This window comes from Bradyrhizobium sp. LjRoot220 (assembly GCF_964252915.1).
In the GTDB taxonomy this organism is placed as follows: Bacteria; Pseudomonadota; Alphaproteobacteria; order Rhizobiales; family Xanthobacteraceae; genus Bradyrhizobium.
Map to the genome: position 1 here is coordinate 1 of NZ_CAXUPS020000004.1, position 110,781 is coordinate 110,781.

113 protein-coding genes and 1 tRNA gene (1 of these 114 only partly in view) are annotated in these 110,781 nt (G+C 63.1%); 39 read left to right on the plus strand and 75 right to left on the minus strand.

Going from position 1 to position 110,781, the window contains the following annotated elements; all coding sequences use genetic code 11:
* From ACSQ84_RS18340 to glmU, 4 genes are all read right to left on the minus strand, one after another.
* Window positions 1–2,442 (minus strand): beta strand repeat-containing protein (locus ACSQ84_RS18340; protein WP_436213119.1); only part of this gene is annotated, 2,442 nt, incomplete at its 3' end.
* 118 nt (window positions 2,443–2,560) lie between these two features.
* The gene (locus ACSQ84_RS18345) at window positions 2,561–6,034 is read right to left on the minus strand and encodes an autotransporter outer membrane beta-barrel domain-containing protein (RefSeq protein ID WP_436213120.1); all 3,474 of its coding nucleotides are present in this window, start codon (window positions 6,032–6,034) and stop codon (window positions 2,561–2,563) included.
* 262 nt (window positions 6,035–6,296) lie between these two features.
* Window positions 6,297–9,722: an autotransporter outer membrane beta-barrel domain-containing protein gene (locus ACSQ84_RS18350; RefSeq protein ID WP_436213121.1), complete on the minus strand. Its 3,426-nt coding sequence runs from the start codon at window positions 9,720–9,722 to the stop codon at window positions 6,297–6,299.
* Between the two features lie 599 nt (window positions 9,723–10,321).
* Window positions 10,322–11,680, minus strand: coding sequence for a bifunctional UDP-N-acetylglucosamine diphosphorylase/glucosamine-1-phosphate N-acetyltransferase GlmU (glmU, locus tag ACSQ84_RS18355; RefSeq protein ID WP_436213122.1), 1,359 nt, complete (start codon window positions 11,678–11,680; stop codon window positions 10,322–10,324).
* A 236-nt stretch (window positions 11,681–11,916) separates the two neighbouring features.
* Between glmU and ACSQ84_RS18360 the strand changes: the two genes are divergently transcribed.
* Complete coding sequence (locus ACSQ84_RS18360; RefSeq protein WP_436213123.1) at window positions 11,917–13,302, plus strand: hypothetical protein; 1,386 nt, start codon at window positions 11,917–11,919, stop codon at window positions 13,300–13,302.
* Window positions 13,303–13,439: 137 nt separating this feature from the next.
* Window positions 13,440–13,820, plus strand: coding sequence for a hypothetical protein (locus tag ACSQ84_RS18365; RefSeq protein ID WP_436213124.1), 381 nt, complete (start codon window positions 13,440–13,442; stop codon window positions 13,818–13,820).
* On the opposite strand, the gene ACSQ84_RS18370 is transcribed toward ACSQ84_RS18365, so the two are convergent.
* Window positions 13,780–15,405: a beta-(1-6) glucans synthase gene (locus tag ACSQ84_RS18370; RefSeq protein WP_436213125.1), complete on the minus strand. Its 1,626-nt coding sequence runs from the start codon at window positions 15,403–15,405 to the stop codon at window positions 13,780–13,782. The genes ACSQ84_RS18365 and ACSQ84_RS18370 overlap by 41 nt on opposite strands.
* A 294-nt stretch (window positions 15,406–15,699) precedes the next feature.
* On the opposite strand from ACSQ84_RS18370, the gene ACSQ84_RS18375 reads away from it, so the two are divergent.
* The 3 genes from ACSQ84_RS18375 (at window position 15,700) to ACSQ84_RS18385 (ending at window position 19,487) form a co-directional block, all read left to right on the plus strand.
* Entirely contained in the window at window positions 15,700–16,257 is a 558-nt protein-coding gene (locus ACSQ84_RS18375) for a beta-1-3, beta-1-6-glucan biosynthesis protein (RefSeq protein WP_436213126.1), read from the plus strand.
* Between the two features lie 189 nt (window positions 16,258–16,446).
* Window positions 16,447–19,263 (plus strand): glycosyltransferase, encoded by a 2,817-nt coding sequence (locus ACSQ84_RS18380; RefSeq protein ID WP_436213127.1) that lies wholly within the window; start codon window positions 16,447–16,449, stop codon window positions 19,261–19,263.
* A gap of 148 nt (window positions 19,264–19,411) precedes the next feature.
* A tRNA-Lys gene (locus tag ACSQ84_RS18385) sits at window positions 19,412–19,487 on the plus strand.
* Between the two features lie 113 nt (window positions 19,488–19,600).
* Here ACSQ84_RS18385 and ACSQ84_RS18390 read toward each other — a convergent pair.
* Complete coding sequence (locus ACSQ84_RS18390) at window positions 19,601–19,795, minus strand: hypothetical protein (RefSeq protein WP_436213128.1); 195 nt, start codon at window positions 19,793–19,795, stop codon at window positions 19,601–19,603.
* 957 nt (window positions 19,796–20,752) lie between these two features.
* On the opposite strand from ACSQ84_RS18390, the gene ACSQ84_RS18395 reads away from it, so the two are divergent.
* On the plus strand, window positions 20,753–21,070 hold the full coding sequence (locus tag ACSQ84_RS18395; RefSeq protein ID WP_436213129.1) for an antibiotic biosynthesis monooxygenase family protein: 318 nt from the start codon (window positions 20,753–20,755) through the stop codon (window positions 21,068–21,070).
* Between the two features lie 167 nt (window positions 21,071–21,237).
* On the opposite strand, the gene ACSQ84_RS18400 is transcribed toward ACSQ84_RS18395, so the two are convergent.
* The 10 genes from ACSQ84_RS18400 to phnG form a co-directional block, all read right to left on the minus strand.
* Window positions 21,238–21,408: a hypothetical protein gene (locus ACSQ84_RS18400; protein ID WP_436213130.1), complete on the minus strand. Its 171-nt coding sequence runs from the start codon at window positions 21,406–21,408 to the stop codon at window positions 21,238–21,240.
* Between the two features lie 528 nt (window positions 21,409–21,936).
* Complete coding sequence (locus tag ACSQ84_RS18405) at window positions 21,937–22,548, minus strand: pyridoxamine 5'-phosphate oxidase family protein (protein ID WP_436213131.1); 612 nt, start codon at window positions 22,546–22,548, stop codon at window positions 21,937–21,939.
* A 73-nt stretch (window positions 22,549–22,621) separates the two neighbouring features.
* Window positions 22,622–23,212, minus strand: a complete 591-nt coding sequence (gene phnN / locus ACSQ84_RS18410; RefSeq protein WP_436213132.1) for a phosphonate metabolism protein/1,5-bisphosphokinase (PRPP-forming) PhnN — start codon at window positions 23,210–23,212, stop codon at window positions 22,622–22,624.
* Window positions 23,209–24,366, minus strand: coding sequence for an alpha-D-ribose 1-methylphosphonate 5-triphosphate diphosphatase (locus ACSQ84_RS18415; RefSeq protein WP_436213133.1), 1,158 nt, complete (start codon window positions 24,364–24,366; stop codon window positions 23,209–23,211). The genes phnN and ACSQ84_RS18415 overlap by 4 nt, the downstream gene beginning before the upstream one ends.
* 14 nt (window positions 24,367–24,380) lie before the next feature.
* Entirely contained in the window at window positions 24,381–25,079 is a 699-nt protein-coding gene (gene phnL, locus ACSQ84_RS18420; RefSeq protein ID WP_436213134.1) for a phosphonate C-P lyase system protein PhnL, read from the minus strand.
* An 8-nt stretch (window positions 25,080–25,087) separates the two neighbouring features.
* The gene (gene phnK / locus ACSQ84_RS18425) at window positions 25,088–25,879 is read right to left on the minus strand and encodes a phosphonate C-P lyase system protein PhnK (protein ID WP_436213135.1); all 792 of its coding nucleotides are present in this window, start codon (window positions 25,877–25,879) and stop codon (window positions 25,088–25,090) included.
* Window positions 25,872–26,756, minus strand: a complete 885-nt coding sequence (locus ACSQ84_RS18430) for an alpha-D-ribose 1-methylphosphonate 5-phosphate C-P-lyase PhnJ (RefSeq protein WP_436213136.1) — start codon at window positions 26,754–26,756, stop codon at window positions 25,872–25,874. Before ACSQ84_RS18430 ends, phnK begins: the two co-directional genes overlap by 8 nt.
* Window positions 26,753–27,856, minus strand: a complete 1,104-nt coding sequence (locus ACSQ84_RS18435; protein ID WP_436213137.1) for a carbon-phosphorus lyase complex subunit PhnI — start codon at window positions 27,854–27,856, stop codon at window positions 26,753–26,755. The genes ACSQ84_RS18430 and ACSQ84_RS18435 overlap by 4 nt, the downstream gene beginning before the upstream one ends.
* 2 nt (window positions 27,857–27,858) lie before the next feature.
* Window positions 27,859–28,467, minus strand: a complete 609-nt coding sequence (gene phnH / locus ACSQ84_RS18440) for a phosphonate C-P lyase system protein PhnH (RefSeq protein ID WP_436213138.1) — start codon at window positions 28,465–28,467, stop codon at window positions 27,859–27,861.
* The gene (gene phnG, locus ACSQ84_RS18445; RefSeq protein ID WP_436213139.1) at window positions 28,467–28,925 is read right to left on the minus strand and encodes a phosphonate C-P lyase system protein PhnG; all 459 of its coding nucleotides are present in this window, start codon (window positions 28,923–28,925) and stop codon (window positions 28,467–28,469) included. Before phnG ends, phnH begins: the two co-directional genes overlap by 1 nt.
* A 119-nt stretch (window positions 28,926–29,044) precedes the next feature.
* On the opposite strand from phnG, the gene phnF reads away from it, so the two are divergent.
* Window positions 29,045–29,773 carry a phosphonate metabolism transcriptional regulator PhnF gene (gene phnF / locus ACSQ84_RS18450; protein ID WP_436213140.1) on the plus strand — a complete coding sequence of 243 codons (729 nt, stop codon included), beginning with the start codon at window positions 29,045–29,047 and terminating at the stop codon, window positions 29,771–29,773.
* Window positions 29,774–29,780: 7 nt separating this feature from the next.
* On the opposite strand, the gene phnE (ACSQ84_RS18455) is transcribed toward phnF, so the two are convergent.
* From phnE (ACSQ84_RS18455) to phnC, 5 genes are all read right to left on the minus strand, one after another.
* Window positions 29,781–30,644 (minus strand): phosphonate ABC transporter, permease protein PhnE, encoded by an 864-nt coding sequence (gene phnE / locus ACSQ84_RS18455; RefSeq protein ID WP_436213141.1) that lies wholly within the window; start codon window positions 30,642–30,644, stop codon window positions 29,781–29,783.
* On the minus strand, window positions 30,641–31,525 hold the full coding sequence (gene phnE, locus ACSQ84_RS18460; RefSeq protein WP_436213648.1) for a phosphonate ABC transporter, permease protein PhnE: 885 nt from the start codon (window positions 31,523–31,525) through the stop codon (window positions 30,641–30,643). Before phnE (ACSQ84_RS18460) ends, phnE (ACSQ84_RS18455) begins: the two co-directional genes overlap by 4 nt.
* 101 nt (window positions 31,526–31,626) lie before the next feature.
* Window positions 31,627–32,562, minus strand: coding sequence for a phosphonate ABC transporter substrate-binding protein (phnD, locus tag ACSQ84_RS18465; protein ID WP_436213142.1), 936 nt, complete (start codon window positions 32,560–32,562; stop codon window positions 31,627–31,629).
* 65 nt (window positions 32,563–32,627) lie between these two features.
* Window positions 32,628–33,566 (minus strand): phosphonate ABC transporter substrate-binding protein, encoded by a 939-nt coding sequence (phnD, locus tag ACSQ84_RS18470; RefSeq protein ID WP_436213143.1) that lies wholly within the window; start codon window positions 33,564–33,566, stop codon window positions 32,628–32,630.
* 60 nt (window positions 33,567–33,626) lie between these two features.
* Window positions 33,627–34,442 (minus strand): phosphonate ABC transporter ATP-binding protein, encoded by an 816-nt coding sequence (gene phnC / locus ACSQ84_RS18475; protein WP_436213144.1) that lies wholly within the window; start codon window positions 34,440–34,442, stop codon window positions 33,627–33,629.
* A 201-nt stretch (window positions 34,443–34,643) separates the two neighbouring features.
* Between phnC and ACSQ84_RS18480 the strand changes: the two genes are divergently transcribed.
* Genes ACSQ84_RS18480 through ACSQ84_RS18490 form a run of 3 tightly spaced genes read left to right on the plus strand, consistent with a single transcriptional unit; the run spans window position 34,644 to window position 37,230 of the window.
* Entirely contained in the window at window positions 34,644–35,312 is a 669-nt protein-coding gene (locus ACSQ84_RS18480; protein ID WP_436213145.1) for a chloramphenicol acetyltransferase, read from the plus strand.
* The gene (locus ACSQ84_RS18485; RefSeq protein ID WP_436213146.1) at window positions 35,309–36,502 is read left to right on the plus strand and encodes an alpha-D-ribose 1-methylphosphonate 5-triphosphate diphosphatase; all 1,194 of its coding nucleotides are present in this window, start codon (window positions 35,309–35,311) and stop codon (window positions 36,500–36,502) included. The genes ACSQ84_RS18480 and ACSQ84_RS18485 overlap by 4 nt, the downstream gene beginning before the upstream one ends.
* Window positions 36,503–36,522: 20 nt before the next feature.
* A complete protein-coding gene (locus ACSQ84_RS18490) occupies window positions 36,523–37,230 on the plus strand; it encodes a DUF1045 domain-containing protein (RefSeq protein ID WP_436213147.1) in 708 nt (235 codons plus the stop codon).
* A 32-nt stretch (window positions 37,231–37,262) separates the two neighbouring features.
* Here the strand turns inward: ACSQ84_RS18490 and ACSQ84_RS18495 are convergent, their stop codons facing one another.
* A complete protein-coding gene (locus ACSQ84_RS18495) occupies window positions 37,263–38,864 on the minus strand; it encodes an alkaline phosphatase D family protein (RefSeq protein ID WP_436213148.1) in 1,602 nt (533 codons plus the stop codon).
* A 549-nt stretch (window positions 38,865–39,413) separates the two neighbouring features.
* On the opposite strand from ACSQ84_RS18495, the gene ACSQ84_RS18500 reads away from it, so the two are divergent.
* Window positions 39,414–39,782: a hypothetical protein gene (locus ACSQ84_RS18500; protein ID WP_436213149.1), complete on the plus strand. Its 369-nt coding sequence runs from the start codon at window positions 39,414–39,416 to the stop codon at window positions 39,780–39,782.
* A gap of 558 nt (window positions 39,783–40,340) precedes the next feature.
* Here the strand turns inward: ACSQ84_RS18500 and ACSQ84_RS18505 are convergent.
* The gene (locus tag ACSQ84_RS18505) at window positions 40,341–40,745 is read right to left on the minus strand and encodes a hypothetical protein (RefSeq protein WP_436213150.1); all 405 of its coding nucleotides are present in this window, start codon (window positions 40,743–40,745) and stop codon (window positions 40,341–40,343) included.
* A gap of 148 nt (window positions 40,746–40,893) precedes the next feature.
* Between ACSQ84_RS18505 and ACSQ84_RS18510 the strand changes: the two genes are divergently transcribed.
* Complete coding sequence (locus ACSQ84_RS18510; protein ID WP_436213151.1) at window positions 40,894–41,136, plus strand: hypothetical protein; 243 nt, start codon at window positions 40,894–40,896, stop codon at window positions 41,134–41,136.
* Window positions 41,137–41,151: 15 nt separating this feature from the next.
* Here ACSQ84_RS18510 and ACSQ84_RS18515 read toward each other — a convergent pair whose 3' ends face one another.
* Window positions 41,152–41,547 carry a DUF5413 family protein gene (locus ACSQ84_RS18515; RefSeq protein ID WP_436213152.1) on the minus strand — a complete coding sequence of 132 codons (396 nt, stop codon included), beginning with the start codon at window positions 41,545–41,547 and terminating at the stop codon, window positions 41,152–41,154.
* 1 nt (window position 41,548) lies between these two features.
* On the opposite strand from ACSQ84_RS18515, the gene ACSQ84_RS18520 reads away from it, so the two are divergent.
* The 4 genes from ACSQ84_RS18520 to ACSQ84_RS18535 all read left to right on the plus strand — a co-directional run bounded on the left by ACSQ84_RS18520 (window position 41,549) and on the right by ACSQ84_RS18535 (window position 44,154).
* Window positions 41,549–42,340, plus strand: coding sequence for a hypothetical protein (locus ACSQ84_RS18520; RefSeq protein WP_436213153.1), 792 nt, complete (start codon window positions 41,549–41,551; stop codon window positions 42,338–42,340).
* A 162-nt stretch (window positions 42,341–42,502) separates the two neighbouring features.
* The gene (locus ACSQ84_RS18525) at window positions 42,503–43,099 is read left to right on the plus strand and encodes a formyltransferase family protein (RefSeq protein ID WP_436213154.1); all 597 of its coding nucleotides are present in this window, start codon (window positions 42,503–42,505) and stop codon (window positions 43,097–43,099) included.
* Window positions 43,100–43,304: 205 nt separating this feature from the next.
* Window positions 43,305–43,652 carry a hypothetical protein gene (locus ACSQ84_RS18530; protein ID WP_436213155.1) on the plus strand — a complete coding sequence of 116 codons (348 nt, stop codon included), beginning with the start codon at window positions 43,305–43,307 and terminating at the stop codon, window positions 43,650–43,652.
* Window positions 43,597–44,154 carry a hypothetical protein gene (locus ACSQ84_RS18535; RefSeq protein ID WP_436213156.1) on the plus strand — a complete coding sequence of 186 codons (558 nt, stop codon included), beginning with the start codon at window positions 43,597–43,599 and terminating at the stop codon, window positions 44,152–44,154. Before ACSQ84_RS18530 ends, ACSQ84_RS18535 begins: the two co-directional genes overlap by 56 nt.
* Window positions 44,155–44,338: 184 nt before the next feature.
* Here the strand turns inward: ACSQ84_RS18535 and ACSQ84_RS18540 are convergent, their stop codons facing one another.
* Together ACSQ84_RS18540 and ACSQ84_RS18545 are read right to left on the minus strand one after the other, a co-directional pair.
* Entirely contained in the window at window positions 44,339–44,542 is a 204-nt protein-coding gene (locus ACSQ84_RS18540; protein WP_436213157.1) for a hypothetical protein, read from the minus strand.
* Between the two features lie 49 nt (window positions 44,543–44,591).
* Window positions 44,592–44,990, minus strand: coding sequence for a RidA family protein (locus tag ACSQ84_RS18545; protein WP_436213158.1), 399 nt, complete (start codon window positions 44,988–44,990; stop codon window positions 44,592–44,594).
* A 263-nt stretch (window positions 44,991–45,253) separates the two neighbouring features.
* Between ACSQ84_RS18545 and ACSQ84_RS18550 the strand changes: the two genes are divergently transcribed.
* Entirely contained in the window at window positions 45,254–46,132 is an 879-nt protein-coding gene (locus ACSQ84_RS18550) for a DMT family transporter (protein WP_436213159.1), read from the plus strand.
* A 197-nt stretch (window positions 46,133–46,329) separates the two neighbouring features.
* On the plus strand, window positions 46,330–47,754 hold the full coding sequence (locus ACSQ84_RS18555) for a caspase family protein (protein ID WP_436213160.1): 1,425 nt from the start codon (window positions 46,330–46,332) through the stop codon (window positions 47,752–47,754).
* 131 nt (window positions 47,755–47,885) lie between these two features.
* Here the strand turns inward: ACSQ84_RS18555 and ACSQ84_RS18560 are convergent, their stop codons facing one another.
* The 3 genes from ACSQ84_RS18560 to cysK are packed head-to-tail and all read right to left on the minus strand — an operon-like array spanning window position 47,886 to window position 49,489.
* A complete protein-coding gene (locus tag ACSQ84_RS18560) occupies window positions 47,886–48,245 on the minus strand; it encodes a hypothetical protein (protein WP_436213161.1) in 360 nt (119 codons plus the stop codon).
* Between the two features lie 24 nt (window positions 48,246–48,269).
* Window positions 48,270–48,509, minus strand: coding sequence for a BrnA antitoxin family protein (locus ACSQ84_RS18565; RefSeq protein ID WP_436213162.1), 240 nt, complete (start codon window positions 48,507–48,509; stop codon window positions 48,270–48,272).
* Window positions 48,510–48,511: 2 nt separating this feature from the next.
* Window positions 48,512–49,489: a cysteine synthase A gene (gene cysK, locus ACSQ84_RS18570; RefSeq protein ID WP_436213163.1), complete on the minus strand. Its 978-nt coding sequence runs from the start codon at window positions 49,487–49,489 to the stop codon at window positions 48,512–48,514.
* Window positions 49,490–49,720: 231 nt separating this feature from the next.
* On the opposite strand from cysK, the gene ACSQ84_RS18575 reads away from it, so the two are divergent.
* The gene (locus ACSQ84_RS18575; RefSeq protein WP_436213164.1) at window positions 49,721–49,936 is read left to right on the plus strand and encodes a hypothetical protein; all 216 of its coding nucleotides are present in this window, start codon (window positions 49,721–49,723) and stop codon (window positions 49,934–49,936) included.
* A gap of 19 nt (window positions 49,937–49,955) precedes the next feature.
* On the opposite strand, the gene tgt is transcribed toward ACSQ84_RS18575, so the two are convergent.
* Complete coding sequence (gene tgt / locus ACSQ84_RS18580; RefSeq protein WP_436213165.1) at window positions 49,956–51,089, minus strand: tRNA guanosine(34) transglycosylase Tgt; 1,134 nt, start codon at window positions 51,087–51,089, stop codon at window positions 49,956–49,958.
* 286 nt (window positions 51,090–51,375) lie between these two features.
* Between tgt and ACSQ84_RS18585 the strand changes: the two genes are divergently transcribed.
* The 3 genes from ACSQ84_RS18585 (at window position 51,376) to ACSQ84_RS18595 (ending at window position 54,191) form a co-directional block, all read left to right on the plus strand.
* Window positions 51,376–52,401, plus strand: coding sequence for an aspartate-semialdehyde dehydrogenase (locus ACSQ84_RS18585; RefSeq protein WP_436213166.1), 1,026 nt, complete (start codon window positions 51,376–51,378; stop codon window positions 52,399–52,401).
* A 104-nt stretch (window positions 52,402–52,505) separates the two neighbouring features.
* Window positions 52,506–53,147 (plus strand): glutathione S-transferase family protein, encoded by a 642-nt coding sequence (locus tag ACSQ84_RS18590; protein ID WP_436213167.1) that lies wholly within the window; start codon window positions 52,506–52,508, stop codon window positions 53,145–53,147.
* A gap of 453 nt (window positions 53,148–53,600) precedes the next feature.
* A complete protein-coding gene (locus ACSQ84_RS18595; RefSeq protein WP_436213168.1) occupies window positions 53,601–54,191 on the plus strand; it encodes a DedA family protein in 591 nt (196 codons plus the stop codon).
* 16 nt (window positions 54,192–54,207) lie between these two features.
* On the opposite strand, the gene queA is transcribed toward ACSQ84_RS18595, so the two are convergent.
* From queA to coaD, 5 genes are all read right to left on the minus strand, one after another.
* Complete coding sequence (gene queA / locus ACSQ84_RS18600; RefSeq protein ID WP_436213169.1) at window positions 54,208–55,284, minus strand: tRNA preQ1(34) S-adenosylmethionine ribosyltransferase-isomerase QueA; 1,077 nt, start codon at window positions 55,282–55,284, stop codon at window positions 54,208–54,210.
* A gap of 144 nt (window positions 55,285–55,428) precedes the next feature.
* Window positions 55,429–55,893: a peptidylprolyl isomerase gene (locus ACSQ84_RS18605; RefSeq protein ID WP_436213170.1), complete on the minus strand. Its 465-nt coding sequence runs from the start codon at window positions 55,891–55,893 to the stop codon at window positions 55,429–55,431.
* A complete protein-coding gene (locus ACSQ84_RS18610; RefSeq protein ID WP_436213171.1) occupies window positions 55,869–56,309 on the minus strand; it encodes a hypothetical protein in 441 nt (146 codons plus the stop codon). The genes ACSQ84_RS18605 and ACSQ84_RS18610 overlap by 25 nt, the downstream gene beginning before the upstream one ends.
* A gap of 3 nt (window positions 56,310–56,312) precedes the next feature.
* Window positions 56,313–56,876 (minus strand): peptidylprolyl isomerase, encoded by a 564-nt coding sequence (locus ACSQ84_RS18615; protein WP_436213172.1) that lies wholly within the window; start codon window positions 56,874–56,876, stop codon window positions 56,313–56,315.
* A 62-nt stretch (window positions 56,877–56,938) separates the two neighbouring features.
* Entirely contained in the window at window positions 56,939–57,433 is a 495-nt protein-coding gene (coaD, locus tag ACSQ84_RS18620; protein ID WP_436213173.1) for a pantetheine-phosphate adenylyltransferase, read from the minus strand.
* A gap of 330 nt (window positions 57,434–57,763) precedes the next feature.
* Here coaD and ACSQ84_RS18625 point away from each other — a divergent pair, with 330 nt between their 5' ends.
* Window positions 57,764–58,021, plus strand: a complete 258-nt coding sequence (locus ACSQ84_RS18625; protein WP_436213174.1) for a hypothetical protein — start codon at window positions 57,764–57,766, stop codon at window positions 58,019–58,021.
* 101 nt (window positions 58,022–58,122) lie between these two features.
* Here the strand turns inward: ACSQ84_RS18625 and ACSQ84_RS18630 are convergent, their stop codons facing one another.
* From ACSQ84_RS18630 to ACSQ84_RS18640, 3 genes are all read right to left on the minus strand, one after another.
* A complete protein-coding gene (locus tag ACSQ84_RS18630; protein ID WP_436213175.1) occupies window positions 58,123–58,365 on the minus strand; it encodes a hypothetical protein in 243 nt (80 codons plus the stop codon).
* 57 nt (window positions 58,366–58,422) lie between these two features.
* On the minus strand, window positions 58,423–58,626 hold the full coding sequence (locus ACSQ84_RS18635) for a hypothetical protein (RefSeq protein WP_436213176.1): 204 nt from the start codon (window positions 58,624–58,626) through the stop codon (window positions 58,423–58,425).
* 209 nt (window positions 58,627–58,835) lie between these two features.
* Window positions 58,836–60,752, minus strand: coding sequence for an FAD-binding monooxygenase (locus ACSQ84_RS18640; protein WP_436213177.1), 1,917 nt, complete (start codon window positions 60,750–60,752; stop codon window positions 58,836–58,838).
* 126 nt (window positions 60,753–60,878) lie between these two features.
* Here ACSQ84_RS18640 and ACSQ84_RS18645 point away from each other — a divergent pair, with 126 nt between their 5' ends.
* Window positions 60,879–61,358: a MarR family winged helix-turn-helix transcriptional regulator gene (locus tag ACSQ84_RS18645; RefSeq protein ID WP_436213178.1), complete on the plus strand. Its 480-nt coding sequence runs from the start codon at window positions 60,879–60,881 to the stop codon at window positions 61,356–61,358.
* 164 nt (window positions 61,359–61,522) lie between these two features.
* Here ACSQ84_RS18645 and gyrA read toward each other — a convergent pair whose 3' ends face one another.
* From gyrA to ACSQ84_RS18660, 3 genes are all read right to left on the minus strand, one after another.
* The gene (gene gyrA, locus ACSQ84_RS18650) at window positions 61,523–64,252 is read right to left on the minus strand and encodes a DNA gyrase subunit A (RefSeq protein WP_436213179.1); all 2,730 of its coding nucleotides are present in this window, start codon (window positions 64,250–64,252) and stop codon (window positions 61,523–61,525) included.
* A 225-nt stretch (window positions 64,253–64,477) separates the two neighbouring features.
* On the minus strand, window positions 64,478–64,876 hold the full coding sequence (locus ACSQ84_RS18655; protein ID WP_436213180.1) for a DUF2306 domain-containing protein: 399 nt from the start codon (window positions 64,874–64,876) through the stop codon (window positions 64,478–64,480).
* A gap of 261 nt (window positions 64,877–65,137) precedes the next feature.
* On the minus strand, window positions 65,138–65,635 hold the full coding sequence (locus ACSQ84_RS18660) for a single-stranded DNA-binding protein (protein ID WP_436213181.1): 498 nt from the start codon (window positions 65,633–65,635) through the stop codon (window positions 65,138–65,140).
* Window positions 65,636–66,107: 472 nt separating this feature from the next.
* On the opposite strand from ACSQ84_RS18660, the gene ACSQ84_RS18665 reads away from it, so the two are divergent.
* The 3 genes from ACSQ84_RS18665 to ACSQ84_RS18675 all read left to right on the plus strand — a co-directional run bounded on the left by ACSQ84_RS18665 (window position 66,108) and on the right by ACSQ84_RS18675 (window position 70,963).
* Window positions 66,108–66,860: an outer membrane protein gene (locus ACSQ84_RS18665; protein WP_436213182.1), complete on the plus strand. Its 753-nt coding sequence runs from the start codon at window positions 66,108–66,110 to the stop codon at window positions 66,858–66,860.
* 299 nt (window positions 66,861–67,159) lie between these two features.
* Window positions 67,160–70,144: an excinuclease ABC subunit UvrA gene (gene uvrA / locus ACSQ84_RS18670; RefSeq protein ID WP_436213183.1), complete on the plus strand. Its 2,985-nt coding sequence runs from the start codon at window positions 67,160–67,162 to the stop codon at window positions 70,142–70,144.
* Window positions 70,145–70,156: 12 nt separating this feature from the next.
* Window positions 70,157–70,963 carry an HNH endonuclease gene (locus ACSQ84_RS18675; protein WP_436213184.1) on the plus strand — a complete coding sequence of 269 codons (807 nt, stop codon included), beginning with the start codon at window positions 70,157–70,159 and terminating at the stop codon, window positions 70,961–70,963.
* 82 nt (window positions 70,964–71,045) lie between these two features.
* Here ACSQ84_RS18675 and ACSQ84_RS18680 read toward each other — a convergent pair whose 3' ends face one another.
* From ACSQ84_RS18680 to ACSQ84_RS18700, 5 genes are all read right to left on the minus strand, one after another.
* Window positions 71,046–71,273: a HigA family addiction module antitoxin gene (locus tag ACSQ84_RS18680; protein WP_436213185.1), complete on the minus strand. Its 228-nt coding sequence runs from the start codon at window positions 71,271–71,273 to the stop codon at window positions 71,046–71,048.
* Between the two features lie 107 nt (window positions 71,274–71,380).
* A complete protein-coding gene (locus ACSQ84_RS18685; RefSeq protein ID WP_436213186.1) occupies window positions 71,381–71,713 on the minus strand; it encodes a PRC-barrel domain-containing protein in 333 nt (110 codons plus the stop codon).
* 105 nt (window positions 71,714–71,818) lie between these two features.
* Window positions 71,819–72,760 (minus strand): cytochrome D1 domain-containing protein, encoded by a 942-nt coding sequence (locus ACSQ84_RS18690; RefSeq protein ID WP_436213187.1) that lies wholly within the window; start codon window positions 72,758–72,760, stop codon window positions 71,819–71,821.
* 2 nt (window positions 72,761–72,762) lie between these two features.
* Window positions 72,763–73,305, minus strand: a complete 543-nt coding sequence (locus ACSQ84_RS18695; RefSeq protein ID WP_436213188.1) for an SRPBCC family protein — start codon at window positions 73,303–73,305, stop codon at window positions 72,763–72,765.
* Window positions 73,306–73,542: 237 nt separating this feature from the next.
* Window positions 73,543–74,301 carry an AAA family ATPase gene (locus tag ACSQ84_RS18700; RefSeq protein ID WP_436213189.1) on the minus strand — a complete coding sequence of 253 codons (759 nt, stop codon included), beginning with the start codon at window positions 74,299–74,301 and terminating at the stop codon, window positions 73,543–73,545.
* A gap of 186 nt (window positions 74,302–74,487) precedes the next feature.
* Here ACSQ84_RS18700 and ACSQ84_RS18705 point away from each other — a divergent pair, with 186 nt between their 5' ends.
* Complete coding sequence (locus ACSQ84_RS18705) at window positions 74,488–74,646, plus strand: bacteriocin (RefSeq protein WP_436213190.1); 159 nt, start codon at window positions 74,488–74,490, stop codon at window positions 74,644–74,646.
* 174 nt (window positions 74,647–74,820) lie between these two features.
* On the opposite strand, the gene ACSQ84_RS18710 is transcribed toward ACSQ84_RS18705, so the two are convergent.
* From ACSQ84_RS18710 to ACSQ84_RS18725, 4 genes are all read right to left on the minus strand, one after another.
* Entirely contained in the window at window positions 74,821–75,606 is a 786-nt protein-coding gene (locus ACSQ84_RS18710; RefSeq protein ID WP_436213191.1) for an AAA family ATPase, read from the minus strand.
* Between the two features lie 596 nt (window positions 75,607–76,202).
* Window positions 76,203–76,598: a hypothetical protein gene (locus tag ACSQ84_RS18715; protein WP_436213192.1), complete on the minus strand. Its 396-nt coding sequence runs from the start codon at window positions 76,596–76,598 to the stop codon at window positions 76,203–76,205.
* 773 nt (window positions 76,599–77,371) lie between these two features.
* On the minus strand, window positions 77,372–78,229 hold the full coding sequence (locus ACSQ84_RS18720) for a PCC domain-containing protein (RefSeq protein WP_436213193.1): 858 nt from the start codon (window positions 78,227–78,229) through the stop codon (window positions 77,372–77,374).
* 35 nt (window positions 78,230–78,264) lie between these two features.
* Window positions 78,265–79,905: an acyl-CoA synthetase gene (locus ACSQ84_RS18725; protein WP_436213194.1), complete on the minus strand. Its 1,641-nt coding sequence runs from the start codon at window positions 79,903–79,905 to the stop codon at window positions 78,265–78,267.
* Between the two features lie 186 nt (window positions 79,906–80,091).
* Between ACSQ84_RS18725 and ACSQ84_RS18730 the strand changes: the two genes are divergently transcribed.
* Window positions 80,092–80,220, plus strand: a complete 129-nt coding sequence (locus tag ACSQ84_RS18730; RefSeq protein ID WP_283813479.1) for a hypothetical protein — start codon at window positions 80,092–80,094, stop codon at window positions 80,218–80,220.
* Between the two features lie 111 nt (window positions 80,221–80,331).
* Here the strand turns inward: ACSQ84_RS18730 and ACSQ84_RS18735 are convergent, their stop codons facing one another.
* Together ACSQ84_RS18735 and ACSQ84_RS18740 are read right to left on the minus strand one after the other, a co-directional pair.
* Complete coding sequence (locus ACSQ84_RS18735) at window positions 80,332–80,736, minus strand: SPW repeat protein (RefSeq protein ID WP_436213195.1); 405 nt, start codon at window positions 80,734–80,736, stop codon at window positions 80,332–80,334.
* 144 nt (window positions 80,737–80,880) lie between these two features.
* The gene (locus ACSQ84_RS18740) at window positions 80,881–81,825 is read right to left on the minus strand and encodes a tetratricopeptide repeat protein (RefSeq protein WP_436213196.1); all 945 of its coding nucleotides are present in this window, start codon (window positions 81,823–81,825) and stop codon (window positions 80,881–80,883) included.
* 107 nt (window positions 81,826–81,932) lie between these two features.
* Here ACSQ84_RS18740 and ACSQ84_RS18745 point away from each other — a divergent pair, with 107 nt between their 5' ends.
* Window positions 81,933–82,202 carry a GNAT family N-acetyltransferase gene (locus tag ACSQ84_RS18745; RefSeq protein ID WP_436213197.1) on the plus strand — a complete coding sequence of 90 codons (270 nt, stop codon included), beginning with the start codon at window positions 81,933–81,935 and terminating at the stop codon, window positions 82,200–82,202.
* A gap of 16 nt (window positions 82,203–82,218) precedes the next feature.
* Here the strand turns inward: ACSQ84_RS18745 and ACSQ84_RS18750 are convergent, their stop codons facing one another.
* Window positions 82,219–83,007, minus strand: a complete 789-nt coding sequence (locus ACSQ84_RS18750) for a fumarylacetoacetate hydrolase family protein (protein ID WP_436213198.1) — start codon at window positions 83,005–83,007, stop codon at window positions 82,219–82,221.
* 168 nt (window positions 83,008–83,175) lie between these two features.
* Here ACSQ84_RS18750 and ACSQ84_RS18755 point away from each other — a divergent pair, with 168 nt between their 5' ends.
* On the plus strand, window positions 83,176–83,334 hold the full coding sequence (locus ACSQ84_RS18755) for a DUF1127 domain-containing protein (RefSeq protein WP_436213199.1): 159 nt from the start codon (window positions 83,176–83,178) through the stop codon (window positions 83,332–83,334).
* Window positions 83,335–83,416: 82 nt separating this feature from the next.
* Here ACSQ84_RS18755 and ACSQ84_RS18760 read toward each other — a convergent pair whose 3' ends face one another.
* Entirely contained in the window at window positions 83,417–83,794 is a 378-nt protein-coding gene (locus ACSQ84_RS18760) for a DUF3597 domain-containing protein (protein WP_436213200.1), read from the minus strand.
* A gap of 293 nt (window positions 83,795–84,087) precedes the next feature.
* On the opposite strand from ACSQ84_RS18760, the gene ACSQ84_RS18765 reads away from it, so the two are divergent.
* Entirely contained in the window at window positions 84,088–85,017 is a 930-nt protein-coding gene (locus ACSQ84_RS18765; protein WP_436213201.1) for a DUF2189 domain-containing protein, read from the plus strand.
* A gap of 270 nt (window positions 85,018–85,287) precedes the next feature.
* Window positions 85,288–86,103 (plus strand): lytic murein transglycosylase, encoded by an 816-nt coding sequence (locus ACSQ84_RS18770; RefSeq protein WP_436213202.1) that lies wholly within the window; start codon window positions 85,288–85,290, stop codon window positions 86,101–86,103.
* A gap of 18 nt (window positions 86,104–86,121) precedes the next feature.
* Here the strand turns inward: ACSQ84_RS18770 and ACSQ84_RS18775 are convergent, their stop codons facing one another.
* A complete protein-coding gene (locus tag ACSQ84_RS18775; protein ID WP_436213203.1) occupies window positions 86,122–86,373 on the minus strand; it encodes a hypothetical protein in 252 nt (83 codons plus the stop codon).
* Window positions 86,374–86,728: 355 nt separating this feature from the next.
* Between ACSQ84_RS18775 and ACSQ84_RS18780 the strand changes: the two genes are divergently transcribed.
* The 3 genes from ACSQ84_RS18780 (at window position 86,729) to ACSQ84_RS18790 (ending at window position 89,588) form a co-directional block, all read left to right on the plus strand.
* Window positions 86,729–86,881: a DUF1127 domain-containing protein gene (locus tag ACSQ84_RS18780; RefSeq protein WP_016846063.1), complete on the plus strand. Its 153-nt coding sequence runs from the start codon at window positions 86,729–86,731 to the stop codon at window positions 86,879–86,881.
* Window positions 86,882–87,013: 132 nt separating this feature from the next.
* Complete coding sequence (gene trmFO / locus ACSQ84_RS18785) at window positions 87,014–88,447, plus strand: methylenetetrahydrofolate--tRNA-(uracil(54)-C(5))-methyltransferase (FADH(2)-oxidizing) TrmFO (RefSeq protein ID WP_436213204.1); 1,434 nt, start codon at window positions 87,014–87,016, stop codon at window positions 88,445–88,447.
* 4 nt (window positions 88,448–88,451) lie between these two features.
* Window positions 88,452–89,588, plus strand: a complete 1,137-nt coding sequence (locus ACSQ84_RS18790) for a serine/threonine protein kinase (protein ID WP_436213205.1) — start codon at window positions 88,452–88,454, stop codon at window positions 89,586–89,588.
* Window positions 89,589–89,686: 98 nt separating this feature from the next.
* Here ACSQ84_RS18790 and ACSQ84_RS18795 read toward each other — a convergent pair whose 3' ends face one another.
* From ACSQ84_RS18795 to yajC, 5 genes are all read right to left on the minus strand, one after another.
* Window positions 89,687–90,550, minus strand: coding sequence for a phytoene/squalene synthase family protein (locus tag ACSQ84_RS18795; protein ID WP_436213206.1), 864 nt, complete (start codon window positions 90,548–90,550; stop codon window positions 89,687–89,689).
* A complete protein-coding gene (locus ACSQ84_RS18800) occupies window positions 90,547–90,942 on the minus strand; it encodes an Mth938-like domain-containing protein (protein WP_436213207.1) in 396 nt (131 codons plus the stop codon). The genes ACSQ84_RS18795 and ACSQ84_RS18800 overlap by 4 nt, the downstream gene beginning before the upstream one ends.
* 45 nt (window positions 90,943–90,987) lie before the next feature.
* The gene (secF, locus tag ACSQ84_RS18805; RefSeq protein WP_436213208.1) at window positions 90,988–91,989 is read right to left on the minus strand and encodes a protein translocase subunit SecF; all 1,002 of its coding nucleotides are present in this window, start codon (window positions 91,987–91,989) and stop codon (window positions 90,988–90,990) included.
* A gap of 122 nt (window positions 91,990–92,111) precedes the next feature.
* Window positions 92,112–93,713: a protein translocase subunit SecD gene (gene secD, locus ACSQ84_RS18810; RefSeq protein ID WP_436213209.1), complete on the minus strand. Its 1,602-nt coding sequence runs from the start codon at window positions 93,711–93,713 to the stop codon at window positions 92,112–92,114.
* Between the two features lie 39 nt (window positions 93,714–93,752).
* On the minus strand, window positions 93,753–94,115 hold the full coding sequence (gene yajC, locus ACSQ84_RS18815) for a preprotein translocase subunit YajC (RefSeq protein ID WP_436213210.1): 363 nt from the start codon (window positions 94,113–94,115) through the stop codon (window positions 93,753–93,755).
* A gap of 178 nt (window positions 94,116–94,293) precedes the next feature.
* Between yajC and ACSQ84_RS18820 the strand changes: the two genes are divergently transcribed.
* Complete coding sequence (locus tag ACSQ84_RS18820) at window positions 94,294–95,265, plus strand: ATP-binding protein (RefSeq protein WP_436213211.1); 972 nt, start codon at window positions 94,294–94,296, stop codon at window positions 95,263–95,265.
* Between the two features lie 158 nt (window positions 95,266–95,423).
* Here ACSQ84_RS18820 and ACSQ84_RS18825 read toward each other — a convergent pair whose 3' ends face one another.
* The gene (locus tag ACSQ84_RS18825; RefSeq protein WP_436213212.1) at window positions 95,424–96,797 is read right to left on the minus strand and encodes a peptidoglycan DD-metalloendopeptidase family protein; all 1,374 of its coding nucleotides are present in this window, start codon (window positions 96,795–96,797) and stop codon (window positions 95,424–95,426) included.
* Between the two features lie 109 nt (window positions 96,798–96,906).
* The gene (locus ACSQ84_RS18830; protein ID WP_436213213.1) at window positions 96,907–97,551 is read right to left on the minus strand and encodes a protein-L-isoaspartate(D-aspartate) O-methyltransferase; all 645 of its coding nucleotides are present in this window, start codon (window positions 97,549–97,551) and stop codon (window positions 96,907–96,909) included.
* A 261-nt stretch (window positions 97,552–97,812) separates the two neighbouring features.
* On the opposite strand from ACSQ84_RS18830, the gene ACSQ84_RS18835 reads away from it, so the two are divergent.
* The gene (locus tag ACSQ84_RS18835; protein ID WP_436213214.1) at window positions 97,813–98,190 is read left to right on the plus strand and encodes a response regulator; all 378 of its coding nucleotides are present in this window, start codon (window positions 97,813–97,815) and stop codon (window positions 98,188–98,190) included.
* 145 nt (window positions 98,191–98,335) lie between these two features.
* Here ACSQ84_RS18835 and surE read toward each other — a convergent pair whose 3' ends face one another.
* The 12 genes from surE to ACSQ84_RS18895 form a co-directional block, all read right to left on the minus strand.
* Complete coding sequence (surE, locus tag ACSQ84_RS18840; RefSeq protein ID WP_436213215.1) at window positions 98,336–99,103, minus strand: 5'/3'-nucleotidase SurE; 768 nt, start codon at window positions 99,101–99,103, stop codon at window positions 98,336–98,338.
* 88 nt (window positions 99,104–99,191) lie between these two features.
* Window positions 99,192–99,683, minus strand: a complete 492-nt coding sequence (locus ACSQ84_RS18845; RefSeq protein ID WP_436213216.1) for a hypothetical protein — start codon at window positions 99,681–99,683, stop codon at window positions 99,192–99,194.
* Between the two features lie 9 nt (window positions 99,684–99,692).
* Complete coding sequence (gene serS / locus ACSQ84_RS18850) at window positions 99,693–101,027, minus strand: serine--tRNA ligase (RefSeq protein WP_436213217.1); 1,335 nt, start codon at window positions 101,025–101,027, stop codon at window positions 99,693–99,695.
* 80 nt (window positions 101,028–101,107) lie between these two features.
* Window positions 101,108–101,935: a twin-arginine translocase subunit TatC gene (gene tatC, locus ACSQ84_RS18855; protein WP_436213218.1), complete on the minus strand. Its 828-nt coding sequence runs from the start codon at window positions 101,933–101,935 to the stop codon at window positions 101,108–101,110.
* Window positions 101,932–102,453 carry a Sec-independent protein translocase protein TatB gene (gene tatB, locus ACSQ84_RS18860; RefSeq protein WP_436213219.1) on the minus strand — a complete coding sequence of 174 codons (522 nt, stop codon included), beginning with the start codon at window positions 102,451–102,453 and terminating at the stop codon, window positions 101,932–101,934. Before tatB ends, tatC begins: the two co-directional genes overlap by 4 nt.
* 165 nt (window positions 102,454–102,618) lie before the next feature.
* A complete protein-coding gene (locus ACSQ84_RS18865; protein ID WP_436213220.1) occupies window positions 102,619–102,858 on the minus strand; it encodes a twin-arginine translocase TatA/TatE family subunit in 240 nt (79 codons plus the stop codon).
* 220 nt (window positions 102,859–103,078) lie between these two features.
* Window positions 103,079–103,810, minus strand: a complete 732-nt coding sequence (scpB, locus tag ACSQ84_RS18870) for an SMC-Scp complex subunit ScpB (RefSeq protein ID WP_436213221.1) — start codon at window positions 103,808–103,810, stop codon at window positions 103,079–103,081.
* A gap of 21 nt (window positions 103,811–103,831) precedes the next feature.
* Window positions 103,832–104,659 (minus strand): segregation and condensation protein A, encoded by an 828-nt coding sequence (locus tag ACSQ84_RS18875; RefSeq protein ID WP_436213222.1) that lies wholly within the window; start codon window positions 104,657–104,659, stop codon window positions 103,832–103,834.
* On the minus strand, window positions 104,656–105,678 hold the full coding sequence (gene nagZ / locus ACSQ84_RS18880) for a beta-N-acetylhexosaminidase (protein ID WP_436213223.1): 1,023 nt from the start codon (window positions 105,676–105,678) through the stop codon (window positions 104,656–104,658). The genes ACSQ84_RS18875 and nagZ overlap by 4 nt, the downstream gene beginning before the upstream one ends.
* Before the next feature lie 46 nt (window positions 105,679–105,724).
* Window positions 105,725–107,191: an SPOR domain-containing protein gene (locus ACSQ84_RS18885; protein ID WP_436213224.1), complete on the minus strand. Its 1,467-nt coding sequence runs from the start codon at window positions 107,189–107,191 to the stop codon at window positions 105,725–105,727.
* Window positions 107,192–107,311: 120 nt separating this feature from the next.
* A complete protein-coding gene (gene argS / locus ACSQ84_RS18890) occupies window positions 107,312–109,105 on the minus strand; it encodes an arginine--tRNA ligase (RefSeq protein ID WP_436213225.1) in 1,794 nt (597 codons plus the stop codon).
* 23 nt (window positions 109,106–109,128) lie between these two features.
* On the minus strand, window positions 109,129–110,337 hold the full coding sequence (locus ACSQ84_RS18895) for a deoxyguanosinetriphosphate triphosphohydrolase (RefSeq protein WP_436213226.1): 1,209 nt from the start codon (window positions 110,335–110,337) through the stop codon (window positions 109,129–109,131).
* Between the two features lie 107 nt (window positions 110,338–110,444).
* Between ACSQ84_RS18895 and erpA the strand changes: the two genes are divergently transcribed.
* Entirely contained in the window at window positions 110,445–110,774 is a 330-nt protein-coding gene (erpA, locus tag ACSQ84_RS18900; RefSeq protein ID WP_436213227.1) for an iron-sulfur cluster insertion protein ErpA, read from the plus strand.
* Window positions 110,775–110,780: 6 nt separating this feature from the next.
* Here the strand turns inward: erpA and ACSQ84_RS18905 are convergent, their stop codons facing one another.
* Window position 110,781 carries a 1-nt sliver of an amidohydrolase family protein gene (locus ACSQ84_RS18905; protein WP_436213228.1) on the minus strand. The gene runs 839 nt beyond the window's last position, so a 1-nt sliver of its 840-nt coding sequence is all that appears in the window; its start codon lies off the right edge, out of view — the gene reads right to left on this strand; the stop codon is cut by the window's right edge — 1 of its three bases falls inside, at window position 110,781.

Below are 110,781 nucleotides of genomic sequence, written 5' to 3' on the forward strand. Positions count from 1 at the left end.
GAAATTCGCATTTACGGTCGCGCCGCCGAGCGTCGCGGTTCCAGTAACGTTGGTACGGTCGGCGCTGGCGGGCGAGATTTCCACCATGTAGCTCGACGCCGCCGCGAACACGAGGCTGCCCTGCACCGTCAGGAGTCCGATCGAATTGCCGGGCGCCAGCGCACCGCCGGCGTTGATCGTGGTGTTGCCGACGGTGCCGTTGCCACCGAGCGAAGCGCCGGCATTGACTGTTGTCAGCGATGAAGACGCGATCGAGCCGCTCACGCTCAAGGTGCCGTCGTTTACGGTGGTCGGCCCCGTGTAGGTGTTGGCGGCCGAAAGTATCAGCGTGCCCGATCCTGTCTTGACCAGCGCACCGGCTCCGCCGCCTGCGACCCTGCCGGCGATCGTCATCGTGAAGGCTTGCGTGTCGATCGTGCCGACGCCCAAAAGCGTGAGCGTGTTGCCGGCGTTGAGGATGGTGAGACCCGCGGCACCCGATCGCAGCGTGGTACCGCCAAACATGGTCAGCCCAAACACACCGACCGGAGCGCCGAGCGCGGCATTGTTGCGCACCTCGATCGTGCCGGCGCCGAGATTGGTGCCGCCGCCATAGGTGTTGGCGTTGGTCAGCACCAGCGTGCCCGTGCCGATCTTCCCCAGCGTGCTGAGGCCCGAGATGACGCCGGACAGCGTCATCGTGTTGGCCTGGGTGTCGATCGTGCTGTTGGAGCCGAGGTTGATGGCATTGGCGATGGCGAGCCCCGCGGCGCCCGACCGCAGCGTGCCGGCGGTCATGGTCAGCAGGCCAGTGCCCAGCGCGGCGTTGTTGCCGACCTGGAGCGTGCCGGTCGAGTTGATGCCACCGCTGTTGATGTTGGCGTTGTTCAGGACCAGGGTGGCGCCCACCCCGGCGCTGAGCACCGCGGTGAGGGTACCCGCGCCTGACAGTTGGCCGTTCCATGTCAGCGTCTGGCCGCTCGCGACCTCAACGGTACTTGCGGCCGTGAGCGCGACACTCCGACTGCTGTTAATGGAAAGGCCTGCCTCTAGCTTGCCGCCATTGAGCGTCAGCCCTCCGGAGGTATCGCCGAGGGCGGCATCTGCGTTGACCAGGAGCGACCCGGCCGAGATCGTCCAGGGCGTGACCGCGGTCGTCGCGCCGCTCAGTACCCATTGACTTGTGCCGGTCTTTTCGAAATTACCAAAATTCCGATACTGCGCCGCCGCACCGATAGTGGAGGCATCGAAGCTGCCGTTGGTTGTGCCGCCGAGGCGGAACGTGTCCGCAGTGCTGAAGCCAATGACATTGCCGTTGATCGTGGCGCCGGCCTGCAACTCAAGTACGTTCGTGCCGCCGGTAAACGTAATCGCGTTGGAGCGGGCGCCGGCGCCGCCGTTGGCAAGTCCACCGCTAACCGTGCCGGCTCCGCCCACGATGATCGAAACACCGCTTCCGCTAATGCCAACTCCGCCTGCGCCCCCGGTGCCGTTGGCAGTAGTACCTGTTCCCAAAGCGCCGCCATTACCGCCGCTGATTGCAGCGTTCACGGTCACCGACCCGCCGGATGAGAACACGATTCCGGTGCCGCCGACGCCACCGCTGCCCCCTCTGCTAACCGTTGCCGCTGCGGCGTTTCCGCCATTGCCACCGCTGCCCGCCGTGACATTGGAATTGACAACGATGTTGGTCGCGGCACCGGAGAATACGATGGCGTCCCCGCCGCCGCCGCCGCCACCGCCACCTGCGACGTTGCTTGGTCCGTTGGCAGTGCCGCCTGCGCCGCCGGCCCCGCCGGTCACCACCTGATTGATCGTTAGCTGATCGACGGTTTGCTGCGTCAGCAGGCCCAGCCCGCCACCACCACCGCCGCCGCCGGTTCCAACACTTGCCTGCGTCGATGCCCCGCCGACGCCACCGGCTCCGCCCGTGATTGCACCGCCGAGAATCGTTGGGCCCGCGATGGCACCCGTGGCTACCGCGCCGTAGCCACCAGCACCACCTCCGCCGCCATCTCCGAACAGGCCACCAGCGGCGGTTCCGCCGTCGCCGCCGGCCCCACCCGTGGCCGCGGCCCCCGGCAGGCTCGCGCCCACAGAACCATGCACATTGCCCGCGCCACCGCCGCCGCCGCCATCACCGGCCGTACTGGAACCATTTGCGCCCGCGACGCTACCGCCAAGGGCACCGCCGCCTCCAGTACCGCCCGCACCAAACGTCGCGCCGGCGCCGCCGCCGCCAGCACCATTGCTACCGCCGGCGTTCAATCCCACGCCGCCAGCACCCGTCGCCGAGGATCCACCGCCGAATGAAACGCCGCCACCGCCAGTGCCCCCGGCACCGGTCAGGGCGCCGGCACCACCCGCGCCACCATTCGCCGCGCCGCTGCCGCCTGTCCCACCGGCATAGGCCGGGTTTGGCAGGCCGGCCGCCGCCACCGCCGCGAGTAAAGTTCCCGCCAATGCGCTGGTTCGCAACAGCGCTCCGCGACGATGCGAATCCGTTCGGACGCCGTTGGTGGCTATCGACTTGCTATTCACCGGATTCCCTCGCCCATCACTGACTCGAAGATCAAGACGCTCACCATGCGTAGCGCACCACACCCTTGCCGGCGTAGCTCTCGGTCACGTTCGAGAACTCGCCCTCGAAGGTGCCTGCGATCGACCAGCCGTTGAGCCATTTCATTTCCGCCGAGCCCGTAACCAGGGCGGCGTCGGCGGCCTGCCGCGCGCCGTTGACGACGAAGCTGGCGCCCGGCAGCGTCTGGAACGTCGCGCCAATCGAGCGGTCCGGATTATAATCATGCGCCCAGGCGGCGCGGCCACGCAGGGTGAAGATGCCGTTTGGCATCGCGAATGATTTGTCGGTGCGCAGGCCGAGTTCGCTGCGGGTACTGGTGACGCTTTTGGAATTATAGGCGAGCGCAAATGTGTTAGCGCCGACGATCGCCTGCTCGGCGTAAGCGGGCAATTCGAACGTGGTGAATTGTCCGGCGGCGTAGGGCGTCCAGCCGAATCCGTGGCTGACAAATCGATAGCCGCCTTCGACGCGGCCCGACCACGCATTGGCGTTGAACTGCGCGCGTAACTGGTCGACACCCGCAACCGTCACCGTGCGGTCCGTCGTGATGTCCTGCCAGCCATAGGCCAGCGCACCTGAGATGTACGCCGCGCCGACATTGTGCCGGATGAACGCGCCGGCCTGGAACAGGTCGGATCGGCCCGAGCCAAATCCGTTGACGCTGAAATTGGTGCCGCCGCCGGCGAGTGCGAAACCCGCCAGTGTGTTCGGCGAGATGCGATAGTCCGCGCCGACAGCGCCGGCCGCGAGGCTGCTGCGCGTATTGTTCGATCCGACCACGGTGTTGCCGTCCGTCGTCTGCGAGCCGCCAAAGCCCGCCGCCCACACGCTCCAGCGCTGCTCGAAGGTTTGCACCAGCGGCGGCGCCTTGGTGTAGATCGCCGCGTAAGCATCGCGCTCGTTCTTCGAACGCGATTTGCCTCGCGCGGCGTAGGCAAGGCTCTCCTCCTCCGCATACGCATTCGGATTGCCGCCGCCGCTGATCGGATCGCCGCGCCCGGCGATGAACGGATCGGTCATCACGCCGATGAACTGGTTCATGGCGTTGAACGTGGTCTGCTGCGATCCGGTCGCGGTTTCGCCGGAAACCTGCGTCAGCGCATTGGCGAGACCGGTTCCGGTCAAGGCGAACAGCGCATTAAAACCCGCCGGCATGTTGGCGCCGGCATTGAGCGCGTTGTCGATTCCGGCCGCGACGTTCTTCTGGTTGATGGTGGCGTTGGCCGGCAGGTTCGGCGACAGCAGGCCGGGATCGACCGTCAGCAACACGTCGTTGCCGACATAGCTCAGCCGCGCATTCCGCGCAAAGCTGTTGGCCGCGAGAAAGTCCACCGTGGAGAAGCTGCCGCTGACGGTGCCCGCGTTCAGAATGGTGTAGGTGGTGGTTGCGGCGACGCGCGCCAGCGGATCGACCGTAACCTTGCCGGCGAGATTGGCGGTGCCAGTCACGACGGTCTTATCGGACGACGTGCCCGAGATCTGCACCAGATAAGTCGAGGCCGCCGTCATCGTCAGGCTGCCATTGACCGTAAGCGTGCCGATCGAATTGCCCGGCGCCAGCGTGCCGCCATTGATGATGGTGTTGCCGACCGTGCCGGTGCCGCCGAGCGTACCGCCGGCATTCACCGCAAGGCTCGCCGCCGACGTGAGGTCGCCATTGACGCTGAGTATACCGCCATTGACGGTGACCGGACCAGCGTAGGTGCCGGTGCCGGTCAGCGTCCAGTTCGAGGTGCCCGTCTTGTCAAACGAGGTCCAGCCAGCATCGATCTGGCTGACGTCGAAACTGTTGGCCTCGCTGCCCGCGAGGCGGAATGTGTCGGTACCGCTGCCGATGACCTGGCCTGCCAGCGCGGCGCCGGCCCCCTGCATGATCAGCGTGTTGTTGGCGCCGGTGAACGTCACGGCGGTCCCGAGGGTTCCGGTGATCGCACCGGCATTGACGATCGTCGTCGAGCCGGCGGCCCGGATGCCGGTTGCGCCCCGGATGGTGCCGTTGTTGGTGAGAATATTGTTCGTGCCCGTGACGACGACGCCGGTGAACTGGTCCCCGAGCACGGACGCGCCGGCGCCCACGGTGATGGTAGCGCCGCCCGTGCCCGACGCAGCCGCCAGGATTCCCGGGAAAAGGAAGCCGGCTGCACTGCCGCTGACGGTTCCACCAGTGACCGTCACTGTGATGCGGCCATCCACCACGTTTGCGACGATTCCGCCGCCCATCGGGCCGGTGACGTCTTTCGACGTCGTGACGGTGACGTTGCCGCTGCCGGCGGCGTTGGCGGCGATCCCCTCGGTCACGCCAGAGACCGTGCCCGCCGGCGCGATCAGAACATTGCCGTTACCGCCGGCAGCCGTCGCCAAAATGCCGGCATTGGTCGTGGACGTCACGTTGCCGATGCCGGTCACCGTGACATCGCCGCCGCCATTCGCAGCCGCGAATATGCCGGCACCTGTGGCCGTCACGGTGCCGGTGCGGTTGACCGTTACGCTGCCGATATTGTTGACGCCGTTCACCAGCGCGCTGATACCCGCACCGCCGACGGCGTTGACGTTGCCGGCCCCGCCCACCGTGATAGAGCCGTCGGCGCCGGCGGTGTTATTGGCCTGGCTTGCGGAGATACCCGGGCCCGCAGTGGCGGTGACAACGCTGCCGCCGGTGATCCTGACGTTGCCGGTGCCGGCGTGGCTGGCGGTAATGCCCGCCGAGCCTGTCGCAGCGCCTGAACGGTCGATCAGGATGTCGGACGCGTTGGTCGCCGTGCTGATACTGGTGGAGATTCCGGCGCTGCCCGCCCCGCTTGCGCTCCCGCTGCCGCTGATGGTGATGCCACCGCTGGTGCCGATATGCCCCGCGATGATGCCATGCGCTCCGCCGGTCGCAGCGCCGCTGCCATTGACCAGGATGTCGCCGCTACCCGCCGTCTTAATCGCCGAAATGCCTGAATTAACGGTGGTGCTGAGCACCGCCGCGTTGCTGGTGACCGTCAAGTTTCCTGCGCTGCCCGAGGCGGCTATGATCGCATCGCCACCCGTCGCGGTGACCGCGGCATTTCCGGTATAGGTGATCGCGCCAAAATCGTTGACGAGCCTGACGGCGGCACTGGCCGTGCTTATTATCCCGAAGGTCGTGTCATTGTGATTGAAGGTCAGCGTGCCCGCCGCCGTGACGAGGACGCCTGCGCCGCCGCTATCGATCTTGCCGTCAACGTTGGCGTTCACGACCGTAGAGCCGGCGAAGAACGTAAAGAGCGCGCCGGCGGTCGCCGGAGTAACGGAATCACAGGTCACGAGCGGGCCGAACTCGCCCGCGCAGGCCGCGAGCGCGCTCTGCGGATGACCCACGATTGCGGCGATAAACGCGCCGGTGAAGGCCGTGCCGGCCAGCAGCGCGGTACGGCGTCGCGGCGGAGAGAGCGTCGTGCGTTCAATGAGGTGAATGCCGTCCGACCGCTTCACGACCCCTGAGGAGCGCATTTCAAATTTCCTAGCCAAACGCCTGCCACCTTGACGGGGGCGGCCGTACTGAAAAGAAAGCTGGGGAACGCAATAGCCGGATTCGTGATACCGCAAAGTCGGACATCGAGATCCCGATTACAACCGGCTCCCCGCCGATTTGCGGCCAGTGTGATGGCCGCGCAACAACCGGCTGCATGTTTTGCGGGCACCCCGTCGAATGTGACAGCCCGGCGCGTCGTGACGCTGTATCGGGCGAGCCGTACCGTCCCGGCCGGCCCCCTCACCAGGCGTAGCGCACCACGCCCTTGCCGGCGTAGCTGCGGGTGACGTTGGAGAACTCGCCCTCGAAGGTACCGGCAATCGACCAGCCGTTGAGCCACTTCATCTCGGCCGAACCCGTGACTAGCGCGGCATCGGCGGCCTGCCGCGCGCCGTTGACGACGAAGGATGCGCCCGGCAGCGTCTGGAACGTGGCACCGATGCTGCGGTCCGGGTTGAAATCATGCGCCCATGCCGCGCGGCCGCGCAGGGTGAAGATACCGTTTGGCACCGCGAATGATTTGTCGGTGCGCAGGCCGAGTTCGCTGCGGGTGCTGGTCACGCTCTTGGCGTTGTAGGCGAGCGCAAATGTGTTAGCGCCGACGATCGCCTGCTCGGCGTAAGCGGGCAGTTCGAACGTGGTGAATTGTCCGGCGGCATAAGGCGTCAGCCCAATGCCTTGCGTCACAAAACGATAGCCACCCTCGATGCGGCCCGACCACGCGTTGGCATTGAACTGCGCGCGCAGCTGGTCGATACCCACAACCGTCACAGTGCGGTCGGTGGTGATGTCCTGCCAGCCATAGGCCAGCGCACCGGTGATGTAGGCCGGACCAACATTGTGCCGGATGAAGGCGCCGGCCTGGAACAGGTCGGATCGGCCCGAGCCAACTCCGTTGACGCTGAAATTGGTGCCGCCGCCGGCGAGTGCGAAACCCGCCAGCGTGTTCGGCGAGATGCGGTAGTCGGCGCCCACGGCGCCGGCCGCGAGGCTGCTGCGCGTATTGTTCGATCCGACCACGGCGTTGCCGTCCGTCGTCTGCGATCCGCCGAAGCCGGCGGCCCAGACGCTCCAGCGCTGCTCGAAGCTTTGTACCAGCGGCGGCGCCTTGGTATAGATCGCGGCATAGGCGTCGTTCTTCGAACGCGATTTTCCGCGCGCGGCATAAGCGAGACTCTCCTCCTCCGCATAGGCGTTCGGATTGCCGCCGCCGCTGATCGGGTCGCCGCGCCCGGCGATGAATGGGTCGGTGATCAAACCCATGAACAGGTTCATGGCGTTGAACGTGGCCTGCTGCGATCCAACAGCGGTTTCGCCCGAGACCTGCGTCAGCCCGGCCGGTGTCAGGGCGCCGAACACCAGCGGGATGCCGCCGCTCGTGTTGAAGAAATTGATCAGCGCATTGCCGACCACCTGCTGATTGCCATTCAGGCCACCGCCGAAATTCGGCGTCGGAGTAAAGTCCAGCGCCAGGTCGAGATAGGCATTGCTGGCGTCGTAGCTCAGGCTCGACTTGAATCCGCCGGGCAGATTGGTGTTGACGACCGATCCGAACGTGCCGCTGACGCTGCCGGCGTTGAGGATCGTGTATTTCTTCTCGACATAGGTGCCCGCAGCAAAATTCGCGTTCACGGTGGCGCCGCCGAGCGTCGCAGCGCCGCTGACGAAGACGCGATCGGCATTGGTTGGCGAGACCTCGACCAGATAGCTCGATGCGGCGGCGAACACGAGGCTGCCGCTGACCGAGAGCGTGCCGATCGAATTGCCCGGCGCCAGCGTGCCGCCGGCGTTGACGGTGGTGTCGCCGACAATCCCGCTGCCGCCGAGGGTGCCGCCGGCATTCACCGTGAAGGTCGACGCCGACGACATATTGCCGTTGACGCTCATCGTGCCGCCGTTGACGGTGACCGCGCCCGCGTAGGAACTGATGCCGGTCAGCGTCCAGTTCGAGGTGCCGGTTTTATCGAGCAGGGTCCAGCCGCCGAGGATCTGGCTGGCGTTGAAGCTGTTGTCCGCGCTGCCTGCGAGGCGGAATGTGCCGGTGCCGCCGCCGGTCGTAGTGCCGTTCAGCGCGGCAGCCGCTCCGCTCATGATGAACGTATTATTGGCGCCGGTGAGAATTGCGGCGGTGCCGCTGGTCCCGGTGATGCTGCCGGTATTGGTGACGATGGCTGTTCCGCCCGTCGCGATCAGGCCGATACTGCCGCTGATCGCGCCATTGTTCGCGATTGTATTGCTTATGCCTCCGGCGACTGACAGGCCGAAAGATGCCGTGCCAATCACAACCGCGCCGGCGCCGACCGTGACGTTGATGTTGCCTGTTCCCGAAGCGGCGGAAATGCCGATCTGGGCCCCCTGGATCGTCCCGGCGGTAACGTTCACGGTATTGAGTCCGGCAGCCGTGGAGTTGACGACGCCGTGGGACGCCGTCCCCGTCACATTGTTCGCGACGGTTACGGTCGACGTTCCCAAGCCGGACGCCGACGCGAACATGCCGACGGCGCCGGAAACGGTGCCCGCAGCCGCGACCTGCACATTGCCACCTATGGCCGTTGCGAAAATGCCGAAGCCGCCGGTGGAGTTGACGTTGCCGACACCGCTCACCGTGACATTGCCGCCACCACTCGCGGAGGCGGTCAGGGCGGCGTTTGTGGCCGTCACGTTGCCGGTGCGGTTGACCGTGACGCTGCCGGAATTGTTGGTGCCGGTGACCTCCGCGATTATACCGAAACCGCCGACGGCGTTGACGTCGCCGGACCCGCCCACCGTGACGGAGCCGTTGGTGCCGGCGACGTTGTTGAGTTGGCTCGCTATGATGCCGGTGCCCGCCGTACTGGAAACCAGGCTGCCGCCGGTGACGGTGATGTTGCCGGTGCCGGCGTGGCTGGCGCTGATGCCCGACCTGCCTGTGACAGCGCCCGAGCGGTCGATCAGGATGTTGGACGCATTCGTCGCCGTGTCGATGCTGGCAGAGATTCCGGTATTGCTCGTGCCGGTGGTGCCTCCGCTCCCGCTGATCGTGATACCGCCGCTGGTGCCGTGATGCGCGACGGCGATGCCGGACGCCCCGCCGGTCGCAGCGCCATTGCCGTTGACCAGGATGTCACCGCTACCTGCCGACTTTGACGCCGAGATGCCTGAATTAAAGGTGCTGAGCACCGCAGCGTTGCTGGTGACCGTCACGTTTCCTGCGCCGCCCGAGATGGCGACGATCGCATCGCCAATCGTCGCGGTGACCGCGGCATTTCCCGTATAGGTGATCGCGCCAAAATTGTTGAGGAGCGAGACGCCGGTGCTGGCCGCGTTTGTTATCCCGAAGGTCGTATCGTTATGGTTGAAAGTCAGGCCGCCGGCCGCTGTGACGGTCGCACTTGCGCCGCCGGAATTAATATTGGCGCCCGCGTTGACATTGACCACTGTCCCGCCGGCGAAGCTTGTCGTGAACGTACCGGCCGTCGCCGGATTCGCGGCATCACACAGCACGCTGGCCGAATTCACGCCCACGCAGGCCGCGAGCGCGCTCTGCGGATTGGCTGCCATCGCGGCGATGAACGCACCGGTGAAGGCCGTGCCGGCCAGCAGCGCACGGCGTCGCGGGGGAGAGAGCGTTGGGCAATTAGCGAATTGGGGTCCGTCCGGCCGCCCAACGAACCCTGAAAAGCGCATTCAAATTTCCTAGCCGCCCCGTCGACCGACGGGCGAAGCCGTACCAAAAAGAAAACCGTAGACCGCAATTGCCGGACTCAGCGATTGGCCAACTTCGAACATCGAGACCCGAATTACAACGGGCTCCCCGTCGATTTGCGGCCGGTGTGACGGCGGCGCAACAACCGGTTGCATGTTTTCGAGGCGCGCCTTCGGATGTGACGGCGATGGCCGGATGGCGTGTCTCAGAAGGCTACCCGATGCGTGCGCCGAATGGATTACTCAACTCCCGGATGCGTCAGGCAGGCTACATGTTGCGTATTGGATGGTGCCGGGCCCCATTGATACTTTGCATGGGGTTGTTTTCGCAATTTTGAGTCCGGCTCAGCGACGCATCGCGTCCGGAACACGGGGCAACCGGTGTTGGCGATGAATGGAAGGTACTACGCCGTCATACGCCGTCATTGCCTGCGGCAAACGCGTAGCGTTTGCGCAAGGGAGCTCTTGCGACGACCCTGTCCGCCGAAGCTCAACGAGCGAAGGTGGAAGCATGTCCCAGCAAGCGGATTGCTTCGCTTACGCTCGCAATGACGTGGAGAGTGCGCGTGCTCGCACCCGCCTCACCCCTCCTTCTTCGCCTTCGCCCGCAGCTTCATCGCGCGGTAGCGCGCCGCGCCGCCCTCGCGGTTGTTCTGCGGGCTGCGTTCGACGGCCATCGCATCGTCGGGCACGTCCTTGGTGATGACCGAGCCCGAGCCGATATAGGCGCCGTTGCCGATTTTCACCGGCGCCACCAGCGAGGAATTGGTGCCGATGAAGGCGCCCTCGCCGATCGTGGTCTTGTGCTTGAAAAAGCCGTCATAGTTGCAGGTGATGGTGCCGGCGCCGATGTTGGAATTGGCGCCGACATGCGCATCGCCGATGTAGGAGAGATGGTTGACCTTGACGCCGGCTTCCAGAATAGCGGCCTTGGTCTCGACGAAATTACCGATCCGCGCACCGTCGCCGAGCGAGGTGCCCGGCCGCAGCCGCGCGTAGGGGCCGACGGACGCCTTCTTGCCGATCGAAGCCTGCACGATGTGCGAGAACGAATGGATCAGAGCGCCGTCGGCGATGGTGACGCCGGGGCCGATCACCACGAACGGCTCGATGGTGACGTCGCTGCCGAATTTGGTGTCGGCGGCGAGATGCACGGTGTCCGGCGCGATCAGCGTCACGCCGGCATCGAGCGCCGCCTTGCGCAGCCGCGCCTGCATCACCGCTTCGGCTTCGGCGAGCTGGGCCTTGGTGTTGATGCCACGCACTTCATCCTCGCTGGTTTCAATCACGACGGCCTCCAGTCCCATGTCTCTGACGATGCCAACCGCATCGACCAGATAATACTCGCCCTTGCTGTTGGCGTTGCCGATCCGATCGAGGACCGCCAAGGCCTTCCTGCCGTCGAACGCCATCACGCCGGCATTGCACAGCGTGATCTTGCGTTCCTCGGCGCTGGCGTCGGCCTGTTCGCGGATCGCCACCAGGTGCTCGCCCTCGATCAGCAGGCGGCCATAGCCGGTCGGATCGGCGGCGCGAAAGCCCAGCACGGCCAGGGCCGCGCCCTGTTCCAGCGGCGCGCGCATCCGCGCAAACGTCTCGGCCGAAATCAGCGGCGTATCGCCAAAGGCGACGATCAGATCGTCGGCGCCGCGCGCCAGCGCGTCGCGGGCGGCCAGCACCGCGTGCGCGGTGCCGAGGCGCTCGCGCTGGATGAAGGTCGCCGCATCGGGGCGCAGCCGCGCAACCTCGTCGGCGACCGCCTTGTGATCGGGGCCGATGACGACGGCGAGCGACGCACCGGCGCCATGCGGGGCGGCATCCAGCACATGGGCCAGCAGCGACTGGCCGGCCACCGGATGCAGCACCTTCGGCAGCGAGGACCGCATCCGCGTCCCCTCGCCGGCCGCGAGCACCACCGTCAGGCTGGATCGAGCAGTCATGAGAAGTCCTCAACTAGAGCGTTTTCCAGCGAAGTGGAATCCGGTTCGCGTGAAGAAAACGCGTCAAAACAGGAATCCCTTGCCGGGGCCAAATGCGCCGGCGCCGTCTTTAGGTGTTTTCGCTGTGAGTGGAAACCCGATTCGCCGTCCCGCAAAGTTCCGGATTCAAGTTCGTGGCGGATTTCCTGTTAATGTTTGCCGTGTGATTCGGCAGGCCTCGGGAGGGCCAACGACGTTTGGCCAGGAATTCCGACCATCGCGCTGACGGCCTCGACACGGACAACACCGGCGGCGTGCTGAGCGGTTTGCTGGCCGAGGAGGACGAACTCGACCGCCGCGCGCTGTGGCGGCTCGGGTCGTGGGGCGTCGGGGCGGTGGCCGCCGTCGTCGTGGCCGTGATGGCCAACCAGACCCAGCTCGGGTGGAAGCGCGACCAGATCGCCGCGGCCGACCTGAGCCAGCGAGCGCAGCAAATCCAGAATGTCGCCAATCAGACCGAGCGCGAAGCACGGCGGCTCGCCGCGGCCATCGATACGCTCAACAGCGATCGTGACCGGCTCTATACCCGCGTCAGCTCGCTGGAACAGGGACTGGACTCCGTGACGGGCGCTATCAAGCGCCAGAGTTCCACCGCGGCATCGCCCGCTCCTTCGCCGGCCGCCGAACTGCAGGCCGCGCAAACGCCGGCGCCCACCGTGGCGCCGGTGACGACGCAGACGGCCGCGGCAACGCCTGAGAAGTCCGCCGCGAACCCAACCTCTGCCGAGCCGAGCCCGGCGACGGGTTCGTCCGTTGCCAAGGATCCGGTCAAGGAAGCCGGCAAGACCGAACTGCCGAAGATTGAAGCAATGAAGGCGGACACGACCATGTCTGAAGCGGCCAAACCTGAGTTGGCCAAAGCGGAGCCGCTAAAGCCTGAAGCGCTAAAACCCGATATTGCTGCTGCGAAAATCGATACGGTGAAGATCGAAACTGCGAAGGCCGATGCCGCGACGCCGGCCACACCGCTCATGGCCTCAAAGTCCTTCATGGCGCCACCCGATCCCGCGGCAGCAAGATTGATGGAACCCACCCAATCTTCGAATTCGGTGATCGCGAGCCCGATCCCCGAAGTGATGGCCGCCGCACCGGCTACGGATGCTGAGGCGGACGAAGAAACCGGCCCGAAGGTCGCGATCCAGCGAACCCAGTTCGGGGTCGATCTCGGCACCGCCAATTCGGTTCCCGGCCTGCGCGCGCTGTGGCGCGGGCTGTTGAAATCGAGATCGAATGCGCCACTCGCCGCGCTGCGCCCGATCATCGTGGTCAAGGAAGGCACCAACGGACTCGGCATGCAGCTTCGGCTGGTGGCAGGCCCCCTGAACGACGCCGGGGCCGCCGCCCGGATCTGCGCCGTGCTGACCGAAAACAAGCGAAATTGCGATACGGCGATCTTCGACGGCCAACGATTGTCGCTGACCGGCGACGACCCCGCGCCGGTTCCGGGCGCAAAACCCGCACCACGCCGCCGCGGTGTGGCAGCGAAACGCGCCGCTGTCGTCGTGGTCGAGGAGCCAGCGAAGAAGCCGGAAACCTCAACAACGACCGCGATCTCGTCGTGGTTCGGCAAGAAGGGGCAATAAATATTTGGTCACAACGGGTTAAGGCAGGACTCTTAACCGCTTTTGACACCCCTTGATGTGCCGCAAGCGACTTGTCCCATCGGCCATTCCCGACCATATTCGCCCGGCAATCCACTGAGCCCAGAGAAAATGCCGCTGTGAAAAAAAATCCGTTCCGGCTGACGCCCTATCAGGTCCAGTTCCTGTTGGTGGTCGGCTTCGTCACCGTCGGCTATGCGCTCTATCTGCGCTATCTGGCCGTCGAGTTCTCGCCCGTCGCGCTGGCGTGCGACGCCGGGTTGCAGACGATGATCTGCAAGGCCCGCACGCTCGCCACCACCCTGTTCAAGAATTCGGTGTTCGGCATCGTCGCCCTGATCATCGCGGTGCTTCACGTGATGCGGCCGTCGATCGTGCTGCTGACCGGTGGGCTGGTCGCGGCCGGGCTCGGGATCGTGCTCTATAATGTCGCGCTGTCGGGGATCGCGATCGGGCTGCTTATCTTGGGCTTTGCGCGGCCCGCGCCCGCCACAGCGTAAGCGCGAGCAGGAAGTAGATCGCGCAGGTCCACATCGCCTGCCAGTTCTGCGCGCCTTCGTTCAATCCGATATAGAGCGCGGCCACCACCAGCAGTCCGGCAAAGGCGGATTCGGCAATCGGACGAACGCCTTCTTTCGGCCGGTTGACCAGCATCAAGGCGGCGAACGGCACCACGGCCATGGTGAGCGAAGCGAACGGAAAATCGCGATAGCGTGGATCGAACGTAAAACCGAGTGCGGTCTCCGCGCCGATCAGCGTGGCGACGATCAGCGTCAGGCCGAGCAGCGCGGTCAGCACCGAATCGGTCCGGCCATCGCGCGGTCCGAGCAATTCGAGGAAGGTCGGCAGCGGCCGCCCCGACATGGCGGCGTTGGCGCAGAGCATTGGCGCGGCGATGCCGGCCGCCAGCAGCGCGCCCCATTGCAGCCAGCCGCCGATCCCGTAGCTCTCATAGAACATCTTGTCGATGGCGACGCCGAGCAGCATGCCGGAGATCGTCGCTGATGTTCCGACCGCAAGCCAGGCAGTCACCCGCGGCTGCCAGGGCCGCCGCCGCAACGTCAGCCAGCCGGCGAGGAATACGAAAAAGCTGAGCGCCATGCCGCTTGCCATCTGCAGCTTCCAGAACGGAAAATTGCTGATGTTCTCGCCGGGCGGATATTTCACCGCGCGCTGTGCCGCGTCGATCAGGCCCCAATAGCCGCCGACGGTGCCCTCGAGCTGGCGCTTCCACGGCTGGTCGTAGGCCTCGATCAGGTTGACGCGAAAGCCTTCGCGCTTGGCGAGATCGAGAATTTCGGAAACCACCCGCGCCTGGTTGGTGCGCGACGGCAGCGCGCCCTCGCGCATCCGCCCGGCGCTGGGCCAGCCGGTCTCGCCGATCAGGATCTCCTTGCCTGGAAACGCGGCCGCCATCCGCTTGCGGATCGAATCGACATGGGAGGCGGCGAATTTCGCGCGCACCGGGATGTCTTCCCAGTACGGCAGGATGTGAATCGTGACGAAATCGACGGCATCATAGATTTCACGGTTGCGCAGCCAGAATTCCCAGACATCGGCATAGGTGACGGGGACGCTGACCTGCGGCTTGACCGAGCGGATATTGGCGGCGAGATCGGCGGTGGTCATTTCGCCGCGCAGCAGCACCTCGTTGCCGATCACCAGAGCGGTAATGACGCCCGGATATTGCTTGGTCAGGCTGACCGCAATTGCGATCTGGGAGGCGTTCTTGATCCGGTTGCTGCTGAGCCAGACGCCCTGCATGACCTTCAGCCCGACCTTGGCGGCGAGCGCCGGAACCTGGTCGAGGCCGTTCTCGATCGAATAGGTGCGCACGCAATCGCTGATCTTGGCGAGTTGCGCCAGATCCTGCGCAATTTGCTCCGCATCGATGTGCGTGGTCGGAACAAGCGGCGTCTGCACGTCGCGGAACGGTGCGTAGGATACGCATTGCAGTTTGGCGCTGGGATCGATCGGGGCGCGCACAAGCGTGATCGGGGTGGCAAGCCACCACCACACGGCCGCGATCATACCTAGCGATGTCAGGAGAAGCGCCAGCGGCGTACGAAGAGAAATCGGTTCCATCCTCCGGGCGGGGACCGTCGATTAGCCGGTCACCGGCGTTCTGCCAAGTCCAGCATAGACCTAATCCAAGAACCTGCTCCAAGTCTCCCCTGACGTCTTGCCCTGCGGCGATTTTACCCCGCCACGATAAAGTTGTGACTTTGCTGGACAAAATCCGAAATAACCGTCATGGGAATCCGGCAGTGTCTCCGCCGCATTGGGGACCAATTTGGACGGCAACTAGCCAAGCCATCACGGACCGCGGGGAATTGCCCTTTCGGGAATTGCCAGCGCCTGAAACCAGTCGGGGAATGTATGCGTCGAAGTGGGCCTGATCTCAAAAGTGCGGTTTTGCGCCACCTCGCCGTTGCGGGCCTTGCCCTCTTGATGGGATCAAGCGGCGCTTTCGCCCAGAGCGGCACCCCGGCCCCGGACCAGCCCGGCAAGCCGCCGGCTGCCGATCCGACCAAGGAGAATCAGCGGAAAACCGACGAATTCGGCGAGGCTTCGCAGGTCCTCAACGGCCCGGGCGGGAACCCCGAATGTGTCTGGCTCGGCCGGCGGGTGGTCCGCCTGATGTGGCGCGACGATCTTGATACCGCATTCCGGCATCTCGACCTCTACGACCGGTTCGGTTGCCCCGGCGGCCATGTCCAGGCGACGTTCCGCTGCCTGACCCGCTTTGGAGGCCAGATCGACGACAAGGTGCCGCGGAGTCTGGACGACAGGGTTCACGCCTGCTGGGTCAACCCGGCGGCCCAGCCGCAGGCTGCCGTCGCGGCCAGCCCGGCCGCGCCCGCAACCGCCGGCAATGCGGCGCCAGCAGCAGCGCCCTCGCCGGCGCCCAGCGCCAGCCCTACGCCGGCAAAATAACCGCCCGTAACTGCCGGGAACGATTCAAATTTTTCAGCGTTTGAATCGTCCGCGCCCTTAAAACGCCATCGCGTCATACCAGTTGTGAAATTGCGCGGCAGGATTATCCTCATGAAGCCGCCGTGTCGGTCGAACCTTGGGGACGGGTTCGCTTTCCCCCCATGCAGGCCCCGTATGGTTTAGCCGCCGATGCGCGTCGTCGTCGCCGTTCTGCTGTTTGTGACCGCAGCTCATGCTGCCTTGTGGGGTCTTTTCCAGGAAAAGCAGCCAGCACCCGATTTCCGTGGCATTCTGCCTAGCCTGTCCTACACGCCGTTTGAGCCGGGGCACACCGTCGTTGAGGGCGACGCGGAGAAGATTCGCGCCGACGTGAAAAAACTTTCGACGCTGACGCGGGCGATTCGCCTGTACGCGTCGACGGAAGGCAACGAACTGGTGCCGGCAATTGCCGCGGAATTCGGCCTCAAGGTTACGGTGGGCGCCTGGATCGACAAGGACAAGGACCGCAACAAGCGCGAGATCGAGGCGGTCATCACTCTCGCGCGCAAAAACAGCAACGTCATAGGGGTGGTCGTCGGCAACGAAACCATCTACCGGGGCGAACAAATCCCGATCGAGAACCTTGTCTCGCCGCCGGACCTTGAGTCCGAAGGCGCACGCATCCAACGCGAAGAGGCCCAGCGGCTTCAGGAAGCCGAAGCGCAGCCCGAAGACAAGCGGGCCGAAGCGGTGAAATGGACGACGGCGCAAAACAACGTCTTTCGTTTGGGACGGCTGATCCAGCGGATCAAGAAGTCCGTCAACGTTCCCGTGACGACGGGCGAGATCTGGAACATCTGGCGCGACTATCCGCAGCTGGCGAACTCCGCTGACTTCATCGGCGCGCACGTGCTGCCCTATTGGGAAAACTTCACGGACAAGCAGGCGGTTGATCAGGCAGTCGCCATGTACCAGCTGTTGCGCGACCAGTTCCCGGGAAAGCGGATCGTCATTGCCGAATTCGGCTGGCCCAGCGCCGGTTACAATCTGCGAAACGCCGAGCCCGGCACGTTCGAGCAGGCCGCGGTGCTGCGCAATTTCGTCGCACGGGCCGACGCCATCGGCATGGACTACAACATCGTCGAAGCGATCGATAAGCCCTGGAAATTCAACGAAGGCGGCGTCGGACCCTATTGGGGCATTCTGGACGCTTCCGGTGAACCAAAGTTCAGCTGGACCGGCCCGATCGTCAATCCGAACTACTGGAAGCTGGCGCTCATCGCACTGCTGGTCGGCATCCTGCTATCGCTACCGATCCTGCGCCTCGACCGGCCGACGGTCATGCAGACCGTCGTGCTTTCGGCGGCCGCCAACGGCGTCGGCGCCTGGGTCGCCACCGTGTTCGCGTACTGGGACGGGCATTATTTTGTGTTCGGCTCGGCCTTCGCGCTGACGCTGGGCTTGATCCTGCTGGTGCCGCTGGTGCTGATCGCGATGGCGCGGATCGAGGAAATCGCGGCGGTCGCCTTCGGCCGCGGCCCGCGCCGGCTGATCACCAAGAGCGCGCCGCTGGCGCCCGCCACCATCGGCGAGAACGTCGCCTTCCCGAAGGTGTCGATCCACATCCCCGCCTATTTCGAACCGGTCGAGATGCTGAAGCAGACGCTCGATGCGGTGTCGCGGCTCGACTATCCGAACTTCGAATGCGTCTGCATCATCAACAACACGCCCGACCCGGCATTCTGGCAGCCGATCCAGGACCATTGCCGTGCGCTCGGTGAACGCTTCAAGTTCATCAACGCCGAGAAGGTGCAGGGCTTCAAGGCCGGCGCGCTGCGCATCGCGATGGAGCGCACCGCCGCCGACGCCGAAATCATCGGCATCATCGATGCCGACTATGTCGTGCATCCGGACTGGCTGAAAGACCTCGTCCCTGTTTTCGCCGACCCGCGCGTCGGCCTGGTGCAGGCGCCGCAGGAGCATCGCGATGGTGACCTCTCGCTGATGCACTACATCATGAACGGCGAGTATGCCGGATTCTTCGACATCGGCATGGTCCAGCGCAACGAACACAACGCCATCATCGTGCACGGCACGATGTGCCTGATCCGCCGTTCCGCGATGGATATGGCCGGCGGCTGGTCCAGCGACACCATCTGCGAGGATACCGATCTCGGGCTGACCATCCAGCAGCAGGGCTGGCTGACGCACTACACCAACGTCCGCTATGGCGAGGGCCTGCTGCCCGACACCTATGAAGCGTTCAAGAAGCAGCGCCACCGCTGGGCCTATGGCGGCTTCCAGATCGTCAAGAAGCATTGGCGGCGTTTCCTGCCCGGCGCGAGCAGGCTCAGCCCCGATCAACGCCGGGAATTCTCGCTCGGCTGGCTGAACTGGCTCGGCGCCGAGAGCCTCGGCGTGGTGGTTGCGATCCTCAACCTGATCTGGGTGCCGATCGTGGCGTTTGCCGACATCGCCGTTCCCGACAAGATCCTGACGCTGCCGATCATCGGCTCCTTCATCGTCTCGCTGGTGCATTTCATCGCGCTCTACCGCCTGCGGGTGAAGATCAAGGCCGGGCAGATGCTGGGCGCCATGATCGCGGCGATGAGCGTGCAATGGACCGTGTCGCGCGCCGTTGCGCAGGGCCTGATCACCGAGCATCTCGCCTTTGCCCGCACCTCCAAGGGCGGACTGTCGCGGATGTCGATCGAATTCCAGGCGTTCTGGGAGGCCGTGATCGGCGTGCTGCTGCTGATTGGCGCCGCCGTGCTGGTGGTCACCAACGGCTACAAGGAAGTGCGCGAGATCTACATCTTCGCCGGCGTGCTGGTGCTGCAAAGCCTGCCGTTCCTGGCGGCGGTCGCGATCGCGCTCTTGGAGAACTCCCGCATCAATTCGTTCGTGTTCTGGCGCAACAGCGCGCTGCGCACGGCGGAGCTGATCGGGATCCGCCCGGTCAGGCTGCCGACGGTCGCGCGCCCCTCCCAGCCGGTCGCGTCCGAGGTTCGCCGCGAAGCCAATTAAGTGGCGGTGGATCGATCGGCGGCGCCTGCTTGAAGAAGCGGCACTAACCGTAAGCCGAACCTCAGGAATTTGGCTCGCACTCCCCACGATTTTCTCAGCCCGGAGCTATTGACCCGCAGGGGTCCGCCCCCTACACACCGCGTCGAGTGAGCGCGTAGCTCAGGCGGTAGAGCACGTGACTTTTAATCATGGGGTCGTGGGTTCGAGTCCCACCGCGCTCACCAATTTCACCTTGTCCGGCCCGCTCACTTGCTGCCTCTTGAGACGGCCAGGCTTCCACGACACTCGTTAAAAGCGTTCGATGAGGACGCCGAGCGGCTTGAAGGTTGAGCCCGCGCTAGCCCTGCTTGAGGAAGGTCAGGCCACTTACCGTCAGGCGTTCCTCGTCGATTTCGCCGTCCGCCACCAAGCCCTCCAGGTGGGTTTCCAGATCTGGCAATCTGCGCTCGAAGTCCGCGCCGAGGCCCATCAGATCGCAGGCCTTCTTGATCCGCTCGATGGGCTTTTCGAAAACGTCGATCTGAGTGTGCATGGGTCCTTCCCCCCTATTTGCCGCGAACGCGCGAGAAAAGCGTTGGTTCCCGGCGCTGCGTCCCGCACAGAAAAAACCAGGCCCCGACGGGAACTTCTTCCAGGCAACGGCGTTGCTTATTCGAGTGATACGACGAGGGAGAAATCCATCGGAAATATCATCTCAAAAGCCCCGTCAGCTACTTCGGTAACTGGCGGGGTTTTGATTTGAGGGGGCACCGCATTTGCGGCTTGCACGAAAATGGGCTCGCCGGCGTTGCCAGTGAGCCCAGTACAGCCGCGCCAGGCGTTTGGCTGATCGAATCACATTAGCATTTTTGCCGGCTTCTTAGGCGTATCCTCGCAACGCCGTGGCGGACGATCAATCGCTTCAGGACCTCGTTGCTGTCCATCGCCCCGCACAATTACCAGTCGTTGTCCACGTCCCGGAAGCGGCCGAACCGCGCGCATGGCCGACCACATCGTATCGATAGCCATTGACCATCATGCTGGCCCTAACGAAGCCTCCCCCTGTCACACTCCCGCTGGTACTGCTGCCTGTAATAACTCCGTTGTCAACTTGGATCGTCCAGTTGTAATTCGGAATGCAACGGAGAGGCCCGCCTTCTTGGCCTAGACGGCTCCGAAACCCAGCGAGACAAACAGCAGTGGGCCGAACAGCAGTGTCACTTGCGCTTCTTCGGCGCCTGAACCGGCAGATCAAGCACGCCAAAGAGCGCGAGCAGCAGGGCAACTTCTTCCTTTGAACCAACTTTAATCATCGTCATCATCTCCTGTTCGATAGTTAGTCGAACCGAGATTTCGAGCGGTTCAGGGCAACTTGGTTTCACGATTGTTTCAAGCCTGTTTCTTCGCCGGAATTCTGAACCACCGGTTCATGTGCCTGGGTGGTTCGAGGCCGTTTTAAGTCTTTTGGAACGGTTTACCCGGCAGCGGGTTTTTCGCCCGGAGGCCCGACATGCCCAAACCCCAGATCGCCCGCGTTTGGCGCGGCAGGACCAGCCCCGACGTGGCAGACGAGTACGAGGCCTACAATTACGAGGTCGGCGTCAAGCCGCTCATCGAGAAGGCGCTGGCCGTCCAGACGTTCAGGGAAGACCGCGAAAACGAGACGGAGTTTGTCACCATCTCGTATTGGGAAAGCCTGGAATCGATGAGCAGGTTCACTGGCGGAGACCCGACAAAGATTCATCACCTGGAGCGCGACAAGGATTTTCTCATCGAGCTTCCGAAGTCAGTTCAGATTCTGAAGATACGGCATAGCCACGGAATCTAGCGCCGGTCCTGCGGACCGCTCTATTGCGATCAGCAAAAGAGGCCGTCGTGTCGGCGGCCTCTTTCGTCGCCATCGTCAAACAATTTTGTCGGGTTAGATCGGCGGCGGCCGGTTGATCAGGATATCCTTGGGCGCGCCATCCTTCGCCTTACAGTCGGCAAGCGGAATTAGATCTGGTGGGCCTTGGCAATAGCCCGGTCCAGTTGCGCCAGGAACGCCGTGAGGTCGATCTTCTTGGCAGCGTCGAGCGCGCCGGAATGGCCCTTGGCCTTGCCGCCGGAAACGCCCTGAAGATCGTCGATCGTCAGCTCGCGGTTGTCGTTGTGCAAATCAGTCATGGTATTCCCCTGTTGATCTCTACGCGGGATCATTCCCGCCAGTTGTGATCGCAGGATACGCGGGGACCTGATCGTTCGCTGTGACGGTCGTCACACGCAAAACAGGCAGGGATTGGGTGGATGTGGATTATGTCGCGTCGCGAATTCCGCTTACGAAAATGGGCTCACCGGCATGGCCGGCGAGCCCAGGACAGCCGCGCTGCGCGCCGGCTGATCGAATCACATCAGCATTTTTGCCCGTTTGAAAGTCGGCACTGGCCACTACCGGGCTGGCTCCTTGGGTCTGAGGCTTTCTGGGCTTCCGCAAGCGATGACCCGATGAAAACAGTGAGTACAAACGCAGCGGCAACGAGAGCTGAAAAACGAATCATAGAATCCCCCTGATTGAAAAAATGCCAGTCTCCGACGTGTCGGAGACTGGCGATGCGAAGTGTCACGACAATAGTGAGGTTGGTCAAGCCGGGCGTCCTTCCCCAAATGGATGAGGAAAGCGCCCGTGGCCCGTGCGGCGCAGCAATAGCGTCGCCGTCACCACATCGTCTGCCGCGCGCGCTCCGGCCATTCACGGTCGTATTTCTCGCCGCCCACGGTGTGGTCGCTCATCTCTGCCAGGATATCGCCGGGTGTCGGCAAGGTCTTCGGATCGACTCGTTTTTCGGGATTCCAGAGATCGGCGCGGACGATGGCGCGGGCGCACTGAAAATAAATCTCCTCCACCGTCATGACGATCACCGTGCGCGGCGCCTTGCCGTCCATCTTGAACGACGCCAATAGCTCAGGCTCGGCGGAAACATGCGCGCGGCCGTTGACGCGCAGGGTGCTGCCGGAGCCCGGGATCAGGAACAGCAGCGCCACCCGTGGGTCTCGCACGATATTGCGCAGGGAATCGCAGCGGTTGTTGCCGCGGCGATCCGGCATCATCAGCGTCTTTTCATCATGGACGCGCATGAAGCCGGGCAGATCGCCGCGGGGCGAACAATCCAGCCCCTCCGGCCCGCAGGTCGCCAGCGCCGCAAACGGCGATTGATCCATCAACGCCCGGTAGGACGCCGTGACGCGATCGGTGACCTTGACTATCGAGGCGTCACCGGGAAATCCATAGATGGCCTCGAGTTGTTCGATCGTCGTGACAACAGACATTTGCGTCCCCCCGTTCTTCCTCTGACGCGTTTTCCAGACGCGAACCGGTCTCCACTTCGCTTGAAAACGCTATCTACTCGTCCCACTTCTCGCCCTTGATCGCCCGGACCAGCTGGCGCGCGTGAAAATCGGCGCTGCCGGTGTTGACGATGGTGACGTCGGGCGCGGCCTCGTCCACCGTGCGACTGAGCCGGAGTTCAAGCTTGCCGTCGCTGCTGCGGCTGCGCATCGCCAAGCGCTCGGCAAGAACGTTCGGTGGCGCGGTGATCGAGATCACCGTGACGTCGGCATAGGCGCGGCGCATCGCAGCAATGATGGTGCGTGAAACGTTGGCGACCACGGTATGCCCGGCGCGGATTTCGTCGTCGAGGGCGCGTGACAGCGCATAGCGGTGGCCATGCGCTTCCCAGTGCAAGGCGTATTCGTCGCGCGCCAGCGCTGCCTCGAAAGTGCCGAGGCTTACCTCTTCATTGTCCTCGGAGGCCGAGGCCTGCCGCGTGATCACGCGGCGTGGGAATACGATGCTGCCGTGATCGGCGCAGGCCACCTTGGCGAGCCCGAGGAGCGTATCCTTGCCGGCCCCGCTCGGCCCGACCACCAGAATGAGGCGACCCGGCCCGATCGCGTCCGCGAGTCCCGTCAATGTGGTGAGGATGTCCGTCATGCTACACGCTGCCCTTCCCGCCAGACGCTGCGCACCACCGGGATGTCGCGCGCCACATGCACCCGGATCAGATCGGCGCGTTTGCCGATCGCGATTTCACCGCGATCCGAAAGCCCGACCGCTTCCGCCGGCGTCTTGGTGACGGTGCGCACGGCAGAGGCAAGATCGATCGCGGGAACATGCCGCGGCAATTGAAGTGCGGCCATCAAAAGGCTCGAGGGAATGTAATCGGACGACAGGATGTCCAATAACCCCTCGCGGGCGAGATCGACGGCGGCGATGTTGCCGGAATGCGAACCACCGCGCACCACGTTCGGTGCGCCCATCAGGATGCCGATGCCGGCCTGGTGCAAACCACGCGCCGCTTCCATCGTGGTGGGGAACTCCGCGACCGCAATGCGATCACGGACGGCGTCGAGCACGTTTTCCTCGGTGGTGTCGTCATGGCTGGCAAGCGGTATCGCGTATTGATGCGCCAGCGCCACGATCTCGCGCATATTGGTCGCGGCATAGGTCTTCTGGTAGGCAAAGCGCCGCTCGAACAGCACGTCGAGCTCGGCGTCGGTCATGCCGCCGCCCTTGCCGCGGTAATAATCGCGCAGCTTCACTTCATCGCGGAACTGGCGCTGCCCCGGCGTATGGTCCATCAGCGACATCAGCCGTATGTCCGGTCGGTCGATCAGTTCCTTGGCTTCCTCGACGACGCTCGGCATCGGGATTTCACAGCGCAGATGCAGGAAGTGATCGGCGCGCAGCAGGTTTTCCTCACGCGCCGACGTGATCGCCTTCGCGAGGATGCCAGCCCGGCCATCGACGTCCTCGGCGCCGTCCTCGCGCCAGACCCGCAGCGAGTCCAGCACCGTGGTGATGCCCGAAGTGGCCAGTTGACCATCGTAGGACACGACCGCGGCGATCGGATCCCAAAACACCTTTGGGCGCGGCACGTAATGCGCCTCGAGGTGATCGGTGTGCAGTTCGATCAGGCCGGGCATCACGAGGTCGCCGGCGGCGTCCTCGGCTCGCCCGGGGGCGTCGCCTTCGCCGAATTCGGCGATGCGGCCATCGGCAATGGCGACCCAGCCGCGCGCGATCACGCGATCGGCGAGGACGATGCCGGCATTGCCCAAAATGGTTTCGTGCTTCGACGCGCTCATCTCACTTCTCTTCCCTATGCAGCCGAGGCAAACGAGGTCACATCGACGATCCGGTCGGCGATCAAATGGCGTATCTCGTCGTCATGGACGATCGCCACCATCGCCACGCCCTGACGTTTCTTCCCGGCGATCAATTCCACCACGACGGCGCGATTGGCGGCGTCGAGCGAAGCCGTGGGTTCATCCAAGAGGAGGATCGGCAGATCGGAAATGAAGCCGCGCGCGATGTTGACGCGCTGCTGTTCACCGCCCGAGAACGTCGAAGGCGGCAGCGCCCACAGCCGTTCAGGAATGTTGAGCCGGCGCAAAAGGGCTCCGGCCTGTTCGCGCGCCTGCGCGCGGGCAATCCCGTTCACGATCAGGGGTTCAGCGACGACGTCGATGGTCGCCACCCGCGGTACCGCGCGCAAAAACTGGCTGACATAGCCGATCGTAGAACGGCGCACGCTGAGCACCTGCCGCGGCTCGGCGGTGGCGAGATCGATTACGGTGCCCTGATGCCGGATGCCGATGCGGCCGCCGTCGCAGCGGTAATTGCCGAAGATCATCTTCAGGATTGAGGATTTGCCGGCGCCCGAGGGGCCCGACAGCACCACGCATTCACCGGGCGCGACATGAAACGAGACCCCGCGCACCACAGCCAGTTCAACGCCGCCCTGCAGATGCATGGTGAAGGTCTTTTCGGCGTTGCTGATGTCGATCATCGCGGTCATTGGTTGGCTCATGCCGGCAAAATCGAGGAGACGAGCAGTTGGGTGTAGGGTTCGCGGGGGTCGTCGAGCACCTGGTCGGTCAGCCCGGTTTCGATGACCCGGCCGCCCTTCATCACCATCACGCGGTGCGACAGCAGCCGCGCCACCGCAAGGTCGTGGGTGACGACGATGGCCGCGAGGCCGAGCTCACTGACGAGGCTGCGCATCAGGTCGAGCAGCCGCGCCTGCACCGACACGTCGAGGCCGCCGGTCGGCTCGTCCATGAACACCAGCCGTGGCTCGGTGACGAGGTTGCGTGCGATCTGCAACCGTTGCCGCATGCCGCCCGAATAGGTCCGGGGCGCGTCGTCGATGCGGTCGGTATCGATCTCGACGCGCTCCAGCCAGGATGACGCCGTGTCGCGGATGCGGCCGTAGTGATTCCAGCCCACCGCCATCAGCCGTTCGCCGACATTGGCGCCGGCGGAAACCGCCATCCGCAGGCCCTGCGCGGGGTCCTGGTGCACAAAGCCCCAGTCGGTGCGGAACAGGAAGCGCCGCTCGGCTTCGCCCAACGCGGCGAGATCGCGCAGCACGCCGTCGCGCATCCGGTACGAGACGCTGCCCGCACTCGGCGCCAGCTGCGCTGACAGCAATTGCAGCAGCGTCGACTTGCCCGACCCGGACTCGCCGACTACAGCCAGCACCTCGCCGGGATAGAGCGCGAACGACACGTCGCGGCAGGCAACCAGCCGGCCATAATTCTTGCCGAGGTTTTCGGCGACCAGAAGCGGCTGATCGTCGAGGGCTTGCTCAGCCATGCGCCCTCTCCTTGTGCGGTGCCGCGCTTTCGCTGCCGCGATGACCGGCCGACTGGCGGCCTTCGCAGTAATCGGTGTCGGAGCAGACGAACATCCGGCCGCCTCTGTCGTCGGTGACGATTTCATCGAGGTAGGAATCGTCGGCCCCGCACAGCGCGCAAGGCGCATCGAACCGGTAGCGCGTGAACGGATGATCCTCGAAGTCGAGCGATACCACGGTGGTATATGGCGGGATCGCATAGATGCGCTTCTCGCGGCCGGCGCCGAACAATTGCAACGCCGGACAATTGTCCATCTTCGGATTGTCGAATTTCGGCGTCGGCGACGGGTCCATCACGTAGCGCGCGTTGACCTTCACCGGATAGGCGTAGGAGGTCGCGATGTGGCCGAAGCGCGCGATGTCTTCATACAGCTTGACGTGCATCAGGCCATATTCGCCGAGCGCATGCATGCGCCTCGTTTCGGTCTCGCGCGGCTCGAGGAAGCGCAGCGGCTCGGGGATCGGCACCTGATAGACCAGAATTTGCCCGCCATTCAGCGGCGCTTCGGGAATCCGGTGCCGGGTCTGGATCACGGTGGCGTCAGCGGTCGCGGTCGTCGTCGCGACGCCCGCGGTCTTGCCGAAAAACTTGCGGATCGAGATCGCATTGGTGGTGTCGTCGGAGCCCTGGTCGATCACCTTCAACACGTCTTCGGGCCCGAGGATCGCGGCCGTGACCTGCACGCCGCCGGTGCCCCAGCCATAGGGCATTGGCATTTCCCGGCTGGCGAACGGCACTTGATAGCCGGGGATCGCGATCGCCTTGAGGATCGCGCGGCGGATCATTCGTTTGGTCTGCTCATCGAGATAGGCGAAATTATACGTCGGCGCGTTCATTCCGCGGCCTCCTGCATCGGCGGCGCCTCTGTGGCTTCCGTGAACTCCTTGCGCAATTTGCGCAGCAGGCCGAGTTCGGACTGGAAGTCGACGTAATGCGGTAGCTTCAAGTGCTCGACGAAGCCGGTCGCTTGCACATTGTCCGAATGCGACATCACGAACTCCTCGTCCTGGGCGGGTGCGATCACTTCCTCGCCGAGCTCGCGGGCGCGAAGCGTGCGATCGACCAGCGCCATCGACATGGTCTTGCGCTCGCTCTGGCCAAACGCCAGCCCATAGCCGCGCGTAAAACACGGCGCCTCGGTGGCCGAGCCCTTGAACTGGTTGACCATCTGACATTCAGTCATCGCGATGGCGCCGAGCGGCACAGCGAAGCCGACATCCTCGGCCATGAATTCGATCTCGACCTCGCCGAACCGGATTTCGCCGGCAAAGGGATGGTTGCGGCCGTAGCCGCGCTGCGAGGAATAGCCGAGTGCCAGCAGAAAGCCCTCGTCGGCGCGCGCCAGGTTCTGCAGGCGCAGATCGCGATCGGCCGGGAAGCTGAGCGGTTCGCGCGTGAGATCGCCAACCGGCGCCTGTGCATCCACCTCGGGCGAGCGCTCGATCAGGCCGTCACGGCCCAGAATGTCTGTCACGCGCGGCGTCGCCGCGAGCGACGCTTCGCTTGTCTCCGGCGCTTCCGGAGAAAATCCCTCCGCGAGCTGTGGATCGAGCAAGCGATGGGTGTAGTCAAAGGTGGGCCCAAGTATCTGGCCCCCCGGAATATCCTTGAAGGTCGAGGATATTCGCCGCCGCACCTGCATCGCGCCGGTATCGACCGGCTCGGTGGCGCCGAAGCGCGGCAGCGTGGCGCGGAAGGCGCGCACCAGGAAGATCGCCTCGATCATGTCGCCGCGCGCCTGCTTGATTGCGAGGGCCGCGAGTTCTCGATCGTACAGCGAGCCTTCGGTCATGACGCGGTCGACGCCGAGCGAAAGCTGTTCGGAGATCTGGGACAGCGACACCTCGGGAACGTCACGATCACCGCGCCGCTCATGCGCCAGCAGCCGATGGGCGTTCTCGATGGCGCGTTCTCCTCCCTTGACGGCAACGTACATGTCTAGCCTCCTCTCGCGACCAGCCGTGTGGTGCGCGGTATCGCGACAATCGCGTCGTCATGGACCAGCACGACGTCGATGCCGCGCGGAAACAGCGCGGCATTGACGGCGAGCCGTTCGACCAGATCATGCGGCCGGATCGCGGCTTGCAGGAGTGCTGTGCCGTCGATGCCCGGCCCGCGCAGTTCGAGGGCGGGCCCCTGCATCAGGCTCTCGACCTGCAGGATCAGCGTCGTCGAACGATCCGGGTATTCATTGCTGCCGAATGCGAAGCGGTCGAGCGCAGGCAGCTCGCCGGGGCTGCCGATCAAGGCAAAGCTGCTGATCGAGGAATCCGCGATGACAGGCGCGCTGGTGTGGAACTTGAGCCATTTGGCGACATCTGATGTCGCCGACATCCGGCTGTCGAGCCAGATCGGCGTATCATGATCGAACAGCGTCAACGCAATGGCGGCGGTGCCGCGCATCATCGCGGCAGGCGCACCGGCGACGGCGGCAATGCGCTGAACGCTGCCGGGACACGCCAGCGCATCCATGACGGAGCGGAAGGTCGATTGCGCCGACAACACCTTGTCGGCAAACCCCGCGGGCAGTTCGGCAACGGTCGTCATCAGCCCTCTCCCCGCACCAAGGTGTAGAAATCGACCCGCGTCGCCGCCGCCTCGGCGGCCTTGCGGTTCCGCTTTTCCGAGATCGCCGCGCGCAGCGGCGCGATCACCTTTGCCTCGACCAGACCTGCGAATTGATCCGACTGCACCATGGCGTCGCACAGCGCGATCATCCGCGCCTTCTCAGCGTCGCGGCCGAGCGTGTAGCCGAAGCCGACCTCACCGCTCGAAAGCCGCACCGCAGCACGCGACACCGTGGCTTCGCCGAGGTTGAAGGCCGCGCCGTCGCCGCCAATGCGGCCGCGCACCATCACGAGGCCGCTTTCCGGCTCGCGCAGGTTTTCGTGCGCCGGCAGCGCGATCGCCGCCAGCCGGCCCGAAATCTCCGATGGCTCGGAATGCGCGAGCACCGCCATGACCGCCTTGCGCTGCGTCTGCTTGTCGTTCTCGGTTGCCGTCATATCCACCTTGCCGGAATCAAGTTGTCTATGCTAATAGACAACTTCATAACCAAACGCCATGACTGTTTGGTGACAACAGGGTTGTTTTTTCGGATGATCGTTCCGGGTAGTTTCACGCCATGAGCATGCAGGACGCAGCCTCGGGTGTGGCGTTGTGGCGGCAGGTTGCCGACGGGATTGAACGCGGCATTGCCGAGGGCCGCTTCGCCGCGGGCGAAAAGCTGCCGGGCGAGATGGAGATCGCCGAAACCTATCGGGTTAATCGCCATACGGTGCGCCGGGCGCTGGCTATGCTCGCCGAACGCGGGCTGGTGCGCGCCGAGCGCGGCAGCGGAACCTATGTCGAGACCCAGCGCCTCGCCTATCCCTTGCGTTCGCGGACGCGGTTTTCCGAAATCGTCGGCGCCGGCGGCCATGAACCGCGCGGCCTGCTGATCGATGCGTCCGACGATGCCGCAACACGTGAACTGGCGCGGGAACTCGGGCTGAAGACCGGCGCACCCCTGGTCCGGATCGAGTCGGTGCGGCTCGCCGACCGCACGCCAATCTGCGTCAGCACCTCATGGCTCTCCGCCGAACGCTTTCCCGACGCCGGGCGCATCTTCGCCAGTGTGCGCTCGATGACCAAGCTGGTCGCGCATTACGGCATTCGGGATTACCGCCGCGCCTCGACCAGGATCACTGCGGGGATCATCGACGCCACCGACGCCGCGCGGCTGGAACTCGCGCTGGGACGTCCGATCCTTGTGGTCGACAGCACCGACGTCGATCCCGACGGCACGCCAATCGTAACCAAGCACTCGCGCTTTGCCGCCGAACGCGTGGAGTTTCTGGTGGAGGATAGGTGACGTTGAGCTAGTCGCGTACCGCCCCCCGGCCAATGATCGCGAACCGCAGCCGAGCGGAGATAAAATCTATCACCGCAACTGTGATAAGAACCATGATGATCAGGAATGCAACATGATCCCAGTTTTGCTGATTGATCTCGTTCGAAAGGTAAAGGCCGATTCCCCCCGCACCGACAATGCCGATCACGGTCGCGGAGCGCGTGTTTGATTCAAAGTAATAGAGCACCTGGCTCAGGATGACCGGGAGCACCTGAGGAACCACGCCAAATCGAATTTGATGAAGCGCAGATCCTCCGGTCGAGGTCACACCGTCGACCGGCTTGGTGTCGGCGGTCTCAATCGCCTCGGAAAACAGTTTGCCGAACGACCCTATGTCAGACATCGCGACTGCCAAAATGCCGGCGAATGGCCCGAGCCCGACCACATTGATGAAGATCAGTGCCCAGATCAGCGTATCGACACCGCGTATCGTATCGAGAACGCGGCGCGACAGGAAATGCAGGATACGCTGACCGACCACATTCTTGGCGGCGATGAAAGCAAGCGGAAACGAGATGACCGCTGCCAGCAGCGTACCCAGAAAGGCGATGGCGAGGGTTTCAGCGAGACCCTTGAGGTAAAGATGCAGCAAGCTGCCCGGACTTGGAGGAAACATCAAGCCGATGATGACGCCTAGACGGCTTATTCCGGTTACCAATTTTTCGAACGAGAAGCCCAGCCACACCATGCCGAACACGAACAATCCGACGAGGGCAACGGCGACCGTCACCACCTGCATTCGCTTCAACGGCGACGGCCTGAAAATGTCGGGATAGGCCTGCGCCAGGCGAGCCCGGTCAGCCCCGGCGAGCGACGACGGTTGCGACATCATCGATGTCCCTCAATTCCGAGAAGTCGGTGGCGCAAGCGCTCGGTGAGGAGATCGATAACAATCACTGTCGCAATGATCATCAACAGAATTGCGCTGACGTCCGAGTAATAGAACTGGCGGATTGATCCCAGCAACTCCTTGCCGATTCCTCCGGCCCCCACAAAGCCCATCACGGATGCGCCGCGTACGTTTATTTCGAAGCGCAGCAACGTATAACTTACAAAATTAGACAGGATCTGGGGCACGACGGCAAAACGGATTTGTTGCACCCAACTCGATCCGGTCGCGCGGACACCATCGACGGGCTTCATATCGATGTTTTCGGTAACTTCGGCGAACTGCTTGCCGAGCGCCCCGGCCGTGTGAATGGCGATGGCCAGGACTCCGGGTACCGGACCGAGCCCTAGGGCGTAAACAAACAATAGTGCGAAAACGATCTCCGGCACCGTGCGGCAAAATTCAAGCAAACGCCGCACCAAACTGCGAACGAAAACATTCGCGATCAGGTTTGCGCTCGCAAAGAAGCAAAGAACAAAGCCAATCGATGCGCCGAGAAAGGTTCCGACGTAGGCGACAAGAAGCGTTTCAGCCAACAGCCGGAGCCAGCCGTCCCAATTCCAGAACCATTCGGCGAAGTCGGTACCGAGATGCGCAAGTCGCAGCTTCGGCAGGATGTCGTAGAGATAGCTCCAGAACCTTGGAAGCCCTTCGACAAATTTGCGCAGATCGACCTCGCCGCCCCAGGCAGCCAGCGCGGTGCACACGGCAAGGGCCAACGCGAAAAGCAGGGTCCGACGGCGCTTTGCGCCGACAGCCGCACTGTATTGGCCGAGGAGCGCCGCGACCTGCTGGTCGCCAAGACGATGAAGGTGACTAGTCAAAATATTGTCCTGCCCCACTCGCGCGTGGGACGATGGTGAGCGAACAAACGCGATGATGACGGCAGCGGGCGGCAATCAAGCCCGCAGCCGTCGCCGACCGTTCAGGAGGCCTTCTTCTTCCGCTGTTCGTCGAGCCAGAGGTTCATCTTCACCGACTCTTCGTAGTCTTTCGCGGTCACCTCGACGAAGCCGAGATCCTTGCCGTCCGACAGTTTGGCAAACGCGTCTTTGTCCTTCTGCGGAGCGTCGACGAACGCCTTCGCAATTGCCTTTTTCAGGTCGACGGGCATGTCGGCCAGATAGGCGAACGGCGAACCCGGCAGTAGCGGCGATTTCCAGGCGATGCGGAAATCTTCCTTCTTCATCAGGGTGCCGTCCGTTCTTTTCACCATGCCCTTGTTGAGCATGCGCGTCAGGTTCGAGTCATCCTCCGAGTTCCACCAGTTGACGGCAGCATCGACGGTTCCGGCGGCCAGCGCCAGCACGGCATTCTCATGGCTGCCAGTGGTCTGGCCGACCTTGAAGTACCGGTCGATCGGGAAACCCTGCTGGGTCAGGAAGAAGTTCGGGGCCTTGAAGCCGGACGTCGATTCCACGTCGACGAATCCGAGTGTCGTTCCTTTCAGATCCTCGATCGATTTGTACTTGCTGTCGGCGCGCACATACATGACGGAGTAGTAGCCGATCGATCCGTCGCTGTTCTTGGTTGTGACAAACGGAATGACGTTGCCACCCGATACCGTGTTGGCCCGCGCATACGAGCCAGGTCCATAAAAGCCGACGTGAATTTGCTTGTTCTTCTGGCCCTCGATCACCGCTGTGTAGTCGCTGGCAACCCGCAAGGTCACTTTGACGCCCAGTTCCTTGGACAGGTAATTCACGAACGGGGTATACCGATCGAGGGTACCGGTGGCGTTTTCGGCCGGCACGATGGCGAACACGAGTTCGGGATACTTGTCCTTCCAGGACTGGGCCAAGGCCGGAGTGGTCAGTGTCAGACCGATCGTCAAAGCCAAAAGGCTGCGGCGCGTAATCATCGATTTCTCCCTCTGAAATTCTGCGAAACCATCGGTGGATTTGGTGACAATGGAACGACGCGCGGTCAGTTACCCCGGTGCTTTCGCTGCTGGTCCAACCAAAGATTCATCTTCACGGATTCGACGTAGTCTTCCTTGGAAACCCGGGCAAAATTCTCAACCTTGCCGTCGGTCAGGGCGTCGAACGCGGCCTTGTTCTTCTTCGGGGCATCGACGAATGCCTGGATAATTGCGGCCTTCAGGTCGTCAGGCATGTCGGCAAGGAGCGCGAAGGGGGAGCCCGGCAGCAACGGCGACTTCCAGATGATGCGGAAATCCGCTGGGGTCATTGGAGTGCCGTCAGCCTTCTTCAGCATTCCCTTGGTGAGCATACGCCTCAAATTCGAGTCGTCTTCCCCATTCCACCAATTGACGGCGGCATCGACCGTCCCGCCCGCAAGCGCGAATATCGCGTTCTCGTGGCTGCCGGTTGTCTGCGCCAGCTTGAAGTGTTTTTCGACGGGAAAGCCCTGGTCGGCCAGAAAAAACGTCGGCGCCTTGAACCCGGATGTGGATTCGACATCCACCAGCCCGAGGACTTTTCCCTTGAGGTCTCCGACCGACTTGTACTCACTTTCGGCACGCACATACATCACCGAATAGTATCCGATCACCCCGCCGGAATTGCGCAGCGTCACGAAGGGGACGACGTTTCCATTGGACACGGCGTTGGCGCGTGCATAGGAACCGGGACCATATTGTCCGATGTGAATCTGGCGGTTCTTCTGGCCCTCGATGACCGCGGTGTAGTCATTGGCAACCCGCAGGGTCACCTTGACGCCGAGTTGCTGGGTCAAATAGTCGGCAAAGGGTCCGACACGGGCCAGAACACCGGTGGCATTTTCCGCCGGCACAAGCGCCATTACCAGTTCGGGATACTTGGCTTTCCAGTCCTGTGCGGACGCGGCAGAGCCAGCAAAGGCCCAGACCGAAGCTATGGCAAGAACGAGGCGGCGACTGATCATGACTTTCCCTGTCTCCTTGCAGCGAAACAGGCCGATTGCCGGCTTGTAACGATGCGGTACTCAAGCCGCAGCGGCGGTACCGAGCGCCGGAACGGTTGAATCGTCGGGCGCATGAACCGGCGCCCCGCCCATCACCTCGTTGGCTTCGAGGTCGTACAGCTCGCGCGCGATATGATCGGTCAACGCCGCCGGCGCACCATCGAACACGATGCGGCCGGCCGACATGCCGATCAGGCGGTCGCAATAGCTCCGCGCCAGGTCGAGCGAATGCAGATTGCAGATCACCGTGATGCCGAAGTGCCTGTTGATGCGCAGCAGTGCATCCATCACGATTCTTGTGTTGCGCGGATCGAGCGAGGCAATGGGCTCATCCGCTAGGATGACATCCGGTTCCTGCACCAGCGCACGTGCGATGGCGACGCGCTGCTGTTGGCCACCCGAAAGCTGGTCGGCCCGTTGCGCTGCGAGCGAGGCCATATCGAACTGCTCCAGCGCCGACATCGCCAGCGCCTTGTCCTCTTCAGGCCAAAGCTGGGTCAGCGACCGCCACGATGGAACGTCGGAGAGTCTTCCCATCAGCACGTTGGTCAGCACATCGAGCCGGCCGACCAGATTAAATTGCTGAAAGATCATCGCCGAGCGGGCGCGCCACTGTCGCAGATCCCTGCCGCGAAGCGCTGTGACATCGACGCCGTCGTAAAGGATACGTCCCTCGGATGGCTCAGCGAGGCGGTTGATCATCCGCAGCAGTGTCGATTTGCCGGCGCCGGAGCGGCCAATCACGCCGACGAAGCCGCCGGGCGCGATCGAGAACGAGGCATTATCCACCGCGGCTTTTGTGCCGAAACGACACGTCAGACCTTCCACCACCAGCATGCAATGCTCCAGAATCCCAGTCTTGACCGCACTCTTGGCTCATCGCTAACGATTGGATATTTCAGTTGTGTGACAATCGCGCTGCAGTGCGGTGATCGTCCACACCCGCGATCTCGGTCACGCAGCCGTCATGAAGATGTCATCATGCCCGTCGATGACGTGCCGCTGTGACGCCACCCTTGGTCGCGGAGAGACGCCCGTATGGCCGGCCAGATGCTTTCAACCGACCCGACCGTCGATCCAACGGCGAAATTGTACGACACAGAACTCGGCGCCTATTGCGAAGTCGGCCCGCGCACGATCCTGCATGAAGTGTCGATGGACGACTATTCCTATGTCGTCAACGACGCCCAGATCACCTACACTTCAATCGGCAAATTCTGCTCCATCGCAGCGATGACCAGGATCAATCCGGGCAACCATCCGATGCACCGTGCGACGCAGGCGCACTTCACCTACCGCGCCAGCGCCTATTTTCCAGGCGAGAGCGACGATGCCGAGTTCTTCGAATGGCGGCGCGCCCATTACATCCATATCGGCCATGACGTCTGGATCGGGCACGGCGCAATCATCCTGCCCGGTCGCAACGTCGGTACCGGCGCGGTGATTGCCGCCGGCGCGATCGTGACCAAGGACGTTCCGGCCTACACCATCGTTGCCGGCAATCCGGCGCGCGCGATCAAACGGCGGTTTTCGGAAGCGGTCGCCGGCCGGCTCGCCGAGCTCGCCTGGTGGAATTGGGACCACGAGATGCTGCGCAGCGCCCTGCCCGATTTCCGCAAGCTGGCAGTCGAGGATTTTCTAGCCAAATACGAAACAAGCGCGGGCTCCGTCCGCGCGCCGATCAGGCATCAGGGTGCGGCATCTTGACTGACATTTTCATCGAAGGCGGCCGGGCCCTGCTCGGGCACGAGATTCACGAAACCTCGCTGCGGATCGCAGGCCGTGACATCAGCGCCGTCGGCACCGAGCAAGGCCGCGCCTCGCTGAGCATCGACGCCGACGGCCTCCTGGTGCTGCCGGGCATTGTCGATCTGCATGGCGATGCGTTCGAGCGGCAGATGATGCCGCGTCCCGGCGTCGATTTCCCGATCGATGTAGCCCTGATCGACAGCGACCGGCAGGCGATCAGCAACGGGATAACCACCGTCTATCACGGCACGACCTGGTCGTGGGAGCCGGGCCTGCGCTCCGGTGCCAACGCCAGGCGCTTGCTGGAGGCGATCGAATCGATGCGGCCGCAACTTTCGGCCGACACCCGTTTTCATCTGCGCCACGAGACTTACAATCTCGACGCCGAGGGCGAGATCATCGAATGGCTGTCGGATGGGCGCATCGACCTGTTCGCGTTCAACGACCACATGGACGGGACGGTCGCCAACCTCGACAAGCCGCAAAAGCGCAGCCGCATGGTCGAACGCACCGGGCTTTCGAACGAGGCGTTCGATTTGCTGGTGGCGCAGACTGTTGCCCGCGCGCATGAGGTGCCGGCGTCGATCGCACGGCTGGCAAAGGCGGCGCGTGACGCCAGCGTGCGTATGCTGTCGCATGACGACGAAAGCCCCGAGATGCGGAAGGCGTTTCGCGCGCAGGGCGTCGACATTGCCGAGTTTCCGGTCAATGAGGAAACCGCGCGCGAGGCCGCTGACGCCGGCGACTTCATCGTGTTCGGTGCCCCCAATGTTGTCCGCGGCGGCAGCCACACCGGCTGGACCAAGGCATCCGACATGATCGCCAAGGGCTTATGCTCGGTGCTGGCGTCGGACTATTACTATCCGGCGCAGCTGTTGGCGGCATTCCGTCTTGCCGCCGACGGCGTGCTGCCGCTCGCCGAGGCGTGGCAGCTGATATCGGCGGCGCCGGCCCGTGCAGCCGGCCTCACCGACCGCGGCCTGCTCGCCGCCGGGCGGCGCGCCGACATCATTCTGGTCGACGACAAGCTGCCGCTGCGGCCGCGCATCGTGGCCGTCATAACCGCCGGGCGTCTGGTGCATCTGGTCGAGGCTCAACGCCTGCGCAATTCTTCGACCGTGTCGCGCAGCGCGGTTGCAGCCGCCTGAGACGGCCCTATCCTGTGCCGATGTCGAATTACCCGCGTTACGCGATCTACTACGTCCCCGCGCCGGCAAGCGATCTCCATCGCTTCGGCGCGGCAATGCTTGGCTACGATGCCGCCAGCGGTGACGACGTGCCGTTTCCAGCAGGCGTTGTTCGCGCCGAGCCCGACTGGCAGGACCTGACCAGCGATCCCCGCAAATACGGCTTTCATGCCACGCTGAAGGCGCCGTTCTCGCTGGCACCATGCAGAACCGAGACTGAACTCCTCGCGGCATGTGCCGCATTCGCCGCGACGCCCCGGGCGATACCGGTCATCAGGCCGGTGGTCGGCTCGATCAGTGGCTTCATCGCCGTGATCCCGGCCGATCCACCCGCAGAATTGATCCGGCTTGCGGCCGACTGCGTCAGCGAATTCGATACGTTCCGCGCTCCGCTCACCGAAACGGACCGTGCGCGCCGCAATCCTTCCCGGCTGACATCGGCGCAGCGCGCCTATCTCGACCGCTGGGGTTATCCCTACGTGATGGAAGAGTTTCGTTTCCACATGACGCTAACAGGCCGGCTCGACGCCAACCGGCTGGAGACCGTTATGACGATGCTGAGGGGCAGCTTTTCCACGCTCGGCCTCGAGACCCTCGCGATCGACAGACTCGCGCTATTCCGTCAGGACGCCGCGGATTCCCGTTTCCGGATCGCCAGGCAATACGTCCTCATGCCAGGTCAAGGCTAGACACATCCGCATTTGCGGCGGCGTCAGCGGGATCAGATGTGCTGAGACAGCACTTGCTTCTGCCGTCCATCCGGCCGCGGTTCGATATCCACCGACCATAGATCCCGATTGTCGACATCCTTCAAGGTCACCGTCATGACCTCCGATTGGCCATCGATGTCGACGCGGCCGAAGAACTGCAGTCCGAAACATGGCGCGAGGTTTTCGCCCTGCTCCGCGCTGCAACCTTTCTGAAATGCCACCGCCGGTCCGAAGGTGTTGTCCAGCGGGGCGGGCGCCCAGGTCCCCGCATGCAGAGGTCCGGACACGAATTCCCAGAACGGCTCGAAATCCTGGAATACTGCACGGTTAGGATCGTAGCGATGTGCGGCCGTGTAATGCATGTCCGCCGTCAGCCACACCGTGTTGCTGATGCCGATGCGTTTCATGAACGACAGCAGATCGGCAATCTCGCATTCGCGTCGCTCCGGCGGCCCATCGCCAAGCGCAATTGCATCCTCGCTGATCAACCCGATCGGCATATCAGCGGCGATGACCTTCCAGGTTGCATCGGACGCCGTGAGTTCGCGCTTCAGCCAGGCCAGTTGCGCCGGACCGAGAATGCAGGTGTCGCTGCGGTCGTCGCGATTGTTCCACGTCGAATCGCGATAGCTGCGCATGTCGATCAGGAAGACGTCGAGCAGCGGCCCGTACCCGACCTTGCGATAGATCCTGCCGGCCTGCTCAGGCAGGCTGCGGATCGGCATGAATTCGTGAAACGCGCGCGCCGCCCGCGCCACCAGGTGGGAGCTGCCGTCCTCGGCGTAGCCGGTTTCGTCGGCGGTGCCGATCGGTGCCCAGTCATTGGTCACTTCATGATCGTCCCACTGCGCGAGCATCGGCACCTGCGCGTTGAAGGCGCGTAGATTTTCGTCGAGCAAATTGTATTTGTAGTTGGCGCGGAACTGCGCGAGGCTGTGGGCCACGACGGATTTGTCCTCGGTGACGATATTCCGCCACAGCCCGCCGTCCGGCAGCTTCAGTTCGGCCTCGATCGGACAATCAGCATAGATGTGATCGCCGGAATGAATGAAAAAGTCCGGACGGTTCGCAAGCATGGTTCGGTAGGTTCGCATGCCGCCGCGGGCGGGATCGATGCCCCAGCCCTGGCCTGCCGTGTCGCCCGACCAGACAAACGAGACCGCCTGTCGCGCCATCGGCGCGGTGCGGAAATGGCCGACGTGCGCTTCTCCCGAAATGGCGGTTTCGCCGATGTCAGCGAATTGCACGCGGTAGAAAATATCCTGCCCAGGCGGCAGGCCTTCGAGCAGGAGCTTCGAGGTGAAGTCATGGCCGGGCAACGCATTGCAGGATTGGGCGCGAATGATGGACTTGAAACTTTCGTCGGTCGAGCACTCCACCGTCATACGGGCCGCCCGATCGGCCCTTGCCCATATCACAGCGGAATCGGCCGAGACGTCGCCTGACGCGATCCCATTCGCGATGTGCGGGCGATCAGCGGCGCGGCTGAGATAAGGTTTGGCTACACCTCCCAAGGCTGCGACCGCAGCGGTGGATGCCGTCCGAACCAGCAATTGGCGCCTGGTCAAGCCTTGTCTGGTCGGGCCTTGCTTCGCGCGTATTCCAATCGGCATTCCCGGCGCCCTCGTCGAATCGCGACGAAGGGTGCCCGTCCAAATTGACCGTAGGCCGAAGGTTTTGCGACAGGCGGATGAACCACGCGGCTAGCGGCGGGAGGAAAATCGGACTGAAGGATGGCACGCTCGGCCGCTGTGCTGCGAGTCGCATAATCGCGCCGGGCAATAACAGAAACCGCCGGCGTGAACCGGCAGAGCCAACGTTCGCTGCAATTTGGGTGGACGAGATCGCCAACCGTTAGTGGCGGTGCGAAGGCGTTGCTGAGGTAGACGAGGCCCGGAATGCCGCCGCGAGTCCGGGCCTCGTGAGCCTCCAGTGGAAAGTCGTTCGCCGTGATGGGCGAACGCCCTGCCCCCCGCTGTTAGCGACGCCGTTATAGATCGCGAAGCCGCGTGCCGCTAACCCGGACGAATACGGATGTCCAAATTTCGCTCCATCGTGCGCGGCGTGAGAGGACCGCGAATGCAAAGATTGCTAAACGCGCCTTGCGGGATGTCGGGCCAGGACCGATGATGCCGCGTTTTTGTTTGATCGGAGAATTTCAGATGAGGATGATTTTATCCGCGTTGATTGTGCTTGGACTGGCTCTTGTCGCCGCGCCCGCTTTCGCCGCCGACAACCGCAACGTTTCGGTCGTCAACGAGACAGGCTATGCGATCAAGTTTTTGGGTTTCAACTCGCCCGATGACGGCCTCGACGAATGGGAGAACGAACTCGAGAAGACCCTCAAGAACCAGAACACCGCCTATGTCGAATTCGATGAGGACGACGAGGGTTGCGTCTGGAACATCAAGGTGGACTGGGCGAATTACGATGAATCGGTGCTCTGGAAAAACGTCAATCTGTGCAAATTCGACGTGCTCAGGCTGCGCTACGATTCGGCGACCGACACGACGTCGTTCATCGCGGAGTAGTCGATCGCTCGAGTGATGCCGGAAAGGTTGCGCGCGAACCGGCGCGGCGTGCATGCAATGCAGGCAGTGTTGCTTACAAAATCGTCTTGCCCGGCATTGCCTGATAGGGCTGATTTCAACCGGGTCCTTGGCGCGACACCTGGGCAATCCCCAGCCTCGCACCATCTTTCCCGTACGCCCCCGCCGATCCTCACAGGCCGGCGGGGGTTTTGTTCTGGAGTCACAGCATTGCGCCATTGGGCGCTGAACGTTCGTCCCACTCCTGAATCGCACAATCGCGCTCCACGGGGGAAACATGCGTTGCCCGCCTTTTTCTTTGGAATATCCGGCCGCACGCGGTGTTCCGGACTCCGATGCTGGAATATGTAGTCTTCAAGCGCCACCGGAACTTTTGCTGGCAAGTGCGCGATCAAAACGGAAAAATGGTTGCGAGCGGGCGGGAGAAGACCCGGCCGGCCGCGCGCTATCACGCCTATCGCGCTCTGTTCCTCGTACTTTCCACCGGCATCAGGCCGGACGGCTGCGGAATACATCGCATTGCCTCGAGGCAGCGCGCCGTTAACAGCCCCGACAGATCCCGGTGAACTTGCTGGTCTCACCCCGGCCGCGCGGGCGCACGGGTGGCCTTTTGGTCCTTGCCTGGCGCGGAATGGTGATCCGCTGTGACGCGCCCGCATAGGGCGGCACGACCACGCGCGAACCCGACGGCGCCGCATTGATCGAACCGTAAGCGGTGGGCGGCGCAGGGCGGTTGGTGCCGGGTGGCGGGATCCGCAAGGCATTTCCAATTCCGCTGGGGTCACCGACCACGCTGGGATTGGCTGGACCGTAGGGTATGCCGCTGATCGCCGAATTGCCCGCGCCGGCCGAGCCAGCGGGCGGCGGGAACTGCGCAGCCGCCCTGCCGGGCATGATCAGGCTGACCAGCACCGCGAAGCCGACAAGCGCCGAATGGCCGGACATTGAATCTCCAGGAAAAAGCTGCGGACAGAACGTTCATGTGGGGCGTGCGTTCCGGGATTTGAAGCTCGCGCCCGTTTTTCCCCGGAGTAGGCATTCGCTAACGAATCAGACCTAATTTGGCGGCGATCACATCTGGAGATTCGGTGGCATGAACCAGCCCGCAATCTTTGATAATGATATCCGCGCCCTGCAGGAATGGCTGCGCTCGGCCTGGAAGCAGCTCGCCGATCCCTCTCTCACCACTTTTATGCGGCGCGAACTGCGCAATCAGATGAAGCAGTGCAGCGCCGACCTGCGCAGCCAGCTTCAGTTGGAAGGCACGCGTCAGTCGGAGCAGACCAGGGATCGGGCCAGCAGCTTCAGCAAACCCCAGCTTCGCATCCTGACCTGACCCTGGCCCGAGGCGTCAGGCGTCAACCGGCTGTCTGCGCTCCGTCGACAGCCAGGAGCACAGCGCCGCCGGCACCGCGCCGACGATGCCGAGCAGCAGCACGCCCGGATCGTGCATGAATGCCAACCGGAATGCGCCGACCAGCGGTGCGTAGCTGACGAAATACCCAAACAAGGCCGTCAGGGCGATCCGGTACGACATCTCGCGTTTCGCCAGCACATGGTCGAACCCGGCGGTCAGCAGCGCGGGAATCAGGCCGACCAGATAGATCGTCGGGAGCATCGCGACTTGCTGCATGTCGAAGGTGCCGGGGCCGCCCACCATCCAGTTGGCGATCTGCAGCATGATCCAAAATGCGATGATGAAACCGAGCGGTGGTGCGATCGCCGCAAAAATCAGAAAGCGTTTCATCATGCCCGTTCCTTTGTCGTCCGGTTCAGCCGGATGGCTGACTTCGCCGGCAAATTATCGCCGCATCGGTTTTCTCGGTGTGACACCTCTCACGCTGGCGATTGCGGCGGCGCAGGCCTATGGTCGGACGCGCGCGCGTGAAAGGGGCCTGCAAATGACGAGAGCGGCGGTATCGTTGGCGGCAATCGGCGTGCTGCTCGTCTCATCCGCTTCTGCGCAAGGCCCCGCCCCCACCGCTTTCAAGGCGATCTCGCCGATCTTCGGCCAGCTCGTCACGTTCAGTTTGCCGATCAGTTTCGTCACGGTGTTCGAGAACACCAACGGGCCGAACTATGTCCGCGAGGCCGTGCTGAAGGGCGAGACGGTCAAGCGTTGGACCCAGATGATCACGGTGACCGGCGCCAAGGGGGCCGCCGGCAACGCCAAGCTTTCGCCGGAGACCTTTGCCGGGACGATGGTCGGCGGGTTCAAGTCGGCCTGTCCCGACACCTTTGCCGCGCAAGGATTTGGCCCCGCCAAATTCGGCGATCAGGATGCATATGTCGCGGTGGCAAGCTGCGGCCGGGTCGAAAGCGGCGCCGACAAGCACAGCGAAGCCACGCTCATCGTCACCGTCAAAGGCAGCGCCGATTACTACACGCTGCAATGGGCCGAACGCGCGCCGGCGACAGGCCGAAGTGCGATCGACGAGACCAAATGGCTGGCGCGGTTGCGCCAATTGCAGCCGATTCGCCTCTGCCCGATCGTGCCGGGCGAGCCGGCGCCTTACCCGAGTTGCGCCAGCAAGAACTAACCTCCACAGCATCCCAGATCAGCGGTATGCCGGCTTGCCGGACGTGCTCCTTCCGTTGATAACCGGTTCTGTTGATAACCCGGACTTGCCGACCCCGGCGGCGAGACTGACGGCTTTGGTGTGCTATCCGCATATCGGCCTGACTAACGACGGATAGAACATATGCGGATCACCCTTGTCGGCTCCCGCCATTTCGGCGTGACGACCTTCAACATGCTGCGCGAACACGGGGTCGAGGTCGCGAGAATAGTCGTTCACGATGCCGAAGACCGGCTGGCCGCTGCGGCGAAGGCCGCGGACGTCGAGGTGGTCGTGCAGGCCGACCCCAAATTCGTCACTGCGGCAGAAATCGCCCCCGGCAGCGACCTGATCGTGACCGCCCACAGCCATGCCCGGATCACCCAGGAGGCGCTGGCCGGCGCCAAACTTGGCGGCATCGGCTATCACCCGTCGCTGCTGCCGCGGCACCGCGGCATGGCCGCGGTCGAGTGGACCATCAGGGAAGGCGACCCGATCGCCGGCGGCACCATCTATCACCTCGCCGACCAGATGGACGCCGGCGCGATCGCCGCGCAAGAGTGGGTTTTCGTCAAAAAGGGCGAGACCGCACGGGAACTCTGGGAGCGCGCGCTGGCCCCCCTCGGCCAGAAGCTGCTCGGTGAAGTCATCGATTACGCCAGGATCCACAAGACCCTGCCCGCCAAGCCCCAGGACGAGCAATTCGCCACCCTCGCGCCGGCCCTTTCGCCCCGGCACTAAGCCGTTGGGCCATAGGCCGGATTAAGGATATTTCGGCACGAATCGGGGTCCGATTGGAAATTTCCCGTTCCGACGCCGGAACGAGATTCACCTTGATGTGTTTGACTTCGTGGGAACTTTCCATCTTGTTGCGTCGCACCCAAGTTTGAACACATTGAGCCCGGATAAGACGCTTCATCACACACATTTGTCGGGGATTTGATCCATGCGTTCCAACCGCATCAGCAAGCTTTTTTTGACTTCGTTTCTCGCCACCGCTGCCCTCGCGGCCGCTCCCGCCGCAGCCCAGCAGCCCTACGACGGGCTTTGGCAGGTTACCGTCGTCACAAAGACCGGCAGTTGCGATGCGCGCACCGCTTCGACTTTGACCGTCGCCGACGGCAAGATTTCCGGACCGATTTCCGGCACCGTAAGTTCCGGGGGACTTGTGCGAGTCTCGATCAATGGTGCATATGCGAACGGTCAACTCAGTGGCAACTCCGGATCGGGGAAGTGGAATGGGGCATCAGCGGGCGTACCGTGTAGCGGTCGATGGGAAGCATCCCGTCAGTAAGGCAAGCCCAGCATCAGAGCGTTTCGCCTACCCGCGGCGGCTGACAATTGCAGCCGTCGCGTTTTTTTTGACTTCGCTTGCAATTCCAGCAAGTTATGCCCAGTCGTCGGGGCCCTATGCCGGCATGGCCGGAAAGTGGGCCGGCGGCGGTACCGTCACGCTGGACGACGGCTCGCACGAACGAATCCGCTGCCGCGCGATCTATGACGTCGCCGGCGTCAGGATGGAAATGAGCCTCACCTGCGCGAGCGACGCCTACAAGTTCAATCTCACCGCTAGCGTGGTCGATCAGGGCGGCGCGATCGTCGGATCCTGGAGCGAAACCAGCCGCGGCATCACCGGCAGCCTGCAAGGCCGCGGCGGCGGCGGCAATTTCCAGGTCACGGCGATAACCGCCGGCTTCAATGCCAACATCGCGCTCAGGACAACCGGCAACAAGCAGTCCGTCAGCATCAAGGCCGACAGCGTGTTCCGCGCCGCGAATGTTTCGCTGTCGAAATAAAGTCGGCGCCGTCCGAGCGACTGATCCCAAATCGCCCGCTCACGAGCGGGCGATTTTCATTTCCAGGGACGCCTTGCGCGCGAGTTGGTACCCTCCGGCGACCCTAGAGCCTCTTCCGTTCCGATGGAATCGGAACGGAAGAAGCTCTAGATTCTTGATTTGACGCGTTTTCTTGGAAAACGCGCTAGGCCGATTTGGGCTTCTCCAGCCTCGCGGCCGTTTCCTTGATGGTTTTTGCGATCAACAGCGCCTGCTCCTTGTTGAAGGCAAAATCCTGCACGCCGTGGTGAGTCGTCAGAGACAGCACCATGATGTCGGGCTGCGCTTCAGGCCAGCCGGTCGCGAAGGCCGTCACGAAATTCGCTGAAGTCGATCGATTGGTAGTCATTGGCGTTATGATTTCCTGTGTGTTGTTCCGCGCACTTTGTGGCGTGGGTTTAGGATGTGGGCACGTAAGCAGTGACTTCGATTTCGACTTTGGCCCTGACGTCGACCAGGCCGTCGATGTACAGAAGCGTCGATGGCGGGAAGTTGCGCCCGAGCGTTTCCTTCCAGGCCGCACCGATGCCGGCGCCTGCCGCCTCATATTCGCTGCGGCTGGTCAGATACCAGGTCAGGCGGACGATGTGTTCAGGGCCAGCGCCGGCCTCGCCGAGCAGCTTGATGACCCGCTTCAGCGCCGTGCCGACCTGGGCGGCCATGTCGGGCTGATAGTCACCCTTCTCGTCGCCGCCGGTCTGGCCGGCCAGCACGATCCATTTGCCTGAAGCGTCGATCTCGACGCCGTGTGAAAAACCGCGGGGTTTCGACCATCCGGCCGGTTGCAGGATACGCATGGAGAGGTCCTCTCGATTTTCTTCTTCATTCGGGATGGTCCGAAGGACCAGATCCCGGGGGCTCTCGAGATTCCGGATTCGTTCGGTTTCACTCGCGCCCCGGAATGACAAATAACACCGAACCCGCGGCCACTCCCACACCAAATTCGAGCTGCCGCATCGCTGCGTCCAGATTTACGCGTTGCAAATCATCACGCACTCGCCGATACCGGCCTGCCCTCGTCAGTCCACCGCAACTCAGCCTCAAAAATCAGTTCCAGAAAATGGACCGTACACCTTCCAAATCTCTGGCCGCGCTTTGGATGTCGGGCTGGCTCGCCTTGATGCTGATCGTGGTGGTCGCCGGCCGCGAGGGCATGCGCGAGCTGAACGTGTTTCAGCTGATGGAGATGCGCACGATCATCGGCTTCTTCCTGCTGTATCCGATGATCCACGCCAATGGCGGATTTGCCATCGTGAAAACTGCGCGGCTGCACATGCACATCTCGCGCAACCTGATCCATTACGGGGCGCAGCTCGGCTGGTTTTTCGCGCTGACCTTGATTCCGATCGGTCAGGTGGTGGCGATCGAATTCACGATGCCGATTTGGACCGCGATCCTGGCCGCGATGTTTCTCGGCGAGCGGATGACGGTCTGGAAGGTCGCGGCCATCGTGCTCGGCATCATCGGCGTTATCGTGATCGTTCGCCCGGCAACCGGCGAGGTCAATCCCGGACAATTGATTGCGCTGGCGGCCGCGGTCGGCTTCGGCATCTCGATCGCGATGGTCAAATCGCTGACCCGGACCGAGCATTCGGTGGCGATCATTTTCTGGATGCTGGCGATACAATCGGTGGCAGGGCTACTCCCAGCGCTCTACGTCTGGACGTGGCCACCGGTCCATGTCTGGGGCTGGGTCGTCGTGATCGCATTCTGCGGCACTTTCTCCCATTACTGCATGGCGCGCGCGATGCTGCATGCCGACGCGACGGTCGTCATCCCGATGGATTTCCTGCGCGTTCCCCTAACCGCCACCGCGGGCTGGCTGATCTATTCGGAGCGACTGGACTTGTTCACCGTGCTCGGCGCCATGCTGATCCTTGCCGGCAATCTATTGAACCTGAGGGCGACCCATCCCGCTCCTCGGCGGGCTGGAACCTGAATTCCGCCTTAATTGCTGGATTTGTGAACAGCATCGTACAGGATTAACGGGGTTGGTCGCGTAATTGGGGGGTGATGACGCTTCCCGCGGATACCTGCCTGCCCTATTTTTCTGGCGCCGCGTGCGGATTTTTCGTGTAGCCTGCGGCGAGCGTTACCGCCAAATTTGTTTTCGATTCTGCTCTGGGGGAATTTCAGATGCGCTTCCCAACCCTCGTCCTTTCTCTGATCTGCATGGTCTTCACCGCCGGCGCCGCCAGCGCCGAGAAGCGGGTTGCCTTCGTGGTCGGAAACGGCAGCTACAAGAACGTCGCCGCCCTTCCGAATCCGCCGATCGACTCCAAGTCGATGGCAGCCGCGCTGCGCAATATCGGATTCGACGTGGTCGAAGGCACCAATCTCACGCGCGACAAGATGACCGAGAAGCTGCTCGATTTCGGCAAGAAGGCGCAAGGCGCCGACGTCGCGCTGTTCTTCTACGCCGGTCACGGCATCGCTATCGGCGGCACCAATTATCTGCTGCCGATCGACGCCGACATCAAATCGGAAATGGACGTCAAGCTCGGCGCCGCCATCAACATCGACCTGACGCTCGACCAGACCATGGGCGACGCCAAGGTCAAGCTGGTGTTCCTCGATGCCTGCCGCGACAACCCGTTCGCCGCCAAGATCAAGTCCAACTCCGCGACCCGCAGCGTTTCGGTGCAGACCGGCCTTGCCGAAATGAAATCCGGCGAAGGCACGCTGATCGCGTTTGCCACCGGTCCCGGACAAACCGCGCTTGACGGCAAGGAAGGCGCCAACAGCCCGTTCACGCGCGCGCTGCTCGCCAACGTGACGCAGCCCGGCGTCGAGATCCAGCAGGCGATGACCAAGGTCCGCGCCCAGGTCAACGAGGAGACCAACAAGGGCCAGTTGCCCTGGGGTCATACCAACCTGATCGGCACGGTCTACCTGAACGGCGCGCCCGCGCCTGGGACGGCGGTGGCGCCAGCGGCGGTTGCCGCCGCACCGGGCTCCGACGTCGAACTCGAATTCTGGCGCTCGATCAAGGATTCCAACAAGCCGGAAGAGCTCAACGCCTACGTGTCGAGCTATCCCAACGGTCAGTTCAAATCGCTGGCGTTGGCGCGGATCGCTTCGCTGGAGAGCAAGCCGAACGACGCCACCCGCAACCTGAGCGCCGGGATCGATCCTGCAACGTTCAAGGACGAAGCCAACCAGACCACCGAGGACCAGGTCGGCCTCGACAAGGGTCAGCGCCGCGACGTGCAGCGCCGGCTGAACGGACTCGGATTCGATACCAAGGTGACCGGCAGCTTCGATGCAGCCACCCGGGCCGTGATCACCCGCTGGCAGGCCGCCCGCGGTTATCCAAAGAGCGGCTACCTCAACAAGCTGCAGCACAAGGCCCTGTTGTCGGAGATCGTGGCGGCGGCGCCTACCGCAAGCTCCAGCGACGAGGAGCGCCCCGCCCGTCGCCGCGCCAGCGGTGGAGGCGGCCAACAGCAGGCCCAGCCCCACCAACCGCAACCGCAGCGTCAACACAGCGGCGGCGGCGGACCCGATCCGGCCGGCGCCGGCCGATTCATCGGGGGCGTCGTGGGCGGCATGCTGCGCTAGGCATCGCGTTGTGAGTACCCGCCCCGGACTTTATCCGGGGCGGCGACCGGTTCGCGTTCAAGAGCACGCGTCAAGACTAAGAGCCCAACGCACCATCGACAGCAAAAGGCCCGGGATCATTCCGGGCTTTTTCATTCGGAACCGGGGTTAGACAGCCTCAAACAGTCTGCGCGGCCTTCGATCAATTTGACGAATTTGTCGCCGCCCGACGTCAGCCGGCACATTTCCACTTCCTTGCCCGACGGCACCGCCTTGGCGCAGGTGATCTGCGGATTGTTGTCGTATTTGGCGGTCGAGAATTTGCACGTCACGATGCAGGAGGCATCGCTCGGTAGCGGGTTCGTCATCAGGACGCTGGCGATCTCCTCGCCCGGCAGGATCGTGCAGGTGAACGGCACCTGATCGGCCGTCGCCGGATCGGCGAGACAGCCGCCAATCGCCAACCCGACGCTGGTCAGCGCAACCAGTCGGATGGCCACAACGGAACGCATTCGCGCGTGTCTGTTTCGGGAATTCTACTTGCCCGCAGCCTTTCGCAGCGCCGCGTTGATCCGGTCCTGCCAGCCGGCGCCGCCTTCCTGGAAATATTCGAGCACATCCTGGTCGATGCGCAGCGACACCAGCTCCTTCACGCCGGGAAGCGCTGTCGGCTTCGCTGGCGCCTCCACCACCTTGGTGGTGGTGCGCTTGAACGCCGCTTCCGCCTCCGAGCGGGCATCGTTCAGGGTCCTCGGCCGCCTCGGCTGGTCCGCCATCGCTAAATTCCTTCAAACAAGACGGTCGACAGATAACGTTCCGAGAATGACGGCACAATGGCCAGGATGGTCTTGCCGGCCGCTTCCGGCCGCTTGCCGACCTCCAGCGCCGCCGCAATCGCCGCCCCCGCGGAGATACCGCCGGGGATACCCTCGTTGCGCGCCAGCGCGCGCGACATCTCGATCGCGGTCGCCGAGTTGACCTTGAGGATCTCGTCGATCACGGAGCGGTCCAGAATATCAGGCACGAAGCCGGCGCCGATGCCCTGGATCTTGTGCGGCGTATGCTGGCCGCCCGACAGCACCGGGCTTTCCTCCGGCTCGACGGCGATGACCCGCAGCGAAGGCCTGCGCGGCTTCAGCACCTGGCCGACGCCGGTAATGGTGCCGCCGGTGCCGACGCCGGCGACAAAGAAATCGATCGTGCCGCCGGTATCGTTCCAGATTTCCTCCGCCGTGGTGCGGCGATGGATTTCGGGATTGGCGAGGTTCTTGAACTGCTGCGGCATCACGGCGTTCGGCGTCGTCCGCACCAGCTCTTCGGCGGTCGCGATCGAGCCCTTCATGCCCTGCGCTGCCGGCGTCAGCACGATCTCGGCGCCGAGGAAGGCCAGCATCCTGCGCCGCTCGATCGACATCGATTCCGGCATCACCAGTTTCAACCGGTAGCCGCGCGAAGCCGCGACGAAGGCCAGCGCAATGCCGGTGTTGCCCGAGGTCGGCTCGATCAGCACGGTGTCGGCGTTGATCACGCCGGCCTTCTCCATCGCGATCACCATCGCAGCACCGATGCGGTCTTTGACGCTCGCCGCCGGGCTGAAATATTCAAGTTTAGCTAAAATGGTCGCGCTCACACCGTGCAGCTGCGGCAGTTTGCGCAGCCCGACGATCGGCGTGTCGCCGACGGCATCTACGATGCTGTCGAACACCCGGCCCCGTCCGGGACGGTGCACTGCACCCGTGGCTGACGATGCCTCCATCACGACGCTCCTGCAGTGATAATGTGCCCGGAATTCGGGGCTCTCTTACTTAGGAGGTGGCCGAGCTGGTGCGCAAGTCCGAAACGTCAGAGTCAAAAATTCGCTGCATCGCAAAATCGAAACTTCGCCAAAACGCCAATCCAACGCATTTGTGTTGCGACAACGTCAAACAAATCGGTTTATACTTTCGTCGTGAGTTGAGCTTAAGCTTCAGATCGCAAGGAGGTCACGATGCCAGCAATTGCTGAAGTCCTGTCGACCGTCGCGTCTAGGCCCGACCCACGCGGCTGTGATCTACCGACCTGCCCGGTATGCGCGGACTCCATGGTGGCCGCGGAAGCTTCCGCCTATCTTCATGACAATTTGATCAGCTACCTCTGGACCTGCGACACTTGCGGTTACGGCTTCGTGACCAAACATTCGATCAAGAGGTTCGCCTGCAACTGAGGCTCGTTACCTCGCAGCTTCACCTTGCAACAATATCCCCGCGCGCCCATTCGGCGCGCGTTTGCTTTTGGAACGTCTCAAAGCTGCCGTTGCCGATCGCTTCGCGCATCTCCGCCATCAGGTGCTGATAATACGCGATATTGATTTCCGAGAGCAGCATCGCGCCGAGCGTCTCGCCCGAGCGCACCAGATGATGCAGGTAGGCGCGCGAGTATTCGCGCGTCGCCGGCCATGCGCTTTCCTCGTCGAGCGGCCGTGGATCGTCGGCGTGGCGGGCATTGCGCAGGTTGATCTGGCCAAAGCGCGTGAATGCCATGCCGTGGCGCCCATTGCGGGTCGGCATCACGCAGTCGAACATATCGATGCCGCGCGCCACCGCCTCCAGCAAATCCTCCGGCGTGCCGACGCCCATCAGATAGCGGGGGCGGTCCTGCGGCAGCCGCGGCGCGGTCTCCTCGATCATCGCCAGCATCACCGCCTGCGGCTCGCCGACGGCAAGGCCCCCGATCGCGTAGCCATGGAAACCGATATCGACCAGCCCGTGCGCGCTGGCGTGGCGCAAATCAGGCACGTCGCCGCCCTGCACGATGCCGAACAGCATGTAGCCAGGCGACGCACTCTCGAAGGCGCGCTTTGAGCGTTCGGCCCAGCGCAGCGAAAGCTGCATCGCGCGCTCGATATCGCCGCGTTCGGCCGGCAGCCGCACGCATTCATCCATCTGCATGGCGATGTCGGAGCCGAGCAGCCGTTGCACCTCGATCGAACGTTCCGGCGACAGCTCGACCTTGGCGCCGTCGATGTGCGAGCGAAAGGTCACGGCCTTCTCGGTCACCTTGCGCAGCTCCGACAGCGACATCACCTGAAAGCCGCCGGAGTCGGTGAGCATCGGCCCCCGCCATCCCGTGAATGTCTGCAGGCCGCCAAGATCAGCGATCCGCTCGGCGCCCGGACGCAGCATCAGATGATAGGTATTGCCGAGCACGATATCGGCACCGGCATCGCGCACCTCGCGCCAATGCATGCCCTTCATCGCGCCGGCGGTGCCGACCGGCATGAACGCCGGCGTCCGCACCAAGCCGTGCGGGGTTGTCAGCCGGCCGAGCCGGGCCTGGCCGTCGATGGCGAGCAGCTCAAAATGATTGGGAACGTCCATGCGGCAGCTTATGGCGTAACAGACCCGCTCAGTTCAACAGGCCATTCGACCCGGTTTGGGTCGATTTTCGCTGCAAAACCCGTTGACGACGACCAAACTCTCCCGCATAAGTCCGCCCCATGAACGCGACCACCAAACGCACCGCGAAAACCAAAGCACCCTTGGGGGGCTCGGGAGCCGTGCGCGCGTAGCCGAACGATCGCATCATCTGAACCGAAGCCCCGCCTGAAAAGGACCGGGGCTTTTTTTATTGCCCGTAACCTACTCAACCAAAAGGAAGACGAACGTGAGCAACGATCCTGTAGTGGCCATTGTCGGCGTGACCGGCGCCGTCGGGGCCGAATTCATTGCCACCATGGACAAGCGCAATTTCCGCGTCGGCAAGCTGAAGGCGCTGGCGAGCGCACGCTCGGCTGGCCAAACCATCAATTTCCGCGGCGAGCCTGTTGTGATCGAGGAGCTCAATCCGCACTCCTTCCACGGCGTCGATATCGCGCTGTTCTCGGCCGGCGGCAGTATTTCGAAGAAGTACGCGCCGATCGCGGTGAAGTCGGGCGCGGTGGTGGTCGACAATTCCTCGGCCTTCCGAATGGATCCGGACGTGCCGCTGGTCATTCCCGAAATCAACGCAGGCCGCATCCGCGACCACAAGGGCATCATCGCCAACCCGAACTGCTCGGCGATCACGGCGCTGGTGCCGCTGTGGCCGATCCACCGCCAGAACCGCATCAAGCGCATGATCATCTCGACCTACCAGGCCGCCAGCGGCGCCGGCGCGGCGGCCATGGAGGAGTTGAAGGAATCGACCCGCGCCAGCCTCGAGGGCCGGCCGTTCACGCCCAAGGTGATCCCGCTCCCCTACGCCTTCAACGTGTTCAGCCACAACACCGCGATCGATCCGGCGACCGGCTATAACGACGAAGAGACCAAGGTCATCAACGAGACCCGCAAGATATTCGAGGACGACAAGATCGCGATCGGCGTCACCTGCGTGCGAGTGCCGGTGCTGCGCGCGCATTGTGAGGCCATCACCTTCGAGTGCGAAAGGCCGATCTCGGAGGACGACGTGCGCGCGATCCTCTCGCAGGCGCCGGGCGTCAGGATCGTCGACGATCGCGCGAAGAACTACTTCCCGATGCCGATTGACGCATCCGGCCAGGACGACGTGCTGGTCGGCCGCATCCGCAACGATCTCAGCGACCCCTCCGGCCATTCGATCGCGATGTTCGTCTCAGCGGACCAGCTGTTGAAGGGCGCCGCGCTGAACGCCGTCCAGATCGCGGAATTGCTGCCGCAGCGCGCGATGGCGTGAAGTGAAATCGTGGGGTAGGTTGCACGTCGCTAACCAACCCCACGCTTCGCATATCATTTCTATGCGGCGAAGCATGCTCGCTCTTGTTCGCGAGGAGATTGCCGATGATGAAGCTTTATTACTATCCCGGCTTCATCAGCCTCGCCTCGCATATCTTGCTGGAAGAAATTGGGGCGCCGTATCAGCTCATCTTTGTCAATCTAAGCGGCGGCGCTCACAAGGGACCCGATCATCTCCGACTGAATCCAAACGGTCTAATCCCGGTCCTCGTGCAGGATGACCTGGTCTTGTACGAATCCGCAGCCATCTGCCTGCATTTGCTCGATAGCTATCCGGGTTGTGACCTGGCTCCGGCAATAGGGACTGGCGAACGCGCGCACTTCTACAAGTGGCTCATGTGGTCCTCAAGCACGTTACAGCCAGCATTATCCATGTATCTGCATCCCAATAAATGGGCCAACGATCCAGCCATGTTTCCCGAGTTGCGAGCGTGTGCTGAACAGAAGGTATATGGCTTATTCGATTTGCTCGACGGCGCGCTCGAATCCCACGGTGATCAGTGGTTGTTGGGTAATACTTACTCGGCAGTCGACGCTTGTGCGCTTACCCTGTGTCGATGGTCCCGTGGAATGCCGCGACCGGGAGCAAGTTGGCCCCATGTCGGTCCGTACATGAATCGCATTCTTGCAAGACCGGCGGTTCAACGCGCGCTGCAACAGGAGCATTTGCAGGAGCCTTGGATTTGAGCCTTGGATTTGACCGAGCGCGTGCGTTCGATGCCGTCCGAGCTGCTCCTCCTTCGTCGCTTCGTTGGAAATTGAAAACACCCGACATCGTTGGGGCGCGCGTCGCCCCGCTGGTTTCACAGCGAATCGTTCGTTAAGTTCGCGACCGAAACCGAATTTGAAGGCTGACGATGCCGAAGCGAAGCTGGGCTTATCTCCTCGCGCTGGTCTTGATCTGTGCGATAGCCGGTTCGTGGTACTATTATTACAAGAGCCGGTGCCACGGCATGGATGAATGCGCCGCTCAGGCCGCCGAAAGCCGGGAACGCGACAAACCGAGCGAGCCGCGTTGATCGACGTATAAGGCGGGGACCACCCCACCGCTGCTTTCAAATGCTCAAGCAACGTAGTAGCGTCCCGGCAGCTCCCCGGTGACAGGAAGTGTCATCGGGGAACTTTGTCAAAGGGGCCATTTTGCTGTTTCCGACCGATCTCGCGTCGTTTCTCGATCTCATCCGCCAGCACGGCGATGCGGCCTACAGCCTCATGTTCGCTTATGCGGCCTCGCACAGCCTGCTGATCACGCTGTTCGCGGGCTACGCGGTGCATTCAGGCGCGCTGAATTTCGGCACGCTGCTCGTGGTTTGCTGGTTCGGCACCTTTACCGGCGATGTCATCCGGTTCTGGATCGGGCGGCGCTACGGCACAAGCTGGCTCGGATCCTTCCCGAGGCTGGAACGTGCGGTCCAGACCGCAGCCCGGCTGGCCGACCGCCACTATGCCTGGATGATCCTGTTCCATCGTTTTCCGCACGGCATTCGCGGCGTCGCGGGCTTTGCCTATGGGATATCGCAGCTGCCCTGGTCCACTTTCCTGGCGTTCAATTTCGTCGCGGCAGGACTGTGGTCCTGCACGGTCGTCTCGGCCGGCTATGCTTTCGGCCAGGTCTCGGAGAAGGTGATGAGCGATGCTTCCTCCGGCGTGGCCTTCGCGCTGCTGGTGGCGTTCCTCGGCCTCTCCTGGATCTTGAGCAAGAGGCTCGAGCGCGCCGTCGAACGAACCTGACACAAGCGTCGATCACTCAGTCCCGCGCGCGCAACAGCAGGCACGCGTCGCCATAGGAATAGAACCGGTAGCCGCTGGCGATCGCGTGGGCATAGGCCTGCTTCATCGTATCCAACCCGCTGAACGCCGACACCAGCATGAACAGTGTCGAACGCGGCAGATGGAAATTGGTCAGCAGGATATCGACCGCGCGAAAGCGATAGCCCGGCGTGATGAAGATGGCGGTCTCCGCGCAAAACGGCTGGATCGTGCCGTCCTCGGCGGCCGCGCTTTCCAGGAGTCGCAACGATGTGGTTCCGACCGCGACGATGCGGCCGCCCGTAGCGCGGGCCGTATTCAAGGCGGCTGCGGTCTCGGCCGAGATCGAGCCCCATTCGGCATGCATTTTGTGCTCTGAGGTGTCCTCCACCTTGACCGGCAGGAAGGTCCCTGCCCCGACATGCAGCGTGATCCGGTGCAGTCCGACGCCGCGGCCGCGCAGTGCGGCTTCCATCGCCGGCGTGAAATGCAGCCCCGCAGTGGGTGCTGCGACCGCGCCCTCATTGGCCGCGAACATGGTCTGGTAATCGGCGGCATCGCGATCGTCAGGCGTGCGTTTGGAGGCGATGTAGGGCGGCAGCGGCGGCGTGCCGATGTCTTCAATGGCCTGGTCGAGCGCCGGTCCGTGAAACGAGAACGACAGCGTGATCTCGCCCTCCTCGCCCTTGGCCTCGACCTCGGCGTCGAGATGGCCGAGCAGGCAGACCTTGCCTTCATTGCCGAAGCGAACCACATCGCCGGGCGCGAGCTTCCTGGCCGGCTTGACCAGCGCCTGCCAGCGCGAGCCGTCGAGCCGCTTGATCAGCGTCGCCTCGATCTTCGGTTCGGTCTCGCGGCCGATGCGGCGGCCTTTGAGCTGGGCCAAAATCACCTTGGTGTCGTTCACGACCAGCTGGTCACCGGGCTCCAGCCATTGCGGCAACTCGCTCACGGTCCAGTCGGCCAGCGCGCCGTCCGGCTGCACGACGAGCATTTTTGCGGAATCGCGCGGGCTCGCTGGCCGCAGCGCGATGCTGGCGGCGGGAAGGTCGAAGTCGAACAGATCGGTGCGCATGCAATCCTGCACACTGGCGCCGAACCTCATCCTGAGGAGCCTGCGCAGCAGGCGTCGCGAAGGATGAAGCCCGGCCGTTGCTGCATCAATGGCCTCATGGTTCGAGACGCCTGCTGCGCAGGCTCCTCACCATGAGGAGGAGCGTTACGCCGCGTCGGCGGCCATATGCGCCTTGACGATCTTGTCGGGGTTCTGCACCGGCTCGCCGCGCTTGATCTTGTCGACGTTGTCCATGCCATCCGTGACCTTGCCCCAGACCGTGTACTGGCCGTTGAGGAAGGAGGCATCGTCGAAGCAGATGAAGAACTGGCTGTCGCCGGAATCCGGGCTCGCGGCGCGCGCCATCGAGGTGGTGCCGCGAACATGCGGCTCCTTGTTGAACTCGGCCTTCAGCTTCTTGCCGGAACCGCCGGTGCCGGTGCCCTGCGGGCAGCCGGTCTGCGCCATGAAGCCCTCGATCACGCGGTGGAACACGATGCCGTCGTAAAACCCTTCGCGCACCAGTTCCTTGATGCGGGCAACATGGCCCGGCGCCAGATCGGGGCGCATTTCGATGGTGACGGGACCCTGCGTGGTTTCCAGGATCAAAGTATTCTCTGTGGCAGCCATGCTCTTCTCTCTTCGGTTTTGGGTGGACGTTTGCGGGTTCTGAAAGGGACCGCGAGAGGCCGGCCGGCAACAGCACCGCCCAGTCCCTCGGTAAATGGCAACGGTGTGCAGCGTTGCAATGCCTCCATCACCGCGACCCGGTATTTGAGCCGGTCGTTATCGCTGGCCTGCTCCGATTCATAGGTGATTTTGGGGTGGCCGAGGATGGCGCCCGCGCGGTTGAAACTGACGACCACGGTGATGTCGATCGGGTTGGCCTGCGACAGCGGTGGCGGCTTCCAGCACGAATGCAGCCGCACAAAGATGTCCTTGAGCGTGTCGACTTGCTGCGGTTGTGCGGCGGCCGGCACGACCGATACCAGCCACAACAGCAGCGCGGCAAACCCGAGGAGCGGCTTGCTGCGCGACGCGGCCATCGATCACTTGATGTCGGATGCGACTTGCACCTTCACCATCTTGTCGGGGTCGGTGACGCTGCCGCCTTGCGATCCCGGCGGCGCCTTTTTCAACTTGTCGACCACGTCCATGCCGGAGGCGACCTCGCCGATCACGGTGTATTGCCCGTTCAGGCTGGAGCCTTCCGCGAACATGATGAAGAACTGCGAATTCGCGGTATCGACGCTGTCGCCGCGCCGCGCCATGCCGACTATGCCGCGCGTGAACGGCACTTTCGAGAATTCCTGCTTCAGGTTCGGATATTTCGAACCGCCGGTGCCGTTGAAGTTCTGGCCGTCGCCGGTCTGCGCCATGAAGCCGTCCATCACGCGGTGGAACGGCACGTTGTTGTAATAGCCCTCGCGCGCCAGCTGCTTGATGCGCTCGGCATGCTGCGGGGCGATGTCAGGCCGCAGCTTGATCACGATGCGGCCCTTCGTGGTGTCGATCACGATCGCATTGGCCTTGTCGAGATTGGCCGGGAGCGGCTGGGCGATCGCGGGAGCCGCGCAGATCAGGGCTGCGACAAAAGCGAGAATACGGATCATAAAAACTCCGGGATCAAGAGAGTGGGATCAAGAGAGCAAGGCTTGGAAACGCAGGACAGTCGCTAGGCAAACTTGGCCTTGAGTTTGGCGGCGACCGAAGCCGGCACGAACGCGGAGAAGTCGCCGCCCATCCCCGCGATTTGGCGCACCAGTGTGGCGGTGATCGGGCGGACCGCCGGCGATGCCGGGACGAACACCGTATGCACGTCAGGCGCCATGGCCTGGTTCATGCCGGCGAGCTGCATCTCGTAGTCGAGATCGGTGCCGTCGCGCAGGCCCCGGATCATGATGGTGGCGCCGGCCGCCCGGGCCGCCGTGACCGTCAGATTGTCGTAGGTGGTGGCCTCGAAGGCGCAACCGGCCTGCTTGGCGATGGGTGCGCATACCTCGTTGAGCATTTCCAGCCGTTCATCGGTCGAAAACAGCGACTTCTTGCCGGGGTGGACGGCAACGGCGACGATCAGGCGGTCGCACAGGGTGACGGCGCGCTGGAGCACGTCCAGATGGCCGTTGGTGATCGGGTCAAACGAGCCGGGATAGAGCGCGATACGGGGCATAGGACCCTCCTAACCCGCCCCGGGCGGCCCGGCAAGCCGGGGAAAACTCGTTTTGTCGCGTTTTCACGCTACCGCGCCCCGCTTCGCGCGGAGACGCTCTGGTTCCCTGTCAGGCCCGGTTTTTATTTGAGATCGGCCAATGAACCAGTTTCGGGGTCCGCGCGTCTGCTTGGGCAGGCGGGCAATGTTTCGTCCCCTGCCACGCGACGAAACAAAACTCGGCCGGAATGAAACCATTTTCCGCCCTGGCGAAGACAGCCGGAAACGCCGCGTAGGTACACATCCGTCCAACGAAACGACGGGCCGAACGGCCCATGACAGGGGACCGTCATGATCAAGGCACTTTCCGCAATCACCTTTGCCGCGCTGATCGCCGCCGCACTGACCATTTTGCCCGGCTTTGCCCCCTCGGTCGAAGCCAGCGTACCCCAGGCGCTTGCCAAGAGTGACCGGCTCGACATCCGCACCGTCGGCAAGGATTGCTCGCAGCAGGCTTGGCCGAATTTCGAGACCTCCTGCCTTCGCGCCGCCGGCAGCAAGTCGCTGATCCGGGAAGCGCGCCTGGTCACCGCCAACCGCACCCCATAAGGGCCGCCGCGCTCACCAAATTTAGCCGTCAGATTGCTCTGGTTTGAAGTCCTCGGGATGCCCCCCGGGGACTTCGGCGTTTTGGGCGGCCACCAATTCCATCAGCGCTGCAATCGGCGCGCCCGGGCTCGGTCATCCCAGCGGTTGAGCATCTGGCCGAGATCGCCGAGCGCCTGTTTGAGCGGAGCCTGGTTGGTATTCGCGGGCCGCGGCCGTCCCGGCTCCGTGTAGTTCTTCCACCTGCGGGCGCTCTCGCGCCGCCTTCGGGAAATCCGATCACGCGTATAATATCCGGCAGCGTAGGCCGCTCCGAGGAAAATCAAAATAGCGATGACTTCCAGCATCTCACATGCTCCGCGCGGTAGACTCGAGGGGTGGGACCGACCGACGACCAGGCGCGATCATGCAATCATCCAGATCATGACTTTCCAGAGATAGAGGCCGAGCAAGTACAACCATGCCGCCATAGCGGGAACGACAACCGCCGCGTAAAGTGCGGCAACGAAAACGCTGCCGAGATCCGAGCGGCCCGCCCTCTCTACATTGCTGTCCTCGACGCGTGTGGGACGCGACTTTGCGTCAATCGTGACGCTCGGGTTTGCCATGACTGAGTTCCACAATTTATCGCGACCGCCAGCCGGCGGTCGAGGTAGCGGCGGCGTTTGGCAAAATTTTGGTCGCGGCGCGGCAGGGAACAGGCCGGGTACCGCCGTATTGCCGGTATCATCCCTCACAGGCGTGCTGCCGGGCTGCAATGTTGCGCGGCACCAGGCAGATGGTCGTCCGGAACGCAGCCCGGAATTTAACGCCTGGTTCAGTTTCGTGGCGTCATGAAGCGATCGAAGAACGCTGCCAGCGCTGCGTAGCCATTGAGCGGAAGGACGTGCGCCACGTATTGGTCCGGCCTCACCACCACCATGCATCCCGCGCCGCGATCGATGCCGCGCATGGTGAAGACGTCGTTGCCGCTCTTCAGGTCGGCGCAGAATATCTTTTCGTAGTCGCGAAGTCCGTAACGTCCCTTCCGCGGCAGCAGCAACGACGGCATGGCCTCGACGGCAAGCATGTGATGATCCTGCTGAAAGACCGCGCGGACGTCGATCACGCTATCGATGTCCTCGCCATCAGCTGTGTATTTCCGCAACGGCGAAGCTTCCGCCTCGGCAAGGAAGTCGCAGAGGTTCCGGGTCCCTGAACCGGGCGCGGCAGGATCCTCCGCGCCGGCAAAAGCAAAAATGCGCCAGCGGCCATCCGCCTTGACCGTGTGCCCAAGGTGAACCGGCTTGGCGTCGGCCAGGCGGATGACCGGCGCGGAATGAAAGCGCATACCGATCGTCAACCCATCGGCCAGATGCTGATGGGTTGCTTCGCCGGTGAGGATCGAGGGAGCGTAACGGGCCGCGGTCCCCGCCGTGTAGCGCCCGTGCCTGACGAAATAACGCTGCGTCTCGGCCGGATCGAACCCTTTGCTCGATGCCAGCAAGGTGGCCCATTCCCGATCGAAGTCGATCAACTCCTTGGCGATGGCCTGGCGCTCCACCGAATAGCTGTGCAGGAGGCTGGGCGGGCAGCGCTTCCGCAACACCGACGCCAGCTTCCATCCGAGATTAAAGCCGTCCTGCATCGATACGTTCATGCCCTGGCCCGCTTTCGGGCTGTGGGTGTGGCAGGCATCGCCGGCGATAAACACTCGCGGCAGGCGCTTCGCGACATCCTCCTCCGGCACGTCGTCGAACTTGTCGCAAAGGCGCTGGCCGATCTCATAGACCGACCACCAGGGGACCTCTTTCACGTCGAGCGAATAGGGTTTGAAGATGCGCTGCGCCGCCGCGATCAGATCATCGGCGGTGATGTTGCGACTGGAAATCCGCTCGCCGGCATCGAGCTTGTCGAGCTCGATATACAGCCTGAATAGATAGCCGCCTTCCCGCGGAATGATGATGATGCTGCCGTGGTTGGCGGACTGTATCAATGACTTGAAGCGGACATCCGGAAAGTCGGTGACGGCCAGCACGTCCATGACGCCCCAGGCGTGATTGGCGGAGTCGCCGCGCAGCGTGCGCCCGATGCTCGCGCGCACGGTGCTGCGCGCCCCGTCGCAACCCACCACATAGCGGGCTTTGATCGTCTCGACCTGCCCCTCGTGCCCGGGATCGAGGCGCTCGAGCCTGGCGGTCACCGGAAAGGAATCGGTGCTGTCGCCGGCTGGATCGATCTGAAGATCGAGCAGGCGCCGCGCATAATATGGTTCGAGACTCGACGGCGATTTGCGCATGACGTCGAGGTAGAAATCGTGCACCCGCGCCTGGTTCAGCACGACATGCGGAAATTCCGACAGCCCGTCCTCGGTGTCCTGCACCCGTCCGCTGCGGACGATGTTGCCGGGCTGCGCGGGGTCGGGCTTCCAAAAGGTCGTCTCGTTGATCCAGCAGGCTTCCTTCAGCACACGCTCGCTGAAACCATAGGCTTCGAACATCTCCATCGTGCGGCAGGCGATGCCGTCTGCCTGGCCGCGCAGCAGCGGGCCTGGCTTCTGTTCGACGATGCAGGTCTTGATGTCGGGAAAGGCGGACAGTTGGGCCGCCAGGGTCAGCCCGGCCGGACCGCAGCCGACGATGAGGACGTCGACCTCCGCCGGAATGGCGCCGGTGGATCCTGAGGCGACGACTCGTTGGGCCGGATCTTTGATCTCGGGGTCGCCGGGTTCGAATCCGTTGAGATGAAATTGCACGAAACCCTCCCTCGGCTTTCGCGCCGGGAGCCTGCAGGTCCACGGCGGTCAAAAAGGCCGTTGCTGAATTTAATCAGTATGCTTATTATAAGTATACTTGTCAAATTATCGACCGAGAGATTTTGGATGACCGACAACAACGACAAGCCAGGGCATCTGGCGCGCCGGTTCCAGCAGATCGCGGTGGCGGTTTTTCATGCTGCGGTCGAAGAAGCCGGGTTTGACCTGACGCCCGTTCAATATGCGGCGCTCACCACCGTCGCGATGCAGCCGGGCATCGATCAGGCAACGCTGGCCGGCTTGATCGCCTATGACCGCACCACCATCACAGGCGTCGTCGATCGGTTGGTCCAGAAGGGTCTGGTGGTGCGGCAGCCGAGCCGGGACAGACGCGCCCACGCTTTGGAGATCACCGACGAGGGACACAGAACCCTCGAGGGGATCGAGCCGGTGGTCGAGTCCGCGCAGCAGATCATGTTGGCCGGCCTGAGCAGGGACGAGGCCGCTACGCTGATGCAGCTGCTGCGCAAGGCTATCGCCGCCGGCAACGAATTGAGCCGCGCACCGTTCCGGGCGACTTTGGCGGATGGCGCAACGAAAAAATAGCGGCGCGTGGCGACCACGCCGGTCGCGTCGGGACTGGGATCGTAATTTAATTTAGGCCCCGTCATTCCGGGGCGCGACAAAGGCACGAGCCCGGAATCTCAGGATTCCCTGGTGCGCACTCGCGCACCTGCGGCCTGCTCGCCCGGACCATCCCGAAACGACAATCAGCCGCCGTTGCCGTTCTCGCCATTCTCGCCGTCGTCGCCGATATGCTCGACGGAGACCACGTGCTCGTCCTCGGCGGTGTCGAACACGATCACGCCTTGGGTCGAACGGCCCGCGATGCGGATGCCCTCGACCGGACAACGGATCAACTGGCCCTTGTCGGTTACCAGCATGATCTGATCGGAATCCTCGACCGGGAACGAAGCCACCAGCTTGCCGTTGCGGTTGTTGACCGACATCGCGACGATGCCTTTGCCGCCGCGCCCGGTGGTCCGGTATTCGTAGGACGAGGTCCGCTTGCCATAGCCGTTGACGGACACGGTCAACACCACCTGTTCCTGCGCCGACATCTCGGCATAGCGCTCCTGCGAGAGCTGGAGCGTGCCTGACGTCTCCTCGACCTCGGTGTCGGCAGGTTCTTCGGCGCCGGTCTCGCCCGCCACCGCACGGCGCATCTTCTGGTAGGCCGACCGTTCGTCCGAGGTGGTCTCGACGTGGCGCAGGATCGATAGCGAGATCAGCTTGTCGTTTTCGGCAAGCGCAATGCCGCGCACGCCCATCGAGGTGCGCCCCGTAAAGACGCGCACATCGGTGACGGGGAAGCGGATGCACTGGCCGCCGGCGGCGGTCAGCAGCACGTCGTCGTGCTCGGTGCAGATCTGCACGTCGACGATCGCCTCGCCCTCGTCGAGCTTCATGGCGATGATGCCGGAACGGCGGACATCGACGAAATCGGAGAGCTTGTTGCGGCGGACATTGCCGCCGGTGGTGGCGAACATCACGTCGAGATTGGCCCAGGAGGATTCATCCTCCGGCAGCGGCATGATGGTGGTGATGCGCTCGCCCTGCTCCAGCGGCAGGATGTTGATCAGCGCCTTGCCGCGCGCGTTCGGCGCCGCCACCGGCAGCCGCCAGACCTTTTCCTTGTAGACCTGGCCGCGCGAGGAGAAGAACAGCACCGGCGTATGGGTCGAGGCCACGAACAGCCGACTGACGAAGTCCTCGTCGCGGGTCTGCATGCCCGCGCGGCCCTTGCCGCCGCGGCGCTGCGCCCGGTAGGCCGAAAGCGGCACGCGCTTGACGTAGCCGGCATGCGAGACCGTGACCACCATGTCTTCGCGCTGGATCAGGTCCTCGTCCTCGACCTCGTCTTGCTGCTCCATGATGACGGTCTTGCGCGGGGTGGCGAAATCGGCCCGGACCTCGGCGAGCTCGGCCTTGACGATGGCCTGCACCCGCGTACGCGAGCGCAGAATGTCGAGATAGTCGGCGATCTCCACCGCGAGCTTGTCGAGTTCCTCGGAAATCTCCTCGCGGCCGAGCGCGGTCAGTCGCGCCAGGCGCAATTCCAGAATGGCCTTGGCCTGCTCCAGCGACAGCCGTGCGGTGCCCTCGGCCGTCATCCGATGCCTGGGGTCGTCGATCAGCGTGATCATCGCCTCGACATCCCGCGCCGCCCAGTCCCGCGACATCAGGGTGTCGCGGGCGGTGGTGGGATCGGGCGAAGTGCGGATGACACGAATGATTTCGTCGATATTGGCGACCGCAATCGCGAGGCCGACCAGGATGTGTGCGCGGTCGCGGGCCTTGTTGAGCAGGAACTTGGTGCGGCGCGTGATCACCTGCTCGCGGAACGCGATGAACAGCGTGAGCAGGTCTTTCAGACTCATCGTCTGCGGCCGACCGCCATCCAGCGCCAGCATGTTGGCGGGGAAGTTCGACTGCAGCGGCGTGAAACGGTAGAGCTGATTCAGAACAACATCCGGCACCGCTTCGCGTTTCAGCTCCACGACGACACGCAGGCCCTCGCGCGAGGATTCATCGCGCAGCTCCGAGATGCCCTCGATCTTCTTCTCGCGCACCAGTTCGGCGATGCGATCGACCATGCTGGCCTTGTTCACCTGGTAGGGAATTTCGGTGATGATGATCGCTTCGCGATCCTTGCGGATGGTGTCGAACTTGACCTTGCCGCGCATCACGATGGAGCCGCGGCCGAGGTGATAGGCCGAACGGATGCCCTGGCGGCCGAGGATGATGCCGCCGGTCGGAAAGTCCGGTCCGGGAACGATGTTGATGAGCTCGTCGATGCTGAGCGCAGGATCGTCGATCAGCGCCGTGCAGGCGTCGATGACTTCGCCGAGATTGTGCGGGGGAATATTGGTGGCCATGCCGACGGCGATGCCGCCGGCGCCGTTGACCAGCAGGTTGGGGAACTTGGCCGGCAGGACCGACGGTTCCTTCTCTGAATTGTCATAGTTACCTTGGAAATCAACCGTGTCCTTGTCGATGTCCCCCAGCACTTCCATCGCCGATTTGGTCAGACGCGCTTCGGTGTACCGGTAGGCCGCCGGGGGATCGCCGTCGACCGAGCCGAAGTTGCCCTGCCCGTCGATCAGCGGCACGCGCATGGAGAATTCCTGCGCCATCCGGACCATTGCGTCGTAAATCGACTGGTCGCCGTGCGGATGATACTTACCGATCACGTCGCCGACGACGCGCGCGGACTTGACGTACTTCTTGTCCGGGGTGTGCCCCTGCTCGTACATCGAATACAGAATGCGGCGGTGGACCGGCTTGAGGCCGTCGCGGGCATCCGGCAACGCGCGCGCCACGATCACGCTCATGGCGTAATCGAGGTAGGAGCGCTTCATCTCGTCGAGAATGGAAACGGGACGAATATCGGAAGGCGCCGGCGGCTCGCCGGGCTTGTTGTCATCGTTGTCAGACAAAGGGGAATCCGGTCAGTTCTTGGCTGGGAATCATATAGCGTATCGAAGGGCTTTTAACCACCCCAGGGCGCCCCCGGCCAGCTGTTTTTCCCTTCGTTTTTTCATGGACTTACCGGGCTCACAGCGCTCTGCTGGCAAGTCATCGCGCCAGCCATTTCCGGGATCGGAACAAGCTCGTCGGCGGGACCAAAATCAGGGGGTCAGAACCGGTGTTTTCCGCCGCGCCTAGGGGCCGAAAACCACCGCATGCATGACCCGTCCGGGGACGAAGGTAAACAGCCCCGCAACCACCAGCGCGCCGGCAAAGATCGAGATCATCGTGATCTTGTGGCCGCCGACATTGTGCCGGCGCGCGTACCACACGCCCAGCACCAGCATGATCGGCGTGAAGATCGACAGCAGATGGATCGGACTCCAGGGACCCAGCAATCTGATCTCGTGGATCCAGAATGAGGAGACCGCCACCACCGCCATCAGGCCGACCCAGATCCAGCCAAGGGTCCGGTGCGGCAGCGTTCCCTTGGGGCCTGCGAACTGCACGATGCCGAGCGCGAAGGCCGCCATCGCCGCGAAGGCATGAAGCGGGATCGGCGGGACGGCTTCCAGCAGTGGCGCGAGACTCATGGCAGCGTGCTCCCAAGGCTCCATCCCGCAGCCGCCGGTTCGATGACCATCACACGTGACGGAAAAACGCTAAATCGAGCTCTTAATGTGAAAACCCCAGCATTAGCGGCACGCCGAAGCATCGACACGCGCTACCAGACATCGGGAACATCAAAATGTTACGTAGATTAATCAAGAATAGACATGAACAAGCACAACTTGCTGGAGCCGCCGACTATTTCGGCGGCTCGCAAGTCCCCGGTCCGCTCGAACGGCGAGCAATCAGAACGGAATATCGTCGTCCATGTCGTTGTTGCGCCCGGCGCCGGCGGCAACTGGGCGGCGCGGCGCGGAAGTGGCCTGTCCGCCGGAACCAAAATCGCTGCTGCCGGAATCGTCGGAGCCAAAACCACCACCGCCGCCACCCGAGCGGCCGTCGAGCATGGTCAGGGTCGAATTAAAACCCTGCAGCACCACTTCGGTCGAGTATTTCTCGACCCCGCTCTGGTCGGTCCATTTGCGGGTCTGCAGCGCGCCCTCGATGTAAACCTTGGCGCCCTTCTTCAAATATTGCTCGGCGACCTTGCAGAGCCCTTCATTGAAAATCACCACGCGATGCCATTCGGTCTTCTCCTTGCGTTCGCCGGTGCCCTTGTCGCGCCAGGTTTCCGAGGTCGCGATGCTCAGATTGGCGATCGGCCGCCCGTCCTGTGTCCGCCGGATTTCCGGATCCTTGCCGAGGTTTCCGACCAGGATCACCTTGTTCACGCTTCCCGCCATCGTCGCTCTCCACTCAAAATCGGTACCAAAAAAGCTGCGCGACCGCCGCAACCGGCCGGCACTGGCCGCCGGATCGGCCGCCTCATCCACCCAGGGACATTGAGGACGACCCTATACGCCCGATGGCCGCCCCGACTTAGCGATCCCTCGGCAATCCCTTGGTTATCCACATTATAGCATTGCTCGCGGCATTGTTCCAGTTTTGTTCTTCGCAACCTCAGGTCATCCGCAACAGAACCGCATGACGGTGCTTGGCCGCCTCGGGAAAGCTAGGTCAACCCGCGCTGCGCGACAAAATTTGTAAACAAATCATTACCTTGAAGAGCCCTCACTTCGGCCGCGAGTGTGGCATTTCGGAGACGGTATTTCCGGTTGAATCGGCGTATTGATTTATTCAACGACGCGGCGCTCGCGTCTTGGATGACATCGCTTCGGGACCAACGGGAAGCGATCAGGGACTGGGGATTTTGAAATGAAAAAGTTTTTGCTTGGTACGGTTGCACTCGTAGCGTTCGCGGCTCCCGCCGCAGCCGCTGATCTCGCCGCGCGTCCTTACACCAAGGCGCCCCCGATGATCGCTGCAGTCTACGACTGGAGCGGTTTCTACATCGGTATCAACGGCGGCTGGGGTTCGAGCCACAAGTGCTGGGACGTCGTTCCGGTGGCGGGCCCTCTTCTTGCTGAAGGATGTCATGATGCGACCGGCGGCACGGTCGGTGGTCAGATCGGCTATCGCTGGCAGGCGGCTGCATGGGTGTTCGGCGTTGAAGCGCAGGGCAACTGGGCGGACTTTAACGGTTCGCGCGTAAGCCAGCAGTTCATCCTGGTTCCGGGCGATGCGGTTGATCATACCAACGTCCGAAGCTTTGGCCTGTTCACGGGTCAGATCGGTTACGCTTGGAATAACGCCCTGCTCTACGTGAAGGGTGGCGCTGCAGTCACCGAAGATCGGTATGACCATCGCTTCACGGGCACCAACGTGATTTTCGACTCGGCTAAGGAAACCCGCTGGGGCGGCGTCGTCGGCGTCGGCCTCGAGTACGGCTTCGCCCCGAACTGGTCGGCCGCCGTCGAATACGATCACATGTTCATGGGCGACCGCAACGTGGGCTTCGCGACGCCCGCCGGCGTGCTCTCCACGGTCGACCGCATCAGCCAGGACGTCGATCTCGTCACCGTCCGCGTCAACTATCGCTGGGGTGGCCCGGTCGTTGCCAAGTACTGAGTTCGGTACTTAGCTTCGCTGAAATCGGAATAACGAAAGGCCGGCCTCGCGCCGGCCTTTTTGTTTGCGTGCACGCTTCATCCTACAGCGGTTCCGCTGCCATCTGCTGCCATTGCAACTTCCTTGGCAGTTCCTTGACAAGCCCTTGCAAAACAAACCGTTGATGGCTTGCAGCGAGCACTGGAAATCCCGGCCCGTTCTTCCTACGTTCCAGCTTTCTGCCATCGGCGCCCGCTCCGGTCTTGTCCCGGCGATGCGCGCCCAACGTGGCGCGCCTTCACGCGCCTGGAAATGCCGATATGGATGAAGTGCTGAGGGCGAAGCGCCAAACTAACGCCGGCTCGGGAACGCGCGCGATAACAATCCGCGGCGCGCGCGAGCACAATCTGAAAAACATCGACGTCGAGATTCCCCGCGACAAGCTGGCGGTGTTCACCGGCCTGTCCGGCTCGGGAAAATCCTCGCTCGCCTTCGACACCATCTATGCCGAGGGCCAGCGCCGCTACGTCGAGTCGCTGTCCGCCTACGCGCGCCAATTCCTCGAGATGATGCAGAAGCCCGACGTCGACCAGATCGACGGCCTGTCGCCGGCGATCTCGATCGAGCAGAAGACGACGTCGAAAAACCCGCGCTCCACCGTCGGCACCGTCACCGAGATCTACGACTACATGCGCCTGTTGTGGGCGCGCGTCGGCGTGCCCTACTCGCCGGCAACCGGCCTGCCGATCGAAAGCCAGCTGGTGTCGCAGATGGTCGACCGTGTGCTGGCGCTGCCCGAGGGCACGCGGCTCTATCTGCTGGCGCCGGTCGCGCGCGGCCGCAAGGGCGAATACAAGAAAGAGCTCGCCGAATACCTCAAGAAGGGCTTTCAGCGCGTCAAGATCGACGGCAGCTTCTATGAGCTCGCGGATGCGCCCACACTCGACAAGAAATTCCCGCACGACATCGACGTCGTCGTCGACCGCATCGTGGTACGCCCCGACATCGGCCAGCGCCTCGCCGAAAGTTTTGAGACCGCCTTAAAACTCGCCGAGGGGCTGGCGGTGATCGAATACGCCGATGCGCCCGCGGGCGCCGCCGACGAGAAGAAATCCGACAAGAAAACCGCAAAAATCCACGACAAGAGCGGACCGGAACGAATTCTGTTCTCGGAAAAATTCGCCTGCCCGGTGTCCGGCTTCACCATTCCGGAGATCGAGCCCCGGCTGTTCTCGTTCAACAACCCCTATGGCGCCTGCCCGGCCTGCGGCGGCCTCGGCGTCGAGCAGCATATCGACGAGGACCTCGTCATCCCCGACAAGGAGTTGACCCTGCGCAAGGGCGCGATCGCGCCGTGGGCCAAATCGTCCTCGCCCTATTACATCCAGACGCTGACCGCGCTCGGCAAATTCTACAAGTTCACGCTCGACACCAAGTGGAAGGACCTGCCGAAGAAGACGCAGGCCGCCATCCTGCACGGCTCCGGCGACGACGAGATCAAGTTCTCCTATGAGGACGGGGTGCGCTCGTACGACACCAAAAAACCGTTCGAGGGCGTCATCACCAACCTCAACCGCCGGTTTCGCGAGACCGAGAGCGAGTGGGCGCGCGAGGAGCTGGCAAAGTATTTTTCCGACATCCCCTGCGAGGGCTGCCACGGCTACCGGCTGAAGCCGGAAGCGCTGTGCGTCAAGATCGGCGGCAAGCATATCGGCGAAATCTCGGAACTCTCGGTCAAGCGCGCCGGCGAATGGTTCGAGAGTGTGCCGAAAGCGCTCAACGCGCAGCAGAACGAGATCGCCGTGCGCGTGCTGAAGGAGATCCGCGAGCGGCTGTCCTTCCTGCTCGATGTCGGCCTCAATTACCTGACCCTGGCGCGCGCCTCCGGCACGCTATCCGGCGGCGAAAGCCAGCGCATCCGCCTCGCCTCGCAGATCGGCTCGGGTCTCACCGGCGTGCTCTATGTGCTGGATGAACCTTCAATTGGCCTGCACCAGCGCGACAATGCGCGGCTGCTGGAGACGCTGAAGCGGCTGCGCGACCTCGGCAATACCGTGATCGTGGTCGAGCATGACGAGGACGCCATTCGCCTCGCCGATTTCGTGCTCGACATCGGCCCCGGCGCCGGCATGCATGGCGGCCACATCGTGGCGCAGGGCACGCCCGCCGAGGTCATGGCCAATCCGAAGTCGTTGACCGGCAAATATCTCACCGGCGAATTGTCGGTGGCGATCCCCGAGCGCAAGCCGCCGAACCATCGCCGCACCATCAAGGTGATCAACGCCCGCGGCAACAATCTGAAAAACGTCTCGGCGGAAATTCCGCTGGGACTGTTCACCTGCGTCACCGGCGTCTCCGGCGGCGGCAAGTCGACTCTGCTGATCGACACGCTCTACAAGGCGATCGCGCGCAAACTCAACAACGCCAGCGAGGGCGCAGCACCCCACGACCGCATCGAGGGCTTGGAGCATATCGACAAAATCATCGACATCGACCAGTCGCCGATCGGCCGCACACCCCGGTCGAACCCCGCGACCTACACCGGCGCGTTCACGCCGATCCGCGAATGGTTCGCCGGCCTGCCCGAAGCCAAGGCGCGCGGCTACGAGCCCGGGCGCTTTTCGTTCAACGTCAAGGGCGGCCGCTGCGAGGCCTGCCAGGGCGACGGCGTCATCAAGATCGAAATGCACTTCCTGCCCGACGTCTACGTCACCTGCGACGCCTGCAAGGGCAAGCGCTACAACCGCGAGACGCTCGAAGTCCTGTTCAAGGGCAAGAGTATCGCCGACGTACTCGACATGACCGTGGAAGAAGCCGCCGAGTTCTTCAAGGCCGTCCCGCGCGTCCGCGAAACTTTCAAGACCCTTCACCGCGTCGGCCTCGATTACATCCATGTCGGCCAGCAGGCCACCACCCTCTCCGGCGGCGAAGCCCAGCGCGTCAAACTGGCAAAAGAGCTGTCAAAGCGCGCCACCGGCCGCACGCTCTACATCCTGGACGAACCGACCACCGGGCTTCATTTCCACGACGTCGCCAAACTCCTTGAAGTGCTGCACGAGCTGGTGTCGCAGGGAAATACGGTGGTCGTGATCGAGCACAACCTCGAAGTCATCAAGACCGCCGACTGGGTCATCGACCTCGGCCCCGAAGGCGGCGACGGCGGCGGCGAAATCGTCGCCTGGGGCCCGCCCGAGGATATCGTCAAGGCGCCGCGGAGCTACACCGGCAAGTTTCTGGCGCCGGTGCTGAAGCGGGCGGCAGGGAAGCCGCGGAAGAGTGCGGGAGCGAGTGAGGCGGCGGAGTAGAGGGATTGCATCGTGAGTGCTGATGGCTTGAAGCTACCATTGAAACAGCGCTGGGAAAGGATGCACTCCGGTAAGAATGAATGCACCTATTATGCGCTTACGCTTACAGGAGATATTGGCGGAAAAATCGACTATGGCTTGCAGTCTTCGTTTGTGGGCTGGGAAGCCAGTAAGCGAGGCTGGGAGCTTCGGGGACCACGGCTTCTCACAGCGGAATTTGCCGAGAATTGGAAATCTCTAAAGCTACCGTTTGTTTTCGTTCATTCGTACGAAGACCTCTTTGTATTTCTGATCAGTGGAGGAAACGCACTGATTGAAAAGGACGTTGCGGAGAAAAAACTCACGGACCTTTTGAAGCCAGTCGCGGTCGCACCCCACGGAATAGCGGGATTTAAGGTTCTGAAGTCGGTCGAGCCGTCAGCACTGAATCGAGCCCCGACTCCTAAGGTCAGAATGGAAGTCCTTAAGCGCGACGGCCGTCGATGCAAAATATGCGGACGACGACCGGACGACCACGTAGATTTAGAACTTCACGTTCATCATATCCGCCCCTCTGGAAATCATGGCCTTAGCGAACCAGAAAATCTCATCACACTTTGCGACACATGCCATACAGGATTGAATCCACACGAAGACTGGTCGCTGTTCAACCACCTTCCCGAGTTCGCTGATCTTCTTGATACCGATTTAAACCGTAAGAGTTTGATGGAGGGGGTTGCTCGATATCGGAAGATTTCCCTAGCAGCCTACAGCGAGAGGTCAAAAACGCCGGCTTCACAATCGAGTCCAGCCAAGAAGGCTCGCCGAAAATCAATATAGCTCGTAGGGCGGAATAGATAGCGCATGCCCCCGCTGCGTCCGCCGGTCTCACCCTCTTTGCGATCTCCGCGCCCTCTTCCGCTCAACGACGGCGATGTTGCCCCTGTAAGTCGAGCCAGAACTGTGGACCATTGCCAAGGTAACGTCCAAGGCGCATCGCGGTATCGGCCGTAATCGAACGACGGCCGTTGAGAATGTCGGTGACGCGGCCCGAGCGCACGCCGATATCGAGCGACAGACGGTTGGCACTTAGCTTGCGGGCAGCCAGTTCGCGCTTCAACAGACGTCCGGGATGTATGACAGGAGCCATGACGGTTAACCTTTGTAGTAGCGCGCAATAGCACGTTGCGGAATAGCGGTGCGTAATCCGCCGCTGGCGCGCCACGCGGACCCGTGGAGCCAACCCCGCTAACCTACTTACACCGTCCAATAGTGCGGGTGCGGGTAGGATCGCGAGCGGTCGCCCCAGTCGAAGTCATCTTCATCGAGCTCGGACGGGCCAGCGCGCAGGTCCTCCAACGTCAGCTCGACCACGAAGGCCTGACGCGCGGGATCAAACCTGAGTGCGTCCCACCGCACAGGATAGTGGTGGTGGCTGGCGAGCAGTCCGCCGGTTTTTATCACGGCATACGCGACAGTTCCGCTCACCTTGTCCAGCATCAGTCGTTCGATCGTGCCGAGTTTTGCGCCGTCTCGTTCGTAGACGCTCGCGTGCTCGACGCGGTCACTGGGCACCAGGGTATGCTGCATGGCATCCTCCCTGTTTTTCTCTGTTCTCCCGGCATTGTAGCACCAACGAGCCCGGCATGCGCGCGCGTCCGGTTGCCGCGGAGCACCATCCCAGACTAGTGCTGACTATCGCCGTAAAAACGTCCCGAACGCCCGCGGCCCGTCGCCGACCTTGATCTCACCGGTCACCTTCAGCTCGACCGCATCGATCACGCTGATCGAGTTGCTCTCCCAGTTCGCCACGATGATCTGCTTGCCGTCCGCCGTCGCCGCGATTCCTTCCGGATAATCGCCGACATTGATGCGCTTGACCGGCGCCAGCGTGGCGAGATCGAACACGCTGACGGTGCCGTCATACTGGTCGCTGACGAAGCCGCGGCCCTGGGCGAGTGCGACCGCGTAGGGGCGCAGGCCCGTCTTCACGCGCCCTATTTCGCTGCTAGCGGCGATGTCGATCACCGAGACGTCGTTCGATCCGACATTGGCGGTGTAGGCCCGCCGGCCGTCCGCATCGATCGTGATGCCGAAGGGGCGCGTGCCGACTTTGATGACCGCCCGGCGTTCGCGCGTCGCGGTATCGATGACGGATACGCTGTCGGCATCGCGGTCCGCCGAGAGCAGGAGCCGCCCGTCTGGTGTGACCGCAAGCCCCGACGGCGATGCGCCGACCGCGATATCGGCGATCACGCGCTGCTCTTTCGGATCAATCACCCGCACCGCCGCGGCGTACCAGTCGGCGACATAGACCGCGCCGCCATCCGGCGCCACCGCAACGCCGAGCGGACCACCGCCGACGTTGATCTTGCCGACGACCCGGCGTGCGGCGGCATCGACCACGGTGAGTGCCTTGGCGTCGGGGCTCGTCACATAGGCGAAGCGTCCATCCGGCGTGATGGCGACGCCCGCCGGCTTGCCGCCTATCGCGATGGTCGCGACCGGCCGCGACGTCGCGAGGTCAACCACGGTGAGATTTTCGCTGAGCTGATTAGTGACGAACGCCTCCTCGGCCCGGGCGGCCCAAACCGTGCCGATGCTGGCGACCGCAGCCGCCAGAACGATGGCCCGCACGATCAGCTTCCGCTTTCGACCTTCTTCTTCAGCGCCTCGAGGCCAGCTTTATAGAGTCCCCTCACCGCCTTCACGGCGGCCTCGTCGCTCAGCTCTGGCGGCGGATCGTTGTTGGGAAAACCGCGGTAAAACGCGCCGGCCCACTCCAGGCTGCTTCCTTTGCCGTCGGCGCTGGGCGTGACCGTCAGGGTGGACGAATAGTTGGTGACCGGCAGCACCTTCACGTCGACGGCCGTGATCCGGTAGGAATAAGTCATCTTCTCGGCATCGTACTTGTAGAGCTCCTCATCGACGGTCGCACCGTCCGCCAGCGTCAGCCGCCGCGTGGCCTCGATCTCGTTGCCTTTCGCGCCCTCGGTCTTGCCGACCGGCGGCAGCCAGCTCATGTCCTGGAAACTCCCGATCATGGCCCACACCTTGGCCGGCGGCGCGTTGATCTCGATCGATTCCCGCACCTTCTGGCGGGTTGGCCCATGCGCCCAGGCTACCCCCATTACTGCCAGCGCCGCCACTACGGCCCCCACCCTCGTGGTCGTCATCCTCATGTCGTTTCCTCATAGTTTCTATTGCCGCGCAGGCGCGCGGCGGCGTTATCGCAGCGCATTTTCACACCAAAGGAGGCTGGTTTGTGGCGCCGCCGGGACGCGCGGCGTTGCGTCGGGTAGGCGAACGCCAGAAGGGTACAGGATTGATAGAGCAAAGCGAAACCCATCGCCAAACGGTGGGTTTCGCGGAGCCTGTCATCGGGCGCGCATTCGCGCGACCCGTTGGCTCTACCCACCCTACGAAGCACCCGCCAGCACTGCCTCGACAAATCCAGCCGGATCATCGCAAAACTCTCGCATGATCTTGTAGTGATCCGTGGCTTCGACGGTCACCGGCTCCAATCCGTACTTCGTCAGCCGCAACAGCCGCGCGCCGGGATAGGCCATCAGGACCGGCGAGTGCGTGGCCATCACGACCTGGCAGATCGTGGACTCTTCCATTCGCCGCATCAGTCTCAGGAATTCCAGCTGGCGCGCGGGCGACAGCGCCGATTCCGGCTCGTCGAAGATGAAGATGCCCTGGCTTTTGCATCGGTCTTCAAAGAATTTCAGGAAGCCCTCGCCATGCGAGTGCGAAAGATAGTCCGGCGGAGTACCCATTGGGACGCCCGGGATGACTTCGGTATTGACCTTGTCCTGGTATCGCGCGACCGAAAAGAAACTTTCGGCGCGGAAGAACCAGCCGTTATTGATCTTCGGCAGCCAGCCCGCGCGCAGCGCCTTCGACAGCTCACCGCCCATCTTCTCGATCGCATCGGAATGATCGACCGCCATATAGCCCTGCCCGCCGCCGGCCTCATCGTAGCCCGCCAGCACGGCGATCCCTTCGAGCAAGGTGGATTTCCCGGTGCCGTTTTCGCCGACGATGATGGTGATCGGTCGGTCGAAGCTCAGCTCGAAATCATCGCCCAGAAACGGCAGGCAGAACGGATAGGCCGCGCGGTCGGCGATGCGCGACGGCTCGAGCCAGATTCGCCGGAGATACGGCGCTGGCATGTTGATGATCCGTTTGTGCCTTGAAGCCAGCTCTCGCTCCACGCTAGCGTACCTACTTCTCCCGCATCTCTCGTCGGCGGCCCAGCCACCTCATGTGACCCCCGTCACAGCGACGCGAAGCGTCTTGCGGCATTGTCCTGCCATCAACGGCGGAATGGTCCGCCCGATCTGAAAGGGAGCACCACAATGCAGAACATGGAACAGAAGAACTCGGAAATCGAAGTGTTGACGGATGCCGAGCTCGAGGCGATCAGCGGCGGGAACTGGTTTGGCGACGTTATTCGCGCCATCGGTCGCGTCTTTTCCGGGCCCGGCGACCTCCGCCGTCCGCTCGACCGCCCGTAATCGACATCATCTTCCAGACTGACCTCCGCGGCGGCAGCGGCCATCGCGGGGTTCAGGCTGGGACTTTTTGCTGACGCTGGCGTATCCAACTCGTAGCTTGTAGGGCGGGTTCTCTTTATCCCGCCATCTCGCGTGAAGCGCGGCGGGTTAAAGAGAACCCGCCCTACTGAGCCATCAAAACTGGTGATCGCCCCGTCGGCGCGGCGTCCATTCGTCGATCACGGCTTCGACAAAACCTGTCGGATCGTTGCAGAACTCGCGCGTGACCTTGTAATGGTCGGTCTGTTCGACGCTCACGGGCTCCAGGCCGTATTTGGTCAGCCGCAGCAACCGCGCGCCGGGATAGGCCATCAGCATCGGCGCGTGCGTGGCCATCACGACCTGGCAATGCGTCGATTGCTCCATGCGGTACATCAGCTTCAGGAATTCCATCTGCCGTGCCGGCGACAGCGCGGCCTCGGGCTCGTCGAAGATGAAGAGACCCTGGCGTTGGCAGCGCTCTTCGAAGAAGCGCAAAAAACCCTCGCCGTGCGAATAGGACAGGAAGTCCGAGCTGCTGCCGACCGAGTCGAGATATCTGGCAATCGAGAAGAAGGTCTCGGCGCGGAAGAACCAGCCATTGGTGATCTTCGGCAGCCAGCTCCCGCGCAGGACTTCGGACAATTCGCCTCCCATGACCTCCTTCGCGTCCGAGTGGTCGACGGCCCGGTAGCCCTTGGCGCCGCCCGCGTCGTCAAAACCCGAGAGCACAGCGATGCCCTCCAGCAGCGTGGATTTGCCGGTCCCGTTCTCGCCGGCAATGATCGTGATCGGCCGGTCGAACTCCAGTTCGAACCCGTCGCGCAGGAACGGCAGGCAGAACGGATAGGCCTCGCGGTCGGTGATTTCTGCCGGATCGAGCCAGACGCGACGGAGATACGGCGCGGGCATATCGATGACGCGGTTTCGCTTTTTACTCATGCAGGGCCTGACGACGGAGGGTCTGTACATCCAATAGGTGTGGCGGACTGAAATCAATAACGAAAAGAGAACTCCTGATCGCTGCGGCTTTTCCCAGATTTGAATGTGCCCGAAGTCACCGAGCAAAGGCACAGCCTCACGTACCCCCAAGCAGACAGGGGAAGCGCGCCTTTGGCGCGAGCCCCAGATGCGCAGTTGCGCATCGGGGATGACGACGCACAAATCCGGGACTGCGACAAAATAACCCGACGGGCAAATCACTTCTGATCTACAGAAACGGTGTCAAGCCAAAAATTTTAGAGTTTAAAAATAATTCGCTTTTCCAGAATGATAAACCAGGCTATATCTTCGCCCATCCCGTCCCGCCAGAGGGGCGTATCATGATCGTCACGATCGTTGGGACGGGTCGCGGTGGACGCTGGTAGCGCCGATAACGAACGGCACGAGAGCGTACGGCAAAGACGTGTGGTCCCGACGCCGCGTTGCTGGCGTCAATGCACCTGGAGGCAATAGCTTCCGGGGCGCAACGGAGGCAAAAGAGCCGTTCTCCGGGGAGAGCTCGTTATAAGCCGTAAAGCCATTGATTTCTTTTTGAGTCAGACTTCAGGTAACGCGGGCAGGCCCTTCATCCTCCCACCAGGAATGTAGCCCGCCTCGCAGGCAAGCACCGTGGCCGTGCCGCGTTCGAAATCGCCGGCTTCGACCGAGATCAATCGATAGCCGAGCCGAACGGCAAGCTGGCGCATCTCGGCGATCGCAAGGCGAAGCGCGGTCTCGTCGGCATGAACTTGCCGGAAGCCGACGATCTCGCATTGTCCGCTATCGCAAAGGCTCAGCCCCTCATTCGCAAGCGCCGCCGACATCCGGTCGTCGTGTTCGTCGCTCTCGCAGATGAAGCGACCGCCTATGTTCAGGCGTAACCGTCCATCGCCGGCAGAAAGCTTCCGGATGGCTTGATCGTCGTCCGTCCACGCTCGCTGATGCACTTCCATAAGCCGTATTACCACGATGTGCGCGAATGGTCGCTAAACCACAACATATAGCCCGACGGGCAAATCACTTCTGATCTACAGAATCGTGTCAAGCCCCGAAATAAAAAATATTTCGCTTTTCCAGAAGTGAAAACCGGTTTATATCTTCGCCTATCCCGTCCCGCCAGAGGGGCGTATCATGATCGTCACGATCGTTGGGACGGGTCGCGGTGGACGCTGGTAGTGCCGATAACGAACGGCACGAGAGCGTACGGCAAAGACGTGTGGTCCTGACGCCCTTAGGCTGGCGTCAAGTTGCGTCGGATTCATTTCGGCGCAGCGACGGTGGCAACAGAGTATAGGCTCACCGGGGAGAGCTCGTTATAAGCCGTAAAGCCATTGCGCAGGGAATGTCGGATGTTCTCCGCTGCCCTGTATGCTCGTGTGCACCTTTGTTTGTGCACTTCGCACACGAGATCGCGGGTGCAGCGCGCATCCGGCATTCCCTGCGCCCTCTGGATTTGGGGGCAAGGAAATTCTTGGCAAACCTCGGGCGCATTGCGCCGCGAGAAGGCGAAACTATTTCCACGTCGTCCCGGCGAACGCCGGGACCCATAACCCCAGGGAGTAGTTTTGAAGGTCTCTGTTACCGACCTTCAATTGAGAAATCACGCGGCATGGGTCCCGGCGTTCGCCGGGACGACAGTTATGTGTGGAGCCGCACCTTCGCGATGACGGAAGTGGCTGTCTGAAATTCAAATCAGAAATTGGCGCGAGCGTGCTCGTCACACCGCTCAAAGCACCTCGAGCACCAGCTCCATCGTCATCAGCACCGGGTTGTCGCCGCGCACCAGCCGGCCTTCGGCGATGCCGCCGAGATAATCCACCAGCGCGATATCGAGCGCCGCCTCCAGCGTACCATCCGCGGTTGACGTGATGGTGCCCGCGCGGATCGCGATCTCGGTCGCGAACGGCACCACGCAGCGGCCATCGGTAAACTGGGCGCCGATCGTGCTGCCGACCCCGCCATGAATTCGGGCATTGAAGATGGCGTGCTGCCGGCAGAACGATTCCAGCGCACAGGCGAAATCCTGGTTTGGCCGCAACCGCAGCGCAAAGGCCCGGCTGCCGGCGTTGGCATCGGTGGCCTCGCGCGGCACCGGCCCGAACAGTTTGAAGTTAGTCTCGGCATCCACCTCGGCGGTAAACATCGCACCGTCGATCCCGAACGCTTCCACCGCGAACGGTTCGGCGACGATGCTCTCCTCGGGCAGGATGTGACCGCCATGCAAATCGCCATCGGTCTCGGTCCACAGGCCATGGCAGTGGAAGAACGGCGCGCCGTCGCGCTCTCCCAGCGTCATCGCCGCGAATTTGAGTTGCGTGACGCCATCGGGCCGGAACGTGTCGCTGTAGAACGCGGCGTTGGCGCCGGTCTTCGACAGCGCCGGCATCACATAGGCGAACGGCCCGAGCGCCCCGCCCCGCATGCTCAGCACGCCGCCGGCAAATCCGGCCTCGGCAAAGCCGCGGCGCGCGGCTTCCAGCAGCGGCAGACCGGCTTGCAGCGTGAACGAAAACGCGCGGCCGCGCGCCTCGACCCACTGGATGCGTTCAGGGTTGGGCGGGCCCGGCTGGACGATGCTGCGCATTGGCTCAGCCGCGGCGCGATGTGGCTTCGCCGTCGTCATCGCGGCGCATCGTCCTTGGTCAGGTCAAGCAGCCCGCGCGCCTCCAGTTCGTCGCGCACCAGCCGCTTCGGAATCTTGCCGTAGCCGGATTTCGGCAGCGCCTCCCAGAAGAAGAAACGCTTCGGCATCTTGTAGCGCGGCACCTTCGGCGACAAGAACGCGGCCAGCTCTGCCTCGCTCACCGCAGCGGCGCCCTCGCGCGGCACGCAGACGGCGACGCCCACTTCGCCCCAGAACGGGTCGGGCACCCCGAGCACCGCGACTTCGCCGATCCCGGGATGAGTTAATATCTTCTCCTCGACCTCGCGCGGGTAGATGTTGGATCCGCCCGAGATGTACATGTCGGAAGCGCGGCCGGTGATGTAGACAAAACCTTCCTCGTCCATATGGCCGAGATCGCCGGTGCGGAACCAGCCGTCGCGAAACGCCTTCGCATTGGCATCGGGGTTGTCGTAATAGCCGGCGAATACGGCGGGGCCGATCACGCAGATCTCGCCGGTCTCGAACGGCCTGAGTTCGCGGCCGTCATCGCCCTGGATCGAGACCTGCATGCCGGTGCGCTCAAAGCCGCAGGTGCCGATGCGCGCGTGCGGGCTGTCCTCGGGATCGTGCAGGCTGGCCGGCATCACCGTGATGTTGCCGGTGACTTCGCCGAGGCCGAAATACTGCACCAACACCTTGCCCAGCTTGTTCAGCGCGGCCTTCTGGTCCTCGCGGTACATCGGCGCGCCGGCATAGATGACGAAGCGGAGCGAGGAATGATCGTAGCGATCGGCCGCGGGATGCTCGACCATCATCTTCAAAATAGTCGGTACCGTAAAAATGTTGCTGACGCGGTGCGCCTCGATCAGCCGGAACGCCTCGTTGATATCGAATTTCTCCGATGGCAGCAGGATGGTCGGCACCCCGCGCGCGGCCTGCACCAGCTGGTGCACGCCGGCGCCATGCGACAGCGGCGCCACCACCAGCGAGGCATCCTGCTCGGTGGTGCCGGGCATCAAATCGGCGAGATGGTTGGTGACCACGAAGGCCATCTGGCCGTGGGTCAGCACCGCGGCCTTGGAGCGCCCCGTCGTGCCCGAGGTGAAGAAGAACCAGCAGGGATCGTCATACTCGACCGCGGTATTGACGACGTTGGCGTCCGCATGCGCCGCAATGGCCGCGCTCACCGACTTCTCGCCAAAGGCGCCCTCGCCGATCCGCCAGACGAATTCCAGCGCGGGATTCGCGGCCGCGGCGGCATGCTCCGGGAAATCGCCGTGGCACAAAAACCCCTTGGCCCCGGAGGCGGTGGCGAGATAGCCAACCTCGTCCGGCATCAGGCGGAAATTGGTCGGCACCCAGACCACGCCGAGTCGGAACGCCGCGAACATCGACCAGAACATCTCGTCGCAATTCTTGGAATGCACCAGCAGCCGGTCACCCTTGACGAGGCCGCGTTCGGAAAGCGCCGCCGCCAGCGCAGAGACGGCGCGGTCGATCTCGCGCCAGGTCCAGGTTCGCTCGCCCCAGACAAAGCCGACGCGATCGCCATGGCGGCGGGCATTCTGGGTCACCAGATGCGCCAGATTCATCACCCGGTTCGACATCCGCGCCAGGCCGCCGCGCGGCGCGGCTGTGGTTACGGTTCCCGTCATGTCGGCACCGCCGCACTGCACAAGCCAGGCAAAATCATCATCGTTCCGCTTCTCAAAAACTGATCTGAACGTCCCAGCCGGACGTTAGCAGAAAGCCCGGCCGCTGCCAGCGGCGGCGCGTGCTTGTAGACGCGGCCGCATGGCTGGCTCATGGTGCAATCAACCAAATGTCGCCGGGAGATCATGATGGCCAATGAAAAAGGCCCGAACATCAAGAAGAAGCAGAAATGCAAGAACTGCGAGGGCAAGGGCCTGGTCAAGAAGGGCGACAATGTCGTGAAATGCCAGCGCTGCAAGGGGACCGGCGTGCGCTGACCTCTCCCCAGGAACCCGAAAGCCGTGGTCGATCCCGCAGATGCCCGACCACTTACCCCGCTGAAACCACAGACCTGCCGGTGACGGGCCGGCAGGTCCGTGTGCAAGGATTCACTGCGGATGCTTGGCGAGTTCCTGGTCGCTCAGGTGCCAATCCTGCCACAGCTGAAGCGCGCCGAGCAGCGCCACGATGGCGCCGAGTATCGGGTGCCAGACCGGGAGAAACGGGTCGCCGGAATAGCCGAACAGCCACGGTGAAGCGATCAGCCAGAGCCCGAGGACGATCTCGGCCACCTCCTCCCAGCGCTGCAATGCGACATACTCCAGCTGGGCGAGGCCGAATACCAGCATGCCGACCACGAATGTATTGAGGATCATGGTGCTGCGATCGGCGGTCATGACCTCGTTGGCCGGCTGCAGCGGAAACCAGGGCGACACCACGATCAGCACGCCCAGCAGCATGCCGAACCAGTCTTCCCACGATCGATGCTTACTGAAGAAACGAAAGTCCGACATAGAAACCTCCCGTGAAAAAGAGGCATACGTCAGCGGTCGGCCACCCCTGACAATTCCGATCTCGAACCACTTCCGGCCGCATCGGGGCGTATGTCTTCACAGGACGTAGGTACACCCTAACCGGTTGCAATACCACCAACCAATCTATTGCGCTGCGCCGAGCTGCTGCAGGCCGTCGCGCGCGGTGCGCAGGCCGGGATTGATCTCCAGGGCTTTGCGGAAATCCGCGATCGCGCCCGCCTTGTCGCCCAGCCGCAGCTTGGCATGGCCGCGGTTGTTCCAGGAATAGGCGTCGGCCGGATCGTATTGCAACGCCTTGCCGTAATCGGCAATGCCGCGCTTGGTGTCGCCCTGGTACAGCCGAATCATGCCGCGGTTGCGCCAGCCCCGCGCATCGGTCGGGGCGATTTTCGTCGCCGCGCCATAGTCGGCGGCGGCGCGCTCAAGCTGCTCGGTATCGCGGTAGACATTGCCGCGGTTGATATAGGCCAGCACATCCGGCTTCAGCTTGATCTGAACGCTGTAGTCGGCAATCGCACGGGCCATGTCGCGCTTGCGATAATAGAGGTAGCCGCGATTGCCGTAGGCGATCGCGAGCGATGGGTTGTGTTTGATGGCGGCGTCGAAATCGGTCAACGCGCGGTCGAGATCGCCCTTGTTGAAAAAGGCGTCGCCGCGGTTGTTGTAGGCCAGCGCAAAGGTCGGATCGATGCGGAGCGCCGCGTCATAGTCGGCCGTGGCGCGGTCGAGATCGCGCTTGAGGGCGTGGACCCGTCCGCGGTTGGTATAGGCACAGGCATAGTCCGGATCGAGCTTGATCGCCTCATCGAGATCGGCCATTGCGGCGTCGAGTTCGCGCTTCTCGGTCAAGCCGTGGCCGCGGTTGCAATAGGCGCCGGCGAGCCGCTTGCCGGTCTCGGTCCTGCCATCGATCACGACGCTGCAGGCCGTCACCCTCTCGTTCGGCGCGGTGGTCGCGCCGATACAGGCCTGCCAGCTCCGGTCAGCTTCCGCTGAAGCCGCAGGCGCTTGGGCGAGTATCGAGGCTGCACCCAGCAGCGACGCGGTCAAACAGGTCAAAATGCGCATGATGTCACCCCGGCAAGCGATTTCTCCCTTGGTCGCTCGTTTGCATCGCGGGGTTCACATGCCTAAATGAATTTGGATGAATGATGTGAATCGCAGGGATTTCTCGTATGACCGTCCGTGACAACAAGGCCCAAAGCCGCTTCGAACTCGACGCCGACGGCGCGGTCGCCTTTGCGAATTACCGGCTGACGCCGTCGGCGGTGATCATTACCCATACCGAGACGCCGAGGGCGCTGCGCGGCCGCGGCATTGCCTCCGAACTGGTCAGGGGCGCGCTGGAACTGATTCGCGCCGACGGCCACAAGGTGATCGCCGGCTGCGGGTTTGTTGTCGACTATCTGCACAAAAATCCGCAATTCGCGGATTTGAAGGCTTAGCCGTTTTGCGCGCTTCTCAGGCTATCCGGATCGACATATCCGGCAGCCCTTCCAGCTTGCACAGCAGCACATCACCCTTCACGACCGGGCCGACATTTTCCGGTGTGCCGGAATAGATGATGTCGCCGGCCTTCAGCTCGAAAGCCTCCGACAGCTTGGCGATCTGCTCGGCAACGCTCCAGATCATGTTCTGCAGGTTGGAGTTCTGCTTGACGGTGCCGTTCAGCGCCAGCGAGATCGCACCCTTGGTGAAATGTCCGGTCTTGGCGGCGGGGTGGATCGGGCCGAGCACGGCAGAACGGTCAAAGCTCTTGCCGATCTCCCAGGGCTTCTTCTCGTCCCCCATCGCGCGCTGCAGATCGCGCCGCGTCATGTCGAGGCCGAGCGCATAGCCATAGACGTGGTCGAGCGCCTTCTCCACCGGGATGTTGGTGCCGCCCGATTTCAGCGCCGCCACCAGTTCGACCTCGTAGTGATAGTTCTTGGTCAGCGAGGGATAGGGATGGTCGGCCACGCTGCCGATCGCGACGTTCTGGATCGCATCCGAAGGCTTCTGGAAAAAGAACGGCGGCTCGCGGGTTGGATCGGATCCCATTTCGCGCGCGTGCGCGGCGTAGTTGCGCCCGATGCAATAGATGCGGCGGACCTGAAACACGTCGGTCTCGCCGACGATCGGAATCGTCGTCGCCGGCACCGGGAATAGCGACTTCGGACCGGCCTGCGCATCGGCCGGCGCGCTTGCCGCCGCGCCCGCCAGCGCGAGCGCTCCGGTCGTTAGAATGGTTCTGCGGTCGAAGCTGTTCATCGTTCTCTCCCTGTTTGGCGTTTCTTGTTCGAACGCTGTCTTTACAGCGTTTTCGCACAAATTGCATGGCACCGTTGCTGCAACGCAGTGAACCGCGGCACGTCAGCTTGCGACCAACGGCCATCAGCACCGCAGAGGTGCCTCTCACCTACCGAACAGGAACAGACCATGTTGATCTCTTTGATTGCCGTCTTCAGGCGATACGCCCGCCATCGATCCGAACTCGCAAGCATCAGCCGGCTTGACGACCGTATGCTCCGCGATATCGGCGTCAGCCGCGGCGAACTCGCTAGCCGCAGCTACAGTGGGCGCCGGCCGTATCCCTGAACGGGCACGGTCGCACGTATTCCAAAACGAAGAAGGCCCGCGTCACCGCGGGCCTTTTGCGTATTCGATCAGAACGAAAGCGTCAGTGCTTGATTTCCGGCGGCAGCTTGCCGCCATTCGCGGCGAACTTGGTCATCACCTGCTTGTGCAGCCAGATGTTCATGCTCGCCGAATCATTGCTGTCGCCGGTGTAGCCAAGCTCCTTGGCGAGTTCCTTGCGCGCCGTGAAGCTCGAATCGATGTCGAGCGCCTTCATCAGGTCGACGATCGAGGTGCGCCACTCCAGCTTCTCGCCCTTGGCGGCCACGGCCTTGTCCAGGATCGGAGCGACATCGATCGTTGCCGCCGGTGCTGCGGATCCGCCGGCGGCAGCGCCGCCTGCAGCCGTTTCGCCAGGAGCCGGCGCCGCGTCTGCCTTGGTGCCGAAGATCGCGCTCATGATTTTTCCGAAAATGCTCATCGTTCACTCCCAGGGGAATTGAATAGATATGTCGCTAGCGGCGCTGTTGACCGGCAGCACCAGACCGGGCTCGTTCGCAGTTTAGCCAGCCAATTGTGGCTTGCCAATGAAACATTCACCCAGGCGTGAGTGCTATTGTCTCGCTTTGGGCGTACACTGCTGGTTCAGTTCGCGACATGGCCAGTTATGCTTCCTGTCTTCGCGTCTGGTCTGATCGCGATCATTTTTGGAAACGGCACGTTTGCGCCCTCCAAGCAAGCGCAAGATGCGGCCGCCAAAGGGAGACGACGACCATGGCGACTCCAATTCATGGCACTTCATACCAAGGCAATGTCGCATCACTGTCGCAGAGCGGACGGAACGCCGCGAATGCGCCAGTGATCCGAACCATCGGCCTTTCCGATTTGCACCGGGCTTTGCAGCTCGGCTGGGAGGATTTCAAAGCCGTTCCAAGTCACGCCATCATCCTGTGCGTGATCTATCCCGTGCTCGGATTGGTGCTGGCGCGCACGGTGCTGGGTTACTCGGTGTTGCCGCTGTTGTTTCCGTTGGCCGCAGGCTTCGCCCTGCTCGGCCCGTTCGCGGCCGTTGGTCTGTATGAGATGAGCCGCCGTCGCGAGAGCGGCGCACCCGCGTCCGCGTGGGATGCGCTCCAGGTGCTGCGCTCGCCCTCGTTCGGCGCCATGCTCGGGCTCGGCGTCCTCCTGCTGACGTTGTTTGTGACCTGGGTGGCCACCGCGCAGGCGATCTACATCGCCGCATTCGGCTATGAAGGTGCAACGGGCATAAGTGATTTCGCGACGCTGGTGCTGACGACACCGCAAGGCTGGTGGCTGATCGTGGTCGGCTGTGGCGTCGGCTTCCTGTTCGCCCTCGTAGCCCTGTGCATCAGCGTCGTATCGTTCCCGCTGATGCTCGATCGTCACGCCGGCGCCGGCGACGCGATGGTGACGTCGCTGCGCGCGGTCGCACGAAATCCCGTGCCGATGGCGATTTGGGGTTTGATCGTGGCGGTGCTGCTGGTTGCGGGAACGCTGCCGTTCTTCCTCGGCCTTGCGGTCGTCATTCCGCTGCTCGGCCACGCCACCTGGCATCTCTATCGCGAAACCATTGAACCGGAACTCAATCCGCAGCCGCTTCCGCCCCGCGCCCCCCGCGCACGCAAGCCTGCGGCGGACTTCCCCGCGAATCTGTTTCCCTGGCGGCGCAAGGAAGGCGCATAGGCCTTGCGGGCGTAGCGAGATCAAACCGTCGGTCATCGATCGGCGGTTCGGCGTCTGTTCACGCAAGCATCGCGCAAGACTGTTCTCGGCCGCCTCGCAGCCTCGGCCCTCGCATCCAGAATTGCCTACCAATTGAGCGCCGGGACCGATGACAGGTTTGTGTCGGCGATGACGAAATGACGGCCTTGTTTTGGCCGCTGTTGCTCCGAACATTTGGTGTGGTTTCGAGACTAATGTCGATCATGAATCGACCTTGGAGCGAACGACACTATGACCTCTCGCGTTTCTGTTCGGACGTTGGCGCTGGCTGCCCTCCTCCTGACGTCGGCAAGCCCATCGATGGCAGCACCCTGTGGCACCGGCGCGTTTGAAAGCTGGCTAGACGACTTCAAGAAGGAAGCCGCGGCGAAAGGCATTTCGCAGTCGGCCGTTCAGGCCGGGTTGACCGGCGTGGCGCTCGACAAGGCCGTCATCGCGCGCGACCAATCGCAGAAGGTCTTCAGCCAGAGCTTTGAGGAATTTTCCGGCCGCATGGTGCCGCCGCGGCTCGCCCGCGGCGCCAACATGCTCAAGCAATATGGCTCGGTGCTGGCGCGGATCGAACAGACCTATGGCGTACCCGGCGAAGTGCTGGTGGCGATCTGGGGCCTGGAAACCGATTACGGCGTCAACATCGGCAAATTCCCGACGCTGCGTTCGCTGGCGACGCTGGCCTATGATTGCCGTCGCACCGACCTGTTCAAGGCCGAGTTGATGGACGCGCTCCGCATCGTCGAGCGCGGCGATATCGCGCCACAGGACATGCGCGGCGCCTGGGCCGGTGAAATCGGCCAGACCCAGTTCATGCCGTCGTCCTACATCAAATATGCCGTCGATTTCGACGGCAACGGCCGTCGCGACCTGCTGCGCAGCGTGCCCGATGTGCTGGCCTCGACCGCGAACTACCTGGCAAGCCACGGCTGGCAGCGCGGCAAGGACTGGGAGCCCGGCAGCGCGAATTTCGCCGTGATCCAGCAGTGGAACAAGAGCGACGTCTATTCCAAAACCATCGGCCATTTCGCGACCCAGCTTGGGCGCGCGCCCTAGGAATCAAAGGGCCGGTCATTAGTCGATCGGCCCTTCCGATGATGCCTCAGGCGACGAGGCAATCAACGGCCCCTTCGGCAGTAAATCGCCTTGGACGCAAAATCTCGAAAACAACCCCATGCAAAGAAAGCCGCGGCTTCGGCTCGCGGCCGCCATGCTCGCCATCGTTAGAGTTCCAATCCATTCCCATCCGGGAAAACAGCCAAATTCAAATGATAGAATGATTTTCAGTTCACTCTTAATTCGAAAAACTGCATGCGACTCAGGCATGCGGAAACTCCTAAAAGCATGGCAATACGTAACTCAGTGGCTGCTTTCAACGCCGCTTTGCTCGTGTTTCCTGAGTCGATACAGACCCCTGTCTGCGCAACAGGACTTGTGCTTCATTCCCGATAACCCCACGGTTTTAAGGAAGTTTCTTGCCTGATTTCCGAGCCGGTGCGACCGCCCTTGCCGCTCGATTAGGCAACTGTCCTGACAGGTTAATCAGACCTTACCGAAGCCATGCGATTTTGGATTAGCTGCACCGCAATATCGGAACTATTGCACTGCAAAATAACCGCTATATTCATTTCAACGATCAAGCTTGCCCGAAGAGCTGAATCGTAATTGCAAGGAGACTACCATGTTACTCTCGCTCATCCGCATGATCCAGGCGTTCCGGGACTATCAGCGCAACGTCAGCGAACTGTCCCAGCTCAGCGATCGCGAACTGGCCGACATCGGCCTCGATCGTTCGGACATTCCGCGCGTTGCAGCCGGGACCTACAACGGCTGATTTCCCAGCCGCGTGACGAACGACTAACGCCCGCCCTGTCGCGGGCGTTATCGAATCGGGCCCCAAATTCCTGTTTGAAAACGCCATTCGTCGCAGGTGCACTTGGCGGCAAAACGCGCTAACCCTGCGCGCATGACCGCAACCAATAGCCCAACAAACACCGTCCATGTGATCGGCGGTGGCCTCGCCGGCTCGGAAGCCGCCTGGCAGATCGCCAATGCCGGCATCCCCGTGGTGCTGCACGAGATGCGCCCGGTACGGATGACCGAGGCCCACCAGACCGAGGGGCTGGCCGAGCTCGTCTGCTCCAATTCATTCCGCTCCGACGATGCCGCCAACAACGCCGTCGGCCTGCTGCACGCCGAAATGCGCCGGCTGGGCTCGCTGATCATGCGGTCGGCCGACGCCAACCAGGTGCCCGCTGGCGGCGCGCTGGCGGTCGACCGTGACGGGTTTTCGGCCGCCGTCACCCGCGCGCTGCATGAGCATCCCCTGATCGAGGTCGACCGCACGGAAATCGCCGGCCTGCCGCCGGCAGACTGGGGCAACGTGATCGTCGCGACCGGGCCCCTCACCTCGACGCCGCTGGCGGATGCGATACGCGAGCTCACCGACGAAAACGCGCTGGCGTTTTTCGACGCCATCGCCCCGATCGTGCACAAGGATTCCATCGATATGTCGGTGGCCTGGTTCCAGTCGCGCTACGACAAGGTCGGGCCCGGCGGCACTGGTGCGGATTACATCAACTGCCCGATGACCAAGGAGCGGTACGACGCGTTCGTCGCTGATCTGCTCGCCGGCGAGAAGGTCGACTTCAAGGACTGGGAAACCAACACGCCCTATTTCGACGGCTGCCTGCCGGTCGAAGTGATGGCCGAACGCGGCCACGAGACGCTGCGGCACGGGCCGATGAAGCCGGTCGGGCTCACCAATCCGCATAACCCGACGGTGAAGGCCTACGCCATCGTGCAGCTGCGCCAGGACAACAAGCTCGGCACGCTCTACAACATCGTCGGCTTCCAGACCAAATTGAAGCACGGCGCGCAGCAGCGCGTGTTCCGTACCATTCCCGGGCTCGAGCAAGCCGAATTCGCCCGCCTCGGCGGGCTGCATCGCAACACCTTCCTGAACTCGCCAAAGCTGCTGGACAGCCAATTGCGGCTGCGCGCGCAGCCGCGGCTGCGCTTCGCCGGCCAGATGACCGGCTGCGAAGGTTATGTGGAATCCGCCAGCATCGGATTGATCGCCGGGCTCTATGCCGCGGCCGATGCGCGCGCGCAGTCATTGACGCCGCCGCCGGTAACGACTGCGCTGGGATCCCTGCTCGGCCACATCACCGGCGGTCACATCGAAACCGTCGATGCCGGTCCACGCTCGTTCCAGCCGATGAACATCAATTTCGGCCTGTTCCCGCCGCTCGCCAGCCCGCCGACCAAAAAACCCGATGGGACGCGGCTTCGCGGCAACGAGAAGACGGTCGCCAAGAAGCAGGCGATGAGTGCGCGGGCGCTGGCCGATCTCGACCGCTGGATCGCCGACCATCTGCGCGTCGCGGCGGCGGCCTAACATCATGGCGTTGCCAAAGGATGACGCCGCAGTTCTGTCGGCGCGATGGACCGAAGGCGTGCTGCTAAAGCGCGACGTGTTCTCGACCGTCGAGCGCGGGCGCTTCAAGAGCGATACTGGCGAGGTCGATGCGGTGCTGCGCCGGCTCGACCAGGTACCGATCTGGTCGTATCTCCTCGCCCGCCATTTGTTCGCCCGCGAGCGCCGCGCGCTGGCGCTGGCAAGGGATCTCCATGTCGGCCCAAAACTGCTGTGGGCCGGCCAGCATGCGCTGGTGCGCGGCTTCATCGATGGCGTCGCGCTGCAAATGGCAAAGCCCCATGGCGACCTCGGCTATTTCCGTTCCGCCAAACTGGCATTGCGAAAGCTGCACCGCGCCGGCATCTGCCACAACGATCTTGCCAAGGAGCAGAACTGGCTGCGCGGCAGCGACGGTCAGGCCTACGTCACCGATTTCCAGCTCGCCGCCTGTTTCAAGAGCCGCAGCCGGCTGTTTCGCATCGCGGCCTACGAAGATCTGCGGCATCTTCTCAAGCACAAGCGCAGTTATGCGCCGGCGGCACTGACGCCGATGGAGCGCAAGATCCTGGCGCGCAAATCCGTCGTCGCCAGCGTCTGGCTGATGACCGGCAAGAAGGTCTATCAGGCCATCACCCGCGGCCTGTTCAATTTCACCGACCGCGAGGGCGGCGGCCGGCGCCTGGTCAACGACGCGCCAGTGCTGATCGAACTGATCCGGAAAAACCCTGACGTGCGCGACACCGCCATTGTCGCCTTCGCCGACCGCCGCACCGGCGTCGGGCTCTATGCGTTCGTCGAGGCGGATCAGGCCTCGCTGGAAAAGCAGTTGCGCAGCGAACTGTCGTCCGCCAAGGGCGTCAAACCGCCGGAGCATATCCAGGTCGTCCACGCGCTGCCGCGCGATGCCGCCGGCAAGCCGCGCACCGAAATCCTGCAACTCGTCGCCATGAACCAGCTCGACTTGATCGAGCCGATGATGAAGAACGCCACCGACCGGGCTTTTCTGAAGGATATTCTGGAGAGCCGCAAGAATCTGCGGGATCGGTTTAATTTTGAGGCCGCGGATATGGATTCGCCGCGGCCGCATCCAACCGGTGTCATCACCCGCGAAGGCGGGTGATCCAGTATCCCAGAGACGACAGCGATCAATAGAGAGGCCGCGGCGTACTGGATCGCCCGGTCGAGCCGGGCGATGACACCGGTTGTGGTGACAAATTCCTAGCCCCCAAACTCCGGCGAGCGCGATGCGCGCCACAGCGTCCATAACGTGCGCAATCGCGACGGCGTCCGCGGCACGAACGGATCGGTATCTGCGCGCGACATCCGCTTCAGGTCGCGGCGCACCAGCGCCAGCGGCAGGAAAACCGGCCTCGCCTCCGGCGGCGCGTCGGCGAGCAGCTCAAAAGCGGTTTTCAGATGCTCCCGCGCCTCGCCGATCAACTGGTCGATCGCCGCACGCGCCTGCGGCGTCTGCTTGCCCGAAAACACGTCTTCCATGCCGGTGCCGTGTTGCTGCAGCAATTGCAGCGGCACGAACAGCTGGCGCCGCGCGGCATCCCACGGCAACGCCGCGATCACTTGCACCAGGCCCTGGGCGAAACCGGCGTGGCGCGCGAGGTGATCAACCGCTTCCGAGGGTCGTGCCGCGATGCGCGCGGCGAGCGCGAACAGCGCCGACGAGGTGTCGTTGATGTAGCCTTCGAGCGCCGCCATCGACGGCATCGGGTCGTTGTAGAGATCGAACTGGTGCTCGTCGATCAGGCGGGACAGCGGATCGACCGGCAGGCGGTAATCGCGGATCGCCAGCAGCAACTCGGCGGCGACCGGATTGCCCTCGACGCCGCCATGGCCCGCGCCGGCCAGCATGTCGGTCCACCATTGCAGCCGCATCTCGCCGGGCAGCGGCTGGCTGACCTGCTCGCGCACCCGAGAAATCTCGGCATTGAAGGCGTAGATCGCGAGCAGCGCGCGGCGCTGCGGCGCCGGCACGAACAGCGTCGAAGCGTAGCGGACAAAATCATGGGTACGCACCAGGTCGGCGCAAAAGCCGGCGGAATCCTTGGTCGCCTCGGTCGCGCTCATGGCACCGCGATCAACGCCGCGGCGACGCGCCGGCGCTCGCCCAACATGATGTTGTAGGTGCGGACCGCCGGACCGGTCTGCATCGGGTCCAGCACCACCCGCACAGCGCGCAGCGCCTCGCGAAGATGTTTTGGAGGTATCCAGACGTCCGTGCCGGTGCCGACGACCAGGGTGTCGATCGCGTTTGCTGCCTTGAACACCCGCGCCAACGAATATTCATCGATCTCTTCGGGTTTTGTCACGTCCCATGCCCAGATGCCGTCTGGCAGGCACAACAGCGAGCCCCGATGCGACATGTCGGCAAATGCAAAACCGCCCTTGCCGTAGGCCTCGATCGGCGCCGACCTCGGAAAATGCGGAACGTCCGAGGAACCAGTGTTTTGATTGGACATGATCTTGTCCGAAAACCGGCTTCCACTTTTCGGGATCATGCCCGCCTACTTCTTTGCAGGCTTCTCCGGCGCGTCGCGATGTTCCCCGACGCCGAGATAGATCAGGATCGGCGCCGCGATGAAGATCGAGGTGTAGGTGCCGACCAGCACCACGCCGAAGATCATCACGGCGGTGAAGCTGTGGATCGCGTGTCCGCCGAACAAAAACAGCGCCAGCAACGCCAGCGTCACCGTGAAGTGGGTGATGATCGAGCGTGACAGTGTCGAATTGATGGATTCGTTGAGCAGTTGCGGCATCGGCATTTTCTTGTAACGCCGCAGCATTTCCCGGATCCGATCGTAGATCACGACCGTATCGTTCAGGGAGTAGCCCAGGATCGTGAGCAGCGCCGCGATACTGGTGAGGTCGAAATCGACCTGTGAGATCGACATGAATCCGATCGTCAGCACGATATCGTGGACGTTGGCGATCATGGCGCCGAGCGCAAACTGCCATTCGAAGCGGAACCAGAGATAGATCAGGATCGAAAAGATCGCGAGCATCAGGCCGACCAGACCGAAGGCGAGCAGTTCGCCCGATACGCGCGGACCCACCACTTCGACGCGCCGGTATTCGACGGCGTCGCCGAGTGCGCCGCGCACCTTCTGCACGGCCGCCTGCTGCGCGGCGTCGCCGCCCGGCTGTTCGGCCACCCTGATCAGCACATCGGCCGGGCCGCCGAATTGCTGCAGCTGCACGTCGCCGAGCCCCAGCCCACTCAGCGTTGCCCGCATCGAGGCAATATCGGCCGAGCCCGTTTTGGACTGTACCTCGAGCAGCGTACCGCCCTTGAAGTCGATGCCGAAATTCAAGCCGTGGGTGAAGAACAGGATGATCGCGACGATCGAAAGCGCCGCCGAGATCGGAAAGCTGATGCGGCGAAAGCGCGTGAAATCGAAGTGCGTATCGTCCGGCACGATGCGCAGCGGCGGCAGCAGGTCGAGTATGGCGACCACTGTCAGCACGGCAACCAGAATGCCAAGCCCGATGAGGACGTATTGTGTCAAAGCCTGCTCCGCATTGTCAGCGCGAACATGATCCCGCTACACGGGACCCCGATCGTCGCTCTATTTTTCTCTGGAGGCATGATCTGTTCCGAAAACCGGTATCCACTTTTCGGGATCATGCCTCAAATTGGCACGGTCTTCGGCCGCTTCCATCGTACCCAGCCGGCGACGATCAGGCTGGTCAGGGTAAATGCGGTGAACACGGTGGTGATGATGCCGATGCCGAGCGTGACGGCAAAGCCGCGCACCGGCCCGGTGCCGATATAGAACAGCACGGCGGCGGCGATGAAGGTCGTGATGTTGGAGTCGAGAATCGTCGACAGCGCGCGCCGGAAGCCGGCATCGATCGCCGAAATCGCGGTGCGGCCGCCGCGCAATTCCTCGCGGATGCGCTCATAGATCAGCACGTTGGAGTCCACCGCGATGCCGACCGTCAGCACGATGCCGGCGATACCCGGCAATGTCAGCGTGGCGTTCAGCAGCGACAATATGCCGAAGATCATGGCGACGTTGATGGCGACGGCAACGTTGGCGAACACCCCGAACAAGCGGTAGGTCAGCAGCATGAACACGATGACCAGGATCGAGCCGACGTAAGCGGCGAGTTCGCCTTTCTCGATCGAATCCTGGCCGAGGCCAGGACCGACGGTGCGTTGCTCAATGACGGTCAACGGCGCCGGCAGCGCGCCGGCGCGCATCAAAATCGCGAGGTCGTTGGCGGCCTGCACGGTGAAGCTGCCCGAAATCTGACCGGAGCCCCCCGTTATCGGCTCCCGGATAACGGGCGCGGAAATAACCTTGTTGTCGAGCACGATGGCGAAGGGCTGTCCGACATTCTCCGTCGTCGCCTGAGCGAACTTCCGCGAGCCGGAGGTATTGAAACGAAAGCTGACGATCGGCTCGTTGGTGCGCTGGTCAAATCCCGGCTGCGCGTCGGTGAGTTCCCCACCTGACACCAGGACTTGCTTTTTGATGACAAGGGGCGACCTCCCCGGCTCCGCACTTGGCAGCAGTTCCGAATCCGCGGGCACGCGACCCGCAGCGGCCTGGTCCGGGGAGACCGTGGAATCGACCATCCGGAAATCCATCTTGGCGGTCGTTCCGACGATATCAATCAGGCGCTGCGGATTCTGTTCGCCTGGCGCTTGCACCAAAATGCGATCATTGCCCTGTCGCTGGATCAGCGGCTCGACGGTACCCAGTTCATTGACACGCTTCTCGATGATCGTAATCGATTGCTCAATCGTCTGCCGGATACGATCCGTGATTGCCGCCTGCGGAACCGTCAGTCGAATGACTCCCTCGCCGGCGTCAGTGATCTCGAGGCTGCGCTGCCCGCTGGAGCCGAGCAAACCGCCGAGCGGCTGCGAAAGCTCGCGCAACTTTGTCAGGGCTGTCGGCGCATCCGTGTTGTTGGTGATCCGCACCTCGACATTATCGCCGCGGACACCGAGCCCGGTGTAGGGAATCTTGGCATCGCGCAGCGTACGCCGGACATCATCGCGCACCTGATCGAGCTTGTCCTTTTTGATTGCATTCGAATCCACCTCGAACAAGAGGTGCGAACCGCCCTGCAAATCGAGCCCCAGCACGATGTGACGCTGCGCCCATCTCGGCCAGGTCTTCACCTTGGCCTCGGGGAAGAAATTCGGAACGGCGCACAGACACACCACCAGCGTGGTGAGAATGATCGCGAGTGCCTTCCACCGCGTGAAATACAACATCGAGTTGACCCGTCAGATCAGGAGTATGCGGCGCCCAAATCAGCTCGCGGACGTCTCGTCCTTGGCGTCGGCCTTTTCCTTGGCCGGCTCGCCCTTGGCGCGGACGCCTGAAATCATCTGCCGCATCTGGCGCACGCGAACGCCGTCGGAAATTTCGAACTCGATCTGGTCGTCGTCGACGACCTTGGTCACCTTGCCGACCAGGCCGCCGGAGGTCACGACGGTGTCGCCGCGGCGGATGTTTTTCACCAGTTCGGCATGGTCCTTTATCTTCTTCTGCTGCGGACGAAGAATCAGGAAGTACATGATGACGAAGATCAGCGCGAACGGCAGCAGCGACATCAACATGCTGTTGGCATCGCCACCGGCTGCGGCCTGGGCGTACGCAGGAGTAATCAGCATTCGAACAATCCTCGTGAGACGGGAAACGACCGGCGACGCAAGCGTCTGGCCGGTCCGGGTAAATTCGCGCGGACTATAGCGGCGGCCGCCCCAATTGCAACGCTGCCAGCCCCCTCATTTAGGCCGCTTGCGGGAGCTTCCAAGGCCCGTTAAGGCTGCGCCGTCAGGAACAGCGAAAATGTCGAAAAAGCCCAACAAAACAGCGGCTCGCGCCACCTCCAAAGCCGGTCGGCGCAAGCCCGCAAAAGCCGCGACAAAACGTCCGGCAGCCCCCTCGAAAGATGCCACCGCCGCGCGCATCGCCGACGCACTGGAGGCCATCGCGAGCCACCTTTCCGCGGCCTCCCCGGCGACCTCCGGCCCTGAGTCGTTCGGGGCGACGGATGCCTTCGTCTGGCACCCGGACGGAAGGCTGGCGCAGGTCGCCCGCGTCAGCCGGGTCGACCTCGGGCTGCTCAAGGGGATCGACCGGATGCGCGACATCCTGATCGAGAATACCGAGCGCTTCGCCGACGGCCTGCCCGCCAACAATGCGCTACTGTGGGGCGCGCGCGGCATGGGAAAGTCGTCGCTGGTCAAGGCGGCGCATGCCGACATCAACGTCAAGCGCAAGGCGGCCGACAAACTCAAGCTGATCGAGATCCATCGCGAGGATATCGAGAGCCTGCCGGGCCTGATGGACCGGCTGCGCAACTCCTCGTTCCGCTTCATCGTGTTCTGCGACGACCTCTCCTTCGACGGCAACGACGCCTCCTACAAATCGCTCAAGGCGGTGCTGGAAGGCGGCATCGAGGGACGCCCCGACAACGTGATCCTCTACGCCACTTCGAATCGCCGGCATCTTCTGGCGCGCGAGATGATCGAGAACGAGCGCTCGACCGCGATCAATCCCGGTGAAGCCGTCGAGGAAAAGGTCTCGCTGTCGGACCGCTTCGGCCTGTGGCTCGGTTTCCACCGCTGCAGCCAGGACGAATATCTGGCGATGGTCCGCGGCTATTGCGGCCATTTCGGCATCGAGCTTGCCGACGCGGAGCTGGAGCGCGAAGCGCTGGAATGGTCGACGACGCGCGGTTCGCGCTCGGGCCGCGTCGCCTGGCAGTTCACGCAGGAACTGGCGGGACGGCTCGGTGTGCGGCTGACGGGGAAGTAGCGTCAGTCAGCGTCGATATCACCGGTCGTCGTCCCCCGCGAAAGCGGGGGATCCAGTACGCCGCGGCCCCTCGATTCAACTACCGACGTCTCTGGAATACTGGATATCGCCCGCTTTCGCGGGCGACGACAGTTGTGGATGTGAACGCTCTGAGCGCCTCACGCCCCGTTCAGGAATTGAAGCGGGTCAACCGGCGAGGATCCTTTGCGGATCTCGAAGTGGAGTTGCGGCGACCCCACCTCACCCGACTGACCCGACTTGGCAATAATCTGGCCGCGCTTGATCGTGTCGCCGCGCTTCACCATCAGCTCACTCGCATGGGCATATGCGGTGACGTAACCGTTGGAGTGCCGAACCAGAACGAGATTGCCGTAACCCTTCAATTCATTGCCCGAGTAAGCGACGACGCCATCTTCAGCGGCCTTCACCGGGGTACCTTCCGGCACCGCCAGGTTGATGCCGTCATTGGCCTTGCCGTTGGTCTTGGCACCGTAGGTCGTGATCACCTTGCCACGCACCGGCCAGCGGAAGGTCGGCAGCGCGCCGGTGGCTTCGCTCGGCTTCACGGCCGCCGCTTCCGGCGCCGGCTTTTCTTCGACACTGATGGTCGACTGCGCCAGCCGCGCGCTTTGCTGCTGAGAGGCGGGCGTCACTACCTTTGAGGCGGGAGCCGCAACGGCCGCGACCTGCTGCACTGGCGCGACCGGCTGCGCCGCCGACGCGACAGCGGCACCCTTGGCGCCTGGCACGGTGAGTTTCATGCCGAGGCTGAGCTTGGCCGAGGTGTCGAGGTTGTTGGCTTTGGCAAGATCCGCCACCGGGACCTGGTTGCGGCGGGCAATGCTCATCAGCGTGTCGCCGCGGTTGACGATGTGGACGCTCGACGGCCCCACCGCGGCCGCGACCGGCTTGCTGGCCGGCGGCGCCACTGCCGGCGCGGGCGCAGCGGCAATGGCCTGGCGCGGGATGATCAATTGCTGGCCGGGCGATAGCGTGCGCGGTCCCTTGTAGCCATTGGCCTGCAGGATGGCGGCCGGCGAAACGTTGTAGCGCTTCGCCAAAATGTCGAGCGTGTCGCTGGTACCGACGATGATCTTGGTGCCGCCATGCCCGGGCGCGGCGGCGACCGAGCGCGGCGCGACCGTTGCGGTGGTCTCAAGCTTGGGTTGGCCCGGCGGGGTATAGGACGAAAGCCCGCGGCCTCCTCCCGACACGCCGTCGCCGGCGACTGGATAGGATCGCGGCGGCGTGACCGCCGGCGGTGGCGGCAAGGCCGAGGACTGGTACTGCGACTGCGGGGCCTGGGCTTGCGGCCGCGCATATTGCGGCAGTTCGCGACGCTCGACCTGCGGCGCCGGCGTCTTCACCGAACCGGTCGCCTCCGGCTGATAGTTAAAGGGGTTGGATAAGGTGTCCTGGGAAAAGCGCGTCTGCATATCGGCGCTGCAGCCGGCAAAGCCAAACGACATCAGCGTCAGCACCGCCACCTGCGGTACGCGACGCGAGCGAAGCAACTCGACGACACGGGACATGGTTACTCACTCATACGCAACAAAATACTCTTTTGAGTAAACACGTCGCGAGTAAATAACCGCTTAACCCTCGGAATAGGATATTGGCGGGAACCGCCAATCCGGGATTCTACAGTTCGCGGGCGATTCCCGGCAACGCCGGCACGAAGCGCACGTCGACCAGCGACTTGCGGTCGAAACCGGCGTCAGTCCTGGTGACGCGCACCAGCGTCTGGACCCCCTGATGCGGTCCGACCGGCGCGAGCAGGATGCCTCCGGGCTCGAGCCGCGCCAGCAGCTTGTCCGGGATTTGCTCCATTGCCGCGGTCACGATGATGCGGTCGAAATCCCCGGCCCCTGCCGGGATATCGAAGCCGTCGCCAAGCAGGACCTCGACATTGTCATAACCGAGCTTTTCCAGTCGGCTGCGCGCGCTATCGGCCAGCGTGCGGTACCGTTCGATGGTCAGGACATGCCTGCAAAGCCGGGACAGGATCGCGGCCTGATAACCGGAGCCGGTGCCAATCTCGAGCACCTTATGCTGCTTTTGCAGCTGCAATTGCTCGGTCATGTAGGCGACCACGAAAGGCTGGCTGATGGTCTGCCCGCAGGCGATGCCGAGGGCGCTGTCGCGATAGGCATAGCCGCGATCGGCCTCGGTCACGAACATCTCGCGCGGCACCTCTTCCATGGTGCGCAGGATGGTCTGATCGCTAATCCCCCGCCGCCGCAGGCTGAGCTGGAACATCATCTTTTCGGGCGGTTCTTGCGACATCTGCGACTCGAGGGAGCACGGGCCTAGCCATTCATCTAGCGCTTCGGCCGAGATTGGATGCAATAGCCGGCAGAACTTTAAGGAAGAATTTCCTTCAAAACAGGTTCCGGCCCCGGAACCGGCATTCCGGGCCGGCGTTAAAGTCCGGAACATCGGGCCCTCGGCCGATGGGGCCGAAAGCCCTCGCCGATCCTATCTTGCCGTTGCGCCGACTGGCGTTATTTGCGAACCTTGAAACTGGGGAAGGGCAAGGATTCCATCATGATAGCGACACGGCCGCAGGGCTGTTCAGTGTTTCTCGTCGAAGACGAGGTCATGATCCGGATGATGGTCGCCGACATGCTCGAAGAGCTCGGCTACAGCGTCGCCGCCGAGGCCGGCGAAATCGGCGAAGCGGTCAAGCTCGCCCAATCGACCGAGTTCGATCTCGCCATCCTCGACGTCAACGTCAACGGCAAGGTGATCACCCCGGTGGCTGAACTGATCAAGGCGCGCAACCGGCCCTTCATTTTCGCAACCGGCTATGGCTCGTCCGGCCTGCCCGAAGAATATCGCGACCGCCCGGCGCTGCAAAAACCGTTTCAACTGGAAACGCTGGCCCAGATGATCAACAACGCGATGAAGAGTGCGGCGGCTTAAGCGCGCGCTCGTGTCCCGGACGCGGTGCGGCGTTCTTCACGCTGCTCCGCAGAGCCGGGACCCATTCTTTCTTTCCGAGCGCGAGATGGGCCCCCGGCTCAGCAGCGCACCGCTGTTGCGCTGCGCAGCGTCCGGGGCACGATAGCTACTTCAACGTGGTCGTCAACGCTTCCGAAAACGCCTCATCGGTGCGATCGAGCCGCAGCGGCGTTACCGAGACGTAACGCGCGGCCAGCGCGGCGAGATCGGTGCCTTCGGCCGGCGTGTCGAGCATCGCGGCGCGTTCGAAGCCGATCCAGAAATAGGGATTGCCGCGGCCGTCATGGCGCGCATCGACTTTCAGGAAGCCGAGATTGCGCTTGCCCTGCCGGGTGACGCGGATGCCGTTGACCTCGTCGGGGGTGCAGGCCGGAAAGTTGACGTTGATCACGGTGTTCTTCGGCACACCGGCGGCGATCACCTTGCGCACGATATCCGGCCCGAATTTTACTGCGGTGTCCCACAGCGGCGCGTTGCGCGTCTCGATGGAAAATTCCTGGCTCAGCGCGAATGACGGAATGCCCAGGATAGTGCCTTCCAGCGCGCCGGCGATGGTGCCGGAATAGACCACGTCTTCGGCGACGTTGCGGCCCTTGTTGACGCCGGACAGCACGAGATCCGGCAGCTTCTCGCCGAGGATGTGGCGCGCGCCCATGATCACACAATCGGTCGGCGTTCCCCGCACCGCGAAATGGCGCGGGCCGACTTCGCGCAGCCGCAAGGGATCGTTCAGCGACAGCGAATGCGAGACGCCGGATTGATCGAGCTCCGGCGCCACGATCCAGACGTCGTCGGACAGCGCGCGGGCGATCTCCTCGACGACCTTTAAACCGGGAGCATGAATGCCGTCGTCATTGGTGCAGAGAATGCGCATCCGTCAAAATGCCTTCTGGTTGGATTTTTTTGCCGCCGGGCGCCGTATTATCCGGCTATCGCCGTCGAGGCAAACCGGCAAGATACGGTCATTTCCGCATCCGGACGCGCCAGGGGCGGATGAATTTGGCGCAACCGGAAAACAGCATGTGAAATTTTGCCGGCGCTGTCGGCGGCTCGGGATCTGGCTTTGCGATCGCTGGCGCCTGCAACGCGGCCGGCGTTGGAGGCGGTTCAATGGGTGCGATGGGCGGCGCCACCACAGGCGGCGCAACTGGAGCGATAGGTGGCGCCGCCGGAACTGCTGTCGGCACGAAGGGCATCGCGGGTGCGCTCGTCGCCTCCGGCGGCCGCGTTACGCTGCCCGGAGGAAACCGCGTCCGCGCCACCGAAAGTCCCTTGTCGAAATCCACGACGTTGAGCCATTCCTTGCCGCGCACGGTTTCGATCAGCGCCTGGTCCCACAGCTGTGCGACGTCGATATCGAAGGCGCCCTTTTGCTTCTGGTCGATCAACTGCAATCCGCGGCCGGTAACAGCCCATTGCCGTCCGATCCAATGGATGTCGCGATGCAGCGGCATTTTGCTTTGCTATTTGTCGTGCTCGATCACTTTGAGGCCGCCCATATAAGGCTGCAACACGTCGGGCACCGCAATCGATCCATCCTGCTGCTGATAGGTTTCCATCACCGCAATCAGGGCGCGGCCGACCGCGGTGCCGGAGCCGTTCAGCGTATGCACGAAACGCGGCTTGCCGTCGGATGCGCGATAGCGCGCATCCATCCGCCGCGCCTGGAAATCGCCGCACACCGAACAGCTGGAAATCTCGCGGTAGGCGCCGCCCTCGCCCTGCCCGGGCATCCAGACCTCGATGTCGTAGGTTTTTTGCGCGGAGAAACCCATGTCGCCGGCACACAGCGTCATGACGCGATAATGCAAGTCGAGTTGCCGCAGCACTTCCTCGGCGCAGGCCAGCATCCGCTCGTGCTCGTCGCGGCTGGTCTCCGGCGTCGTGATCGAGACCAATTCGACCTTTGTAAACTGATGCTGGCGGATCATGCCGCGGGTGTCACGGCCAGCGGCACCTGCTTCCGCACGGAAGCACGGCGTCAGCGCCGTGAGACGCATCGGCAGTTCCTTGTCGTCGACGATGGATTCTCGGACGAGATTGGTCAGCGAGACTTCGGCGGTGGGGATGAGGCCGAGGCGTTCGCTCTTTAAGCGGCCGTCATCCGGAGCCGCCAGCAGCTCGCCCTTGATCGCCCAAAACTGGTCGTCCTCGAATTTCGGCAACTGTCCCGTGCCGAACATCACCTCGTCGCGCACCAACAGCGGCGGATTGATCTCGGTGTAGCCATGTTCATTGGTGTGCAGATCGAGCATGAACTGCCCGATCGCGCGCTCCAGTCGCGCGAGTCCTTTTTTCAGCACCACAAAACGCGCGCCGGAGAGTTTCGCCGCCGCCTCGAAATCCATATAGCCGAGCGCGCCGCCGAGATCGTCATGCGGCTTCGGCGCAAAGCCATAAGTGCGCGCCTTGCCGAACACCTGACGCTGCACGTTGCCGTGCTCGTCGACACCGTCGGGCACCTCATCGAGCGGCAGGTTCGGGATCGCAGCCAATTCGGTGTTCAACGCTTCGTCGGCGGTCTTCGCCGCGAGCTCGAGCTGCGGCATCGTGGTCTTGAGTTCGGCGACCTCGGCCATCAGCCTCGCGGCGCGGGCCTCGTCCTTGGCCTTCTTGGCGTCGCCGATTTCCTTTGAAGCCGCATTGCGCCTTGCCTGCGCCTGCTCGGAGCTAAGGATCGCCGCGCGACGCCTTTCGTCGATCGCCAGCAGCGAGGACGACAGCGGCACCAGACCACGGCGCTTCAGTCCGGCGTCGAAGGCAGCTGGGTTATCGCGGATCGATTTGATGTCGTGCATGGCGGGTCATTCCTGAATCGGCCGGTGAAGGCGCGCATCCAGTAACCCGAATAGCCGGCTTTTGGAACAGCGAAGCAGCCCTACTCGGCCGGATTGGCTTCGGGCGGCGGCGGGGTTGCGGAGGGCGGGGTACCGGTCGCGGCCTTGGTTGCGGCGGCCCGCTTCTCCACCACGGCGACCGCAAGAATCGAGCCTTCGTAGAGCACCATCAAGGGTAGCGCGAGCGAGGCCTGGCTCAGCACGTCGGGGGGCGTCAGGACGGCGGCGATGACGAAGGCGACCACGATGAAATAGCGCCGCTTTTCGCGCAGCTGTTTTGCGGTGAGGATGCCGATCCGCCCCAGCAGCGTCAGGATCACCGGCAGCTGGAACGCGATGCCGAAGGCAAAGATCAGCGACATCATCAGCGACAGATATTCGCCCACTTTAGGCAACAGCTGGATCTGCGCGGTCTCATCGCCGCCGGACTGCTGCATGCCGAGCGAGAAGCGCACCAGCATCGGCAGCACGATGAAGTAGACCAGCAGCGAGCCGAGCACGAAGAAGAACGGCGTCGCCACCAGGTACGGCAGGAACGCGCCGCGCTCGTGCTTGTAGAGCCCGGGCGCCACGAATTTGTAGATCTGCGTCGCGATGATCGGGAACGAGATGAAGCCGGCGCCGAACAGCGCGAGCTTCAACTGCGTGAGGAAATATTCCAACAGCGCCGTGTAGATGAATTTCGAGTTCTCAGGCCCGGCGACCCAGACGAACGGCCAGACCAGAACGTTGTAGATCTGCTTGGCGAAGAAGAAACAGAAGATGAAGGCGATACCGAACGCGAGCAGAGCCTTGATCAGCCGCGAGCGCAGCTCGATCAGATGGTCCATCAGCGGCGCTTTGCTGGCCTCGATGTCTTCGTCGCTCATGACGCTTTGGCGTCCTTGAGAAGGTCGGGCGCCGCTGGCGTAACGTCCTGCTGCTGGGCGGCCTGAACCTCACGCGTAATCACCAGCGGCTCGGAGGTCGCTGCATGGGTTTCGGCCTCGACAAAAGTCTCGGCCGTCGGCGCGGCCGGGGTCGTCGGCGCGACGATCTCGGGCGTTACCGTCTCGCCGATCGAGGTTTCAACCTGCGAATTGACGGGCTTGTCGATGTCCCCGATCTGCAGGGCGTCGCCGACGTCCTTTTCCAGCGAGGTCATCAGATTGGTGGGAGACATGCCGGTTGCGACGTCCTTGACCTCGTCAAAGCTCTTCTTGAGGTCGGCCATCTCGGCCTCGCGCATCGCTTCCTGGAACTGGCCCTGGAATTCGGATGCCATCTTGCGGGCTTTGCCCATCCATTGCCCGACCATGCGCAGCACGCCGGGCAGCTCTTTCGGGCCGATGGCGATCAACGCGACAACCGCGATGACCATCAGTTCACTCCACCCGATATCGAACATGAAACTTTCCGCTTACGCGACCCCGCCCCGGCCCAACTTCACTAGCAAGAATTGCTCAATAGCAAAATCTGGGGCGACCCGCGTCTTTTCTCAGCCGGCGTCCATGGCTTCGATGGGCACCGGTCCGCGCCAGACTGGCGCCTTCAACCAAAACGTCAGCAACCGTTAGACTGCCTTGCTGCCGACGTCGGTGCGCGCCGCTGACGGCGCCGCATTGTGATCGATGGTCTTGGTCGGCTCGACGGCGGGCTTTTCCGCCGCCTTGTCGTCGTCCTGCAAGCCCTTCTTGAAGGACTTGATGCCCTGCGCCACATCGCCCATCAGGTCCGAAATCTTGCCGCGGCCGAACAACAGCAGGACCACTGCGATCACGACGATCCAGTGCCAAATGCTAAGCGAACCCATCCTGCAACCCTCCAAAAGAGACGGCCGGCATCCGGCCCAAGCTTTGCCGGAAGGTAGGCCCGGGAGGTGTCAAAAACAAGGACCTAAGCCGCGGCAAATCGCTGTCGCGGCTACGTATTATTGCTACCGTTAATCCGGTTTCGAGGACCAAGCGGCGCGGTTTTGGAACCAGCCCAGTCTATCTTTGCATGGGGTTGTTTTCGATATTTTCATCCACGCGCTAGCTTTCGCTCGGCGTCTCGGGCTCAGCCGCGGGCGCCAGCAGCAGTTCCAGGGTGTCGCCGGCATCCAGCGGATCCTCATCCTCCCGCAGCGCCACATCGTCCGACGGGGTCGGAACGCTGAAGCCGGAAGGCAACCGCGAATCCAGCAGGCCGGTGCTCTTCAGCTCTTCCAGGCCCGGCAGATCTCCGAGCGCTTCCAGGCTGAACTGCGACAGGAACGCTTCGGTGGTGCCGAAGGTGAGCGGCCGGCCCGGCGTCTTGCGGCGGCCGCGGGGGCGAATCCAGCCGGTCTCCAGCAGCACGTCCAGCGTTCCCTTCGACGTGATCACGCCGCGGATTTCCTCGATCTCGGCGCGGGTCACCGGCTGGTGATAGGCGATGATCGCGAGCACTTCGATGGCCGCGCGCGACAGCCGCCGCGTTTCGGTGCTCTCCCGCGTCATCAGCCACGACAAATCGCCGGCGGTGCGGAAGGTCCATTTGTTCGCGACCCGCACCAGATTGACGCCCCGCGTGGCGTATTCCGCCTGCAGTTGCGCCAAAGCGACCTTGACGTCGACGCCGTCGGGCATGCGTTTGGCCAGCGCCGCCTGATCGATCGGCTCGGCGGAGGCAAACAACAGCGCTTCCAACAGCCGCAATTCCTCCGGCCGCGCCTCGGGCTCGTTCGTGGGATGGACGGATCGTTCCTCGGCATCTTCCATGCGCTTTTCCGCGAGGCTCGCCATGGCTAGGTCTCCTTCTTCCACTTACTCGACCGAGAGATCCGAAGCGGACATCGCTCCGGACGCTTGCGGCTGACGCTTACGAAAATACAGCGGCGCGAACGCCTCTTTCTGGTTCAGTTCCATCTCGCCTTCCCGCACCAGCTCAAGCGCTGCGGCAAAGCTCGAGGCAAACACGGTCGCCTTCTGCGAGGGATCGACGACATAGTTGAGGAGATATTCGTCGAGGCAGCTCCAGTCCTCCGCCATGCCGATGAGACGCTCCAGCGAGGCGCGCGCTTCCGAAAGCGACCACACCGTGCGCTTGGTCAGATGCACCGTTGCCAGCACGCGCTGCTGGCGCTGCACGGAATACGCAGTGAGCAGGTCGAACAGGGTCGCGGTGAATTTGGGGTGACGGATTTCCGCGATCGATTCCGGATTGCCGCGCGGGAAAATATCGCGCTGGAACTGTGGCCGGTTCATCAGCCGGTTGGCCGCCTCGCGGATCGCCTCCAGCCGGCGCAGCCGATTGGCCAGCGCGGTCGCCATCTCCTCGGCGCTCGGACCGTCCGGTGTCGCAGGCTCGGGCAGCAGCAGCCGCGATTTCAGGAACGCCAGCCAGGCCGCCATCACCAGATAGTCGGCCGCCAGTTCGAGGCGGATCTTTCGCGCCGCCTCGATGAAGACGAGATACTGGTCGGCCAGCGCCAGGATCGAAATCTTGGCGAGATCGACCTTCTGCTGCCGCGCCAGCGTCAGCAACAGGTCAAGCGGACCCTCATAGCCCTCGACGTCGACGACCAGCGAGGGCTCGCTGTCGGTGACTTCAGCGGGCCGCCCGGTTTCAAACGATAGAATCTCCGCGGTCATGCCGTTCCTACCTGATCCATCAACGCGTCCAGTTCGGCCCGCGCCGCCTGCCGGTCGAGCGGCTCAGGCGGCTTTCGCGAGGCCAGCGCCCGGTTGGCGCGATTGAGGGCCTCGCCCGTCAGTTCCGGCGTCTCGGATACGACGTCGCGCATCTCGTCGAGCTTGCCGTTGCAATGCAAAACCATGTCGCAGCCGGCGTTGACGATGGCTCGGGTCCGCTCGGCGATCGAACCCGCCAACGCATTCATGGACACGTCATCACTCATCAACAAACCCTGGAACCCGATTACGCCGCGAATCACTTGCCGGATGATTGTCGCAGAAGTCGTCGCCGGATGGGCGGGGTCTAGCGCGCTAAACACAACATGTGCGGTCATCGCCATCGGCAAGTCCGCCAGCGGTTGGAAGGCGGCAAAATCAGTCCGATCGAGTTCGTCCCGCGCCGTATCAACCGTCGGAAGCCGAAAATGGCTGTCCGCTGTGGCTCTTCCATGGCCGGGGATGTGTTTCAGGACGGGTAATACACCACCCTGCTCCAGCCCCTCGGTGACCGCGCGGGCGATCGCCGCGACCTTGCCCGGGTCGGTTCCATAGGCGCGGTTACCGATGACCGCGTCCGCGCCGGCAATCGGCACGTCCGCCAGCGGCAGGCAATCCACCGTGATTCCAAGCTCGATCAGGTCAGCTGCGATCAGCCGTGAGCTCAAACGGGCCGCTTTGAAGCCCAATTGGGGATCGATATCGTACAATGCTCCAAAGACGGCGCCGGGCGGATACACCGGCCAATGCGGCGGCCCCAGTCGCTGCACCCGCCCGCCTTCCTGATCGATCAGGACGGGCGCATCGGCGCTGCCGATCAAATCGCGTAATTCAGCAACCAGTGAAGCGACTTGCGCCGGGGTCTCAATGTTGCGTTTGAAAAGGATAAAGCCCCATGGCCGCTCGGCGCGAATGAACGCGCGCTCGTCAGCGCTGAGTTCCAGTCCCGAAACGCCCGTGATGAATGCGCGGCTGCTCATGGGGCCGATTAGGCCCCTCACAGCACCCGGGTCAAGGAAACGGCCGTTAATTCCTGAGGATGACGCACTGTCCGCCGGCGGTTTTCAGGTTGCCGCAGAACTGCGCCGCCTCCTCCTGGGAGCCAAAGGGGCCGACCATTGAGCGGTAAACGACGCCCTTTTCGCCGAGATCCGCCCGCTTGATCGAAGCCGTACGCGACCCCAGCACGGACGGGTACTTGCCCTGCAGCATCCGGTAGGAGGCCTGCGCGTCGGCCTCGTTCTTCTGCGAGGAGACCTGAACAAGGTATCCGACGCCCGTGGACGGCGCGGTCTGCGCTGGATTGGTCGCGGCGACACGGGTCGGCGCCGAATCGGGCGCAGCGCCGCCCTGCGGCGTCAGCGCGAGAGGCCCATTGGCGCTGGCGTTGGCGGACGACGGGTTGCGCGGCGCCGCTGCCGGGGCTGGCGCCGGTGCGGCCGCACGGGCGGCAGGAGCCGGTTTTGCGGCTGGCGCGGCCACCCCTGCTGGAGCCCCGCCGTTCTCGGCAGCGTCGCCCTTGACGGCAAGGGTCTTGATCTTGCGCGGTTCGTTGTTCGGCAGGCTGCCATTCGCAGCGGCGGCCGGCGGCGGTGCGGCCGGAGAGACGCTTGCGACCGATGGCGGGCTGCCGTTCGGGTTCAGCGGCGGAAACACCACGCGCGGACCGGACTTGGAATTGACGTCGACCGGCGTCTCTTCGCGCGAAACGATCTTCTCGCCGCCATCGCCGGGCACCATGCGATCCGGTGTCTTGGCGGTCGCGCCATCGCTTGGGGCGGCCATGACCTTGGTCGGGCTGTTGTCGGCCTTGATGATCGGCGGCTCGCCGCTGCGGGGCGAACCAACATAGGTACGATAGGCGAAGGCAGCCCCCGTCCCGACCACGGCCAGCGCCAGCACCGCGGCGACCGTTATCAAGCCGTTGCTGCGCTTGCGCGGCGGCGGCTCGGGTTCTTCCTCATAATCGCTCTGGTAGGCGTAGGGATCATCCGGAAAGGCCGGATCACGGGCATATTCCTGCTGACCGGATTCGAGCTGGCCATACAGCGCGTCGTCATACCGCGAGGGATCGACGGGCTGCTCGTCCGCGTGGTGCTGCGCCGGCTCGTGATAATCCTGCTCGTGCGCCGCCGGCTGCTGAGCCGCATAGCGGTGCAGGGGATGCACGGGGCTCGGCTGGTAGTCCGGCTCCGGCTCTTCGTATTGCTGTTGCGGTGGCGCTTCGTGCCTGGCGCGCTGCATCCATGGCGGCGGGCCTGCAGGCGCGCTGACCTCTTCCTCATCCACGGTGTCGTTTTGCGGGCGCATGTTAGCCCTCGACTGCAGGGGGTGCGGAGTCTTGGCGGCGCTGCCAAACGGATCGCTCTGCCCAATCAGCCGCGCCAGCTCCGCGAGCGGATCGCTGTCGCCCCTCGCCGGGGCAATCGGGTTGGCGCCGCGATCATCGTCGGCGTCGGAAGCATAAGGTCGTTCCTGATATCGATCAGCCATCGTGAAGATGCATCCCCTTCGGGACAGCGCCAACCCGCCATGACCTCAACCAGCCATGAAATCCGAATTGGCCCCTGCCAGATACCTCACAATCCCCATTGTGAGGGCCTTCGCCCCATCCTACCGCATCTCGGTCGGAGCGTGGACGCCGAGAACGGCTAAGCCCGATGCCAGAACCGAGACGACGCCCTGGACCATTGCCAATCGCGCCCTCGTGATCTCTGCATCATTATTGATAATGAAGCGTAAATAGGGCAAATCCCGCCCTTTCGTCCACAACGCGTGAAATTCACTAGCGAGATCATACAGGTAAAATGCGATTCGGTGCGGCTCATGCGCGATCGCCGCCGCCTCGATCATCCGCGGATAGAGCGCGAGCTGCTTCAAAAGGCTGAGTTCCGCAGGATCGGTCAGCCGCTCGACGCCGGCATCCCCGAGATAGGCCGCGCGGGCGGAATCGCTGTCCGGCAGGTCCGGAAGCATCTCGCGGGCGTTCTTGAAGATCGAATGGCCGCGAGCGTGGCCGTACTGGACGTAGAACACCGCGTTGTCCTTGGACTGCTCGATCACCTTGGCCAGGTCGAAATCCAGCACCGCGTCGTTCTTGCGGAACAGCATCATGAAGCGCACGGCGTCCGAGCCGACCTCGTCGACCACTTCGCGCAGAGTGACGAACTCGCCGGAGCGCTTTGACATCTTCACAGGCTCGCCGCCCCGCAGCAACTTGACCAATTGCACGATCTTGACGTCGAGCGCCGCCCTGCCCGAGGTCACGGCCTTAACCGCCGCCTGCATGCGCTTGATATAGCCGCCGTGATCGGCGCCGAAGACGTCGATCAGATTGGTAAAGCCGCGGTCGAACTTGTTCTTGTGGTTGGCGATGTCGGAGGCGAAGTACGTGTAGCCGCCGTCGGACTTGATCAGCGGACGATCGACATCGTCGCCGAATGCGGTGGCCCGAAACAGTGTTTGCTCGCGGTCCTCGTAATCGTCGACCACCTTGCCTTTGGGCGGCGCCAGGCGGCCTTCGTAGACATCGCCCTTGGCGCGCAGATAATCGATGGTCTCGGTGACCTTGTTGTTGCCGGTCTCGATCAGCGAGCGCTCCGAGAAAAACACGTCGTGCTTGATGTGGAGCGCTGCGAGATCGCCCTTTATCATCTCCATCATCATGTCGATGGCCCTGAGCCGAACGATCGGCAGCCAGGCGTTCTCCGGCATCGCCTTGAGCTTGTCGCCATACTCGGCTTCGAGCGCCTGCCCGACCGGCACGAGATAATCGCCGGGATAGAGCCCTTCCGGAATTGCGCCGATATCCTCGCCGAGCGCTTCGCGGTAGCGCAGATAGGCCGAGCGGCCGAGCACATCGACCTGCGCGCCGGCGTCGTTGATGTAATATTCGCGCGTGACATCATAGCCCGCGAACTGCAGCAGGCTGCACAGCGCGTCGCCGAACACCGCACCCCGGCAATGGCCGACATGCATCGGCCCGGTCGGATTGGCCGAGACGTATTCGACATTGACCTTTTCGTCGCCGCCGATCTCACTCTTACCGTAGGCAGCACCCTCGCGCAGCACCGTGCGCAGCGCGTCGGCCCACACCAGCGGCTTCAAGGTGAGATTGATGAAGCCGGGCCCGGCGACTTCGACGGAGGCGATCAGATCGTCCGCACGCAGTTTTTCGGCGAACTTGTCGGCGAGATCGCGCGGCTTGGCCTTGGCGTCCTTGGCGAGCACCATCGCGGCATTGGTCGCCATGTCGCCATGGGTCGCATCGCGCGGCGGCTCGACCACGACGCGGGAGAAATCGATGCCGGCGGGCCAGTTTTCCTCGGCCGCAAGGACGGCACAAATCCTGTGCACGCGCGCGAGCAGATCGGCAAAAAGGTGCGGAGACGTGGGTTTTTCGGCCATTTTTTAAAGTCCTGGGCCGCCGCCTAACGCAAATCCGGGGTCAAGTCAAAAAGCCTCTGGTGCTCGGTCAGGGCGAAACGGTCGGTCATCCCGGCGATGAAATTGCCGATCCGGCGGGCGCGCCCCGCTTCGGTCTCGCGCGCGGTCTCCTCGACCCATTCGGCCGGCAGATCGCCCGGTGATTGCTGGTAGCGCGCGAACAGGTCGAACACGATCTGCTCCGCCTCGCCCATCACGCGCATCACCCGCTTGTGGCGGTACATCCGCTGTTTGAGGAACGCCTTGATCTCGGCCTCTTCCGCCGCCACGACGGGCGGAAATGCGATCAGCGGCTGGGTGTGGTGGCGCACATCATGGGCCGATTGCGGCTTGGCCGCCTCCAGCCGCCTGCCGGCCTCGGCGACCACCGCCGAGATCATGTAGGAAATCAGCTCGCGCACCAGTTCCGCCCCGCGCCTGACGTCATCGAGTTCAGGATAGTGCTTGCCGATGTCGGCGATGATCCCTGCCGCGAGCGGCATCACCTTGAGGTCGTCAACGCCGAACAGCCCGGCGCGAAGGCCGTCATCGATATCGTGGGCGTCATAGGCGATGTCGTCGGCGAAGGCCGCGGCCTGCGCCTCGAGCGAGGCGTAGCTCCATAGCTCCAGATCATACTTCCGGTTGAAATCGGCGATCCCGACCGGAATCACGCTGTCGCTGTAGCGTCCGGCCGGGTCCCCGCTCCGCGTCGTCAGCGGGCCGTTGTGCTTGACGACGCCTTCGAGCGATTCCCAGCTCAGATTGAGCCCGTCGAACTCGGGATAGCGGTGCTCCAGCGAGGTCACGACGCGGAGCGTCTGGGCGTTGTGATCGAACCCGCCATGAGCCCGTAGGCATTTGTCCAGCGCCCGCTCCCCGGCGTGGCCGAACGGGGGATGGCCGAGGTCGTGGGCCAGCGCCAGCGTCTCGGTGAGGTCCTCGTCGAGCCCGAGCTGGCGGGCCAGCGCGCGGGCGATCTGGGCTACCTCCAGCGAATGGGTCAGCCTTGTGCGGTAGTGATCGCCCTCATGGAACACGAAGACTTGAGTTTTATGCTTCAGGCGGCGGAAGGCGGTGGAATGGATCACCCGGTCGCAGTCGCGCCGGAACGAGCTGCGGGTCTTGCTCGGCGGCTCCGCAAACAGCCGGCCGCGGCTGCGATCGGGATCGCAGGCATAGGGCGCGCGGGGGGCAGCCATTCCGACCGACACGTTTTTTTAGTCCTTATCCATTTGATTCTGCGAGATTACATACTTAACTATGGGGAGCGCGGGATACCAAATGAATTGGGTATGACGCCTTCGACCGGAGACCACGCATGACCACAGACATCACCGTCAGCGAGCGGGCCGCGCGCCGCATCGGGCAAATCCTCAAGACCGAGGGCGATGGCGCCATGCTGCGCATCTCCGTGGAAGGTGGCGGCTGCTCCGGCTTCCAGTACAAATTCGACGTCGAGCATGCCCGGGCCGAGGACGATCTGGTGATTGCGCGCGAGGGCGCGGTGGTGCTGGTCGATCCGGCCTCGGTGCCGTTCCTGGCGGGCTCCGAGGTCGACTTTGTCGACGATCTGATCGGCGCCTCGTTCCGGGTAGTCAATCCGAACGCCACCGCCTCCTGCGGCTGCGGCACCAGTTTTTCGATCTGAGCGATAT

Coding starts and splice junctions, on each gene's coding strand:
- trmFO (WP_436213204.1), top strand. CDS start 87,014: ATGACCGCAACCAATAGCCCAACAAACACCGTCCATGTGATCGGCGGT.
- ACSQ84_RS18745 (WP_436213197.1), top strand. CDS start 81,933: ATGACCGTCCGTGACAACAAGGCCCAAAGCCGCTTCGAACTCGACGCC.
- ACSQ84_RS18825 (WP_436213212.1), bottom strand. CDS start 96,797: ATGTCCCGTGTCGTCGAGTTGCTTCGCTCGCGTCGCGTACCGCAGGTG.
- ACSQ84_RS18615 (WP_436213172.1), bottom strand. CDS start 56,876: ATGATCCGTATTCTCGCTTTTGTCGCAGCCCTGATCTGCGCGGCTCCC.
- ACSQ84_RS18780 (WP_016846063.1), top strand. CDS start 86,729: ATGTTACTCTCGCTCATCCGCATGATCCAGGCGTTCCGGGACTATCAG.
- ACSQ84_RS18395 (WP_436213129.1), top strand. CDS start 20,753: ATGCCCAAACCCCAGATCGCCCGCGTTTGGCGCGGCAGGACCAGCCCC.
- ACSQ84_RS18795 (WP_436213206.1), bottom strand. CDS start 90,550: ATGAGCGCGACCGAGGCGACCAAGGATTCCGCCGGCTTTTGCGCCGAC.
- ACSQ84_RS18720 (WP_436213193.1), bottom strand. CDS start 78,229: ATGCGCAGCATCGTCCAGCCGGGCCCGCCCAACCCTGAACGCATCCAG.
- yajC (WP_436213210.1), bottom strand. CDS start 94,115: ATGCTGATTACTCCTGCGTACGCCCAGGCCGCAGCCGGTGGCGATGCC.
- ACSQ84_RS18750 (WP_436213198.1), bottom strand. CDS start 83,007: ATGAACAGCTTCGACCGCAGAACCATTCTAACGACCGGAGCGCTCGCG.
- ACSQ84_RS18710 (WP_436213191.1), bottom strand. CDS start 75,606: ATGAGTAAAAAGCGAAACCGCGTCATCGATATGCCCGCGCCGTATCTC.
- glmU (WP_436213122.1), bottom strand. CDS start 11,680: ATGACTGCTCGATCCAGCCTGACGGTGGTGCTCGCGGCCGGCGAGGGG.
- serS (WP_436213217.1), bottom strand. CDS start 101,027: ATGCACGACATCAAATCGATCCGCGATAACCCAGCTGCCTTCGACGCC.
- nagZ (WP_436213223.1), bottom strand. CDS start 105,678: ATGAGCAGCCGCGCATTCATCACGGGCGTTTCGGGACTGGAACTCAGC.
- phnL (WP_436213134.1), bottom strand. CDS start 25,079: ATGACCGCGATGATCGACATCAGCAACGCCGAAAAGACCTTCACCATG.
- phnH (WP_436213138.1), bottom strand. CDS start 28,467: ATGACGACCGTTGCCGAACTGCCCGCGGGGTTTGCCGACAAGGTGTTG.
- ACSQ84_RS18885 (WP_436213224.1), bottom strand. CDS start 107,191: ATGGCTGATCGATATCAGGAACGACCTTATGCTTCCGACGCCGACGAT.
- tatC (WP_436213218.1), bottom strand. CDS start 101,935: ATGAGCGACGAAGACATCGAGGCCAGCAAAGCGCCGCTGATGGACCAT.
- phnD (WP_436213142.1), bottom strand. CDS start 32,562: ATGATTACGCGCCGCAGCCTTTTGGCTTTGACGATCGGTCTGACACTG.
- ACSQ84_RS18835 (WP_436213214.1), top strand. CDS start 97,813: ATGATAGCGACACGGCCGCAGGGCTGTTCAGTGTTTCTCGTCGAAGAC.
- ACSQ84_RS18800 (WP_436213207.1), bottom strand. CDS start 90,942: ATGTCCAATCAAAACACTGGTTCCTCGGACGTTCCGCATTTTCCGAGG.
- tgt (WP_436213165.1), bottom strand. CDS start 51,089: ATGGACGTTCCCAATCATTTTGAGCTGCTCGCCATCGACGGCCAGGCC.
- ACSQ84_RS18345 (WP_436213120.1), bottom strand. CDS start 6,034: ATGCGCTCCTCAGGGGTCGTGAAGCGGTCGGACGGCATTCACCTCATT.
- phnC (WP_436213144.1), bottom strand. CDS start 34,442: ATGCTGGTGGTGGAAGGTCTGACGTGTCGTTTCGGCACAAAAGCCGCG.
- phnN (WP_436213132.1), bottom strand. CDS start 23,212: ATGACGGACATCCTCACCACATTGACGGGACTCGCGGACGCGATCGGG.
- ACSQ84_RS18495 (WP_436213148.1), bottom strand. CDS start 38,864: ATGCCGATTGGAATACGCGCGAAGCAAGGCCCGACCAGACAAGGCTTG.
- ACSQ84_RS18560 (WP_436213161.1), bottom strand. CDS start 48,245: ATGCGTTCCGTTGTGGCCATCCGACTGGTTGCGCTGACCAGCGTCGGG.
- argS (WP_436213225.1), bottom strand. CDS start 109,105: ATGGCCGAAAAACCCACGTCTCCGCACCTTTTTGCCGATCTGCTCGCG.
- ACSQ84_RS18635 (WP_436213176.1), bottom strand. CDS start 58,626: ATGGCAAACCCGAGCGTCACGATTGACGCAAAGTCGCGTCCCACACGC.
- tatB (WP_436213219.1), bottom strand. CDS start 102,453: ATGTTCGATATCGGGTGGAGTGAACTGATGGTCATCGCGGTTGTCGCG.
- ACSQ84_RS18770 (WP_436213202.1), top strand. CDS start 85,288: ATGACCTCTCGCGTTTCTGTTCGGACGTTGGCGCTGGCTGCCCTCCTC.
- ACSQ84_RS18515 (WP_436213152.1), bottom strand. CDS start 41,547: ATGAAACGCTTTCTGATTTTTGCGGCGATCGCACCACCGCTCGGTTTC.
- ACSQ84_RS18705 (WP_436213190.1), top strand. CDS start 74,488: ATGCAGAACATGGAACAGAAGAACTCGGAAATCGAAGTGTTGACGGAT.
- phnG (WP_436213139.1), bottom strand. CDS start 28,925: ATGACGGCAACCGAGAACGACAAGCAGACGCAGCGCAAGGCGGTCATG.
- ACSQ84_RS18525 (WP_436213154.1), top strand. CDS start 42,503: ATGCGGATCACCCTTGTCGGCTCCCGCCATTTCGGCGTGACGACCTTC.
- ACSQ84_RS18490 (WP_436213147.1), top strand. CDS start 36,523: ATGTCGAATTACCCGCGTTACGCGATCTACTACGTCCCCGCGCCGGCA.
- ACSQ84_RS18630 (WP_436213175.1), bottom strand. CDS start 58,365: ATGCTGGAAGTCATCGCTATTTTGATTTTCCTCGGAGCGGCCTACGCT.
- ACSQ84_RS18435 (WP_436213137.1), bottom strand. CDS start 27,856: ATGTACGTTGCCGTCAAGGGAGGAGAACGCGCCATCGAGAACGCCCAT.
- ACSQ84_RS18605 (WP_436213170.1), bottom strand. CDS start 55,893: ATGGCTGCCACAGAGAATACTTTGATCCTGGAAACCACGCAGGGTCCC.
- ACSQ84_RS18380 (WP_436213127.1), top strand. CDS start 16,447: ATGCGCGTCGTCGTCGCCGTTCTGCTGTTTGTGACCGCAGCTCATGCT.
- ACSQ84_RS18695 (WP_436213188.1), bottom strand. CDS start 73,305: ATGAGGATGACGACCACGAGGGTGGGGGCCGTAGTGGCGGCGCTGGCA.
- ACSQ84_RS18875 (WP_436213222.1), bottom strand. CDS start 104,659: ATGACCGCGGAGATTCTATCGTTTGAAACCGGGCGGCCCGCTGAAGTC.
- ACSQ84_RS18730 (WP_283813479.1), top strand. CDS start 80,092: ATGGCCAATGAAAAAGGCCCGAACATCAAGAAGAAGCAGAAATGCAAG.
- erpA (WP_436213227.1), top strand. CDS start 110,445: ATGACCACAGACATCACCGTCAGCGAGCGGGCCGCGCGCCGCATCGGG.
- ACSQ84_RS18375 (WP_436213126.1), top strand. CDS start 15,700: ATGCGTCGAAGTGGGCCTGATCTCAAAAGTGCGGTTTTGCGCCACCTC.
- ACSQ84_RS18520 (WP_436213153.1), top strand. CDS start 41,549: ATGCCCGTTCCTTTGTCGTCCGGTTCAGCCGGATGGCTGACTTCGCCG.
- ACSQ84_RS18555 (WP_436213160.1), top strand. CDS start 46,330: ATGCGCTTCCCAACCCTCGTCCTTTCTCTGATCTGCATGGTCTTCACC.
- ACSQ84_RS18480 (WP_436213145.1), top strand. CDS start 34,644: ATGGCCGGCCAGATGCTTTCAACCGACCCGACCGTCGATCCAACGGCG.
- ACSQ84_RS18775 (WP_436213203.1), bottom strand. CDS start 86,373: ATGCCTGAGTCGCATGCAGTTTTTCGAATTAAGAGTGAACTGAAAATC.
- ACSQ84_RS18405 (WP_436213131.1), bottom strand. CDS start 22,548: ATGTCTGTTGTCACGACGATCGAACAACTCGAGGCCATCTATGGATTT.
- ACSQ84_RS18765 (WP_436213201.1), top strand. CDS start 84,088: ATGGCGACTCCAATTCATGGCACTTCATACCAAGGCAATGTCGCATCA.
- scpB (WP_436213221.1), bottom strand. CDS start 103,810: ATGGCGAGCCTCGCGGAAAAGCGCATGGAAGATGCCGAGGAACGATCC.
- ACSQ84_RS18655 (WP_436213180.1), bottom strand. CDS start 64,876: ATGAGTCTCGCGCCACTGCTGGAAGCCGTCCCGCCGATCCCGCTTCAT.
- ACSQ84_RS18400 (WP_436213130.1), bottom strand. CDS start 21,408: ATGACTGATTTGCACAACGACAACCGCGAGCTGACGATCGACGATCTT.
- ACSQ84_RS18415 (WP_436213133.1), bottom strand. CDS start 24,366: ATGAGCGCGTCGAAGCACGAAACCATTTTGGGCAATGCCGGCATCGTC.
- ACSQ84_RS18725 (WP_436213194.1), bottom strand. CDS start 79,905: ATGACGGGAACCGTAACCACAGCCGCGCCGCGCGGCGGCCTGGCGCGG.
- ACSQ84_RS18575 (WP_436213164.1), top strand. CDS start 49,721: ATGCCAGCAATTGCTGAAGTCCTGTCGACCGTCGCGTCTAGGCCCGAC.
- ACSQ84_RS18660 (WP_436213181.1), bottom strand. CDS start 65,635: ATGGCGGGAAGCGTGAACAAGGTGATCCTGGTCGGAAACCTCGGCAAG.
- ACSQ84_RS18865 (WP_436213220.1), bottom strand. CDS start 102,858: ATGGGTTCGCTTAGCATTTGGCACTGGATCGTCGTGATCGCAGTGGTC.
- phnD (WP_436213143.1), bottom strand. CDS start 33,566: ATGATCAGTCGCCGCCTCGTTCTTGCCATAGCTTCGGTCTGGGCCTTT.
- phnE (WP_436213141.1), bottom strand. CDS start 30,644: ATGATGTCGCAACCGTCGTCGCTCGCCGGGGCTGACCGGGCTCGCCTG.
- ACSQ84_RS18645 (WP_436213178.1), top strand. CDS start 60,879: ATGACCGACAACAACGACAAGCCAGGGCATCTGGCGCGCCGGTTCCAG.
- ACSQ84_RS18735 (WP_436213195.1), bottom strand. CDS start 80,736: ATGTCGGACTTTCGTTTCTTCAGTAAGCATCGATCGTGGGAAGACTGG.
- ACSQ84_RS18760 (WP_436213200.1), bottom strand. CDS start 83,794: ATGAGCATTTTCGGAAAAATCATGAGCGCGATCTTCGGCACCAAGGCA.
- ACSQ84_RS18680 (WP_436213185.1), bottom strand. CDS start 71,273: ATGGCTCCTGTCATACATCCCGGACGTCTGTTGAAGCGCGAACTGGCT.
- ACSQ84_RS18550 (WP_436213159.1), top strand. CDS start 45,254: ATGGACCGTACACCTTCCAAATCTCTGGCCGCGCTTTGGATGTCGGGC.
- ACSQ84_RS18510 (WP_436213151.1), top strand. CDS start 40,894: ATGAACCAGCCCGCAATCTTTGATAATGATATCCGCGCCCTGCAGGAA.
- cysK (WP_436213163.1), bottom strand. CDS start 49,489: ATGGAGGCATCGTCAGCCACGGGTGCAGTGCACCGTCCCGGACGGGGC.
- coaD (WP_436213173.1), bottom strand. CDS start 57,433: ATGCCCCGTATCGCGCTCTATCCCGGCTCGTTTGACCCGATCACCAAC.
- ACSQ84_RS18685 (WP_436213186.1), bottom strand. CDS start 71,713: ATGCAGCATACCCTGGTGCCCAGTGACCGCGTCGAGCACGCGAGCGTC.
- ACSQ84_RS18535 (WP_436213156.1), top strand. CDS start 43,597: ATGGGGCATCAGCGGGCGTACCGTGTAGCGGTCGATGGGAAGCATCCC.
- ACSQ84_RS18500 (WP_436213149.1), top strand. CDS start 39,414: ATGAGGATGATTTTATCCGCGTTGATTGTGCTTGGACTGGCTCTTGTC.
- ACSQ84_RS18540 (WP_436213157.1), bottom strand. CDS start 44,542: ATGACTACCAATCGATCGACTTCAGCGAATTTCGTGACGGCCTTCGCG.
- ACSQ84_RS18715 (WP_436213192.1), bottom strand. CDS start 76,598: ATGGAAGTGCATCAGCGAGCGTGGACGGACGACGATCAAGCCATCCGG.
- ACSQ84_RS18545 (WP_436213158.1), bottom strand. CDS start 44,990: ATGCGTATCCTGCAACCGGCCGGATGGTCGAAACCCCGCGGTTTTTCA.
- ACSQ84_RS18830 (WP_436213213.1), bottom strand. CDS start 97,551: ATGTCGCAAGAACCGCCCGAAAAGATGATGTTCCAGCTCAGCCTGCGG.
- ACSQ84_RS18390 (WP_436213128.1), bottom strand. CDS start 19,795: ATGCACACTCAGATCGACGTTTTCGAAAAGCCCATCGAGCGGATCAAG.
- phnF (WP_436213140.1), top strand. CDS start 29,045: ATGAGCATGCAGGACGCAGCCTCGGGTGTGGCGTTGTGGCGGCAGGTT.
- ACSQ84_RS18700 (WP_436213189.1), bottom strand. CDS start 74,301: ATGCCAGCGCCGTATCTCCGGCGAATCTGGCTCGAGCCGTCGCGCATC.
- secD (WP_436213209.1), bottom strand. CDS start 93,713: ATGTTGTATTTCACGCGGTGGAAGGCACTCGCGATCATTCTCACCACG.
- ACSQ84_RS18845 (WP_436213216.1), bottom strand. CDS start 99,683: ATGCCGCTGCATCGCGACATCCATTGGATCGGACGGCAATGGGCTGTT.
- surE (WP_436213215.1), bottom strand. CDS start 99,103: ATGCGCATTCTCTGCACCAATGACGACGGCATTCATGCTCCCGGTTTA.
- uvrA (WP_436213183.1), top strand. CDS start 67,160: ATGGATGAAGTGCTGAGGGCGAAGCGCCAAACTAACGCCGGCTCGGGA.
- ACSQ84_RS18370 (WP_436213125.1), bottom strand. CDS start 15,405: ATGGAACCGATTTCTCTTCGTACGCCGCTGGCGCTTCTCCTGACATCG.
- ACSQ84_RS18565 (WP_436213162.1), bottom strand. CDS start 48,509: ATGGCGGACCAGCCGAGGCGGCCGAGGACCCTGAACGATGCCCGCTCG.
- ACSQ84_RS18625 (WP_436213174.1), top strand. CDS start 57,764: ATGATCAAGGCACTTTCCGCAATCACCTTTGCCGCGCTGATCGCCGCC.
- ACSQ84_RS18505 (WP_436213150.1), bottom strand. CDS start 40,745: ATGTCCGGCCATTCGGCGCTTGTCGGCTTCGCGGTGCTGGTCAGCCTG.
- ACSQ84_RS18755 (WP_436213199.1), top strand. CDS start 83,176: ATGTTGATCTCTTTGATTGCCGTCTTCAGGCGATACGCCCGCCATCGA.
- ACSQ84_RS18740 (WP_436213196.1), bottom strand. CDS start 81,825: ATGCGCATTTTGACCTGTTTGACCGCGTCGCTGCTGGGTGCAGCCTCG.
- ACSQ84_RS18430 (WP_436213136.1), bottom strand. CDS start 26,756: ATGAACGCGCCGACGTATAATTTCGCCTATCTCGATGAGCAGACCAAA.
- queA (WP_436213169.1), bottom strand. CDS start 55,284: ATGCGCACCGATCTGTTCGACTTCGACCTTCCCGCCGCCAGCATCGCG.
- ACSQ84_RS18350 (WP_436213121.1), bottom strand. CDS start 9,722: ATGCGCTTTTCAGGGTTCGTTGGGCGGCCGGACGGACCCCAATTCGCT.
- ACSQ84_RS18530 (WP_436213155.1), top strand. CDS start 43,305: ATGCGTTCCAACCGCATCAGCAAGCTTTTTTTGACTTCGTTTCTCGCC.
- ACSQ84_RS18820 (WP_436213211.1), top strand. CDS start 94,294: ATGTCGAAAAAGCCCAACAAAACAGCGGCTCGCGCCACCTCCAAAGCC.
- ACSQ84_RS18610 (WP_436213171.1), bottom strand. CDS start 56,309: ATGGCCGCGTCGCGCAGCAAGCCGCTCCTCGGGTTTGCCGCGCTGCTG.
- phnK (WP_436213135.1), bottom strand. CDS start 25,879: ATGGCTGAGCAAGCCCTCGACGATCAGCCGCTTCTGGTCGCCGAAAAC.
- ACSQ84_RS18590 (WP_436213167.1), top strand. CDS start 52,506: ATGATGAAGCTTTATTACTATCCCGGCTTCATCAGCCTCGCCTCGCAT.
- ACSQ84_RS18790 (WP_436213205.1), top strand. CDS start 88,452: ATGGCGTTGCCAAAGGATGACGCCGCAGTTCTGTCGGCGCGATGGACC.
- ACSQ84_RS18665 (WP_436213182.1), top strand. CDS start 66,108: ATGAAAAAGTTTTTGCTTGGTACGGTTGCACTCGTAGCGTTCGCGGCT.